Here is a 115,343-nt window from a genome sequence, read left to right as displayed (position 1 = left end):
GATCCACTCGTTCATTCTCCCCTGCTGGATCAACTCTCCCCATCTGCATTACGACATTACCAGCCGTATCTACCAACAGGACTTTTCCATCAAGCACCATGGGTACATCGGCAAACCTGCGTACGATGTCCGCTCTACTCAGTCGAATGAGCACATAAGCAACCGTTCCACCACGACTGTCGAAAATCCGTTGGGCGTATCCGACCAGGGATTGGCCAGATTCGTTCTCACGCAGCGGAACCCAAGCCGCATCAGCCTTTTCCAGCGTAGCAAACCAAGAGTCATGTGCGATGGTGTCCACCGGAAATATGCGATCAGCCATAGTCACTGTCACTCCATTGAAGACATCCGTATACAGTTCAATGGAAGTGATGCCTTCACTCACGACCATGGTATGATCCAGGATTCGAGAGACCTCTCTCCGCTGGTGAATCTGTGCAAGTCTGCCCGTATCAGCCGTTTCGAGCAAATTGGACAGCTCCCGATTGCTTGCCAAACCATATGCGGTTCCTGTTACCCCTGTGATGAAATCAAATCCCCGACGTGTGCTTTCGTTCAGAAGAGCCAGGCGTGCTTTGCTAATCTCGGCAAATGTGACTGCTGAGAAAGACTGATATGCCAGCCAGACCACAACCGAGACGAGCAGGAGGTTAAACGCAATAAAGCAAGTCACCATCAACGTGGAGAGCTTGCTTTGTTGCAGCTTTTGATTAATAAATGAAGACCATCTTCCTTTCCTCATGGAAAAATCAACTCGTTTCGTCTTGGAATTACCCTTTGAGCCCAGAGGTCGCGATTCCTTCCACGAAGTACTTTTGACACACGATAAATACGATAAAACATGGCACCAGCGACAACACCGACATGGCAAACATCGGGCCCCAATCGGATTGAGAGCTGGAATCAAGGAACAGGCGCAGACCTAGCGGCACGGTGTATTTGCTAACGTCACTCAGGTAGATCAACTGACTGAAGAAGTCGTCCCATGTCCACAAAAACGTAAAGATCATCGTGGTAACCAATGCTGGGAAAGCCAGTGGAATGATGATTTTGGTGTATATTTTCACAGGACCGCACCCATCAATAGTTGCCGCCTCATCCAGCTCTTTAGGCAATCCCCGGAAGAACTGTACCATGAGAAAAATGAAGAAGGCGTCGGTCGCCAGCCATTTGGGCACCACAAGCGGCAGATACGTATTCACCCACTCCAGGTGGTTGAAAAGGATATACTGCGGGATCAGCGTCACATGATGGGGCAGCATGATCGTCATAAGCATCAGTCCAAAGCAAATGGCTTTGAAACGAAAATTCAGTCGGGCGAAGGCATATGCCGCCATTGAGCATGAGATGACATTGCCCAGCACGGCGCCAAGCGACAGGATGACAGAGTTGGTCAGGAACCGGGAGAACGGATTACCCTGAATTCCCGACCAGCCATTCATGTAATTTTGCCAATTCCATTCCTGTGGCCAGAACCAGGTCTCTGTAAAGATCATATGTCCCGGTTTGAATGAGCTGCCCAGCATCCAGAGGATCGGGTAGAGCATGACAAAGGCGATGCCTGAGATCAACACATGTTTGCTGACGACCCATGCTGTAGAGTTCCGTTGTCCAATCATGATTTCCCACCATCCTCATAGTGCACCCACAGCTTGCTACTGCGGAATACGAGCAATGTAAATACGCCAATCAGGATGACCAGCACCCAGGCCATCGCAGAAGCATAGCCCATCTGAAAGAATGAAAATCCTTTTTTGTACAGATACAGAGAGTACATTAGGGTTGAGTTCACTGGCCCTCCGCTACCATTACTGATAACAAAAGCCTGCGTGAACGATTGAAAGGATGTAATCAGTTGCATGACAAGATTGAAGAAGATAACGGGTGACAGAATCGGCAACGTTATATAGAAGAATCTCCGCAGGGGACCTGCACCATCTACCGCTGAGGCTTCATCATATTCGGGTGGAATCTGCTTCAAACCTGCCAGGAAAATAATCATGGATGATCCAAACTGCCATACGGATAACAGGACGATGGAGTACAGGGCATACTTCGGATTAGCAACCCAATCGGGCGCCTTAATGCCCACCATGGCAAGCACACTATTGAGTAGCCCGTCCCCACCCAGCATTTTACGCCACAACATCGCAATCGCCACGCTACCTCCAAGCAATGTCGGGATGTAATACACTGTCCGATAAATACCTAATCCTCGAATCCCTTTGTTGAGCAACATCGCTACAAGCAGCGCAAAAATCAATTTGACCGGTACGGATACAGCGACATACGTGAAGGTGACTTTGAGCGACTGGGTGAACAGTTTATCCGATGTAAACATCGTGGTGTAGTTATCCAGACCGACCCAGGAAGGGGCGGCCAGGATACTGTAATCGGTGAACGAGATGTATAACGATACCAACATTGGACCTAGGGTAAGGAATAACAATCCGACAAGCCATGGGGCGAGAAACAGAAGTGCGGCTCCATTATGCGCATATCTCCGTTTGACCCGCCGGGTAGTTACACGCTCGATTCGGGCTTGACTGACCTGTGATGTCGTCATCTTCGCAACCTCCCCGCAGAATTAGAAGTGTGAGACAGTTTCAATCATTATTGACTCGATCCAAGCGTAGCCTTGGCTCCTTCAATAAACTGGGCAATGACATCTGGAGTATTACCTTGACCGAAGGCGATCTGCTCGCTTGCGCTCTTGAAACTTGTGTCCACTTCAGCAAATCCTTGCGGGTATGGCGGGTCAATCTCGCTGGAGTTCTTCGATACAGTATCGATAAATTGGAAAATGGTTTGCTCCGCTTCCGGCAGCGTAGGCTGCATCTGTTCACGAATGCTGGAATTGACCGGCACCCCACGTTCAGAACCAAGAATAGCGGTTGCTTCTGGATCATTGACCATGAAATCAATGAACATGGCAACTTCCTTTGGATGTTTGGTTTTACCATAACCGGAGAGGAACTGGCCTGGTTTCAGATATTCACCGATTTGCTTTTCACCTACACCATGCGGAAGCACTTGTATGCCAAGCTTATGATCCTGGTTTTTGTTCACCTGCTGGAATGTCAGCAATTGATTGGACCATGCAAAGTCCATGGCGGCTGTGCCCAGTGAGATCGGTCGTGTCTCCAGCGCATTGGTTGTGGATGCCGTTATCTCCGCTGTAGTCACTCCACCATTCTCGCGTAGTGCGCTCCACATATCGAACCATTGTTGAAGCTCCTCGCTGGTAGCTGTCATTGTGCCACCATCAAACAATCCTTTCCCGGATTGCCGAATAAACACTTCAAACATGTTCGTTGTACCGGAAATGTCTGCCGATCCATAGAACCCCTCACCTTTGGCTGCGGCGATCTTGGTTGCAATATCCCCAAAATCCTTCCATGTCCAGCTCTCTTGTGGTTCTTCTATACCTAATTCCTGAAATACGGTGGCGTCATAGATGACACCTGGTGCGTTAACTCCGAGGGTAATTGCATATAATTTATCGTCAATCGAACCGGCTGTAATCATGCTCTGATCATGATCCTCTGTCCGCAGCTCTTTGCTCTCTGCAAACGGAGTCAGATCAAGCAAGGCACCACGCCGGGCAAAGTCAGTCAAAAAGGCGTAATCCATCTGGATGATATCTGGTGCATTTGAACCGGCTACCTGTGTAGTCAACTTGTCAAAGTAACCGTCCCAACCGGAATATTCAGGTTTAATGGTGATTCCCGGATGTTTCTCTTCAAACAATTGGATCACTTTGGTCGTCAGATCATGTCTGGTCTGTGATCCCCACCAGGTCATGCGCAGTTCAATCTTGCCTGATGAATCTCCTTCACTTCCACTTGCTTCCCCAGAAGAAGATGGTGTATCGGTGGCCCCTCCAGAACAGGCTGTAGCGAACAATAACAGGGACAGACAGAACAGGGTTACCCACTTTTTTGTAATCATCATAAATGAATTTCCTCCCCTTTTTGCATTTATGGAATCGCTTACAAAACCTATTGTATCGGTCTATTACTGCACATGACATAAACAAAAGTAAGCTTTCCTGTCAAAAAAGTAAGGAGTTACAGGAATCAAAAACCACCAGGAATGATATTCCCGGCGGTGATGATCCCGTCTCAAATATGATTACGGATATACAACCGTATTACGTGGAGCAGAAGACAACTTGTTGTATAGGAACGATAGTATGAAAATCAGACCTCGGTGGTCTGTTAAGAATGGGAGACCACAGGTGAAGACACCCTGTGTTCAGCCAGATGTTTCTTCATTTTTGCTACTTCAGTTCCTGCCAGCATCATAATGCCTATTCCGTGATTGTCATTGGTAACGGTACGCAAGTCCTGATCATAATACTCTGCCGTAAACGCATATCGTGATCCGCTACACACGCCATGCACACTCCCTTGACGATCAATGGCTTTGCAGATAAGTCCCTTCCAAGCCCGCTCGGCAGCTGTGACGTAAACTTCCGGGTCTTTGAACCAGCCAAAGCGTACACCTCTCGCAAAACCATAGGCAAACATCGCCGTGCAGGAGGCTTCTTCATACGTCTGCGGAACATTCAACACCTGATGCCACAACCCGCTTTCCCCTTGAAGCGCTGCGTACCCCTCACACAGCTCATTGAAGAAATCTATTAAGGCTGGGCGCTCGGGATGCTCTGTTGGCAAAGCTTCCAATACCTCTGTCAAGGAAAACAGTGTCCAGCCATTTCCCCGTCCCCATGGAATCTGCGTTGCCTGTCCGTATTTGAAATCATACACATGGGACATGATCTTGAACTCAGGCATAAACAGATACTTCCGATACAGTGAAAATTGTCTGGCGGCTTCATCCAATGCGGCTGAGTTGCCTGTCACCCGTGCATAACGAACGAGAAACGGCGTGCTCATATAGAGGTCATCTGCCCACATGGTATTCTCGGCATACTCCCCTACACATGTGCGATAAAATGCACCATCCTCCTGCCGTTCCAGGCGGGAAAGCATGAAATCTGCAATCCGTTCAGCAATCGGAAGAAACGTTGGTTCATGACACTCGGAATACGCTTCTAGCATGGCCGAACCAAAAGAACCACAGTTATCCAGCATTTTCAGCATGACCAATTGTTGATTGACTGCCGGGAAACCATACTGCTCCCGATCCCATAAGGAGTATTCATACATCTGGGTACATGCCTGCACATGCTCAGCCGCATAACGTGTAATGTCCGGTCTTTGCAAATAACGCCCCGTCCGTAATAGACCATATACAGTGACACCCAATGGATAATCCCAGCGACCATAATTGGTCACACTGCCCACTGTCCATTTGTTGCTCAACATAGCATTCTCATAATAAGGTCTGATCCAAGCATCCGGTCGATCTAAGCGCCAATATGTCTGTCCTTGCCCCGTTTGATACACTCGGTCCGTTCGAGTCAGATCCGCCAAGTCCGGTTCAACCTCCGACTCAAAAGGTCCAACATATAACCAAGACTCTCCATTAGCTCCGTGCACACGCTGAGGAAGTTCCAGTGAGAGCGGCTTACCCGACACGGTTGCGTTCAAATTAAAATGCCAAGGTCCAGCCGTATCGTCATATTCACTTCGGACAAGCAGGTCACTCCGCCCAAAAGAGGCTGGTACATCCACCTCGAACGGACCCGCTTCCTTCACTTGCGCCACAGGCTTGCCGCAAATCCATATACTTAGAGAACCGGAAGATTGACCTGACAATCGCACTGCATTCCCGGTTGAATCGTTATTGTTCAGATGGGTCCAAGCATAAGCATGCTTACCAGCAAGATTTCCGAATATTCGCTCGAAAGCTGGCTTGGTTTTATCTTCATTAGACCAGCCTGTCTCAGGCAGCCAGTTCAAGCTGACGTCTGATTCTTTTCCAAGCAGGTCCGGTTGTTTACTCGTGGCTGGGTTCGGTTGGGAGAACACCCACCCCGCTTGCCCCTGTCTCTCCTGAAATGGAGCATATACATTCAAAATGCGCACTTTTCCTTCATCTGACCCAAATTGGCAACCAAATCCGGCAGGGGTGTTTTTCATCTCCAGCCAAATGGTGTTCCAACCAGGCTTGATATCGATGCTGAGCTTCACCGTTGCGTCTGGACTAATCTCATCCATTACGGTAGAGCGATAGACCAACTGCTCATTGAAATAGAAACGAACAGGCCCATAACAGCGGACCAACACGTCCAAATTCCGGTCCTCGTCCCCCCAAACCAATGCAGCTGCGTAGGATATATGGTCTTTAGGCGCATCAGGAAAGCGTTTACCTAAATTCAGATCATAAAGCCCTTTTTCATTTTGCAAAATACCAGACTTCTGGAATACCCGATATACAAAATCAGCCTGTGCATTGGCTCCAATATACCTCTCGGCCAGTACCTTCAGCACCTGATCCTGATCTTCTCCAAATCGGTAATACATGCTCTGTGGTTCACTGAAATAGGTCGTCATCGATGGCACACATCCTTCTCCCGTTGAAATAAAGTCTTATATCATAGCATTCATACCATCCACACTGGAGCACCAAACTAATATGCAGTAATAAAGTATAGCGCTTAACCTAGGTGGGTAATCCCCTTACCGGGAAATAGGTATGTCCCTTGGTTATCTTCTGAATAGACGAATAATAATCCCAGTATAACTGACATGTTCTGTGGTGGCTACAGATTTTTGATTACGCTTACAAAAAATCAGAAGATTTGGTTTTTCCTTCGCCAATTACACCTTCATTGGGACATTAATTCAAAAAACGGAAAATGTTACCGATATAGAAACTATATATGTTGAACTAATCATTTACACAGAAACGTAGAGGACAGAAACAAACTGAAAAAGCGAAGCGTTCGCCTAAGAGATTTCTGAAAGAAAGCTGCATCGTAAGCATACGCTATCACCGGATTTTTCCCTTGAGAAAAGGGAATCAAAAAAATCTGGGGATAACAGCGATTGGAAGGTTATTCTGTCATCGGAGTGTACGTGTGAATATATCTTTAGTTCAACTTATATAGATTGAAAAATTCCACTTTTTGTATCGGGAAGGAAAGATGCACATTGAATACTCTTGAATCTCTGGTAAATGCTATGCCTTTTGTTAGCCAAATGTTCCGTGACGACATATCCATATCCATTAATGATCATGAGAAAGTATTGTATTTTTCCGAAGCAAAAAGTCTGGAGATTGGCGTGAAGGTTGGGGATGAGCTGCATGATGATTATAAACATTTCAAAATGCTGACTAACAGAGATTCCCGTACCGTGGCACGCATGCCTGGTGATCTGCAAGGCAGACCTTTTGATGCCATTCTAATCCCTATTAAAGAGAACGATCAGGTCGTGGGTATATTGGGTGTGAACTACGCACTGGATAGTCACATGACACTGGAAACGCTGATCCGTGAAAACGAAACAACCATTAATGCGCTCGTCGGCGGCATTCAGCAGATTGCTGCACATTCCGAAGAACTCTCTGCGACCTCGGAAGAGATTCTGCGCAATTCCAAAAAAGCTTCAGAGAACTCGGTCAGTGTAAGTAAAGTAACAAACGTCATTCGTGAAGTATCGGAACAAACCAATCTGCTTGGACTAAACGCCATGATAGAGGCAGCCCGTGTGGGCGATCAGGGGGCCGGATTCGGTGTGGTGGCCAGTGAAGTACGTAAACTGTCGGATCATACGAAACAAGCAGCAGCTGATATCGAATCGTCCCTAGGCAGCGTGCAAGATTCCATGAAACATATGGAGCAGGAGATCGGTCAGATTACAACCGCAACAGTGGATCAGGCCAAGCTTGTTACCGAGTTCATGGAAAGTATCGAACAGCTTAGTGAGACAAGCGCGAATCTGAAAAAGTTCGTACATCAGATGCTGGCGCTCGAATAACAATAGAGTTCCACAACAGAAAGAACAAACGATATGAAATGTACATAACAAATGATTTAGAATGTGAAAAGCCTCCGCTGACTTCCCTTTACAGGAAGTCAGCGGAGGCTTTGTTTCGTACTTGCGGTGATATCACCTTTACGGTTTATGCTCACACGGCTGTTATATCTCTACAGCGACGCCAAAATGGTCAGACACTACCGGTCCGTTTTTACCGTTCAAGACCACGGTAGAAGATTTAGCCTGAATCGGACGATTGGAGAAAATATAGTCAATCCGAAGATCGCGTTTGTTATCTGCCCAGCCGGCAATGGCCTTCACCACGGTTGCTCCTTCATCCTTTTGCAATGCTGTGGTGTACAGGTCATTCCAGCCTTTGTTCATCATATAATCATAGCCTTCACCACGCACTTCCGCGACATTATTGAAATCACCCATTATATATAACGGCTGGTCCATGTAGGGGGCAAGCTTGCTCTCCGTCAACTCCCACTGTCCCTTGAAAGGTTCCTGCGCATCATCCCACCAGTTATAATGTCCGTTCACAAACCAGGTTGCTTCACCTTGGACGACTGTCTGAATTCCCACAATCTTGCGTGTACGATAGTTGTTATAATCTCGCATGTGGGACACGTATTCCCCAAAAGCCTGCTTAATCGGCGTCCGGCTAAGGATCGCCAGTCCTTCATCGTATTTTTGGAACCCGACATGCGCGGGAATCCACGTCCAGTAATATTGTTCTGTCAGCTGCTGAAGCAGGACGTAGGCATAGTTGTCTTTTTTAATCACAGCATCGGATTCAGTAGCATAATACATCTTCAGTTCTTCTTCAGAAAGCGCGACTTCCTGCATCGATTGGTTGACCTCCTGCATGGAGATCACATCGAATTGATGTGTATTAATAAAATCAGCCAGCTGACTGATCTTGTTCAGTTGATCCTCTTCCGCCCAAGCGTGTGTGTTTAACGTAAGTATTTTCATATGCTCTCTCCTGTTGTGTGTAATATGGCCGTTTCCCCGGCCTGCATCGTTCCTGAAAGGAATACATACCATAAGCATACACAATATGGTGCAATCATGCATTCCGTCCGCCAGCAGAACCGACGTGTTCATCCTGATTCCAGTTGGTCTAAAATAACTTCAAATTCTTCATAACCCATGCACGGATTGGCTCATAACTGATATGATGGATACAACAAATTTACAACATCACGTCATAGACGTGGTGATTACTGAACCTATGTTTACCCCAGGAGATGGAATGATGAACATACCGAATAACATGAGGATGGATGATGCGCAGTGGCAACAGTTGATCAGGCAGGTTGCAGAGCATTTTAATAACCTGACGATCATGCGCGGATTCCAATATTATAAACAGAAACGTGTCGGACCATTAACCTATTCCGAACAACAAGGGATCTCGGCCGTTGTACAAGGATCGGAAGAGTACGAGGTCACACTAAGCATGCAATCCCTGACTACAAGTCATTGTACCTGCCCGGTGAGTTCCGTATGCAAACATATGACGGCTGTATTAATGAGTTATGCCGAGCAACTGGAGCGACCTGTGCATGCGATTGTGAATGCGCACTCCAGTACTGCACTCAAACAAACGACCAAACCCGTCGGGACCATGTCCGCAGGAATATCCAGCTATGCAGATGCCGATGAACAACAGGATATGGACATTCCGGACAACCAATACAGCCAGATCAAGGAACGTGCAACAGAGCTTGCTGATCTCGAAATCTCGGAATGGCACGAACTATTCCACTCCTGTCTGAGACGGCTGGGTACTGGCACAGCAAGCACATCCTACGTACAGGAAGCAACGGACGAGCTGTATGCCATTAAACCAAGGCTGTCCGCTGCAATGGACCAACTTTTTGAACTACATGTGCAGCTGCACCTCATCCGATTCTGCGTGCCGCCGGCTCGTAATTCAATCACTCATACCCCCGTGTACTTGAGCTACCCTGCCCAGCTCGCGGTGGATGCACTTCAGAAAGACATTGAACGGATCTTTAACCATCCACTAGACCTGTCAGGTCTAAAGGGAAACAAGCTTGAACAACTTTGGAACAGACTGTCTGAAACCTCAGCTTATTTACGTAAACAGATGATGCCTGAGACAGCCAGCATGATGTTCTTCACTCCGATCTATCGACAACTGTGGTTGAACTGGATCGTACCTGAGCTGCAAGGGTCACGGGACATGTTAGTGTCGGAACAGGCCATCTTAGATGATATAGAACGCAATATAACCGCCGCTTCGTCACCTTCCCAGTCAGGTGGGAGTGTCTTGGGTAGCGCTCAAAATAATGGAAGTAGTAGTGATAGACCAGGCAAAGCCGTAACACTGCCTTTACCACTCATACTCGCGCAGAGCTGGATGCACTTCCATCTGGGGCAAGATGATCAGGCATGGCAGCGACTCATCCATGGAAGCTCGGCCTACGGCTTCCCGCCAGAACAACTGTTGCATTTTCTCCATGTACTCGCAGATTCGGCTGAATGGAAGCGACTTGGGGATTGGTTGGTACAACTTGGCCCCCTTCTGGCGAATCGGCGTAATACACCTTTGAATGATTACATGCATCTATGGGATACGGCCATTCAACATCTGCCCGATGCAGAGAACCGTATGTGGGACACGCTTGTCAGTATGCTTCCCCACTCCCGCCCCGCTTACGAGGATGCTATGCATTCGCGTGGACAGTGGCGCAGATGGATTGATTTTCAGCTGAGTACGGGAACGGAACCTCTCGAATTCCGCGTAGCGATGCTGCAACCAATCGAAAAAGATGCACCTGAGCTGCTGCTTCCCTTCTATCATCAGGCAGTGGAGCGTTATATCGGAAACAAAAACAGGGACGGATACAAAGCAGCGGTGAAGCTGTTGAAACGTCTGTCCAAAATCTATAAAAAAATGAAGCAAGAAGCGCACTGGGAGCAATTCATCACCACACTCGCCGTTCGTAACAGTCGGCTGCGCGCCCTGCAGGAAGAGCTTCGGAAAGGTAAACTGATCTCATGAGCTTAATTCATCCTTACACTGAAACGATTGAGGTTCATGTCGCTTTAACCGGCTATGGCGATGCTTTGTTTTACGGAGCACTCAACACACACCACTTTGTACCGGGACAGTCGCTTAAGCAGCGATTGTTCGCTTGGCATGCGCCTTCCTTCTACGGGACCGAACTGGAAGTTCGGCAGATTGAGGAGATTGAGCTGGTTGTTCTGCCTGCGGAAGAAGTGATTCCCTTTTTTGCCGAGATGCATACGCTGCTTCATATTGAATGGAAGTGGGACGAGCAAGCGGAACATCTGATTCGACTAGCTCCAGCACTGGCATCCTCCATAGAGAAACGAAAATACGTACCTAGCTTCGAGGCATACCGTGCAGGACAGCTTCAGTGGACCTGGGACCCGGATAGCTTGAAAAAGCAGGATCGGGCATCGCTTACCAAAGCGATTCAGCAAACGGACGAGAGTTATGCCGAAGGACTTGGGGCGGCCTATTCCGCCTTTGTATTCCAGCGCTGGTACAGTTCGGAAGAAGCTGCAACGGATCTACGGCGTGAATTCCCGCAGTTGTTCCCAGAGCGCGGCACTCTACCCAAGACAGCCGGGATGGATGCTCAGTCCTGGCTCGTATCCATTGGCTGGAAAGCAGATGCCGCACCATTCAGACCCATGCTGCAATTGCAGGAGCCGGACGAGGATGAGCCATCTTGGCGGCTGCGATTGGTGTTGCAGAACAAGCTGGATGCCGCTGTATTGGTGCCCGTCATGCTGGATTCACGGGGCAGACTTGAAGGTGAATGGCCAGAGGTATGGACACCGTTCATTCTGGATCGCTCCGCCGGATGGCTGGATCAGCTGCGTGCACATCTGCCGCGTCTTGGAAGCTCCATTAGCGGCAGGCGGGATGTGCTGAGTGATCCTTTGGGAGATCAGGAAGCCTGGCAGTTCCTGACGCAGGATAGCGGGCGGTTACTCGCAGCGGGCTGGCAAGTTCTGCTACCTGGTTGGTGGGAAGCAGCCCGTAAGAAGAAACCAAAGCTGCGTGCTAAGGTGCAGCCGGAGGAAGGCAGTGAACGGGGACAGTCGTTCTTTGGACTGGACTCGATTATTCATTTTGACTGGCGAATTGCGATTGGTGACACCGATCTCAGCGAAGATGAGTTCGCCGACCTTGTTGCCCGTAATGAACGACTGGTTCGCTTCCGTGGAGAATGGGTTCCTCTCGACCCCGATCTGCTGGAACAGATACGTCGTGCCATGGGCGGTGTAGATCGGGAACAGGGACTCTCATTCCAGGATATTCTGCACCTGCATCTGCTACACAATGAGCAACGGGAATATCGCAACCAGAAATGGAAGGAAGGACAACAAACCGAGGAAGAGCAGCAACCACAGGATGATCAGAACATTCGGCTGGAAGTAGAACTGAATGAGCACCTGAACCGGGTTATTGCACAACTCGGGGGCGGACAAGGCGGCGCACCTTCCCTGCCCATTCCGACAGGGCTTCATGCCGAGCTGCGATCGTATCAGAAGGAAGGTTTTGCATGGCTTGGTTTCCTGCGCAGATTCGGACTTGGGGCATGTCTTGCCGATGATATGGGTCTCGGGAAAACCATTCAGTTCATCACGTATCTGTTACACATCAAGGATCATGAACCACGTAAGCCGGGACAAGCCCCGGTTCTTCTGATCTGCCCAACCTCCGTACTGGGCAACTGGCAAAAGGAAATTAGCCGCTTCGCACCCTCCATTAATGTCAGTCTGCATTATGGCGCACGCCGATTAAGTGGAGAAGAATTCCGGGATCAGACCGAGCAGGTGGATATTATTATCACGTCCTTTGCTACGGCTACACTGGATCAGGAGATGTTACAAACCTATACGTGGTCATGCATCTGTCTCGATGAAGCACAGAATATCAAGAATGCTCAGACCAAACAGTCCTTGGCTGTCCGCAGCTTCCCTGCGAAACACCGCATTGCCATGACAGGTACGCCGATTGAGAATAGGTTGTCCGAGCTGTGGTCGATCTATGACTTTATCAATCCAGGATATCTGGGCAACGCCCGGGCATTCCAGACTCGCTTCATCAGTGCCATTGAAAAAGATAAAGATGAGCAGCGTATGCAGGATCTGCAGCAATTGGTGAAACCATTCATGCTACGCCGTAAGAAAAAAGATCCCAATATCCAGCTTGATCTGCCGGACAAAAACGAGATGAAAACCTATATTCACCTTACGGGCGAACAAAGTGCATTGTATGACCAGTCCGTACAGGCCCTGATGGATAAAATGAAAGAGCTGGAAGGCATCAAGCGCAAAGGTGCCATTCTATCGGCGTTAACCCAGCTCAAGCAGCTGTGTGACCACCCTCTGCTGTTGACCAAAGAGGCTTTGCCTGAGGAACTGCCTGAAGACGGCGCATTAACATCTGCTTATGACGTGTACAGTCCGCAAGATATGGCGATGCTGATTAGTCGCTCCGCGAAGCTGGAACGACTGATGGAGCTTGTCCGCGAATTAAGGGACGAGGGCGAGCGATGCCTGATTTTCACCCAATACATCGGTATGGGACAGATGCTGCAACAGGTACTGCGTCAGGAGTTGCAGGAGCCTGTGCTATATCTGCACGGGGGCACGTCCAAAACGGCGCGAGATCGTATGATTGAGGAATTCCAATCCCGTACATTACCTGAGGACAAGCAACCGTCCGTCTTCATTCTGTCCATCAAGGCAGGCGGTGTGGGGTTGAATCTGACCGCAGCCAATCATGTCTTCCATTTTGACCGCTGGTGGAACCCTGCTGTTGAGAATCAAGCTACCGACAGAGCTTATCGGATGGGTCAGACCAAAGACGTTCAGGTGCATAAGTTCATCTCTCTTGGCACATTGGAGGAGCGGATCGACGAGATGTTGGAGAGCAAACAACAGCTCAGCGATAACATCATCACAAGCTCCGAGAACTGGATTACCGAATTGTCGACGGATGAGTTGCAGGATCTGTTCACTCGGCGTCGTGACTGGTCGGGCTAACTTGGATTAGATTAGATATATCATAAAAAAGAGAAATACAAAAAGAGCGAAGTTTCGGAAAGTAAATTCCGGCTTCGCTTTTTTTGTGTTGTTGCAGTTAATTATCCGTTCTTAACGCATGTTACCGATGATGGATGATCTTGAATCCTGCATTTTTTTGACAAAGTTTGTCATGACATCAAACGCTTCATTGCGCTTGTTGGACATGGACTGCAGACGAAGCATGTCCATCTGTTGCGAGTTGCTTGCAGCATCAATTTGACCTTTCAGCTTTTGAACAGCTGCTTCATCCCCGTTTTGCTGGGCTACCTGCAATTGAGAGTTCAACTCCGCGATCTGTTGATTACGGTTCTGTACTTCCTGGATTTGCGTTTGCAATTGCGCATCCAGCAATTTGGCGCGTTCGCTCTGAACCATCATCAAAGCCGTTTCGATATCCATACCGCTAATGTTGATAGGTGTTACGCCAGAGATATTGGAGACTGAAACTGTGCTCGCTGAAGCTGAAGAGACGATGGATACTGCAGCAACAGCAGCAACCACTGTTGAAGCGAAAAATTTGCCTGAACGTTTCATGAATGTTCCTCCAAGTATATATGTAATTTGTACCAGTTTTTTGTTGGCATCTTCCGCCATTCTAAATCAAAAGAACTAGTTGTACAATCAAATTAACTTCAAATTTGAATTAATTTCGTTTCCCCTTACACACGCCTACCTCCGCTTACAATTTGAGTAAATTAAGCAGGGCATAATAAGTAAAAGTGCATTCTTACAGGCATATTTACTACGACTAGATTGTTCTATACTCCTACGCTTGAAAGTCACATTGGAGATCGACGATATGCTCATGATTTTACTTTAGAAAATGGTTATGTTATATTCAATAATATATTTTACACAATTTAATTTTGTGATATTTATTATAAATTTATGTTATATATTTTACGGGAGGTTTTAATATGAAAAAGATACTGGTTGTTCTAACAAATGTAGATAAGTACGCAACAAAGGACGAGCCTACTGGCTTGTGGCTGAGCGAAGCAACTCATTTTATTGAAGAGTTTGACCATAATGACAATGTTCAGATCGATCTGGTTAGCCCTAAAGGCGGGAACGTACCTCTTGATCCGAAAAGTCTGGGCGACTCTCTGGATGAGAGCACCAAAGCCTATTTTGAGAACGAAATGTTCATGAACCAATTGAAAAATACGTTGAAACCTAGCGAAGTAAACGCGAGTGACTACGATGCAATCTACTTCACAGGAGGTCACGGTACAATGTGGGATTTCCCGGACAATGACGAACTTCAAGAGCTTTCTCGTGATATCTATGAAAAAGGTGGCGTTGTATCCGGCGTGTGCCACGGGGTTACAGCACTGTTGAATGTGAAGCTGTCCAACGGCCTGCTTTTGATCAACGACAAAACCGTTTCCGGCTTCACGAATGAAGAAGAAACATTGGCTCAACAAACCGAGTATGTTCCTTTCCTGTTGGAAGATGCATTGAGAGAACGCGCTGCACAATATGATAAAGCTGCTGCCTTCAGTTCCTATGTCACAACAGATGGCCGCGTGGTCACAGGACAGAATCCGCAATCCAGCAAAGCTGTAGCTGAAAGTGTTAAACAACTGCTGGGTCTGTAAAATAAACCGATCGATCCCTCTCCTCCCCCAGGAGATCATATAGATGTACAAAGCAAAACAGCACGTGATCCGTCATAATCTGACAGAACACGCGCTGTTTTTTTCTAGTGATTTGTCGAAGCAGAGGCTTCCGTTGCTTTTCCTCCAGCCAAACGCTTCACGATATAAGGCACGGTCACCGACGTCAGGACCACAGCAAACGCAATCTGAGCGATAGCTGTGTCAACATAAGGCGCATAAGCCGGATTGAATTCTGCCGCCATCGATGGCACGACCATGGACAATCCAGCAACCGAACATGTCGCAGCCGCTGCGTAACCGGGCTGTCTTAATATCGTGCGATCGATTCCAATGAGCGGCAACATGCAGATCAGCAAAAATAACACGGTGACCAGCAAGCCAGACAGACTGGACTGAAATGCAATACGCAGATCAATATTGGACCCAAAGCTTGTACCCAGGAAAGGCAGCAGAATCAGTGTTCCCGGAGCAAACATCTTCTGTATGTTGCTATCCAGGTTACCAAGCAGTATCCCGATCAAGAAAGGTACTAGCGTAGCAAGTACACTAAGATAATCGATACCGACACCGCTTGCCGAATTCAATATCATGACCGGAATAACCGGTACGGCGATCAGATTCAGAATGCCAAACGCAGCCCGATCCACATCATCTCCATATGTGTTCATCAAGGCCAGATATAATCCTGGATTACAACTGGTCAGAACGGCAATGAAGGCTACCGCAGAAACTCCCCCGACCCCACTTATGCCAAAAAAGTGCACAAACGCCCAGCCGAACAGGCAGCTGATGAGGATACGTGAAATACAGAGCACCCCTGCTCTCTTCAAGGTCACCAGAAGCTGTGACAAGTTAAGCTGTGTTCCTGATATCAGTAAAATCATACCGATCAGCACCATGGTACCTTTCGATGTGAACAGCGCTGTTGTTGGATCTCCGATCTGAAAAAACGATGGAAACACCGTGTTGATGACCGCAGCGGCCAGCATAGGAACAATCAGCAAGCCGCCGGGTATTTTTTTGATACGACCCAAAATGTTCATGGTGCGTTACAGTTCTGCTCCGTTGGTACGGATCACATTCTGATACCAGAAGAAGGAATCCTTACGATATCTTTTCAGCGTACCATTGCCATAGTCGTCCTGATCGACGTAGATAAATCCGTACCGTTTGCTCATCTCGGAGGTCCCTGAACTGATCATGTCGATTGGTCCCCACATCGTGTATCCCAACACCTCGACCCCATCCGCAATGGCGAGTCCCATCTGTTCGATATGTTTGCTCAGGAAATCAATCCGGTAAGGATCGTTGATCGTTCCATCTTCATTCAGTTTATCGTAGAAACCTGAGCTATTCTCCAGAATGAAGACAGGTTTTTGATACCGATCATAGACGAGATTAAGCGTATACCGCAGGCCAATCGGATCAATCTGCCAACCCCACTCGTTGGCGGGCAGATGCGGGTTTTTATATACACTGTGTACATTACCTGCCGTTAGTTCGAGCTGCTCCGTATCACTGCTGGAAATCATCGAGTTGTAATACGACATCCCCACAAAGTCAGCCGTGTGTGCGCGAATGCTATCCAGATCGCCGTCCTCGATATTCAGCTGGATCTCCTTGTTTTTGAAATACATTTTACTAAAGTAAGGATACTCGCCTTTATTAAGCACATCGAGATAGAACTGATTTTTCATCTGATCATCCTGTTGCATCTGGAGTGCGTCCTCCGGCTTGCAAGTGTAAGGATACGTTGTAAAATAAGCCACCATACTTCCGATCTGGTTATTCGGATCAATCTCATGAGCCATCTTGGTTGCTCTGGATGCAGCTACAAATTGATGATGCAACCCCTGGAACAACATTTCCTCATAATTTGGAGCATCATAATCAATGATTCCCAGCGTTTTGGCCGATGCTTTCACGCTCATGTTGATCTCGTTGAATGTCACCCAATATTTCACTTTGCCCTTGTAGCGATTGAACAGCACATCACAATAGTTCACATACAGATCGATCAGCTTGCGGTTATACCATCCTCCGAACTTGTCCATCAGTACAATTGGCGTATCAAAGTGACTGATGGTGATCAAGGGCTCCATACCGTGTTTAAGACATTCATCAATAACCTGATCATAGAACTCTAATGCCTTTTCATTCGGAGTAGCATCGTCGCCACCCGGGAATACTCTGGCCCATGAAATCGAATAACGGAATACTTTGAAGCCCATCTCAGCAAACAAGGCGATATCCTCACGGAAAGAATGATAAAAATCAATTCCCCGGCGCTTGGGATATTTAACTGTATCCTGGTCATTCCTGGCCTCTTCAATCATCTCCCAATTCACTCTGATCTGCTTGGTCACTTTGCGGTCGTTCTTCTCGTTAAATTTCATAACTTCAGGGATGGTCAGACTCTTGCCGTCCACATTATAAGCTCCCTCGGCCTGACAGGCAGACAGTGCACCGCCCCATAAAAAATCTTTTGGAAAATTGGAATTCGTCATTTTAGTTTCCTCCTGTTATTACGTGTTATTAAGACCATCTAGCTTGTAACTTGTAGCTTAATGAAAAGATGAGCAGTTCTTACGGAATCAGCTTGATCAAAGGTTCACTCTCCCGGATCGGGCCGCTGGTCGCTGTAGTCAGCACATCTCCATACTGTTGCATGTTGGTTACCACAATCGATGTAATGGTGTTATAACCTGCTGACGTAATGCCCTCCGGATCAAAATCAACCAATAAATCCCCAGCCGTGATTGTCTGTCCCTGTTCGATATGGGCGTTAAAATATTTCCCTTTCAGACTGACGGTATCCACTCCGATATGAATCAGGATCTCGACACCATTCGCAGCCTTCAATCCGATAGCATGTTTGGTGCGATAAAGCGCTTCGACTACCCCGTCAAATGGAGCATATACCTTGCCATCTGTCGGAACGATTGCAATGCCTTTACCCATCAATTCTTGGGCAAACGCTTGATCCTCCACTTCAGAGATCGGTTTGATCTCCCCTGTCATTGGACTAACGATAAGCATGTCAGAAGACGTGGATGTCAGTGATGATACGGACGCTGTAGTTGCCTCTGTGACAGCGGCTGTCTGATTGCTATTTACTTTATTCGTAGCTTGTTGCTTCGATTTATTTCCATCTGTATCTTCCTTGATGCCCGCCAACAGCGTGAACACAAACCCGAGTACAACTGCGGCAACACAACCAATAACGACATACATGTAACGATCCGATGAATACGTGCCAATTGCCAATACACCTGGAAGTGAAATTGCATTCGCTGTTGTATGCACCAAGCTGTAGAATCCACCAACTAATCCTCCTGCCAGACAACCTGCGAAAAACGGACGTTTGTATTTCAGCGTTACACCATAGATCGCCGGCTCGGTAATCCCGAATAAAGCGGTGAATCCACTCGAAGCAGCCGCTGATTTCATCGTTTTACTCTTCGTTAGGACAAATACACCGAAGGCCGCTCCAGCCTGAGCCAAATTCGCCGCTAGTGCCGTTGGTAACAACACGGTTGCGCCCAGTGTAGCCACTTGTTGAACCTGAATCGGCATGATGGCATAGTGCATACCGAACATAACCATGATCGGTTTGAAAAATCCAAGAATCGCACCAGCAAGAACACCTGCAGTGGAGAACAATGAGTTAATGCCATTCGTCAACCAGTCACCGATATATGAACCTACTGGGCCAAGCACGATCAGTTCCACTGGAATCATAATGAACAAAACAATCATTGGGGTAAGCAGGACCTGTAGAAACTTGGGAATCACTCGATTGACGATCGGATACACATAACTCATAATCCATACCGCCAAAATGATTGGAATGACGGAAGAAGAATATTTCATCAACAGAATCGGCATGCCGAGAAAATCAATACTGTTTACACCCGTCTCAGCAATCTGAGCCGCAGCGTTCAAAATGGTTGGATGCATTAGTCCCGCAGCAAGAGCTACCGCCAAATAGGGATTGGTTTTGAAACGGTTTGCTGCACTGACAGCCAGGAAGAATGGCATGAAGTAGAAAATGCAGTCCCCGATCATGTTAATGATCGTCAGGAAACCGGAGCCTTCCAGGTAACCCATGGCAGTTATAACGGTAGCCAAACATTTGATCATCCCACAACCAACAAGTGCTGGCAGAACAGGCGTGAATATACCTGCGATGGTTTCAAGCACTACGTTGACGGGGTTACGTCTCTTTTTCGGTCCACTATCTGTAGACTCCGTAAGCTCTCCAATCTTGTCAGAAGTTAGATTCTTCACTTCACTATATACCGCGTCTACTTTGGCACCGATAACAACCTGGACCTGTCCACCGGAATTTTGTGCCTTGAGCACGCCTTCGAGCTGATCCAGCGCCTTGAGGTCTGCTTTGTTATCATCCTTCAAAACGAATCTCAAACGGGTTGCACAGTGTGTCAGACCCGATATATTTTGCTCGCCGCCAACGAGATCAAGTACGTTTTTAGCCAAGTCTTTGTTGTTCATGACCCTTCTCCTCTACATGAATAAATTGGATATATAAAAAATGACCAAGCCGGGGAATCGTCATTCCCTACGCTTGGTCATGCCTGATCGAATCAGTAACAGTCCAATATGGATTATTCGGTTAGTTCATTCCGTTGGTTCATTTGAGATCAATCGTTGGATATGCAGAATCAGATATAATTTTTCATCATCCGAACAGGTCCAGCCGTAATTATTTTTCAGGAAATCAGCAATCTTCTCCACACAAGCCAGTTCTTTCGGAAACTTCTCCTTCACCATCAGGAACAGCGATTCATTCTCATCCTTGAGGGACTTACCGCTCATCTGCCTCAGAATGAAATACCGGATATGTGTGGCAAAGCGCATGAAATGGATGGAATCCTCCTGAAAGTCAATTTTGAGGGCATATTTGATCACGGACAGGATCTCTCCCGTAACTGTAGTCACCTTGGTGGTATCCGTCATCTCTCCCGATCCAACCTGTGCATTAACAAAATGCAGAGCAATCAATGTTGTTTCGGCTGCTGGCAGAGCGATATCCATTTTTTCCTGAATCAGCTTCAGCGCAGCCTCCCCCACCCGGGTCTCGTCCGGATAGAGTGTCCGCACTTCCCATTCCAGCGGGTTTTTGATACGGATACCTTCTCTGGTTCGGGTTAATGCAAAACTGATATGGTCGGACAGGGTGAGAAGCAGATTCGGGTTAAATGTTTTATTCAGGATCTGACTGCCCAGCTTGATGACTTCCTCCGCGAGATAAATATCCTCAATCGGAATACTGTTCAGCAGATCATACATACGGATATTTTTTGGTGCTACAAATATTTTTTCCACCAAGTCCGTCTCCGTCAGCTCGTAAGGCGTTTTCAGAAATCCTACACCCTTGCCTACGACAAAAACCTCTTCGTTATGTTCATTAATAGCGATGGCTACGTTATTGTTTACTTTCTTGATAACCTTCAATGTTCTCACCCCCCAACAAAAATAAAAAAAGACCGAAAGCGATTACAGTAAAGCAATCGAATTCGGTCATGCCTGGTTTCCCCAGTAACAGTCCGTGTTATGAATATAAGTTTATTATAATGCTGTTTTCGAGAAAGTCAATCATCCAATCTTAGGGAAACATGGCTCTGCAAAGCAGATGAAAAAAACAAAGCGCTGTGGTACAATGAAGGAATTGTGTATTCACAGACAGACATGTGGGTAAAGGTGCTGAATCGATTGTGGATCAGTGCTCTTTATTCATGATTATGCTGCCATTTTAGGGAGGCTTATGGAACAACCATGCTCATTATTGGTATCGCCGGAGGAACCGGCTCCGGTAAAACGACGGTAGCTCGCTCCGTCATAGACCGTCTGGGATCTGCTAAAGTTACGTTTATATCCCAAGACAATTATTACAAAGACCAGTCGCAACTCACACCTGAGCAACGCCGACTCACCAATTACGATCACCCGTTTGCATTCGATAATGATCTGTTGATTGAGCATCTCACCCTGTTGAAAAAAGGCCAAGCGGCGTATGCCCCCGTATATGACTTCACCATAGATAACCGTGCTGCCAATGAGACGGTTGAACTGGCACCGAACCATATTGTCATTGTAGAAGGATTGCATGTGCTGATTGACGAACACCTTCGCAGTCTAATGGACATCAAAGTATTTGTTGATACTGATTCCGATGTGCGGATTTTGCGTAGAGTGCTGCGGGATATTGAGGAACGCGGACGCACGATCCAATCCGTGTACAAACAATATCTTGAAACGGTAAAACCAATGCATGATGCTTTTATCGAGCCATCCAAAAAGTATGCCGATATCATTATTCCAGAAGGCGGACATAATGAAGTAGGTATTCAGATGTTATCCATCCTCACCGAGAAATATCTCACCGGGGAAAATTGGAACGGCGCTTAATTTACTGCAAGCAACACAACTGAAATCCAGATTACGATACAGCGTAATCTGGATTTTTTGTTGATTTTTCATTTATAATAATCCCCATAATTGAAAGGAGATCTCCCCCTATGGCTACTTTTGAAGAGTTCATGCAGCATGACATCCGGGTTGGTACCGTGGTGGAAGCCGAACCATTTCCAAAAGCTCGCATTCCCGCTATTAAAATGACGATCGACTTCGGACCACTTGGCCTGAAACGTTCCAGTGCTCAGATTACCCAACGCTACACGCCTGACATGATGATCGGCAAACAGGTCATTGCTGTAGTTAATTTCCCACCCCGGCGGATTGCCGGTTTTGTCTCTGAAGTACTTGTGCTAGGCGGCGTGCCTGGTGAAGGCGATGTTGTCTTGCTCACACCGGATAGTCCATTACCTAATGGAACACCGATAGCCTGACTTTATTTTGAGTAAGAAGAATAGGGCTTTTCAAATGTTTGGAAATCGAGTATTCTTGATTTATTGATTATTGATGGAACTACATATGTTGGAAACCTTAAAGCATAAGGCTATGAATCTGCGGATTCGTGGCCTTTTTTTGTGTTTTTTGAGGAAAAGTAGGTCTGGAGAAGTAGTAAGGGTTGAGTGGAGAGGAGGAGTTTTGTTGATAAATCATACCAATAGCCTAGTTATACATGGTAGAATATTGATTATTATTACAAATTTAGTATCTAGTAGCCTGAAAAGTACATATCAAGGAGAAAAATTCACAATTGAGAGGAGTAAAATTCATGAGAAAAATGATGATTTCCGGCGTAACGGCACTAGCTTTATTAACAGGGGGTATCGTAGGTTTTGGAGGCGTTGGGAGTTCTGTAGAAGCCGCACAAACTACAACTACATTCAAGGACGTTCCAGCTACACACTGGGCATCTTCAGCGATTAATTCAGCCGTGGAACAAGGGTATTTCAAAGGGTATGCTGACGGAACATTTAAACCAAGCTCACCTGTCACCAAAGCTGAAATGGCAAGTATCCTGGGGCGTCTATCCGACCAGCCTAATGCATCAACACAAGAACAAAACAATTTCACGGACATACCCGAGTGGGCAAAGAGTGGTGTCTCAATTGCTATCGCAAAAGGTTTTATCAACCCTTCTAATTACAAGGGAAAATTGGATGCACAAGGCGCTCTTCAACGAGGCGAAATGGCTACTTGGCTGACGCAAGGGCTAACCGTGGTTGATCCTGATTACAAACAAGCACTCTCTGATGTGACGAACACCGTTGTGCCCGCAAAGGAATATTTCACAGGTAAACTCGCAAGCGCTCAAAAAAATGCAGTAGCCGTTTCCCTGGGAACAGGGCTGATGAGTGTAGCAAACGATAAAACATTTGGCGTTGATCGTACCACCACTCGGGCGGAAGTTGCTGTGTTGATTGCCCGTTATGCAACAGTTGCCAAGGCAAAACCTGCCGATTTTCAGGGTCTGAATGAGCTGCGGGCGGTGGGCTTGACGGGGACGAATTTGAATATTATTGCGCCTAAGTATCAGAAAACACCAGAGAAAAAATTTTCACCCAACATGGACTACAGTGAGGTTACAGACGACTTCTCGAAAGTTCGCAATAAAAATATTATTACAGATACTAAATATGCTGATCTCAAGATAAAAAATTGGATTATTGTTAATACCTATGCGAAGGATGCGGAAAGAAGTATTTTTTACCCTGTTTTTGTAGATGAAGGATACACCCTCGTAAGAGGAGCTTATTATTCTTTTGCAGAGCTTGAATTGAGCGTGAAAAGTACTACTATGAATACACTTCAAGCCGGAAGTTTACTTAATTCGGCAACGATTAATCCCATGAACTCTCCAAATTCAAAAGCCTTTGCAGCATATGCTGGGCCTGTAATTAATGATTTCACAAAAACTAGAGGTGTATTCGCTGTTAATAATCCAGTCTACTGGAGCAGAGGACTTCTACATTTTGATAAAGAGCTGATTTCTGCTGTGAGTCTTGTGACCAAAGAAGGACCCGCTTACAGCGTAATAGCCACAGATTAGAGGGATTAAATTTGACGAGGAAAAAAGCTATTAAAAAAATGATGTTGTTCGTGTTATCACTCGTAGTACTTGTATCATCAGTAACTCAAGTCTCTGCAGGTGGAGGGCCTGGAATTAAACCTGAATTAAACACATTCCATATGGAGCCTTCTACACCTGCGAAGTCACAAAAAAAGGTTATCCCTGTTGAAGGGAAAAAGAAAACCAATATAGGTGTATATATTTACCAAATTGATAATCTAAAATGGAAGGTTGATGGCCATTGCAATAACATCGAGCTAGAAAACGACCCTACCAAAAATCTTCCGGTATCTTCAACAATCTGTGTCGATCTTGATTTGAATAAAGATGTTTATATTCCGACTGAGTACTTTGATAAAGTAGGTGAATCACATTCTTCTGCGGAAATAGCTGATAAATCTAACGAACCTCACTACATGGATAATACAGCTTACTATGAGCCTGGGTTGCCCATTTTAGTTTCTGTTGAATCTTTTACAGGTCGTAACACAAAATTCACCACTCAAATTGGTGGTGCTATTTCACCTATCAAAACGGAAGAATATTCCCCATCCAAATGGAATGCTGACTATCAATTCAACACAGATTTATACTGGGGTGCTGTAGCTGAAATAACCAAAGAGATCAACCTAACCGCTGGTGGACAAATTAGCTTGAACCAGTCCAAACAACTTAATGCTATGGTCAAGACGAAAACTGGAGATGGAAACTTTGGAGCGGAGACCAATGTAAACACCGGTAGCGGTGGTACAACGACATGGGAATCATCCAATCCTGGTGTTGCTACCGTTAGTAACTCCGGAGTAGTTCAAGCAGTCAGCAGAGGAACCACAACCATTACCGTATTGTGGGAAAAGGATGATTTTGAGCTAACTACCACTACAAACATTGGTGTTGAAGAGAGCCCAGGTACTGGCGAAGGCGACGGTAACGGAGGCGGTGGAGGTTGCACACCAACGATTGGACCACCTTCTGCTGGGACCATCATGAGCATGAATGATCTCGATCCAAATACCAACGGTGTTATCAAGTCAGATAACAGAGATAATGAGACATTCAATGTGTTAAGAGGAATCCCTACTTCCGAGTCACTCTACACAAATGCCTTTGCTGACAATTATCTGTTTAAACAAGCTTGGGCGAAAATGAGCGGTAAAGTTACATACAACTGTAATTTCACAATCTCGTACGACAGAGAGTGGACAGTACCTGGACCAGATGAATGTGATGATGATGGTTGTACACCAGGGCCACCTGTACCCGCGAACGACACGGTACCCCAGCCATACAACTTCCAGATCACAAGAGACTACTCCTACTGGAAAATTAGCAATCTGGAAGTATACAAGATCGCTAAAGCAACCATGAATAATTACGCTTTGCCCGGTGAGACCGTTACGATGAATCCAACAGGATACACACCACCAACACTGGAGTCTAAAAATGATGAATCCGTAGAAAGCCATGTACGACCAGGGCAAACCACTTCAATTTCATATACCCCACCCAAATTAACAGGTGGTTTGAACCAACCTCCCAGTGTGCCAGATGATACATCACGGTTAAAAGGGATGGCTGAGTCCAACACACCTCAAAGTAAAGTGAATAATGATCTAGTGAAATTCAACAACACAACCATTATGAATGATGTGGAAGCAACCAAAGATGCCCCAGCGCCATCCAATATTCCTAATCCAACAACGATTGGGCGTGATGTGCTGTACAAACCGGGTAACATGATCAGCAATTCCCTGCTGAATAAAGCAAACACCACAAGCTCTGGTGAGATCTATTATGATTTGCTACCGGGTAACGTGAATGGGGGTGCCAATAAAATATTACCGATTAACGGCATCAACACGGTCACGGTACACACCCCTGTCGTCAACTACGCCTGGGTATCGGATGATCAGCCGCATAATCAGAAAACCGTACCGGACCCAACCAGCGCTGCACTCATTCTGGAACGCCCGTTCATTGTGCGAATTCCCACATCGGGACAGCACTTGGACGCAGCGAGTTATCCCGGTTATGGAAATCGGGACTATGCCAAATATTTTCGAATCAAACAGGTGCAATTCCCGTTTGATGTCTATAACGCAGATCGGAGCCAGTTTATCCCTGCTAAGACATGGGTGGATATTCCGGTCAATCAACTGGACACCACATTCTATCTCCCTGTATGGGTAGACGAAGGCAAATACCATATTGTATTCCGCAATATTGCAGAGAATGCACCTGCAAACTTTACTGAGCAACAGGATGCCAATACCAATCTGGCACATCATGTTGCAGCAGATACCATACCGGTAGATATCATCGGAAGGTTATATGATTTTCACGTCACTGATATCTCCGATTACAACTGGGAAAATGTATTTCGCAAGCGATTGGGTAGCCCCGACCCAACGGGCTATAGCTACTGGACTGGGATGAATAGCATTGATGGTGATCCACGAGGTAACCTGGCTCCATTTGTATTGCCTATTCGACCAGGAAGCCATCCAGTGCAGGGATTCGGTAACGCGACTGTGAAGACAGGATACCATTTCAAGTTTGATCTGAAGACCAAGGGCAATATGTTTGGCAAACAGGATGGTATTCGAATTACACCCACTTTTGCTTTTGTGAGTAAAGACGGGTCCTCCCGACAAGAAGTGGATCTGTACTACCATCGAGGCCAGGAACGCCTGATCCGTATCGGATCGGCACAGGATATGGAGAAACGCTTTGTTGTGCTGAACTCACGGCTTCGAAATGTACCCGGCACAGAGTTAGGTGATACAGCACGTTATCAGTATACTTATGAACTGACAGCGGAAGAACGCAGCCAGCGTACGTTGGCAGAACATATGGTTCGCCTAGTCGATCAGACATCTCATGAAAAAACATGGGTAGGTCGTTATGACTGGATGATCCTGTCCGCTCCGATTCGGACACTCATCGGGCCCAAATCGGAGATTCCTTCCGGGGTCAACGTGGACCGGGCCAATGCATCAATCCAGCGCTGGTACGGGGAGTACAGCTTACCTGCCGATGTATATGCCGTACCAAAAGGTACAGATCTCGAACCTCTTGCTCGACAAAATCAACTGGATGAGAAATCGAATGTTTTTCTAAAGAATGGTTTTATCGTAGTCAACTTCAACATGGAGAGCCTGCGGAATGGAAATACAGAGGCGCCCCATCTGCAATACATTCATGCACCACTGATGAATCAATGGCAGATGGAAGGTTTCAACAAAAAGCCAACAGACAGTCAAGGTAGAACCTGGCCGCTGAAGGATGGCGATATTGTCTTTTACCATGCTGATCAGTCTAGCCGGAATGACTTCCAATCCCAAGTACCGCACTAGTTTGAATCTCTCATGTCAGCACGACTGGCTAAGCATATGTAGCCAACTGCATGTGGACCGAAGAGTCTGTATGCGGAGTACCTCTCCAAAATAAGACTGAATATCTGTATACCGATAATCACCCAATGAAGCAATCAATAAATATATGATGAAATAGCCATGAAGTTCCAGACTGAGTACTATACAGCCTGCGCAAAACTATGGTGTGCTTAATGACATAGGTGTACTGAACCACATACGATAAAGCATTCACAAGTGATTCCAGTGTCACATCCCAACTACACACAACATGCCTGTTATACAACAAAAGGGTTATCCTGAAAGTCACCTATGGACTTCTGGGGTAACCCTTCATGCATCATTCTCTTTTTATAACCTTACTTAGACTATAAAGAAAACCCGCACATTAGTATTATCCTGACAGACTTTCTCCAGGAGACAGGTAGGTTAGCAGGAACGTCAGGAACGTGATGCCAAACAATACGACTACGAGTTGTAATAATCGTTTAACGATATATCTGCTCAAGTGCTCTAACGTCCTTCCCCAGAACTTTATGTATGTGTCATGATGTTCTTCATCCACAGCTCCGCTGAAAACTTATAAATTCTATCAAAAAAAGCGTCCATCTCCGTGTTACTGGATGAGGACGCCTTAAATAAACAGATTTTCAGAAAAAATCATGCTCTCTAAACACCTTCCTATCTCCCGTAGGGTACTACTGTGTTTCTTAAACCTGGCAGGTCTCCTAGCTCCAGAATCATCGTCACTTGCAGCTCCTTCCCGGCTTAAACCAGTGGATTATCGCTACTTGACTCCTCTGTTACAGTGGCGGGACCGCTCCGGTATCACACCGGACTTTCCTATTAAGCTTCCACCCTGACGGGCAAAGCACCAAGTTCCACATATTCAATTACACTTCTGTATCAGTATAGCGGGGGACGACGTTTAATGATCAAAACTTTTCTTTTAAATTTGAAACACTAGATGCGTCTAATCTGGATTTCTCGAACCCTTTGGAGACACACCCGTCACTCGCTTGAACATCTTGGAAAAAAGTAATGGGTCCGTATAGCCGACAGAATGGGCCACTTCACTGACCGACAGCCCTGGATTCTGAAGAAGTTCGGCAGCCCGATTCATACGGTACTCCAGAAAAAAGGACTGTAGCGACATGCCATATCGCTCTTTGAACAATCCCGACAGATACGTGCGATCCAGCCCTACAGCTTGGGCAATATCCAGAATGGAGGTTCGCTGACTGTACCTGTTCTCCATAAACTGCACCGCCTGCCTGATATACGTCTCTTTGTTCGAAAGGAGATGCCCTATTTCTTCCTTCACAGGCGAAGAAGAGATTAATTCTGCCACCAAGCGGTACAAGAGACTTTGATTCATCACATCGCCTCCCGGACGCGTGGAAGCCTGGACCATCTCCGTATACAACTGTTCCATCGTATTTGTATCCTGGGCATCATATATCGGACGCTCCGGGCTCAATTGGGCACGTTGCATGAATGCTTTGGCTTGTACACCCTTGAATCCAAACCACGAATACGTCCAGGGCTCCTTCGGATCTGCCTCATAATGAATGAGTGTGTCCGGGAGAATGACAAAACCCTGTCCCTCGCTAAGCTTGTATTCCTGATCCCCCATGTACACGGTACCCTGTCCTTCATGGATGTAATGCACAATGTAAGAATCACGTACACCGGGTCCCCAATAATGCGCAGGATCACAGGCCTCCCACCCGAAAAACAACAACAGCAACTCCATCTGTGTCCAGCCTGCGGGAACCACATTCATCTCAATGCGACTCATTTTTCGCCCTCCATCCTGACTTCGTTCCGCTGACCTCTTCATTTCGTCTATTTATATTATAACAGCTAAAGTGCTTCCATATTAGTTGAAAGCGGGAACAAAAATGGGATTATGCCATGTTTGAAAGGGTTTGAGCCATAGTTATATGTGCCGAATCGGCCTATAGTTGGGGTACAACATTTTTCAGGGAGGCTAAACTTAAATGAATAAAATTACGTTCCTCGGTGCAGGTAGCACTGTCTTTGTTAAAAATGTATTGGGTGATGTCATGATGACCGAAGCACTGCAGGATTTTGAGCTGGCATTGTTCGATATTGATGCTGAACGCTTGAGCGACTCAGAGCGTTTGTTGACCAGTCTGGCCCGCTCACTCGGAAGTCGTTGCGTTGTGAACGTATATCATGACCGCAAAGAAGCGCTGCGCGGGGCCAAATATGTCATCAACGCCATCCAGGTCGGTGGATATGATCCATGTACCATTACGGACTTTGAGATTCCGAAGAAATACGGACTGCGTCAAACAATTGCTGATACACTCGGTATCGGCGGAATTTTCCGTAATCTGCGGACGATTCCGGTTATGCTGGATTTTGCCCGAGATATGCAGGAAGTATGTCCGGATGCATGGTTCCTGAACTATACCAACCCGATGGCCGTGCTTACCAACGTCATGAATGTGCATGGTGGGATCAAAACTGTAGGATTGTGTCATAGTGTGCAGGTATGTGTACCACATCTGTTTGATGCACTGGGGATCGATCAGACAGGTGTTGTGGCTAAGATTGCAGGGATCAACCACATGGCGTGGCTGCTCGAAGTTACCAAAGACGGGCAGGATCTGTACCCCGAGATTAAACGTCGGGCGAAAGAAAAACAGAAGGAACAGCATGACGACATGGTTCGTTATGAACTGATGCAGCGTTTTGGCTATTATGTAACGGAATCCTCCGAGCACAATGCTGAGTACCACCCTTACTTCATCAAACGGAATTACCCGGAGTTGATTGAACGCTTCAACATTCCATTGGATGAGTATCCACGCCGCTGTGTGAACCAGATTGAAGGCTGGAAAGAAATGCGTACCAAGCTGTTTGCCAGCGAAAATATTGAACATACCCGCAGCCGTGAATACGCATCGCATATTATCGAAGCGATGGAGACGAATAACCCGTACAAAATTGGCGGAAACGTTATGAACAACGGACTGATCACCAACCTGCCTCGCGAGGCTTGTGTTGAGGTACCTTGTTTGGTGGATGGATCAGGAATCAGCCCTACGTACATTGGGGATCTGCCTCCACAACTCGCGGCATTGAACCGGACAAACATCAACACGCAACTGCTAACAATTGAAGCGGCAATCACTGGAAAAAAAGAACATATCTATCACGCCGCCATGCTTGATCCACATACAGCTGCGGAGCTGTCTATCGATGACATCGTAGCGATGTGTGATGAGTTGATTGAGGCTCACGGCGACTGGTTGCCAAAATACACGTCATAATACAAAAGCACCGTTTCCTTTGCAGCTAAAGGGGACGGTGTATTGTTCGTTCTATAGCGCTCACCCGCCGAAGCGTACATCACATCATTTATAAGAAACGCCCCGCTCCATTAAATCTTATTCTGCAGGAAGCAAAAAGCGATAACCAATGCCAGGCTCCGTTTGAATATATCGGGGATTCGTCGGATCTTCCTTTAATTTTTTACGCAGATGCCCCACATATACTCGAAGATAATGGCTGTCGGACTCATGATGATGCCCTCCCCATACTTGCTGCAAAAGCTGACGCTGAGTGATGATTTTCCCCGCATTCGAGGCGAGTACCTTCAGCATCTCATATTCCGTTGGGGTTAATTTGACCAAAGTCCCCTCCAGTTCCACCTGCCTTTGGGCCAGATCAATCGTGAGTGATCCGAAACGCAGTATTGGCTCATCCGTCGTTTTGGCTACATGACGCAGCGCCACCCGAATACGGGCGACCAACTCACCCATTCCAAATGGTTTGGTTACATAATCATCTGCACCACCATCCAACGCGGCAATTTTGTCTCCCTCCTGATCCTTCGCTGTCAGCACAATAATCGGTACCTGTGACCATTCGCGAATCCGGCGAAGTACTTCCATGCCGGACATGCCTGGCAAACCAAGATCAAGGATGATCAGATCCGGATGTACAATACTGGCCTGAATAACGCCCTCTTCGCCATCCCCACACTCGTGGAGTTCGAATTGGTGTGCCTGAAGGGTGACCTTAAGCAATTTGCGAATCTGCGGCTCATCATCGATCACCAGTATGCGAGCCCCTAGTGGTGCGTTCATGTTATTCTTCAACCTCTCCTTGTTCTGAATAGGGAAACCGTGATCCGTGAGCCTCCATGGGGATGTCTATGCGCATTCTCGTTCCCCCGCCCGAATTCGACTCTGCCACAATGGTACCTCCGTGGACTTCCACAATGCCTTTGCAGATCGCCAGACCAAGCCCAGTTCCTGTGACATGCTGAGTCGACTCTGAGCGATAGAACTTATCAAATATACGTATTCTTTCTGCTTCCGGTATACCGATGCCTTGATCAGCAACCATGATCGTCAATTGATTCGGACTTCTGTCACTCGCCACAATGATGACAATCTGGGTCTCGTCGGGCGAATATTTGATGGCGTTGCTGACGATATTGACCAGCACCTGCTCCAGCAATACTTCATCTCCATAAATGAACACCGGATCATCAGGAAGTTCAACTTGAATGTTACGATGCGGACTGAATTCCCGAACTTGTGTCAGTACAACGCTGATTATATCTTCCACGTCACACCATTTCCGGTTCAGTTGCAACATGCCGCTCTCCAGCCGAACCATACCTAACAGATTTGTGACGAGACGATTCATACGCAAGGCTCCATCCCGAATGTTGCCTGTTAATTCTCTCCGATCCTCGGGTGTAAAAAGCGTATCATTCTCCAACAATCCTGTAGCCGAGCCGATAATGGCGGTTAGGGGCGTACGCAATTCATGGGAGACAGAGTCCAGCAGCGCTGTGCGTATGCGCTCCGATTCAGCAGTAATCTGCGCCAATCTGGCCTCTTCCGCCAGCTTCACTCGGGCAATAGCACCTGCGGCCAGTCCTCCGCATGCCTCCAACAGACGAAGCTCTTCTTGCTGCTCATGAATCTCGCCAGCGTCCATGCTTACGGCGAGCACGCCATGAATTTGCTCCTCTGTGCGTAGCGGTACATATAGCCCGAGAGATTCCCGCAAAGTGGATGATCCCTTACCTGCGATCTGTCCGTGATGATACACCCATTTTGCAATGGCAATCTCCGACTCTCCATCTCCCCAACCATCCTTTTCCCCTTCTGATGCTTGTGCAGAAGAGCTTGTAACCAGCAGATCCCCCTGCCCATCCGGAAGATACACAGCCGCCGGCTTACCCAGGGTAAGCGATACTTGGGTTGCAATGTTAACCAGTAAGGTATTCAGATCCGTAATGGCTGTCATCTGACGACTCAATGCGTACAGGGAGTTAGTCGTGGCCTCGCGTGCTTTTACCATCTCCAACTGTTGTCGCAATCGACCTGCAAGACTGGCTGTCAGGATCGCCACCGCAAGATATACAACAAAGGAGATGAGATATCTCAAATCCTCAACCGTAAAGCTCAAATATGGCGGGACAAAAAAGAAGTCAAACATAATGACGCTAAAACTCGCGGCATATACAGCTGGCCCCATTCCCCAATACACGGCACTCACCAGGACGGGAAACAGATATATAAGCGCTACATTAACCAAATCACCACTCATGCCGATGGCATGAAGCAGTAAAGTTAGCAGCGTAACCCCGAGGGTCACCCATACATATGCCGGAACCCGTTTCCCGCGGGCTGCCTGCGTTTCTTTTTTTATTTGTTCAGACAATATCCATTCACATCCCGCTCAGTTCATAATCATAATCTGCAACGATTAATACATCCAGATGCCGCGACAAGCGTACAAGTCGGTTGACCACCGACCCTGAGCCGCGATAGCCATTCAGCCACCACACCCGTCTTGCCTGCCCGACCACCAGCTGGGTTGCTCTTGCCTTCGATGCCTTTCTTGCCAAAATCTCAGGTACATCGCGCAGTCTTGGACTGTGATGAATATGAAATTGACCACCAAGCCGAATTGTCAGCTGCTCCAACGCTTCCAGATGGCACTTCACTTCGTCACTCATGGACTCACCGATGTAGATATGATGTACATGCCAGATGGCTTTTAGACGATAAGCCATACGGAATCCGCGCCGGATCAGCCGCTCGGCATGACGATCACTGCTTACACATACAAAGACCGCTTCCTGTCTGCGCCAAGGTCCTCGAAGTGCAATTTTGGCCTGCTGTGTTTCAAGCCGTTCATCGACATCGTCCGCCAGCTCGCGCAGGGCAAGTTCTCGCAAGGCAATCAGATTACCGATTTTGAAGAAATTCGCAAGGGCTTGCTCGACCTTGGCAGTTGCATAGATTTTACCCTCCCTCATGCGCTGCCGCAAGGCCTGGGGTGCCACATCAATCAACTGCACCTCATCCGCCATCTGAATGATCCGATCGGGTACGGTCTCGCGGACACGAACACCGGTAATATGTTCAACGGCATCATTCAGACTTTCGAGATGCTGTACGTTCATTGTGGTAATCACCGAGATGCCTGCATTCAGCAGGAGCAGGACATCTTCATAACGCTTTTGCCGGACACTTCCGGGCACATTCGTATGCGCCAGTTCATCCACAAGCACCACTTCCGGACAAAGTTGCAGAATACCCTCCGTGTCCATCTCTTCCAGACTAGTCTCCTGATAAACGCGCTTCGCGCGAGGGATCACAGACAGGTGACCCATCTGCTCCACGGTTTCCGCCCGCCCATGTGTCTCCAGCAAACCGATTTGCACATCGATGCCCTTACGGAGCAAATCATTGCCTTCCCGAAGCATCATGTAGGTTTTGCCTACACCTGGTGCGGCTCCGATATATATTTTGAATGTACCGCGCTGAATCTGGCCAATCTGTTCCTTCATTTCCTGCTCGCTTAGTCTGCGGTATGTCAGCGACTCCACATCGTTAACTTTAGCCGGAACCACACGTTCACCCTCCCGGGCCGCTCGATCAGCAACCAGAAACAGATCGACACCACGTAATCTGCGCAGCAGCGAGTTAACAACGGACCCTTGCCACAGTTCCTGCCAGCGTGTACGCCGGGAGTGTCCCATCACAATCCGGGTAATCTGGTGCTCCATGGCGTAACGCGCCAGCGTAGACGGGATGTTGCGACGGTGTAATACGGACAGTTCCTCCATATGGCCGCCAAACTTCTCCACCAACTTGATCATATTGCGCCGAAATACGGTTGCCTCCTTGGTTAATGGCTGCTTCATATTCCGAAAAACCACGGCGCACAGATCACCATTCAGCCGTTTGGCAATCTGTTGTCCACGCCGGATATAGATGGAGCCATTCCAATGATATTGCGTGGACACCAGAATCCGTTCCATGATGCCTGTTGTGACGGTAATTCCCATCTCCTCCCGATGCTCACGCAGGGATTCATTCACCCCTTCTGCAACCAATCTCAGGGCCAGTTCGCGCAGAATACCCAGATTGCCTTGACGAAAAACTGCTTCTCCCTCATGCCCCTTCAGATGACCTTCTGCCAGACGGCTCAGTATGGTTTCTGGTGTGACGTCTATCAGCTTCACTTCATCCGCAAGCTCCAATGTATCGGCAGGCACCGTATATTCTGCTGCGATGCCCGTAAGTTGTCGTGCCAGCTCTGTATAGCCTTCCAGCTCATACACATTCACCGTTGTCATGACACTGATGTTGTTTCGGAGCAAAAACTGAATATCCTCCAGCCGGGTAGCATACCTAGCACCTTCTCTGTTGCGATGTGCCAAACCATCCACCAGCACAACCTCCGGATTACGTGCCAATAGTGCATCCAAGTTCAGATCCTTCATCTCTACATCATCACTCTCGCGTAACCAGTGAATGCTTGGAATCCGTTCGAGTGCGCCAAGCTGCTCTACCGTTTCCGGTCTGCGCATCGTGGACACGGCACAGATGACCACATCAATGCCTTGTTGGCGCAACGTGTTCCCTTCCCTCAGCATGTGATACGTTTTGCCTGATCCGCTGACTGGGCCGATATAGATTTTAAGCGTACCCTGCTGTAGCTTCGTAATCATCTTCAGCATCTCTTCTGGTGATTTGCGCTTGAAGCTGTCTTCCATCCGTCCCTCTCCCCCCTTTCTTATTAGAGCGTGTCTTAAAATATGAAGAAAAAATAGAGAAAGCCCCTCCCGATATATCGTGAGCAGGCTAATATGTTCGTTAGTTCAGTTCTGCTGTCAGCGCCAGATTCAGAGCCGTTACATTCACACGCGGTTCCCCGAATATACCCATTTGCCGGCCTTGCGTATGCTCATTTACAAGTTGCACAAGCTGCTGTTCACTAAGCCCTGTAGCTTTGCTAATGCGTGGGATCTGCGCCTCAGCGGCTTCGGGAGAGAGATCCGGGTCAAGTCCAGAGCCTGAACCCGTCACGAGATCAGCAGGGATCTGCTTCAATCCCGGGTTTTCCTGCTGGAGCTGAGCAATCTTTTCTTTCATCTCGCCGATATACTCCTCCGAGGCTACGGCGAGATTCGAACCGGCTGAAGCCGTTGGATCATAATTGGCATTTGATGCCCGGGGCTGGAACAGCCCCGGCGATTGGATTTCCTGCGCCAGCAGGGACGAGCCGATGATTTTCTCATCTTGCGTAATCAAACTTCCATTCGCCTGCGCAGGAAAGAGAAGTTGAGCTACGCCAGTCGTTACAAGCGGGTAGATTAAGCCGCATATCAGCATAAGCACAACGGATAACCGTACGGCGGTCAAGAACATGTTCATACAGATCACTTCCTGATTTCATTAGGATAAAAGAACAATTTTGATAAGCATTTTATCTCGTTAAAGGATTCCCGACAGAAATAAGTCAATCAGCTTAATCCCGATAAAAGGCACAATTACACCGCCTACGCCATAAATGAATACATTGCGGCCAAGCAGCCTCTCGGCTGACATCGCCCGATACTTAACCCCTCTCATCGCAATGGGAATAAGCAGTGGAATAATAATGGCGTTGAAGATCAGCGCCGACAGGATCGCAGACTGTGGTGAAGCCAGATTCATAATATTCAGCGCCTGAAGCTGCGGCATGGCGAGAATAAACATAGCTGGAATGATAGCAAAATACTTCGCGATATCATTGGATATCGAAAAGGTTGTGAGTGCGCCGCGTGTAATCAGCAACTGTTTGCCAATGGAGACGACCGACAATAATTTGGTCGGGTCGGAATCCAGGTCAATCATGTTGGCCGCTTCCTTGGCCGCCATGGTGCCCGAATTCATCGCCAGGCCCACATCGGCCTGCGCCAGAGCAGGAGCATCGTTGGTACCGTCGCCCGTCATGGCGACGAGTTTGCCCTCCTGCTGCTCTTTTTTGATCGCGGCAATCTTGTCCTCGGGCTTCGCTTCAGCAATAAAATCATCCACGCCCGCTTCCAGCGCTATGGTCGCTGCGGTCAGCGGATTGTCGCCTGTACACATAATGGTCTTGATGCCCATGGCGCGCATCTCAGCGAACTTCTCCTTCAGCCCTGGCTTCACAGTGTCTTTCAGATAAATCACACCGTAGATTCGTTCATCGATAGCTACAGCAAGCGGCGTACCCCCAGCCTTTGCAATTCGATTTGCAATCTCATCAAGATCACCAGGTATACGGCCTCCTGCGGAAGCAATATATCTTTTGATCGCATCCACCGCACCTTTACGAATCTTCATTCCGCTGATCAGATTCAGACCAGACATCCGGGTCTCTGCCGTGAACTCCACATTTTCCGTATTGGCATACTCCGTCTCAGACCAACTTTGGCCTTGTTTGCCTGCCAATTCCACAACAGAACGCCCTTCCGGGGTCTCATCTCGCACAGAAGCCTGTAAAGCAGCCCGCGTCATCTCTGATGAAGTAATGCCCTGAACTGGAGTGAATTCAGATGCCATACGGTTTCCGTATGTGATCGTCCCCGTTTTGTCCAGAATCAACGTATCGATATCCCCGGCTGCTTCCACCGCTTTACCCGACATGGCGAGCACATTAAACTGCGTAACCCGATCCATTCCGGCAATACCAATGGCGGACAGCAATCCACCAATTGTGGTTGGGATCAGGCAGACAAGCAGTGCGATTAGGGTCGCCAGATCCAGTCGAATACCCAGGTAATTCGCCATCGGGACCATTGTTAGAATGACGATCAGAAAGATCAGGGTTAAAACGGCGAGCAGGGTTGTCAGCGCGATTTCATTAGGTGTTTTCTGGCGCTGAGCACCCTCAACCAGAGAGATCATCCGGTCAAGGAATGACTCCCCAGGATCGGTCTGAACACGCATGACGATGTAATCGGACACGACGCGGGTCCCTCCGGTAACGGAGGAGAAATCTCCCCCTGCTTCCTTGATGACCGGGGCGGATTCTCCCGTAATGGCCGATTCATCAATGGAGGCCAAGCCTTCCATAATCTCACCGTCCGTCGGGATCAGTTCACCAACTTCCACACGGACCATATCGCCTTTTTTCAACTGGGTCGAAGACACTCGTCGGATGGTTCCATCCTTCTGCACCAGGTTGGCCAGGGTGTCCGACTTCGTCTTGCGTAACGTATCCGCCTGCGCCTTACCTCTGCCTTCTGCAAGTGCTTCTGCGAAGTTCGCGAACAGCAGCGTGAACAGCAAAATGAAAAACACGGCAATGTTGTACCCGCGCCCAGCCTCGGATGCGGTGAAGAGATCGGGGTTGATGCATAATAAGAGCGTAATGAATGTACCCACCTCGACAATAAACATGACCGGATTTTTGATCATGACCACCGGATTTAGTTTCTTGAACGCATCGAGTGAAGCCTGAAGTATCATATCCTTGTTTAACGACCGTTTCGATCCGGAATCACGTTGAATATTACCGCGGTTGTTATCTGGCTCATTGCCCTTCGTTCTAAATATTTCTGTATCCATGTGTTGCATCGTCTGCTCCTTCTTTCGTTCGACTGCATTCATCGTGCACTGCCACCTCCGTACGTTACGTCCTTATACCAATTCCTCTGTTGCTCCCCTGTCATACCTCTCATTGAATCATTGCCAGATGCTCTGCGATCGGTCCAAGGGCAAGCGACGGGAAGAACGTAAGCGCACCGACTACAATGATCATCATGACCAAAATGCCAGCAAATAGAGGTGTGTGTGTCCGCAACGTGCCCGTAGTTACAGGCACAACCCGTTTGGTGGCCAGTGAACCCGCAATAGCCAGCATGGCGATCATCGAAACGTACCTTCCCAGCAGCATAACGATACCAATCGCGATGTTGTAAAAGTCTGTATTGGCATTTAGTCCTGCAAAGGCCGATCCATTATTGGCTGCACCCGAGGCAAAAGCATAGAGAACTTCAGTCAGGCCATGCATGCCCCCGTTCGAGATGGACGCAATGGCTTCGGGCCGCATAAGCGCGATTGCCGTTGGCCCCAGAATAATCAAAGGATGAATGAGCAAGGCGATGGATGCGAGCTTCACCTCTTTGCCCTCGATTTTTTTGCCCAGAAACTCAGGTGTCCGTCCCACCATTAATCCACAGATAAACACAGCCAGAATCACATACAGCAGTCCGTTGATCAGCCCTACCCCTTTGCCCCCAAACACGTTATTGAGCATCATCTGAGCCAGTGACACCAGACCTCCAAGCGGAGTGAGCGACTCGTGCATATTGTTGACTGAACCTGTTGTAGCCGCCGTCGTGACCGCTGTGAATAAGGCCGACTCCGGTATGCCGAACCTAACCTCTTTCCCCTCCATATTGCCTTGAAGACCTACTGCATCCAGCGCGGGTACACCGCGATATTCGGAGACAAATACGGTGGTCAACATCACTAGGAAAAGAAAACTCATCGCTGCGAACAATGCCCAACCCTGCTTCCGGTTATTGACCATCAAGCCGAAGGCGTATACCAGTGCAGTGGGTAACAGCATCATACAGACGATATGCACCAGATTGCTCAGGGCCGTCGGATTCTCGAATGGATGTGCAGCATTGGTTCCAAACCAGCCGCCACCATTCGTTCCGATGTGTTTGATCGACTCCAGTGAGGCGACCAGTCCACGTGAGATCGTCTGCTGCGCGCCTTCCAGCGTGGTTGCGTTCACCGCTCCCGCGAGTGTCTGAGGCACCCCCTGGAACACGAGGAACAAGGCCACGATGAAGCTCAGCGGTAAAAAAATTCTCGTAATCGACCGTACAAGGTCGACGTAAAAGTTCCCCAGTTCATCCCGGCGGCCTATCAGCCCGCGAATGAACACAATAGCCACTGCAAATCCCGTTGCTGCCGACGTAAACATCGGAAACGTCACGGCCAGCATCTGTGACAGATACGACAAGGCGTTCTCGCCCGTATACGACTGCCAGTTCGTGTTGGTCATGAAGGATACGGCCGTATTAAATGCCTGCGCCGCTGGCATATTGCCGATGCCATCCGGATTGAGCGGTAAATACTTTTGCAGCCGTAGCACCAGAAACATCAACACCAACATTACAAAGTTGGAGAGGAGAACAGCCGTGAGGTACTTTTTCCACCCCATCGATTCGTTCTCGCGTACTCCCATTACTCGATAGAGCAGTCGCTCCGGTCCGCCAAAAATCCGATCCAACCCCGTTCGCTGTCCATCAAACACGTTCACTATATATTTTCCCACCGGTTTCACCAGCAGTAGGATGATAAGCAGCGTCACCGCTACTTGCACTACACCGATACCCATATCCGCATTTCCTCCCTATTCGACGTTCACTTGTTCGTGCATTACGCACATTGTCAGCATCAGAATTTCTCCGGCTTCACCAGCACATAACCGAGATATATCACCAGTGCGAGTACAATCATGCCGATGACAATCATTTGGCATCCCCCTCTCTACCCTCAAGCCTTCTCGCAGAATTTCACGAATCCCCAAAACACCGCAAACAGCAGCACAACCAATCCAATCATCGTGGCATCATTCACCATGTGCCCTTCCTCCCTCTCTCTACCGTTCTCTGCACCTGCTACATGTAAAATCGTAATATGAAACGCTGTAAAAAAGGGGTAAAGAAATGCCTCCATGGGTGTAAAAAAAACGTAAAAAAGACCCGCTCTCCTCAGCAATGGGCTGAAAAGAACGGGTCTATAAGATTTACTATTTATCCAAATGGATTCTGTGCCCACTGCAATAATCTCTTTTTTGTGATTTTGCCATGAGAGGTATGATGGATGACTTGCCCCTGATCGAGCAGAAGTACCTGGGGTGACTCATGGTGAACCTCTGTTTCCTCTGCAATATGGCGGGACAACGAACGATTTTCAATCACTTTGACGATGCGGTAGTCCATAGGTTGTTTGGGATCTGATGCATGGGTGCCTACAAACGCCATAAACTCTCTGTACGCTCTCGCACTGGTTGGACAAGTCGTGCTGTGTTTCAGGATAAGCACCGGATGATCCTGCGAGCAATGCAGCGCGTCTTCCCAGTCATCTGGTTTGTGCAATTCCCGGACATGCTCGCTGAGCATATGTTCCGAGTCTGGCCCCGCACGTTTGCTAACCACCGAACCAATCACAATGCCAAGCGCCAAGCCAAAAGCAATCCCGAGTCCAAGCTGCTTCGTAGCCGTACCAATGCTGACTCCCATGGCAACACCTATAGCAAGCCATACAGCTTGATGATTTACTTTTTTCTTCATGCAGATCTTCCCTTCCTGAAATATGTATATCAAGGCAACCTTCCCACCTTACATTCTGATCAAATTATAGCATAGGCCTCTGTGAGCAGGCGTTGATAATCTTCATCTCCGAGTACAGATTTCAGCGTTTCGATTTATGCAAAATGCTCATTTGTGATACACTGGTTGTAATTTGGAAACGATGAACATGAAGAATGGATTGGAAGGGCGGAAATTCCATATGACATACGCATTTATGATTGAACCGCAGGATTTTATTGCGCTGGATAACGAAGATGAACTGATTGAGAAATGTCAGGAGTGGGGTCTGCTTTCTGGTAAAGCGACCAAACTCAAAACGTTCTATTATAAAGGAAACGGATTAAACATGCCGTGCACCATCATTGGATATGTCGATCACATGGCAGCCGTTATTCAACTGGATAATGGACAAAAGCATTGTATTCACCCGTCTTATCTGAAGGAAATGCAAGCGTCCAGTTACAGTGCCAGAAGCATAAGTAATGCCGGGTCAGATCGCAGCACAGAATCGACAACTTCGGATACAGTCGTACCAGTTACCCCTGCTGAACTTACGCAAATTCCAGATGCCCTGGTTAACCTGGATGAAATTCCGCCGGATCTGGATGATTCGGACGACACGGACACAGATGAATTCTCCTCGGGGATGAAGGGTGATCCGGATGGGCTAGTAGAAGAGTATGTTGGACCTCAGTCTGGGGCAGCCAGTGAAGCCAAACCTAAAGCCAAAACAGCGAGCAAAGCTAAGAGCGTCAAGATTGATCTGCCCGAAGGCAAAGTGAAGATGAGTGCCGTTGTCAAAGAGTTCACCACCGTACCGAATCACTTCTCTGACAATGACGACGAAGTCATCATCTATGAAGCAGTTACCATTACGGAGCCAGACGTCATTGATGTTGGGGAAGCCTGGTCTAGCCACAGTGCCACCGTTAAGAAACAGGAACTGGAAGTGGGCGACGTTATCACGTTTGAAGCGAAAATTATCAAGAAGAAGCTGACACGTAACCCGGTTCCCTATAAAATCAACAATCCTTCCAAGATTCAGAAGGAAGACTAATCACGAGTCATTACAAAAAAAAGCAAAAAACCTCCAAGACTGCCTGAAGCAGATCGCGGAGGTTTTGCCATTTGTAGGCTATATTAGCGAAGAGTACACTCTTAAGCTTGTCCCGGCGTAGCACTGATCTGAAACTGTACGCCAAACTTATCGACAACCGAACCGTAGGCTGGACTCCAGAACGTTTCTTGTATCGGCATTTTCACTTCGCCACCGTCTTGCAACTGGTTGAAAATCGCTTTGGCTTCATCCGTCGTATCCGTGTTCACCGTAACCGTAACATGATTACCTACAGTGTACGGCATACCTGGAAACGTATCAGACAACATTAATACTGAGCTACCAATCTGCAAAGAAGCATGCATAATACGGTCTTTCGCTTCTGGCGGGATGGGGTGATTCGGGTCAGATGGACCGTCGCCAAATGTTTGAAGCGCGAGCACTTCGGCTCCAAATGCCTTTTGATAAAAATCTACCGCTTCACGTCCATTACCGTCTGTAACCAGATACACATTCAAGCTGATCGACATGCGTTCTTCATCTCCTTGGGCTCTTCTAATTATACGATTCACGCCACTTGCGACATGAGTATATATGAACAGGTTGTCCTTTGACAAGCGTATATTTCTGCACTCATCACTGCGGACCTTTACACGATTAGGGTTACCAACATATTCTTAATCCATCCCTCTCCCACTACTTCTTGCGCCTGCGTATGTAGTAGAGAACCGTGATCAGAACACCCGGAACCAGTGCTGCAAAACTGGCATAGATCAGACACCATTTCAACAGGGTACATATCGGAGTGAGTTCAGCAAGCACAGGTGTACGTTCAGGATAACGATACATGATCAGGGACGCACCTATATTTTCAAGCATGTCCATAACCCAACCTAAGACCGGAATCAGATTCACCCAACGCCAGCGACTTTTTACCGGAAGCACACGATAGAGTATCGATAACAGAACAACTAAGAGGAACAGATAGGCTAAGGGCCATATGAGATCAAATGTGAACCGTGCCTGAATATAGGCGCTCCGCCCTGCTTCACCATACTGCTCAGCCATCTGATAAAGATCATCCGCCGTGTACAGAAAAGACGAATCCGGGGACTGCCCTCCACCGGTGGCCTCCTCCGACTTTGCCGCCTGCCAGGGCAGAATGAATGCAATAAAACAGGCAAAAAAAACAACCGCAGCTGCAACCCATTTCCAATTCACCCGCTGATAGAACCAACCTGACACTTTATTCAGCAAGTTCCGTCCCCTTTCCGATAAAAAAAAGACCACTCTCCCGAATCCTATCGGTAAAATGGTTGTGTTCAATCCTATGAAGTTATCGAGCTTGAACGATGTTATCTATTTCACTTTTCAATAAGAGGTATCGGTGAACACTTCTCATGATCGGGACCTTCGTTAGTTTGTTCTTGTCCACGTACAGTTTCATCTGGTCTTTGGTCAAACCAAGCAAACTTCCAGCTTCCGATACCGTCAATACTACCTCGGGGTTCGTAGCATTAAACGTCCTCTTTACTTTCTGATTCCAGTCCTCGAATACCTGCATAGATCAGTGACATCTCCTATCCATAGCCAGTTATTATCAGGCTGAATATATCCAGTATACCACACTTGTGCTGCTCGTAACTTAATCCTTGCGCAGAACCATATTCTGATAGGCATATTTCCTGCTTGACCCTGACGTTAACTCGAGGGTTTATACTGGCTTCAGGAGGGGATTAGCATGAGTATGTCACCTGAACATGTAACCAAGAAACGACGCAGCAGTGGAATAGCCATTATTGGAATGAGTTGGTTGACGATGACATTGGGTCTGTTTTTTGCTACACTCGCAGGGGAGTTTGTCAGCACTATTGTTGCTGGTGAATGGATGGTTCATCTCATCCAAGCTGTTGTCATTATTAGTATCGTATTGCCCGTACTACTCGTCATTCGAAGGCACTTCCATATGAAGTCCGTTCTTCTTCCTCTGACAGGAAAAAGCATAATTCACTTGCTCTTTGGCGCATTATTTGCCACTTCTCTGGCCTTCATCGGGTTAGCGATAGCCAGTATGAACAACTGGATTACGATTACGGAGTGGCACTTCTCAGCCGAGCTCCTCCTTGCTGTCGTACTTAATAGTTGTGTTGCTTTCTTGTATGAAGCTTTGCCAGAGGAACTATCCATGCGAGGCATGGTCTATGATGGATTACGCTTCAGACTGCGACTTCCTGTGTTTTTCGCTTATTTAACTCAAATCATACTCTTTCTGCTGGTTCCGATGAGTGTCAGCCTATTGCAAGAGCTCGTCGGTATGGATGCCGGAAACCGGATAACCTTGGATTATATGATCCTGCTCTTGACCTATGGTATTACGTTACAGCTTCTGCGCAGTTTGACCGGATCTTTATGGGCCTCCATCGGATTTCATATCGCTTACCTGGAAGTAGCCAGATTCGTTGTTATGCCAGGTGATAGACCGGCATTGTTAAACTATACCGCGCAAGATAACGGGTTGGCCGAAATATTTATTTTGTATATGATGATAATCTTCGTCGGTGGGATCATTCTGGCGGTGCTCAATGCATGGCGCTGGTGGAGAATACATAAATCATGAGGGAGGGATCTGCCTGTTGTATACCGTTGGACAACTATCCAAACATACCGGAGTATCCATCCGAACACTGCATTATTATGAAAAGCTGGGTTTACTGCGACCGGCCCGTAATGAGAACAATCAGTATCGCTTATATGGTGAAAAGGATATTTTACGGCTTCAGCAGATTACCATTCTGAAGAAAATGCATTTTAAATTGAATGAGATTGGAGAATTCCTCGATCAGGATGCTGCTCGCTCTGAACCAGAGAGTACCCTCACATTATGGAATAATACGTTGGAACAACAACTGGCCGTTGTCAAAGAACAGCAGGAGAGATTAAGCAAGGTCGAGCATCTTCTTTTTTCAACCCTATATGCCATCAGAGCCTCCGGTACAATCAGTCTGGATGAGATGTTGGGTTTCATCCGTGAACTGGATCAACCTCCGGGCAAGTTCCGTCAAGATGTTTTTACACCTGAAGAAATGGAATCGTTACCTCTGAATAATCAGAACAATTCAATATCCATGGAATGGGCTGATATTCTTAAAGATGTTCATACATGCAAGATGGAACCTCCGGATTCCGAAGCCTCACGGTTACTGGCCATCCGAATCTCTGATTATGCTGAAAGGGCTTTTCAAGGGAATGCAGAATTGGCAGAAAAATATTGGGATTATATCGCCCCAGAGGATGATCAGCCAGCTCGTGTATATGGTATGACAACGGATACCATGCGTTACATCGAAATGATCCTGGACCGATGGACAGTCCAGAATCCTGATGATCAACAATAAGAGCCACTTCGAAAAGTGGCCCTTGATCCATTCCCTTATTATGTTTCATCATGCTTCGTTACGCCTCTTCCCAGAAGCGGCGCAGGTTGTCCATGGCGATTTTGGATGCGGATTTGCATTCCTCCATGCCTTCGAACTCCACCGTAATGTTTCCATCATAGCCGGAGTCTTTGATCAGCTTTACAATTTTACGAATTGGAATGTCACCTTGTCCAACGATGGCCCCACGCAGAAAGTTGCCGTAGGCTGTCGTGAACCATTCACCCTCACCCGGATGCTCATCATAAGGACGGAAGTAGAAATCTTTGAAGTGGACCAGAGAAGCGTACGGCAGATTTTTCATGACGCCGATGATCGGGTTCTCATCCACACACATGAAGTTGCCAATATCGAGTGTTGTCTTAAAGTTCGGACGATCCACAGCATGCAGCACACGCTGCACCCGGTCACTCGCCTGCACGCTGAAGCCGTGATTCTCAATGGTTGTCGTGATGCCAAACTGCGCGGCATAGTCCGCAATGATCTGGCTTCCCCGTACCATCAGCGGCAGATGTTCCTCGAACCAGGCAATGGTCATCTTCTCTTTCGGCAGGGTAAACGCCGTGACGTCATGACGCATATGTTTTACACCCATCCGGTGTACGACATCCACATGCCTTTTGACCCGAGCCATCTCCTCTTCAAACGTCTCTTCCGTATCCTGAACGAAATTGGCTGGCATCGAGTAGTTGGACAGTTCAATACCCGCAGTCGCTGCCCGTTCCCGAATCGCATCCGCCAGATCGTGATTATCCTCCACGGTATAACCGTAAGGTACCATCTCCATATGCTCGCCGCCGTTCGCCGCAATCCAGTCGATCACATCCAGCACCGTCATCTCACCCGAATTCAAATCGTTCAACAAACTATACGTGCTCAGGCCCAGTTTCATCTGCTCAGCTCCCTATCGATATTGTTGGATAAATTGAACCGCTTTGCGAATGTCCCGCTCCGGCTGATCGCCTACCTCACGCTCAATCGTCAGATAACCGGTGTACCCAATCTCCTGAAGCGCTGCAAAGTATCCGTCAAAATCAACGCCACCCTCGCCCAGCGGCACCTCACGGAAGAAAGTCCCGGCAGAGACCATCTCGGCAATCTTATCGTGATCCATAGGGGCATAACCGACCGCTCCGTATACGTCTCGTGGGTCAACTTCCTTCAGCCGCACACCATCCTTCACATGAGTATGTACGATGTAATCCTTGAGCAGATGAACGCCCCGCGCCGGATCATCTCCGGTCACCATCACCATATTCGCCGGGTCAAAATTCACCGATACTCCGTTGGTCGACAGCGTATCCAGGAATCCTTTCAAGTCAGCAGCCGTTTCCGGTCCTGTCTCAATGGCAAAGTATGCGCCAACACTTTTGGCGTATTGGCCCAATTCCTCACAAGCAGCATGCAGCGTAGCGTAGACTTCCGATGAAGGATCATGTGGAACAATGCCGATATGTGTTGTGACGATGTTGGTGCCCAGATCGAGGGCCAGATCCACGATCCGCTTCGACTTCTCTACTTTCCACGGATTATCTTCCTTGACCTGGAACCCATGTCCGCCCAGATCGCCGACCAATGCTGAAATGTCGAGACCCAACGAATCGATGTAACTCTTCAACTCCTTACGCGCCGCAGGTGACAAATTTTCAGGGTCCATCTCTCCCTTGACGGCATAGATCTGCACACCTTCTGCACCTACGTCTTTGGCCTTGTTCAACCCTTCCCGTACACCTACGCCAAAACTATCCACGATGACACCGATCTTATTCGTTAATTTCATGTCATACCTCCTGTGATTGAGTGAGTAACTCTACGTTCTCATGTAAATGTAAGGTTCGACTCATTACTGATATCAACAAGTTTCACCGACTTGATCTCATACGGTTTGAATGTCAGTTCAATTGTGCCGGCTGAACAAGCCAACGGATGGATCTCATCCTCCAGAAGATTAATGATGGACGCTTTGATTTCCTTTTCAGCACACTGAACCTGCACCGTTTCCCGACCTCCGGATGATTCGTAGAAACGCAGCACCGTTCCCGAGCCGTCTTCCGCAGCCTTAATTGCATCCAGAATGACATGTTCACTGTGGAACTGAACCCAAGCATGTTCAGCTGGCAAGTGACCGGAAGACTGACTCGCTGCCACAACTTCCACCGGATGGTTAAGCTCCATCGCCCGGCGAACGACGGCAGCTTGTCGCCAATCGCCCTGGTGTGGCAGGATCGAATACGTGAATTCATGATCGCCCTGATCGGCATGTTCATCCGGCCATTTCGGAGCACGAAGCAGAGACAGGCGGATCGTCCGATCCTTGATGTCATACCCGTACTTGCAATCATTCAGCAAACTCACACCGCTGTTGCCCTCCGAGATATCCGCCCAACGATGTCCACAGACCTCGAACTGCGCCTGCTCCCAACTGGTGTTGTTATGAGTTGGACGCTCCAACGCTCCAAACGGAATTTCATAAGCCGCTTTGGCTGCCACCAGGTCCACCGGAAATGCCACCTTGAGCAGTTTATGGCTCTCATTCCAGTTCACTTTTGTACGGAAATCAACACGCCGCTGGTAACGATGCAAAATGATATCCTGACTGATCTCCGATTGATTCAACTTCCAGACAAAGCGTAGTACATCTCGCGTAGCCCCGCGCTGTACAATCTCTCTGGAGATCAACTGCACCGCACCAGCTCGCTGAGATTCAAATCGTGGATCGATATCCCATGCATCCCAGTACGTCGGTTTGTCGTGGAAAAACTGCCACTCATTCGCCCGATCACCGGGCTTCAGCCAGTCACGTCCTACCGTTTTGTCATACCATCGAGTGATCTCTCCCAAGTCATTAAACTCAAGCGTGTAAAATTCAGTTTCCCACGTGGAAGGGAAGGATTTTTCTTCTCTTACTGGAAGGATAACATCCGATGCTTCGCGCAGCCATATGGTTGTATACCCAAAGGCAGGAATCGACGGAACATGCACGAGCAACGTATACTTGTCTTCCTTTTGTTCAAGATCACAGGCCAGACGATTTCCTTGACGATCAAATGCTGCCATCCTGGCGAGGTGAGCATCCCCTGTAATGGTGATATTTTCTCCGCGTTTCCAGCCGAGGCTGTTGAATATAATGTAAGGAAGACCATCGACTTCATCTGTTACAATGTTCTCCGCAAGGGTATCCAGCGTTTCCCGTAGTGCGGATGTACCCAGTGCAAATACTTTCGTGTACTCCTCGGTGGACGTTACGTAAACTTCAGGAATCGACGTTCCCGGAATAATGTCATGGAATTGGTTGAGCATAATCAACTTCCAGCCTTCATCCAGATCATTCTTCGTGTTCGCGCCGTAAGCCCCGGCAAATTGCCCCCAGATTTCCGCTTCCCGATATAATACCTCTGCCTTACGGTTGCTACGTTTGTTCCTTGCATGAGTTGTATACGTTCCGCGATGCAGTTCCAGATACAAGTCCCCGTGCCATTTCGGCAACGTCGGATTATTTAATGATATGTCTTCAAAAAAAGCCCCTGCTGTGCTGAATTTGCTGATTGGCTGCCCCACCATCAAATGGGATCGCTCCGCAAACTCCACCATCTCATTCGTCACGCCGCCACCACCATCGCCATGTCCGTAAAGCAACATTTGCTCAGGGTGAACATCCTTTTGTTTAAATGATTGCCAATGTTCATCCACATCTTTGGGACGCGTATGTTCATTCACCCCATGATTCAGATATGCCAGCACGGAAGTGCCATCTATGCCTACCCAGTCGAAGAGGTCATACGGAAACGCATTGGTATCATTCCAATTCAGCTTGGTGGTCATAAAATAAGGAATACCCGCGAGTTTCAGCATCTGCGGTAAGGAAGCGCAGTAGCCAAAGGTATCCGGCAGCCACTCGATGTTGGAGCGTTTGCCAAACTCCGCCTGATAGAAGTTCTGTCCATACAGAATCTGCCGAACTAACGACTCGCCACTCGGAATATTCAGATCCGGCTCGACCCACATGCCTCCGACCAGCTCCCAGCGGCCTTCAGCAATACGGGCTTTAACTCGCTCGTACAGCTCCGGGTAATGATCCTTCACGAAGGCGTACAACTGCGGTTGGCTCTGGGAATACACAAAATCCGGGTACGTATCCATCAAGGTGCACATGGTCGAGAACGTGCGACTGGACTTGCGAACCGTCTCACGTACAGGCCACAGCCAGGCAATATCAATGTGGGATTGTCCAACCAGATGCATGAAGCCACTCCGATATTCCTCCGGGTCTTCCTGCTGTACTGACTGTGCTAATACATATTCGAAGTTCTGTATCCAGGTTGCATCATTCCAGCGTTCCGGGTCATTGTACATGTTATCCATCACCTGATGAATAGCCTGAACAAGTGCCATCCGCTTGGGCTCCTTCTCGTTATATGCCCGGAGCGACTCGGCGAGTACCGTCACGCTGTACATCAGGCTCTGCAGTGGCTGATTAACATGAACCAATGCTGCCCGAATGCCCTGAATAGGCGGCTGAATAACAGCTTGTCGGTTGAGTGGGTCATGCGGCTCTGGAATCGGATCATAGAGTTCAATCTCCAACTGCGGCGTATTGCCAACACGACTCCTCGGAAGGGGCACGAACCCGTGATTCCGATCCAGTCCATGATAAGGCATGTCATTCACCTTCAGCAGCCCTTCTCCTCCGGCCTCGAAGATCAGACCAATAGCCTGATCTTGCCATTCCTCCGGAATCTCCACACGTTTGCTCAGAAAATACGTCGTTCCATGTACGCTGTTCAGCGGATTCAAGCTTTGCATGGCCTTGTCTGCCTGCTCATCTTTATTTTCATATACCTGCTCGTACTCGTATTCCCCTGGCCGAATGTATCTGGCCCTCTGCATCTCCCACGCTGGAAGCTCGATCGTATCCAGCCATTGTCGGTGCTTCAGATCTTCGATGAATCGCTGAATTCGAATCATACCTCCACCCCCACCTTCTGAATGTGCAGACTGCAGGCGGTCCAATCCATAGAATTGCGGCCAACCATGAGCCTGAATTCACCCGGTTCTACGACAGACTGGAGACGAGAGTCGATCAGTGCGAGATGTTCTTTTTGCACAGGGAATGTAACGGTCTGGGTCTGTCCTGGCTTCAGATGAATTTTACGAAAACCCTTAAGTGACATTTCAGCCCGCGTAACCGAAGCCGACACATCCGTGATGTACAACTGCACAACCTCGCTTCCCGCAACCGCTCCGGTATTCGTGACTTCAACCATCACCTGAGCTTCATCGTCCGGGCCGATGATTTCTGGCATTACTCTTACATTCTCGTATTTGAATTCGGTGTAGCTCAGTCCATATCCAAACGGGTACTGCGGCGCCAGATCCATCTCCAGATACCGTTTGCCACGAGTGCGTTTGGCATGATAGTAGACCGGAAGTTGCCCAACATGCTTGGGAATGGAGACGGTAAGACGACCAGATGGATTCACGTCGCCAAACAGAATATCCGCAATCGCGTTACCACCTTCCTGTCCGGGGTACCACGCTTCCACAATGGCATGGACATGCTCATCAATCCAAGGTTCAGCAATGGGGCGGCCGTTAATATACACAACGATAACGGGTTTCCCCAGCTTATGTACCTCCTGCACCAGCTCCAATTGAACACCCATGAGATTCAAAGACGCCCGGTCAATGCCCTCACCGCACTCCATATCGTTCCATGGATCATCGGTCACCACAGACGCACCTGTCCGCAAGTCGATCGTACCTTCACCAAAATCGCGGGCGCTGGAACCACCCATCACCATCACGATGACATCGGCCTGTTCCGCACAGGCGAGCGCTTGTGCAAAGCCCTCCCTGGAATCGCCTTTAATCCGACAACCGGGTGCGTACAGCACCTGACCCGAATCCACACCAAGCTTGCGCGTAATGCCATCCAGTACGGTGACGATCTGCTCTCTCGGCTGTGGCGAGGTATAGTCCCCGAGCTGGTTATAGATATGGTTCGCGTTCGGACCAATGACAGCTAGCTTTGTACCTGTTTTGGCAAGCGGAAGAGTATTTCCCTCATTTTTCAGTAAAACAATCCCCTCTTGTGCAACTTCCCTCGCCAGCTGTGTATGGTCTTCACATCCGATGACCTGTTCTGCAAAGTCAGGATCTACGAAAGGCTTTTCAAATAGCCCCAGTCTGAATTTCATCTCCAGTACCCGCCACACAGCCAAGTCCAGATCCTTCTCTTCGATCAATCCCTGCTCAAGCGCCTGACCAAGATGTTTGCGGTACATGTACCCGGACATTTCCATGTCTACACCTGCCTGAAGGGACTGTGCCACGGCCTGCTCCCCGTTCTCGACGGTGTTATGTCCATGGACCAACATCTGAATGGCACCAAAATCAGTAATGACAAATCCATCAAAACCCCACTGCTCGCGCAGAAGGTCATTCAGCAGATACGTACTGGACGTGCACGGTACGCCATCTATCTCGTTATAAGCGGTCATGACGGAACAAGCCCCGGCTTCCACTGCTTTTTTGAACGGCAACAGATCTATTTCATGTAATTCACGTAAGCCCATATGAACTGGAGCAGCATTCCGCCCACCCTCCGAACTGCCATAAGCCGCAAAATGCTTAAGTGTAGCGACAATTGTCTGGTTGGAATCAAGGCGGTCACCCTGTAGTCCCTTCATGGCTTCTACTGCGAATTCACCGATTAGGTATGGATCTTCGGCAAAACATTCCTCCGTCCGTCCCCATCTCGGGTCACGTACGACATCAAGCACCGGGGAATACGTTGCCGCTCCCCCCTGGCTCCGGGTCTCCACAGCGATGGCTTCACACATCTTGCGGTACAGCTCCATATTCCACGTACTTCCCACCATTAACGGTACCGGAAAAACTGTTGCCCCGATCGCCATATGCCCGTGGGAACACTCTTCCCCAAACAAAATGGGTATGCCCAGCCGGGAATGCTCCATGGCATACTGCTGAATGACATTTGTGGCAACGGCTCCCTGCCGTGGGGTAAGCCCCGTTTCCAGCGTCACTTCAGTCCATGGATCGGCCCGAAGCACACCATACAGAGAACCGACACCGCCCTGTTCCATGTCCGCTTTGAACTCTTCCGTCACCTGTACTGTACCATCAGCTGCTTTATCATACGTCTTCCATCCCATCGGCTGAATGAGTTGTCCAATCTTCTCTGCCGTTGTCATCCGTCCGATCAGATCCTGAACCCGCTCCTGAATGGGAAGCGAAGCATCTTTATAGTCCATATGCACATTCTCCTTATGCGTTCGGAATTAGTTAGGCGCATGCACTCACATGGCTTTGCGGTAGTCACTTGGTGCCACACCCACCACATTTTTGAAAGCCCGGTTGAAGGAATTATAGTTTGTGTATCCCACTTCCTCACTGATCTCCTGAATAGCCTTATCGGTCTCCTGCATGAGTAGCTTGGCTTTTTCGATGCGATGACTAATGAGCAGATCCACAAACTTCTCCCCAATCTCATCCTTGAAAAGCTTGCTCAGATACTTCGGATTAATATCGAATAGATCACTAAGGTAGTTCAGTGACAGATCAGGATTGTTGTAATGCTCTTCGATGTATTTGCGAATCTCCAAAATATTCGATCTGTGTTTTCGGGAACAATGCAGCGTCTGCATCTGCAGCGCCAGTTCCCTGAAGCCTTCCCAACACAGCTCACGCAGATCGTCTAACGTCTCCCAGCCCTCAAGCCTTGGAAGAAGCGGGGTGAATATAGCAGCCCATGACTCCTGATACTCCCGTGGAAGTTCGGCGAATTCCCGATTGTAATGTTGAAATAACAATTGGATCGTATTCATAATCTCCTGACGGGACAGAACGGACTCACTAATCTGTTCAAACAGTCTTTCAAAATGTTTTTCCCAGATATCGTCCGACAAGCGCATTGCCTGCACGAGCAGTGAGATGGTCTTCAGAAACTCATACACATCATTGGTCGAATTCGGTACATCGCTACAGGGAATGATGCGATTCATGCCCAGTACAGCCTTATAGTCCAGCGCGTGCACAGCTTCTTTCAATGAAGCTCTCAGCCCCCGAATATCAACAGCGACCCGACCAACACCAATGGTCACGGTGAAGTTCAGATACTGATCGATTCTGTCCAGATAACCAGCGAGCAATCGATGCTCGGTCTCCTCGGCCTGTTCCATTGCCGGAATCCAGAGGATGGCGTACAGACGCTGATCGGAGATCCATTCAGCCCATACTTCCGTTCCTTCATGACGCGCACTCTCCTGCAGGATACTGGATAACACAAATTTCAAGAGGGATTGGTCCTGATCATGATACTCCGTCACAAATGCATCATACCGATCCATTTCAACTACCATGACGGCCCAATGATGCTCCAGCTCAGGCAGTTTGAACTTCTTCATCTCCGCTGTCAGCTCCGTGCTCGTAAAGTCTCGTGTGCCCTCCAGCAACTCCTGAAAGAACATTTTTTTCTGCAAAATCAGATTCTCTTCGTGCTCCTCCTGATATTGCCTCGTCTGATCAATCATGCGTTCCAGCGTTGTATGGATGAATCGAAACTCATTCTCCTTGCCATAGTTGAGCCCCGATTGCTTCTGCGAAGAGACGGTCTGAATTAACGTGACAATTTGCTGAATCGGCTTGTAGTTTCTGCGGGTAACATAGATCACCCACACCACACCAATCAACACAACCACTACAGCAAAGGCAAACCAGATATTATAAAATTGCAGCGTCCATTTAACGATTTTTCCATTGTTGAGACCTGTCTGCACCTTCCAACCACTATAACTCGACGTAAATTCGGAGAAGACTTCTCCCGACGTGGTTTTAGTAGAAGCTGCAACCCCTCCTGGCATGCTGCTATCCCACAGATTGCCGCCCGAACGGTTGAAGATGTTCACAAACGTAAATTCCGGATCATACATCTGCATAATGGATTTCCTCAGGGTACTCAGGTCCACATTTGTCACCACAAGTCCTTTGCCGTTTCCTACACTTCGCACAATCGTAATCACCTGCTCCGTCGCTTGTGAAGGAAAAGCTCGGAACGCTCGTGCCCCTGCCCACTTCTGTTCATCCCTTGACCGGCTATCTGCAATAAAGTCTGCATCCGGGAACTCTTCAATCGGAACAGCCTTCCCGTTACTGAAGACCGTGCCATCCCCGTATCGAACGAGATAAATTGAATCAATCAGCGGATACTCTATTTTCAATTCATCAACCACCTGGACCGCCTGAATGCCGGCATACACATCATCGCTGCCAGATACCGAGAAATAATTCTTCAAGTTAGGGTTGGTCAAAATCTCACGCAGTACCTTGAAGTCGATGGAACGCAGGGAGTTGTCCAGATATTGCGTGACCTGAGAGGCCAGAAATTCATTGGCCTTGAGCGCTTCTCTACGGTTCTGTTCATTGAATACTTGAAAGAAAATAAAGAATAGAATGGTCGTCACAATAAAGAAAACAGGCAGATACGATAACAGCAAACGTCTAAACCAATTGTTGTTCATCTCCGAGATCCCCCCACCGTTACTGTTCATGCTGAATGACGACAAACATCTGTGCTGATCGCTAATTTTCCATAAATATTCAGTACATTATATCGGATGACGTGGGGTTGTCATAGGAGAAGACCGTCCCGGTCACGGGTGACAGACGGGACAGCCTCTATATTGAATCCTTCAATTATTGATTCTTCTCAATGGCACGCTGGTAGATCTCAAGGTAATTACTCAGTCCGAGACCATCAAAGCCTTTGACATACGAATCCCATTCCTTTTCAATGCTCTTACTGCCAATAATGAACTGTGCCATATTCGTCTGCACATAATCCTTGATGGCCGTAGTCAGTTGCGCAGCTGATTCCGTATCCTCTGGACGAATAAATACGTTCGCAGGGTATACTTCTTTGGGTGCATAAGGTTCATACACATTGGTAGCTTGAGCCAGACGTGTACCATAACCCTCTGCTTCTAAAGGATTCTGTCCTTCCGCAAACAGATTACGGAACGTGTTGGACAAGTCATGTGCTCCAATCTGTGACCAACTCTCGTTCACAACAACGTTTGGATCACGCTCAGGCAGGTTGTAGTAGCTGTATTTGGCCGGCTCGCCATTGATGTTTTTCTCATCGGCATCTGCCTTCTTCCAGCCCTTGCCTTCAGTTGGTCCATACTCCGCGTACAGCGCACCTTCTTCACTGAACATGTAGTCTACGATTTTGATGGCGGCAATCTGCTGTGCTTCTGTCGCTTTGTTCGTGATGGCAAACTCAAACTCACCTACGCTCTGCGTGGCGCCTGTCGTCTGCACTCCATCTGGTCCTTTCAATGGAGGAACGATCTCCCAGTGCTGGTGACGGGTGATATCTTTGTCATAAGTATTCACGAGATAACTGACCAGCGCCGTTGTAATGGAGCCGACCACTTCATCGCCTTCCTTGTTCCCCAGCTGTCCAATCGCCTGATCATTCTGTGTAAAGGAAGCCGGATCAATCAGGCCATCTGCATAGAGCTTGTTCATGTACTCCAGCCCTTTCTTCCAGCCTTCCTGATTGGCGGCAAAACTCACCTTGCCATCGTTCACGATCAGATATTTGTCGTTGTCATTGTATATAAAGCTATTCATCAGGTAGGCATCAATGTTGCCATTCCATACATACTTGTTCGGTGCGCCTGTAAGTGGAATCTCGTCCGCTTTCCCGTTACCGTTTGGATCTTGTGTCTTAAACGCCTTCAGAACGGTATACAGTTCATCAGTTGTGGTTGGCATTTTCAGGCCCAAATTATCAAGCCACTCCGTGTTGATCCAGTATTTCTGTGCATACGTACAGTGGTAACATTCATTGAAGATAGGCAGCGCATAGATGTTGCCATCCGGTGCCGTAATAGCTTCTTTGAAGTATGGCTTCTCTTCCATAATCTTGGTCAGATTCGGACCATACTTCTGAATTAGATCTTGTAGCGGAAGGAACACGCCCTGTTTTCCATAGGTTTGAAGATCTGAGGTGGTGAACTTGCCGTGAAGAAATACTTCCGGATAATCACCACTAGCCAGCAGCAATTGTCTGCGATCCTGCAAGGCGTCCGTTGGGGCCAGATCCCATTTTAGGGTAACGTCGAACTTGTCTTCGATAAATTGGGTGAATTCATTCTCTTCCATGGACGCTTTGCCTTGCGGAGCAAAGAGGGTCATGGTTACAGGACCGCCGCTCTCCCCGCTACCGTCGCTACTTCCACCCGATTCCTCGGATGAACTGCATGCGGACAACAAAGCCACCGAAGCAAAGACCAGAAACAACATCGAAATCCAAGATTTTCTCAATCTGACTCCTCCTTTTTGTTCATAACGGCAAATTATTGACTTGTACTGCACGTTTATAAAATCGACCCCGGAAGCCGGCGTGTTCCTTCCACCTCCTTTCAAGAGGCAACCAGGCTTAACTCACAAGGATTAACCTTTTAGGGAACCAACCATGACCCCTTTAACAAAATGTTTCTGTACAAATGGATACATGATCAGAATTGGAATGCTCGCGACAACAATCAGTGCATATTTCAACACCTGCTCGAACCCTTGGTCCCGCATCTGTTGGCTGGTATTGGCGAGCATCGCCGGATCAGCCGCGTTCAGGATAAGCAGATTGCGAAGCACGTATTGTAGAGGGAACAATTTCTCGGAACGCAGGTAGATCAATGCATCAAAGTACGCATTCCAGTGACCTACGGCATACATGAGTGTCATGACTGCCAGAATGGGCTTTGATAAGGGAAGAACCACGCTGATCAGATACCGGATATCCCGGCAACCGTCCATTTCCGCGGCCTCCCCGAGTTCTTCCGGGATGGAAGATTGGAAGAAAGTCCTTGCCACGATGACCTGAAATACTGCGAGCGCCCCGGGCAGCCACATCGCCCAACGTGTATCGAGCAGGTGCAAATCCTTCATCAAGAGGTAGGTGGGAATCAGACCGCCATCAAAGAACATCGTGATCATCATGAAAATAATGATGGCACCTCGTCCATAGAACGATTTTCGTGACAAAGGATACGCCAGCATGACGGTCAGCACCACGTTAATGAACGTGCCCACCACGGTGTAGATGATCGTGTTATAGAAACCGAGCATAAGCTGTTGGCTTTTGAAAATGGAGATGTACGCCTTGATGTTAAAGTCTACCGGGAACAGCCACACCTGACCGGATGTCACGGCTCGTGAAGAGCTAAACGAAGAACTGATGATATACAAAAGCGGGTAAAACACCGTTAGCAGTATGGCGAACAGAAAGATATAGTTGAATGTCATGAAAATGCGGTCACCGAGCGGGTCCTTGATCCGGTTACGATTAATCAGGTTGAACATGGATAAACTCCTCCTTTACCACAAGCTGTTCTGGGATACTTTGCGCGATATGCCGTTGACGATAACCAGCAGGATCAGGTTGATAATGGAGTTGAAGAACCCTACTGCCGAGGAGAAGCTGAAATTCGCTCCGATCAGACCCACCTTGTACACATACGTGGAGATGACCTCCGAAGCGCTTGTGTTGAGCGGATTCTGCATCAGGTATATTTTCTCGAAGCCCACGCCCATAATGCTACCCAGACTCAGAATCAGCATGATAACGGTGACTGGAATGAGCGATGGGAGGTCGATGTGCCATATTTTCCGAAGCCTTGATGCGCCGTCCATCTTTGCTGCTTCATAGAGAGATGGATCAACACCAGCAAGAGCTGCGATATATATAATTGATGAATATCCCATACCCTGCCACACACCTGACCAGACATAGATCGATTTGAAGTATTCCGGAATACCCATGAAGTTCGTCATCGGGAAGCCGAGCAGTGTGAACAGCTTGTCTACCACGCCGACATGCGGGGAGAGCATCAGAATGATAATGGATACCATAACAACCGTTGAGATAAAATGCGGAGCGTAAGTGACCATCTGCACAGTCTTTTTGAAGTAACCCGTTCGAATCTCATTCAGCGCCAGCGCCAGAAGGATCGGAATGGGGAACCCGGCAATTAAGGAATAAAAGCTGATGCCTATCGTGTTTTTGATTAACAGCCAGAAGTTTGGAGATTGGAAGAAGGCTTCAAAGTGTTTGAATCCGACCCACGGGCTTCCCCAGATTCCTTTGACTACACTGAAGTCCTTGAAGGCGATTTGGACACCCACCATAGGGATGTACTTGAAGATCAACAGATACAATACCGGGGGCAACACGAGCAGGTAGAGTTCCCAGTGTTTCTTGAGGCTTTTGATGAATGGATGCTGCCGCTTGGGCTCCACATGTTTCCTCTGTTGGAGTTCCATCTTGGCGGGTATGCTTTCCGTAGCTCGACTCATTTGCGTCACTCCTTCTACACCTCAAGTGTAATAATACATTACATTTACATCCCTTAAACATCCTTTTTTCTGTTCCTAGTTCCTTGTTTAACAAACATGATGTAAACATTCATATCAGGTAGCGCTTTCTTGATTTGATAGTACATCGCCCGATAAACTTTTATCAATTTGCAATTTTCTCCGACTTCTCTTTATTCCACAAACCCTTGTGTGACAAGCGATTGCGAGCCGTTTCTATTGGGAATTGTGTCCCTTATGTATGAATAAAAAAATTCCGGAGGTGGTTATATCTCCCCCGGAATTGACATGGCATTCTTACATGCAAGTTCAAAAAGTTAACGATTCAGCACCGAGAAGGTTGTGAGAACCTGAAGGAGGAGGAGCGGAGTGTAGGCAAACCTACATGAGCACCGGACTCCGAAGGTGAACGCAAGATTCGATGTCGAGTTCGCTTCGTGGTTTACTTCGTGATCAATTGGGGACTTTTTGAACAACCTCTATGCGCTTGTGACCAGCCTGAACGTATGTGTGATCGGCGCTTCATTGGTTGTAGCGGACTGTGGCAGTTCCACGAGAAGTCCGTCTCCCGTCTGTTGATACGAAAGTACGTCATCGCTACCGACGAGTTCGATCCGCTCTACCTTTTCCAGATAAGGAATGATTAACTGTGGTTGTACGGTCTCATTCTCGTTTCGGTATATCCGGAAGGCATATACGGTGTTGATCTCTTCTTTCTGTGTGAAGGCCCAATCTTTCGTAAAATAAGGCCCGCATATCCGGGTTCCATAGACGCCTTCTCCATGAGTACCCAACCATTCACCGAGGCCCTTGATGCCTCGAATTGCCCCTTTTGGCAGACGCCCATCCGGTTGTGGTCCTACATTCAGCGCCAGGTTACCGCCCTTGGACACAACTTCGAGTAGAATATGTGCCAGCTGTCTTCCCGTTTTATACTGATCATCGAATCCGAAGGCAAAGGAGTTCCCCACCGTAATACAGCTCTCCCATGGAATGTTCATCGGATGTTCCGGTATGGTCTGCTCGGGGGTAACGATATTCTCATACGGTCCACCGACAGTGCGATCTGCGGACAGGAGCCAAGGTTGTGTGGTCTGACGTGCCCGTTCCACGACTTCTCCAAGCCTGATATCCTGACCATGGCGACCTTCGCGCACCCAGCCGGCATCCAGCCACAGACATTCGATCCGCCCGTAATTCGTCAGCAGCTCCATGATCTGCTCATGTGTGAACTCCACGAATTTCTCCCACAGCCACGGATACTTATGGGGATCATACGAAGGGCCGCGCCACATATGACGTCCACGCTCCATGCCCGGTGCCCAGTAATAAGGGGTATGCCAGTCCGCTTTGGAGAAATACGCTGAGATGCCGAGTCCTTTGGCCCGGAAAGCGTCAAACAGTGCTCGACAGATGTCCGCATACTTATGGGTATGAAAAGGAGTGTCCTTACCCGTAATTCGATAATCCGTCGTTTTGGTATCCCACATGCAGAAACCGTCATGGTGCTTGGTGGTGAACAGGAAATATTTGAACCCGTTATCTGCCGCCATCTGCGCCCATTCCTCAGGCTGGAAACGAATCGGATTAAAGGTTTTGTTCAGATCAAAGTATTCCCGCTTGAAGTCTTCCATGTCAACCGTCCAGTCGATGTCATCGCGTGACCAATCGCCGTCCTCGTCGCTCAGCGCCCAGGATTCCACGAGGCCAAGCTGGGAATACGGCCCCCAGTGCATCATCAGCCCCAGCTTCTGGTCCTTGAACCACTCCAACCGCTCATTCAGCAGCGGGTCCTCCGGTTTGATCCACTCGTCCTCTTTGCTAAAATTGTGCACGCCGGCTTCGACAAACTGCTCTTCCTGCTCCAGTACGATTTCTTTGGCTTCGCTCATCCTGTTTCATCTCCTCTGGATTGGATAAAAGATAAACCATGCATGTTACGCCTGGTCACTCCGAGTGCAGTACCATCTTTCGATCGCTGTTATCCCCAGATTTCTCTTATTTCACTGTATAATTGTTAGAAATCCAGTGATAAAGGCGAGCGCTTCGCTTCTTCAGATTGGTTCTGCACTCTCCGTTTTGGCGTAAACGCTAGTTTAACTATTAAGGGGCGTAGTAACTTTGTTATTTCGAGTGCGGTGCCATCTTCAATCACTATGGAACCCCTTATTTCCCTTGTCTCTATAAGGGAAATCCAAGCGGCTGATCCTGGCAAATGGGTAAAGTTGTTTCTAAGGAACACAGGGCGTCTTATTTAGCCTTTTGGTCCTTTTTTTAAATTGTAAGGAACATCAGACACGTTATTTCACGAAATTAGCTGATAAAAACGCTGTATACTGCTGCTTATTCTGATATAGCATGTGTCAGGTTCCTTAGATTCCTGCCAGCGCTTCGAATCCTTAAATAAGACGCCTGAGATTCGTTAGCACTCGCTCCCTGCTCTACTCCAACCGCGGGCCAAGAAGCCGACTCCGAATCCCGCCCCGAGCGGAGCTTTTCATTGAAAAGGAGCGAAGTGCTCATAACTTTTAATGCCACGGGAGTAGTAAAGTATCAACTATAGTATCAACGAAATACAATCCTACCTTTACAGCGTGATTTCGCGGCCCTGACGGGCTGATTCATAGATGGCACAGAGCATTTTCATCACTTCGACGCCGTCTTCGACGGGGCTAAGTGTTTCTTTGCGGCCCTGCGTACTGTCGATAAAATGGTTAATTTCATTACGGAACGAACCCATAAAATCGAATGATTTGAAGTCTACCTGTGGGGTCATGTTCAAAATAGTGTTGAATTTCTCACCGATGATCGAAATTTCCGGCTCCAACTCGGCACCGCCTTTGTCGCCATATAGTTTGACCGAGGTCTCATCCGCTTTGGCATGAAGCGTGAAGCTGACATCCACGAGTAGGCTCGCGCCATTCTCAAAACGAATCAGGGCATTTGCCATATCCTCTACGGTGTTTTGCTCCGCGTCATAGTCCGCTGCTTTGTAGAACGATAGATTGTTAATGTTCGAGCGGTTTCCTAATCGATTGGATACGTTAGCGGAGACGGATTTCACCTTCGGTCTGCCCATCAGATACCAGCATATGTCGATCACATGTACCCCGATATCGATCAGCGGGCCGCCGCCGGAGCGGTTGATATCCGAGAACCAGCCACCCGGATTGCCTAGACGACGCAGACTGGAGGCTTTGGCATAATAGATCTCGCCCAGTTCACCCTCGTCGATAAACTTCTTCAGAATCTGTGCATTGTCGCTATAGCGGCGAACAAAACCGACCTGAAGTAGCTTTCCGCTGCGGTGAACGGCCTTCTCTACTTCGAGCGCATCCTCAACGGTTTGGCATAGTGGTTTCTCACACAGCACGTTTTTGCCCGCGTCCAGAGCAGCAATACTAATCTCCGCATGGGAGTCGTTCCATGTACAGATGCTGACGGAATGAATTTCGGGCATTGCGAGCAGTTCCTTATAATCGGTAAACACATGAGGTGCATTATATTGCTTCGCGACTTCAGTGGCACGTACTGCATTCAGGTCACAGATGGCGTATATTTCAACCTCCGGGTTACTGGCGTACGCTTGCAAATGGCAATCGGATATGGATCCGGCACCGATAACGGCGACTTTCAATTTGGGCATAGTGCTGATTCCTCCATATATAAAATAATTAACGTCCAGCAGGTAGACGTTCCGGTTGCGAATCGTTCTTCCGATCGCTCTTATCCCCAGATTTCTTTAATCCCCTTTCTCAAAAGGGGAAATCCGGTGATAAAGGCGAGTTAATGCTTACGAAGTAGCTTTCTTGCAGAAAGCTTTTAGCTTCGTTTCTTCAGAATCGATTTCGCCCCCTCCACTACTTTTTCTGACTGAACTAACTTTCTGTCTGAGCCATACGTAACTATTCATATTTCATTTAAAACAAGTACTCAGCCCTATGCCTCTTCCCATAGGCGGCGGACGTTATCCATGGCAATGCGTGAGGCGGTTTTGCAATCCTCCATGCCTTCAAATTCAACCGAGATATATCCGTCATACCCGGATTTTTTCAATACACGGAATACCTCAGGCATGTCGATATCGCCATGGCCCACAATGGCACCGCGCAGGTAATTGCCATGCGAGGTTTGGAACCAGCCTTCACCGGGGTTCCGGTAGGAAGGTCTCCAGTAGAAGTCTTTGGCGTGCACGATCGACGCGTACGGAATGTTATTTTTCACGGCACTCACCGGGTCTTCGTCCACACAGAGGAAATTGCCGACATCCAGCGTGGTCTTAAAGTTACTCCGCGCCGTTTCGTGTAACAAACGCTGAATTCGCTCACTCGACTGCACATAGTACCCATGGTTCTCAACGCTTGTTGTGATTCCAAAATCCGCTGCATAATCGGCTATCCGCTGACAGGCTTTCACCAGTACCGGTAGGTCGATCTCGAACTGTGCTACAGTTCCCTCTGGTGCAGGGCGGAAAGCCACGTCATGACGCATCAGCTTCACGCCGAGCGCAGCAGCCACATCCACATGTCGCATCACATTCTGGATCTCTTGCTCCAACGCTTCGGCGTCCTCCTGAACAGCGAAGTTTGCGCCGATGGCGTAATTGGAAATGTCGATCCCGACCTCTTTTGCCACAGCTTTAATCTCATCAATCAACTCCGGATTATCGATCAGACTGAATCCCATCGGTACAATCTCCACATGTTCCCCGCCCTGATCAGCAATCCAGCGAATGGCATCCGGCACGGTCAATTCTTTGCGATCCAATGCTTGTTGCAGACTGTAAGTGCTGAGTCCAACTTTCATTTTTCCTCATCCTCTCCTGTAGGACGTGTCTCAAAACTCACTGAAGTGCATCTTTTACCGCCTTTTCGCCCCCTGCTGCGTCACTTTCCCTTGACGTGCCCCGGCACGCCTGCGGAAAATCTCCTTGCTTGGAACAAAAATTCGTCAAAATCTGCGTCCTTCGGAGTTTTCAGACACGCCCTAGTCAATGTCCATACCCAACGTATACCTTTTTCCGGCGGACACGACAATTCTCATTAATCGTTTGGCTCACCAATTTTCCTTTTTCTAGCCCAAATCCGGTGTATCTACAAACGTTACGGCCAGTTCAGACGTCTGATGAAGCTCGAATACCATGATTTCATTCTCACCTTCACGAAGGAGCGGGGCTGGTACATATAACGTTTTTTGCGGTCCTTTATTCCAGTAGCGCCCCAGATTGAATCCGTTTACAAATACAACCCCCTTGGTCCAGCTATCCAGACGCAGAAAAGTATCTCTTACATTCGTGATATTAAACTCTCCTCGATAAAATGCTGGTCCATTTACTTCATTAACTGTTTCGTTAATTGCCTCGCTAATCACATCACTAAATTGTAAACCCGACAGATCAGTTAATGGCAGACAATGAATCGTCCAATCATATAAAAATTGAAAGCCATGTCGTACCCCCTCCGTAATCCCCTTCGGATCTCTCAGGTATGGACCATAGTTGATTCGCCCCATATTTTCAGCAAGGATCAATAGTTCTGCGCCCTCTGGCGGTACTTCAAAGGAAATCGATAATTCCGTATTGCCCCGTTCGAACACACCTTGAAATTGCCCATCAACAAACACAAGCGCACGATCACGCACCTCCTGAACCACCAGTTCCTGTCGCTCCCTTGGGCCGGATATTCGGGTTTGATAACAAATAAAGCCATAATCCTGACCCAGCTTCTCCATTGGTTCCGGATTCGTACGCTGCACCGGGGCTGATATCCGGTCCATCTGCGCCAGTAATGACGCCTGTTGGGTCAACTCCACCCGCCCATAAGCGATGGTCCCCTTCGATTCTGGCAGCACAAGCTCACCCAGATCTTCATTGCTATACCGAGCAATAAGATTACGCACCGCATGGAACTTCGCTGTCGGCTCCCCGGATTCACTGAGCAGTGAATCATAGTCGTAACTTGTAATTGTGGGTTCGTATTGATCCTTCTGCTGACAGTTCGCCCCGTTATAAAATCCAAAGTTCGTTCCACCGTGGAACATGTAAAAGTTAACCGAGGCTCCTGCTCGAAGCATCTCTTCAAACACACCAGCCACATCTGTGGCTTCTCGGGTGTGATGTGACTCTCCCCAGTGATCAAACCAGCCGTTCCAATACTCCATGCACATCAAAGGTTCATCCGCCTGATATTCACGCAACTTGGCGAACGCTCCTTCCGTTCCTGATCCAAAATTAACTGTAGCCAGATGCCCCGGGACTGATCCCGCTTGCAGCATGTGGTCTGTCGGTCCGTCCGAGGTAAATAACAACACATCCATACCGCGCTCTACCATGCCATCACGTAAATAATGCAGGTAACTCGCGTCGTTCCCGAAGCTGCCGTACTCATTTTCAATCTGCATTGCAATGATCGGCCCGCCATGGGTGCTCAGAAGAGGTTTCAATTTGGGCAAAAGCACATCATAATAACGATCCACATTCTCCAGAAATTTTGCATCACTACACCGCAGACGAATTTCATCATCGGCAAGCAGCCAGGCAGGTAATCCGCCAAACTCCCACTCGGCACATATATAAGGACTTGGACGAACAATCACATGCAGACCCACATCTCCCGCAATGCGAATAAAACGTTCCAGATCAGCCATGCCTTCAAAACAATACCGGCCCGGCTGGGGCTCATGAACATTCCACGGCACATACGTTTCCACCGTATTGAAACCGCAGGCTTTCAGCTTGAGTAACCGATCCTCCCAATAGTCGGGGACCACTCTGAAATAATGAATGGCACCCGACAAAATCTGAATGGGCTCGCCATCATACATAAATTGTGAATTTTTATACGTTAGCACGGCCATATTACAACCCTCCCCGCTCGCTCAGATATATGCCTAACCCGGACAACGTAGGGCACCATCTGGATTCATGAATGCTTAAACGCATCTTACTCGATGTAACCTGTGGGAAACAGCAAATTCGCTTATACCCCACCACCGTCCCCTTGTAAAACTCTTCCCAACCACCATCTGCCCTCTGCGACTCCAGCGTAAAACGCTCAATCCGTTGGCCTGTCTGGATATGTTCCATCAGCACCACCCGGTCAAACGATCGTTCCCCCTGCAAATCCAGCTCGATCCAAGCCTGCTCCGTTCCTTCGTGAGGACACCAATACGTATCCCGTCGTTCCGTGAGCACTTCCGATACGGCATGTTGTTCATCCATCGTCTCCGATGCTTTTACCAGCGCCTGCAAGGCGAAATTTTCCTGAAAAATGGTGCGCAGTGAATCTCCCAATTCCTGTAGTCGCTCCACATCCCGCTCGTGAATGAGACCACGCATATCCGGTGGCAGATTGAGTAAAAAGGTGGCGTTGCCCCCCACTGCGCCGTAATAGACGGCGAGCAGTTCTTCCAGTGTTTTGACCTGATCATCTTCACTGGCATGATAGAACCATCCTGGGCGAATCGAGGTATTCACCTCGGCAGGGTACCAGATCAGTGGCTCACCTTGGGAACGAATGACCTCTCGGCTTCCCAAATCACCGTCCTGCGTATTGATCCTTGTGGCGAACTCACCATCATCCATCTGTTGCGATTGCTCCTGAATCTTCTCATTATCCTGCATATGCGCTGGCACAACGCTCCATTCCGATTCCCGTGTGTGTCCCGCTTCATTGCCACACCAGCGAACATCCGGGCCACATACCGAGATGACTGCTTCGGGCTGAAGTTCACGAATAAGCGCATAATAGGCGTCCCAGTCATAGACCTGCCTTTTGCCATTCGGACCCTCCCCACACGCACCGTCGAACCATACACAGAAGATGTCGCCATAATTCGTAAGCAGCTCGCGCAACTGTTGGAGGAAAAACTCGTTATACCTCTCGGAATCTCCATAAGTGGCTTCATGCCGATCCCAAGGAGACAGGTACACGCCAAACTTCAATCCACCCTCACGACAAGCATCGACGACTTCCCGAACCAAATCCCCCGTACCATTCCTCCACGGACTAGCCGCGACCGTATGCGCTGTAAACTGACTGGGCCACAAACAAAATCCATCATGATGCTTACATGTCAAAATCAGCCCCTTCATCCCCGCAGCCTTGCACGCCTGCACCCATTGCACCGCGCTCAGTTCAGAAGGATTGAATATCGCCGGGTCTTCCTCCCCAGTGCCCCATTCCTGATCCGTAAATGTATTTACCGTAAAATGAATAAACGCGTAGAACTCCATCTCCTGCCATCTCAGCTGCCGTTCGGATGGGCTGACCTGTGCTGCGGACTTAATCCATTCGGCTGGTTGCAGTTCACGATTCATGGCGTATCACTCCTTTTATTTAGCGCATCCCTATATCATTGGACCACCCTTGCTTGGACCACTACTCAGTGCACTACTGTCCATGAATGGATGTGACGCAAGCAATAACTGCTGCTTGGCTTCTTCAACCAAATGTGGATCAATGGGATAATTAAAGCTGCCTTTGTACCTCACGCCTGATCCCATATGGATTTCCGTAATACCTGTCTGACTCACTAGCTTTTGAATCCGCTCTATGGTGATCCCCGACCCTGCCATGACAGCGATGTTCAAGGTTTGCCCCAATTGCTGAAGCTGTTTCAGTTCCAGTATGGCTTCAGGCGCTGTCTGTTTCCCTCCCGATGTAAGCACACGCTCCACGTTGCCCAATGTGTTAATGGCCTTGAGCGCCTCAGTCAGGCTTGTGCTCACATCAATTGCACGATGAAACGTAACGCCCAAACCCTGAGCTTCGGCCATACATGATTGCAAGGATATGAGGTCGACTTCACCATTTCCGGTAAGGGCGCCGATCACAATGCCAGCGGCTCCAAGTTCCCTCGCCACGCGTACATCCCGGGTCATGGCGTGGATGTCATCTGCGCTATAGCGGAACGAGCGGCTATGGGGACGGATCATGACATACACCGGAATGGATACTCGGGATACCGCATGCTCCATGACACCATAACCGGGGGTAAGTCCTCCTTCAGACATCGCAGACACCAGCTCAATCCGATCAGCCCCTCCCTCCTCAGCTGCTTTGGCATCTGCCGCATCTACAGCGATGACTTCCAATACAGGCTGTCTTTCCATAATGTAGCTCCCTTCACTTCATCGTAGATTATTCCAAAACCGTTAACCTGTATCGATAGACATCACTCGAACTGCACACAGCCTGATCCATGACATAAAGGACCGACTGAACGCTTCATCAGCGCTCCTGCGGTCCTTCTTCATTATTATTGACGATGGTCAGCTTCCAGATCCCAATTTGCAAAGGCTGACCGTCCTGAACGATATATGGTTTGTCGGCAATGATCTTCATGATTGGATTCTCCTTTGGGGACCGGAATGGGCTAGCAAATAGAGAGTGCAACGGACATCATATACTTTGTTTGATGATTTTTGTTATTTTTGTTATTTATAATGTTATTATCAATTAGCAATAGTCTAAAACGTTAGGATCAGAACGTCAATACAAAAAAGACACCCCGAGGGTGTCTTCGTGTCTTGGATAACCTTCTGGTTATCCGAGCTTTTTCTATTTTCTACGCCGAGCCTTCGTCATTCGATTAAACATAATCAGTGCAGCAATAATCATGGCTATCATGGCAATATTACTCGCCACTTCTTGTGATAGTCCGAAAAGAACTCCCAGGTTAGTCACCAGGCCTCTTACAATCAGCGCCACCACAACCAGCAGAATTGGACTCAAAAAATTATAATTTCTCATTCCTCGCAACACCCCTGACCCCATTGTTCAGAACTACGAATCTCATAACACTATCATAACAGTAGCTATTCTGTGTTACAACAAAGGACACCTGCGTACAGTGTCCTTTGTCATATACCCACGTATTCTGCTTTGGATGACAGAACAACCTTTCGATTGCTCTTACCACCTGATATTTCCGATTATCTTCTACACCTGCTTGAATTCGATCCAGTCAATCTGGAGGCCTGGTTTCGTGAAGTCCAGTTTCAATTCATACAGTCCTGCTTCAAGATCTACTTTAACAAGTTTCTGTCTGATCCATTTACCTTCCGTACCATTCGTTTGAATGGTGGTTACCAACTGGTCATTCAGGAGCAGGTTACATGCACTTTGAGCGAGTTCCGGCTCAGGGGACATGATCTGTACGATAATCCGATAATGGCCGGCCTCGTCCACTTTCATGTAGACGGGTTCAGCTACTTCAGGTTTCACCTGTGCGTTCTCAACCAGTGCCTGAGCTTGTGCAACAGATAGGGATGCATTCGCTTGGAACGAAGCGACATTCTCCACTATCTCGTGTTTTCTGCCGGACACCGGTGCATTCATGATGAACTTGCAGATGTTGATCGCCGAGCGTTGCAGCTCTCCGCGCGTGAGTGTTCCATTTTCCAAGGATTCAATCGTGTTATCGTCCCAGCCATTAATCTCTGCGCCGTAGTTCGGTACAACCATGTAGAGATCATTCTGCGCACGAATCATCCAGTTGGTGTATTTGCGATCAGCTTCTCCACCTTCGGTCACATCATTCATAATCGCCCACCAGTCGGTCATTACGATTCCCTCGAAATTCCATTCGCCACGCAAAATCGTGGTGTTCAGGTCGTAGTTTGATGCTGCCCAGTGTCCGTTAACCGGGTTGTAGGAGGTCATGATGGAGTTTGCTCCGCCTTCTTTTACAGCGATTTCGAACCCTTTCAGGTAAATTTCACGCAGTGCACGTTCGGACACAACAGCATCTACTTTACTGCGGTGTTTCTCCTGGTTGTTGCAGGCAAAGTGTTTCAGTGTGGCATTGGAACCACCCTTCATGATACCTTTCGTACATGCTGCGGCAAATACACCCGAGATCAGTGGATCTTCGGAGAAGTACTCAAAGTTCCGGCCATTAAGCGGGCTCCGGCGGATATTGAGTCCAGGTCCGAGCAGGGTATCCACCTGATTTCTTAGCAATTCCTGTCCTTCCATCACATACAACTCTTCAACAAGATCCTTGTTCCATGTCGCCGCAAGCAACGTACCAATGGATACCTGTGTTGCCTTTTCGCCACTATCCATACGAATACCGGACGGGCCATCTGCCGTACATGCTACCGGAATACCGTAGTTAAACAGGCTGTCGCTGACACCACCAAATGCAGATGCCGTCCCCGAAGTAACGAGCGGACTGCTCATGCCTTCACCACGGACAATCGCTGCCAGATCCTGATCACTCAGTTGAGCGATGAAGGTTTCCAGACTCACTTTGCCAGCCTTAACGTCACTCAGCTTGTGGCCCTGGTTACCTGTCTGCTCCAGCGTTTGCGGGAGATTCTGCTCAATCCGGTTCGCCATGGATATCTTACGTTTCGGTACTTCTGCATAAGTCAGTTCATAAGATCCATCTTCCTTGCGCGAACCTGGTTTCATCCGTGTAAAATCTTCAGTTGGGGCCATCGCTTCTTGCAGTTGCTCCACCAATTGAAGAGATTCAATCACATATCCATCCTGGCCATCAATGCTGATATGCTGCACTTGTTTCACACTGGTTCCTACATGCAGTCGGTATGTGCCTTCTTCCAGAACATATGCGGAAGCAAAACCTGTAACGCCTGCATCATCGTAAGATGCCATCGCATGGATCGGGAAGCTGATCGTCAGAAGTTCTGACTCGCCCGGCTGCAACAATCCTGTTTTGCCAAAAGCCACCAAAGCCTTCACCGGTTGTCCCAGTTTGCCTTGTGGTGCTTCATAATAAACTTGCACAACCTCTTTGCCCGCATATGTTGTACCTGAGTTGGTCACATTGACACGAACTTCAATGTAGGTTTCGCCGTCTTTGGACACGGATTTTGCTTCTTCGTGTTGGGCCAAAAACGTCGTATAAGACAGGCCGTAACCGAATTCAAACTGAACGCGCTCAGGTCGAAACGTTTCGAAATAACGATAACCTACATAGATATCTTCCTGATACAGGTTCTTGAACTCATTGCCGTAGTTGCTTGTCGAAGGGTAATCTTCGATGGAATATGCAATCGTATCTGTCAGTTTACCGCTTGGTGTAACGTCCCCCGCCAGCACATCGGCAATCGCATTACCACCCTCCATACCGCCATGCCAGGAGTAAATTACGCCTTGGATCGGATGTAGATACGTTTCGTTTAACCAGCTCATGTCGATGATATTTGAGACATTCAACACAACGATTGTGTGTTCAAATTGCGAAGTAACTTGCTTCAACATCGCTTTCTCATCTTCTGTCAGTTGGTAACTTCCTGGCGCATCCGCATTATCCTGGTCTTCTCCTGCTGTACGTCCAATCACGATAATGGCTTTGCTGGATTTGCTTCTAGCCTGTGCAACCAGTTCATCCGTCAAAGGCATTTCTTTCTGATTCCATGGCTCAGCCGCCCATACTTTTCCGCCATCATCAAATGGATTTTCCTCGATCCACTTCTCATAGACAGCTGCCAGCTCTTCATTGACCGTTATATTCTTTTTGCTGCGCAGACCATCCAATAGATTCGTTGTATAAGCCACATGTACACTACCGCCTGAACCTGTACCGCTGCGATAATAATTCACTTGAATCCGTCCAAAAACTGAAACGTTTTCGTTTTCACGAAGTGGAAGCACTTGGCCTTCATTTCTGAGTAAAACGGCTCCTTCAGCGGCAACCGTACGACTAAACTCTGCAAACCCTTCCAATGGAACTCCGATTTGATGTGTGCTCAATGATTTCCCTCCTGATTGTCATCCCCATATCTACGAATCGCTATATATGAAATGAACTAACAAAACGTACATTCGGCCACTACTAGGACAGAACAACCCTTCGATCACTCTTATCCCCCGATTTCTTGATTCCCTTTTCCTAAGGGAGAAATCCGTTGATAAAGGCGAACGTTTATGCTTCTTCAGGTTATTTCTGTCCTCTCCGTTTTCATGTTTGTTTCTTACGCTCATTTGATATAAAAGATATTCTATGATCTGGTAGATTCACTTGTACATAGTCTCATATTAACAGATTCTATCGAAGAAATTAAATTAGATTTGTGCTTTATTTATATTATTAAAAAATGTCCAGGATTAGTGGCATAATAAAAAGTCACGGACACCTGTTGTCCGTGACTTTTCTTGATTTTATATTACTCATATTAAGTCGTAAGTTTCGCATACACCAGGAAGAATAACATGTCTTCGCCCATGATGACATAACCCGGAACCCGGTAGACCAGATCAACAAGGACAAATGCCACCAGTAACCCCACCATGACTGCCAGATGACGTGGTCGGAGTCGTAGATGTGCGTGTCTGTAACGGTGGAACACAATTGATGTCGACAAGAAATACAACAGCGCTGATCCAAATACAAACCCTATCATGAACACATAGTTTAACTGGTTCTGATATAACAGCTGAATTGAGGCAGCGATCATACTCATAGAGATGTAGATGAACAGATGGCCGTATATGATCGCTTGCCCGGCAGTCTGAATCTCTTTGCTGACCTTTTTCTCCACGTTGTCGAAGTATTGCCACCATATCGCAATGACAAAGATGGACGTAAAGGCGGCAAACAGAATGGATTTCATATCCCAATGATCGGCTTGCAGCACTGCAATAATGCTTACCACCGATTCACCCAACAGGATGAGTGTAAAGAGCGCGAAACGTTCCAACAAGTGATGGGTCTGAACCGGTACCTTCACCAGATTTTTGCGTCCGATCAACGGAAGTACGATGTCCACAGCAATCCCCGCATACAAAATCACGTAGCGTAACCAGGAATCGAAGAACAATGAACCTGATGAGATCAATATGCCAATAAGGAAACAGATACCCAAGTAACGAGCAGCTTGCTGCTGATGCTCGCCTTTTGACTTGTGAGCCGTCAGATACTGAATCGCCGTAAATGCCCGTGAGCCGATATATCCAATGAAGAAGGACAGATAGTATTGGTCAAAATGGGTAGAAAGGCTTGCCGTCATGACCATAACGGACAGAAGCTGAAGGATGAGGAATATTCGATGGATCAGGATATCTTGACCATAGCGGTTAATAAACAAGGTCTGACCAACCCATGCCCACCAAACAGGGATAAAAATAAGCACAAACTTCATTAGATATTCAAACGTAATTACTCCGTGTTCGGCATGCAATAAGACATGACCCGCTTTGGCGACCGCTGCTACAAAGAGCAGATCGTAAAACAGCTCCAGCCAGGTAACCTTTTTCTCCATCATCCTTCGTTGCTCCTTTAGGTTTTCTCATACTACAACGCCTGTTGCTCACTCAGTACCTAAATCGCTGACTTGGTGACGCGCCCAGAGGAAAAGCTCTGAGCGCCATCTACCTTACTTCATTGTACTGTAGCAGGTGCGAGTGTTCTTACTTCAATCGGTTGCAGATTGTCCTCAATTTGAGGGCGGTATTTCTCAAACCACTCAGGCAGCATCAATTTTTGTCCAAGCGAATCAGCAGGTTCATCTTTGGCAAAGCCCGGAGGATCTGTAGCAATTTCAAACAGAATGCCGCCAGCTTCTCTGAAGTAGATTGCGTTAAAGTACTGACGATCCCGCACTGGAGTCGGTTGGTACCCGTAATCACGTACAGCTTCGCTCCACTGTGCATGCTCCTCATCATCTTTGGCGCGCCATGCAATATGGTGCACGGTTCCTGCGCCGCCCATACCCAGAGCCATACGGGTCACTGGAACATCTACGACATTACCGATATCCCCGCTGGACCGGAAACGGGCATACTCTTCATTTTCATTCACTCTGACAAATCCCAAAATTTTCTCAAGAGCATCCATCGTTCTTTGCGGGTTAACACTGAACAGGACAGCACCACCGAAGCCTTTGATTGCTTTATCTGTTGGAATGCCCTCGTGCGCCCAAGTGCTGGTTGCTCCCTCTTCCCGTTCAACAAGCTCAAGCCGCAGGCCTTCGCCATCTTCGAATTGAAGCAGGTCTTCATTGAAGCGACTTGTTTTGGTTACCTCAATGTTATACTGTTCCAGCCGATTCTGCCAGAAGCCAATCGACCCAGGAGGAATGACATAGGAAGTGATGCCGACCTGACCTCCGCCAATTTTGCCCCGTGGTGATCCAGCCGATGGGAAGAAGGTAATGATGGTACCTGGGCTTCCGTGTTCATCTCCAAAATACAGATGATATACATCAGGTGCATCGAAATTGATTGTTTTTTTCACCAGACGAAGTCCCAGAACTCCGGCATAAAAATCAACGTTGGCCTGTGGATCTCCTGCGAAAGCTGTAATATGGTGAATACCTGCTGTTTGAATAGTCATGATTAATTCCTCCTTGGTTTGGTAAGCATGTTTTGAATTGAGTAGGTGTTGTACATATTTGAGTTAGTTAATTGATTTATAGTAAGTTTGTATTATCTTTAAATTAAGATATATGATCTAGCGAATTGTATTCTAGTCGTTATTTTGATTGGCCTGTTCTTGTTTCAATTTATCAGGAGTCACGTCATCGCCGTTTGGATCATAGATGGTTGCATTCAGCAGAATGTCGTTGACCGAACCGCGAAAAGTTTGCAGATATTCCTGGCGAAGACGAACCTGTTCCTCTTTCTCCATCTCCGTCAATCCGCCCTCTTTGGCTTTTCTTGAAAGTTCATTTATTCTGGTCAATGTTGGGATCATCATCTTGATCTCTCCTTGTGTAATGGATTAAAGATATTTGTTTGTGGTTGTTATTTATATTTAAATTAAATATCTTAAGTTAAAGATAAGTGATTTATGAGCGGTTGTCAACACTTTTATCAAAACTAAAATAAATGGACCTGTTCCCGCTTAACGCCCTGCTAATTTAACTATGAATTCAGACAAAAAGGGATAGACCCGCAGTATTTGGTGCACTGCTAGACTATCCCTACATGTATTTATTTGATTAGCCCAGCTTTTGACCACAATTCGGACAAAAGTTGGCTCCTTCATTTTTGGCTCCACAGTTCGGGCAGAAGTTTGGCTTCTTGTTGCCTTCTGTAGATGAAGATGTATTTGAACCACCGTTGCTATTTCCCGCTGGTTTCTGGTCGTTATTTTGATTCTGAGACGAATTGGAATTATTGTTCTGGTTTTGGCCTTGATTTTGGTTCATGTTTTTCATCATTTCATTGGCCATGTTCATACCCATCATCATGCCCGCCATATCCGAAGCTGCGCCGCCGCCCTGAACTTTACCGGATGAGATGCCGTCTGTCATGCTGACCTGTTGATACTTTTGCAGATTACCAATCATCTCATGCGAAGCAGTCTTTGTAATCATATCCTGAATCTCTTTTGGATAGTTGAAACTCATCACTTGGAAACCGGTAATCCCAATGCCGATGTCCATCATCTGCATATCCAGATCTTCCTGAATACCTTTGGCAATATCCGATGCGTTGGCCTGCAGGTTGAACATATCCTTCCCTTCGCGGCTAATCCACTTCATCAGAAGCTGATCCAGCACGGAAGTGATTCGGATTTTGACATCCTCCACCAGATAACTCTGCTTGATCCCTGCAATCTTATCAATCAGGGTCACGTAGTCACTTACTTTAAAATTAAATGTGCCGTTGGCCCGAATCGGCATCCCGCCCGGGAGTTGTGGTGTTGGAATCAACACCGGACTTTGTGTGCCCCACCGCACGGTGAACTCTTTTGTATTTACAAACAAGACTTCGACCCGCATGCCGCTGTTAAATCCAAATTTGAATCCTTTTAATGTAGAAAGAAATGGAATGATCTCGGAATCGATATTAAATGATCCTTCGTCCTCGAAAATGCCTTCCACTTTACCGTTATTCAAGAAAATGGCGTCCTGACCCGAACGGATGATCAGTTTACTCCCCTTCTTGATCTCCCGGTTGCTCCACTTCCAAAATATCATGTCATCTCTGAATTCTTCCCATTCCACCACATTCGAAAACTGATTTCTGAAAAATCCCATACTAATTCCCATCCCTTCTATTAGTAAGCATTGTGTACCCAACATGCCTGCATTAAGTTATTGCGAATGTCCGTGATGCTAGAAAGATCGGCTGCTACCGCTATGGGAATGGCCACCTTGGGTGGTGCCTCCGCCGCCTCCTCCGCCACCGTTGTTATTGTTCTTCTCAATCTTGTGTTTGGTGACCGTTGTACGAATGTACCGATCCTGACGATCAATTACACTGGAGTTACTGGAATCCTCATAAGTCGCACGATTGACCGTGACACGTCCTCCAGAACGATGGGTCATTATACCAACTACAATTCCTCCGATTGCCACGGATACAGCAAGTTGAAACCACGTCTTAAAGAGGATATTATCCGGGTTTACCCCGGGCTTAAGATCCATATATTCGTAGGAGAGCTCCAGATATTTTTCAAAAGCCAATCTATAATTTCCATCCGATACATCTGGGGCAATTTTGGCCGTAATTTTATCGGCTCTGCCATTGTCGATATACTCTTTCCCTTTGTAAAAACCAGCCAGATACATCTTCCGATTGTACATGTCTATTGTAAGAATAACTGCGTTTCCATGCGTTTTATCGTAACCAAATCCCTGATCGTCATAAAAGTCTTCGGTAAGCAGTTTTTCACTTTTATGCTCCTCGTTATTGGAGGTATAGATTACAAAATCCGTCTGCCGTTCCGCACCATACTGATTCGCAAGTAGATTCAATTCACTTTTCTCCTGCTCACTCAGCAGGTTGGCCTCATCGTAGATGAGATTTTTGCTCTCCGCTGCGGATACCGATGACATGGGAATCAACGGAGCGACAAGGGTGATCATAAGTAAAATGAGCGTAGCCATCACGGCCAGAGGGGTTCTTTTTCTCATAAGAATCCACCTCCCATCATCCAGGAAACCAGCTTCAGTGACAACAACGAGACCGCTGATACCCCTGCGAACCATCCTGCCACTTTAGCTTTGCTGATCGGTGGTTTACCGACCACCTTACCTGTCTGACCATTCATGGCAAAGGTATACTGTGCCCGATTGTAGTCATAGTTGACCATCCACACTGGGAGCAGCACATAGTCCGCATTTTTGAGCGTAGTATCAATCTGTTTGTCCGTGTAGCTCACGCTGGTATATCCGGATACAGTTGAGGCAATATAAGAATCAATGTACGATCTCGTTTTATCCTTGGCCCGTGGGAAAAGTTCCTCGTCCGTATAACTGTATTTTTCCGCAATGTACCCCGCCAGATACGGGGTCTTGAACAATTTCAGCTGATTATATGGAAAAGGCTCAAGCTTATCCATCAGTTCATCCTTCATTTTCTCCGATGCATCGATGGGCAGATTCACGTAATTCAGCCGAATTCGGCGGTATATATCAAAATGCTGTGTTTCCGTGTAATGGTAGTCGCCCTGGGTGTAGGATCTGACCTTGGTGCCACGACCATGCACTTCGATTTTGTTATGTAACTCGTACAACCAGAACGGCACGTACATGCCGGTAATGCTCTGAATCCGATCGGCGGACATGAAGCCACTTGGCGTTAACAGGCCATTTCTGCACCACTTTTTGAAAGCCTGCTTGGCTTGATCCTTGTTGATCGAAAAGGGAATCACCATCGCAGGGGCCAGATTGCCCGTCAGCCGATCACTGAGTACAACCGCTGCACCGCAGAAACTACATGTCGTCGCACTGGTCTCCGGTTCTGTCACAATGTCAGCTCCGCAGCTGTTACAGTGGTATTCTTTGACCTCATTTTCGATGAATACTTGTCTCTTCAAGGGATCGGGGATCTGCTCTATGTTGTCCTGGCGGCCGCAGCTGGGACAGGATAATGCACCTGACACACTGTCAAAGATCATACCACTGCCGCAGTTTGGACATTTATATTCAATAACCGGCATCTGCTCACCTCAATGTTAACGAAATGGTGTAACGTATTACTTATTCTTCAGCTTTTCCTGAATCGCTGCGAGTTCTTCCTCTGCACTTGGCGACGCACTCTCATTATTACCCGCATCTGCGTTCATGTCCCTCTCCAACTGGGCAATTAATTCGTCCAAATCATCTTCCTGTGCCCCAGCACGAAGTTCTGCCAAAGCCTCTGCTTCGTTCAGCGCCTGGTTCGCCTTGTCTTCCATGGCCTTCAATGTAGCATCAGCTCTGCCCGCAGATGCATTCCGTTCGTTGGCCTGTTGCTGCGCCTTTGCATCTGCCATGCGACCTTTCAGTTCTGCATGCCGCGCCTCCAATTTCCCCAGATCTGCAACGAGTTTATCATTCATATGTTTCATCATCTTCGCTTTGGCAGAAGCACGTTCATAGGCAACCTGTAATTCGTTCAATTTGTCAGTCAGCTTCACTTTCTTCTCCAGAAAACCACGTGCCTTGTCTTCGTCTCCCGACTCCGCCGATTTTTCCGCATACCGCTGTAACTTGTTGACCTCGGCGTTGCACTCATCCAATGCTCGCTTCGCCCGGCTCTCATCCGACAGCACCGCTGCCGTTTCAGCCTTCACCTGACCCAGATCACTGCTCAGGCTGCGCATATATTCATTCACACTTTTCTCCGGGTCTTCCGCCCGAGACAACATGTGGTTCACATTGGCCTTCATCACGTCTCTAAACCTCGATAAGATTCCCATGACTTGTTCCTCCTCCGAAAAGTTCATATGTATACTATAATACATGAATACGCCCACATACGTTTCACATTTCACGATGGCAAGTGGAGTTACTACGATCCAAATCCGTACTATAAAAACGTAATATAAGAAAAGACGAGCACTTATAGTGTCGCCTTATAATCCAAAAATCCTCTCCTAATTCTCAGTTCTTTCTTCCTAGTTTACAGTCCTTTAATGAACAGCACACTTTCCTCTGCAATCCGATCTGGATCCGTATTATGTATGTAATGACCGCCATCTAAAATCTGATATTGTCCCATCTTCACAGACTCGATATAAGTTATTAGGTACTTTTTCCAATTCTCAACGGGTAACTCTTCTCCATTAGATATGAAAAAATACATCGGCACATCCGGAATTCCCTGTGTAGCAACTTTTGTTGCATTCTGTTTAATCATGTTGACTTCATCATTCATATTCGATGTCTGCGTATTCTTGTAGAATAGCGCCCGGTAAAGTTCCTCTTCCTGAGGAGACAGGTGATCCTCCTTAATCGCAGCGGATGAATCCACAATCCCGGGGAAAAAGCGTGTAATCCCCATTCGTGCTCCCAAACCTGTCAGACTCATCATGCCTCCCGAGGGCAAAGGATATGCTTCATATACCTCTGGAATAGCAGGGTCCAATCCAATAATCGCCTTAACTTCGGTTGGATACCGTTGTGCCCAATATAATGCTTCAATGCCTGACATGGAATGCGGAAACAACACATACGGTGGATTCTGGCCAGCTAAAGTCAGCGCTGTTCTGGTTTCTTCCAATATCGTATCGATATCGCGGGACACCTTGGCCGTTTCACTGAAGCCATACCCTGCCTTCTCAACTACAGCAATTTTGTATTGTTCAGACAATCTGGAGTAAAGTGCCTTGAAATCCAATACAGGAGCGGATGTACCCCCACCTGACAGAAAGACCAGTGTTTGTGACCCAGAACCTTCTGCATAGACATGCATTTGGTGATTATTCACGTTAACCATTGCACCTGGCGGCGACAGAATACTCAACTCACTCTTGAGCTTAATCGTATGATTCGTGAAACTAATTACAATGAACATTAGCATGACACCCAATATTGCCAAAGCACCATACCCCAATCTCTTCAACACAATTCTCATTGGTTCCCCTCCAACGTGATGTACACTCTTATTTATTTTATCATGTACATTGGAAGTTATATGAGATTTAATCCTTTTCTCATCGCGCTCTAATAAATCCCTACCTGATCTACGGCTCGACCGGAAGACTCTCCACCGCTGTGAAAAACACATCCAATAATTCAACGTTATACGTTTTATGGACGTATTCGGTTATTAACGCCACATCCTCTTCCCTCTGATACTCCAGACATGGGCGGCCCTCACTCCACAGCACCCTGCACGGGAACTTCCCAACAACATCCTTAATGATGTGATCCGGCTCAGCCACTTTATGAATGTCTCCCATATGTAATCTCCTCATTTCTCTATACTTATCGTGTGCAATTATGCATTAATTTTGAAATACATAACGATTCGATTCAGTGCACTTCATCACATTCCACTCGGAGAGTTATGAAGGCATAACACACAGGCATTTTGCAGATGTGGCAGTGTTGCTTCCCCCCATAGGTGCCATTCCTTCGCAAGTTGGCTATAATAAGGGGATCAAAGTTTTCTATAAAGGCAGGAAAAATATGCGTACACGAGTTCACTTTATTGCTCCCTACGAATCGATGATTCCTATTATACAAGAGTGCATTCCTCGCTTTCCCCAGTTAGCCATTCAGACGGATGTGGGCGACTTGGCAAACGGTGTGGAATTAGCAACTCAAGCTGAGAAAAACGGTGCAGAGATTATCATCAGCCGCGGCGGAACCGCTCAATTGATTAAAAAAGCAGTGACCATTCCCGTCATTGATGTGCAGTTATCGGGCTATGATATGATTCGTTCGCTTACCCTGGCAAGCCAGTTTAACGGCCAAACAGCCATTGTTGGCTTCTCCAACATCACCTCTGGTGCACAATCGATTATTGATTTGATGGATCTGCCCCTCAAGGTCTATACCATACATAGCTCGGAAGATGTGGCACGATTGCTCCTGGAGTTGAAGGCTTCCGGGTACCGACAGATTGTTGGAGATGTGATCACCGTCAACACCGCGAAGACCTATGGTCTGGAGGGATTATTAATCCAATCTGGCCAGGAATCCATCCTTAGAGCGATGGAGGATGCACAGCTGGTCTACCGTTATTTGAGCAAAAATCATGCGATATCGATCATCCTGAATGACCTGGTTACACGGGAACATCCCAATTTACTTATTTTAAATGAACGGAATGAAGTTGTATTCGAGAACCTGACCGATTTTGGGAAAAATCCGCTGACCGATAATCACATATATCTGACCAATACCAGTCTGGAGTTCCATCAATCCCAGATCCAGAATGTGTTCATGGTGGACGATTACCAGCTCACGGTTAACGCCTATGAAACGACCCTGGACAACAAGAACTACAAGGTATATATGCTGGAAAAAGGACAACCCTATGCCTTTGCACAATTCGGCATAACAACGTTTACGGACGCATCGATGGAGCCTATCGTTGCCGAATCCCCTGCCATGCAGGCGGTATTACAGAACATTCAGGCACTCTACGAGAATCATGAACCCATCTATCTGCGGGGTGAAGCAGATTCCGGTAAATCTTTTCTGGTCAAACATATTCATCAGATGTACTCAGGTGGCGGACTCTTATTACAGATGGATCTCTCGCAAGTTCCGCCCGGTCATTTGCACAAGATACCACTCGCCAAGGTTAGAAATGTAGAGATTAACCACATGGAAACACGGATGGAAGATCCGGAGTTGCTCGCCTTTATCCAGAGCTGCCTTCAAAATCAGATTGGGGTGTTTATACTCGGGGAACAGATAATGAACCCGCAGTGGTCACTTGATCTGGAGCTTAATACAATCATGATGCCAAATCTTGCGGATAGACCAGAGGATCTGGCTCCACTGATGCAACATTTCCTGACGGATTACTACCACAAATACGGAACTACTGCGGTGAGAATCAAAGAAGATGCTCTACAGCTGATCCAAGATCAGATCACACATATGAATGTCAACCAGCTGAAACATCTGATCAAGCAGGCTGCACTCAACGAACAAGATTATGTAATCACCACGGCTACCTTGTCCCGCTTGCTGGATCAGCAACCTTCTTCAAGCCCAATGAAGTTGAACGGTACGCTGAAGGAGATTGAGAAAGAAGTTATTCAGTTCGTGCTTCAGGAGGAAAATAACAATCAATCAAAGGCCGCAGAGCGTCTGGGGATTAACCGGGCCACATTATGGCGTAAACTTAAAGATTAACTTTAAGTTTGCGTCTTTTTTATCGCTTTTATGTGTTGCATTTTTAAACAGTTAACTGCGTATTTAAAATTTACAATAATTTATTGTTGCTATATTAAACGATATGGGATAATATAATCCCTGCAAGCGCTTCATAAAAACGATTACTTCATAAGGAGCTACTACTATGAACATTAAAGCAACTTTAGATCGCATCCCTGGCGGTATGATGGTCGTTCCCCTGTTACTTGGTGCAACCATTAATACATTCTTCCCGAATGCCCTGCGCATTGGCGGATTCACGGAAGCACTTTTTGTTAACAGTGCCAGTACGTTGATTGCCCTGTTCCTGTTCATTGCGGGTACACAGATTACGTTTAAAACAGCAGGTTCCTCTGTCGGCAAAGGTTTGACCTTGCTTACGTTCAAATGGGTGATTGGTGCAGCCCTTGGTTTTATCGCTATTTTGTTCGCGGATTCAAACGGGTTATTTCTCGGTCTGGCCCCGCTGGCCATTATTGCTGCAATGACTAACTCTAATGGCGGTTTGTACATTGCTCTCGCCGGCCAATACGGGAAAGAAGATGACAAAGCAGCCTACCCTTTCCTCGCTCTCAGTGATGGTCCTTTCCTGACCATGGTAGCGCTCTCCATCTTTGGTGCGATGGGTTTTGCAAACGGTATGTTTTCCCCTATGGCCTTTGTTGCGGTATTGCTTCCACTCATCGTTGGTGTCATTATTGGTAATCTGGACCGCAATCTGGCGGAATGGCTGCATAAAGGCAGTGACAAACTTGTTCCGTTCTTTGCATTTGCTCTGGGTATGAACATTAGCTTCTCCTCCATCATTCAAGGTGGTCTTAGCGGAATTTTACTTGGTGTGTTAACCGTGTTATTAACGGGGGGAATCGGTTTCCTGCTCTTTAAAGCCATCGGCTGGAACCCTATCGTGGGTGCTTCCGAAGGTTCAACAGCCGGGAATGCCGTAGGTACACCTGCTGCCATCGTGGCTGCTAATGCTTCATTTGGCCCAATTGCCGAGATTGCTACGGTGCAAATTGCAGCGAGCGTTGTAACAACAGCCATCCTGTTGCCGATCTTCATCGGGTTCCTCTCCAAACGATTAGAGAAATCAGGTGGAGTCGAGAAATACAATCAACGACCAACCACATAAATGGGTATCACCTGATTTAATTTGCTTAATCTGTGCTTAATGGATGATCTGAACGGACTTTATATTAAATTGTGCTTACAAGGAGGGATGACTGCATGAAATTAGCCATTATTGCAGATGATTTGACCGGTGCCAATGACAGCGGGGTGCAGCTTGCCCGTCACGGCTTAAAGACCAGTGTTCTTTTTAATATAGATGAAGGCCCTCTTACACGTTACGATGCCGTCGTCTTTGATACAGATAGTCGTTCCATATCCTCGCAGGAAGCGTATGACCGTGTATATCGGGCTGCTGAATTGCTGACGAACAACGGATTTGAGACGATTTTCAAAAAAATGGACTCCACCATGCGTGGTAATATCGGCATCGAGATTGATGCTGTATATGATGTCGTAAAGCCGGACTTTATGATGATTGCCCCGGGTTATCCAAAAAATAACCGGACGATATTGGAAGGAATCCATTACCTGAACGGCGTTCCGCTGGCAGATACTGAAATTGCCCATGATCCGAAGACACCTGTAACGATTTCCTACCTTCCGGACTTGTTAAAACAACAGACCAAGTACGAAGTTGGCGAGATCACCGTCGCCGATCTGGAAGCCGGGCAGAATCATATTCGCACCAAGCTAGAGCAGTTGAAAACAAAGAATATCCCGTATGTAATGGTGGACTCCACCGAAGAAAGACATCTGGAACTGATTCTGCAGATGACTCGCGAGTTGGAGTATACCTTTACTTGGGCAGGTTCGGCGGGCATTGCCAATTACCTCCCCGCACATTACGAGTTGGAATCCAGGGCTGCGTCACTTGATATCCCGGAGAATCCCGGTCCAATCCTAACGGTGGTTGGCAGCGTGAACAAAAACTCCCGAGAGCAACTGCATCGCTTGATGCGCAAGTCCCGCGTAGCTTCAGTCTCCTTCCATTCCTTCAAAGCGGTATCCGCAACCGCAGACCGCGCGGAAGAGATGGAACGTGTCTATAACGAGGTTCGAGACAAAGCGCTGGAAGGACAAGATGTTGTCCTCTACTCCACCGCTGAACAGGTGGATATCGAACTGGCACGAGCAACGGGCGAAATTCGTGGTCTTAATCACACGGAAGTCAGCAACGAGATTGTACTTGCGATGGGTGAGATCTGTGCCAGACTGCTGGAAGAGGGATTGTTCAAAGGGGTATCCATGACCGGTGGCGATACAGCAAAACAAATCTGTCTGAAATGGAATATTAGCGGCTTCGAGTTGCTGGATGAGCTTGAAATCGGCGTGCCGATCTCCAAGTTTATAGGGATTGATGATCTGCATGTGATTACCAAAGCAGGCGGATTCGGTAAACCGGATGTCTTTATCCATGCGATTCAAAAATTAAAAGGGGGTATTCTCGTATGAAACCTACAATTGGAATTACGATGGGCGACGCAGCAGGTATTGGACCGGAGATTATTATGAAAGCACTGGGTCATCAAGAAATGTACGATCAGTGCAATCCACTCGTTATCGGTGATGCGAAGATTCTGGAGCGTGTGTTGCCTGTCATCGGTTCAAGTCTGAACGTTAACGCGATTCAAGAGCCTTCTGAAGCCAAGTATGAATTCGGTACTGTGGATGTGATTGATCTGAACCTCGTTCCTGCGGATCTGGAATACGGTAAAGTATCTGCCGTGGCTGGAGATGCAGCATTCCAGTTTCTCGCCAAAGCCATTGATCTTGCCAAAACACAGCAGATTCACTCCATCTGCACCGCGCCTTTGAACAAAGAAGCTCTGCATCAAGGGGGGCACCTGTATCCGGGGCACACCGAGATTCTGGCTGACCTGACGGATACGCAGGACTTCTCGATGATGCTGACCACGCCTAATCTGCGCGTTATTCACCTGACAACACACATGGGTCTGATCGATGCCATTGCAAGTATTAACCCGGAAAGAACCTACACCGTAGTGAAGCTTGCTCATGATACGTTGAAAAAAGCAGGCTTTGAGAATCCGCGCGTTGCCGTATGCGGAATCAATCCTCATGCTGGAGAGAACGGCTTGTTCGGTAATGGAGAAGAAGAAGAGAAACTGCAGCCCGGCATTGAGCGTGCACAGCAGGAAGGCATTAACGTCGTTGGTCCACTCCCGGCGGACACACTCTTCTTCCGAGCTGGTCGCGGTGACTTCGATATCGTCGTAGCCTCCTATCACGACCAAGGCCATGCACCGATCAAGGTAATGGGCATTGAAGAAGGCGTGAACATCACCGTTGGCCTGAAAGGCGGTATCATCCGTACGTCTGTTGACCACGGTACGGCCTTCGATATCGCCGGTAAAAATATCGCCGATGATAAAAGCATGCTGGCTGCCATTCGCTCTGCTATCGAGCTGGCGCCGAAGGATCGAGGATAACATCAAGATTCATTCGGTACATGCGTGAGTCTGATCGTAAGATCAATTGTATTCGTATCGGTATATATTCGTTATTCGATAAATAGAAAGAAAAAGGCAAACCCTCTGTAAGTTCAAGGGTTTGCCTTTTGTATATCGTCCGCCCATTTATCCAGAACAATAGTCTTGGTTGGTATTATGGCCATCAAACATATGCTAAACTGATCATAATAAGCAAGTAAAGTGAAGAACTTCTACAGACCTGCAGTACACATCGATTACGTGAAGTTCACACCGATTTTAAATGATAAAAAGGAAGAGATTTAATGGGACGAAAACAATCTTTTACTGAAACAGAGCTACTGGACACAACTAAAAAATTAGTACTTGAGCATGGCTATGACGGTTTTCATCTCAAGCTGCTCTCACAGCATCTGTCCGGAGCCCGGAGCACGATATATCAATATTACGCGAATAAAGAAGAGATCGTCGCTGCTTGTATGAAGCGATCAATTGCAACCGTATTAGAGAATTCATTAGCCATTGATGAGACAGATCCAATGGATGCTCTTGAGCAACTGCTTCTGATCTACGCAGAAGAATCTACGCTCCATCAACTTTTGGGAGATGCTAGTAAAATTAATACGACTAATTCTGCTGCAGCAGCGAGAGATCTTGAATTTATTGAGGAAGCACATAGGACCCTAAAAATTCAATTATCACGCTTGTTTGAACGCGCTCAGCAGGATCAAGCCCTGCGACAAGATATTCCTCTACCTGTACTTATTGGTGTTTTTTTTAACTTAATTAATACGCCTAATATGCTAAATATCCCTACGCCTGATTGGGGAAAGCTGCTGTTCCAAATGTGGATCGGAGGAGCCAAGAGCTAACTTTATTCTTGGCTTTAATTTGACACAAGTGTCATTTATATCGTTTAATAATGAAGACCGCGTGGCCGCGCATCTAAATTGACACTTGTGTCAAAAAAAAAGATAGAGAAGGAGTTGAACAGATCATGTTTTTAGCGATGAAGGAGTTAATGCATAATAAAATGAAGTTTTTGATGATTATCATTATCTTCGTACTAATGGCTTGGTTGGTATTTATTTTATCCGGTCTGGGAAATGGATTATCTACGCTAGCCGCATCAACATTCAAGACCATGAAGGCTGATTATGTCATCTTTGAAGAAGGAGCTCAGTCTTCCATGAGCAAGTCACTGCTGTCAGATCAACTGGTGGCGAAGGCGGAACAACTTCCTAATGTGGATGCTGCATCACCCATGGGAAGTACGATGGCAACGGCACTGAAAGAGAATAGCACCAAGAATGAAGATAAGGTAGATATAGCGATTATAGGAATTGACCCAGGAAGCTTTTTGGAACCAGCTATTGTAGAAGGTAAAAGCCTGTCTTCCGAGAACCCTACGGGTGTCGTGGTGAATTCAACCATGAAAGATGAGGGCTATCAACTTGGGGACACGTTTCAACTGGATGGAACGACTGAATCCTTGACAATTATCGGATATGTGGAGAATCAGACGTATAACCACGTTGCATCCGTATTTACCCCAATGGCTGAATGGCGGAAGATTGCCTTCGCGGCTCCAAGTTCAGATAAAGGAATTGCCGGACCTGTTAATGCGATCATGTTACAAGGCGAGAATATTGATCCAGAAGCTATAAATAAAGAGTTATCCAGCACAGATACAGTTACCCGAGCAGCAGCTGTACAAGGAATGCCAGGATACAAAGAAGAGAACGGTACGATTCTAATGATGCTTGCATTTCTACTCGCGATCTCTGCATTTGTACTCGGGGTATTCTTCTATGTCATTACGATGCAAAAAACCAACCAGTTTGGCATTATGAAAGCGATAGGCGCTAGTAACCGTTTCTTGGGAAAAGCCATTATCTCGCAAGTGTTTGTACTTTCGCTGACTAGTATTTTTGTTGGAATCTTGCTAACTTATGGGACAGCAGCAATTATGCCAAAAGGAATGCCATTTAAGCTGGAAACCAGTCTTGTCTTCAATTATTCTATTATCTTGCTGGTTATTGCTATGTTAAGTTCACTGGTATCTGTTCGCAAAATTACTAAGATTGATCCGCTTAAGGCGCTCGGGAGGGTTGAATAATGAGTAAGGGACTGCACATGCGGGAAGTCACCATGTATTATACCGAAGGAAACAATCGGATCACCGCGCTTGATCATGTATCCATATCCGTGGAACCGGGGGAGTTTGTTGCTGTAGTCGGACCTTCTGGTTCTGGTAAAAGTACATTCTTATCTATTGCTGGGGCCATGCTGAAAGCCTCCGAAGGAGATATTCAACTAAACGGAAATCATATTTCGAAGCTTACGGAGAAAGAGCTATCTAATATAAGGCTGCAAGAAGTTGGATTTATTATGCAATCTTCAAATCTAGTTCCCTATCTAAATGTTCTGGATCAACTGCTAGTTGTAAAAAGGATGACCGGGACGATTAAAAAAGAGGATAAGGCATTTGCCACCAAGCTGCTGGAAGAACTGGGGCTGGGTTTGAAGTTAAAAAGTTTTCCCGAAGAGTTATCCGGTGGTGAGAAACAACGGACAGCCATTGCTCGTTCTTTAATGAATAATCCCAACATCATCTTAGCCGATGAACCAACCGCCAGTTTGGATACCAAACGAGCCCATGAAGTGGTTAGTCTAATCGCGCAAGAAGTGAAATCACGCCAAAAGGCGGCCATTATGGTTACCCATGATGAGCGTATGCTTGAATATTGTGACAGAGTATATCGGATGTATGATGGCGGTTTGTCCCTAGCTGAATCGTAAATATATGGACCAAACAATATACCATTTCTCTTCTCTATTCTTTCTTTTATAAAAAGCTTCTATTCAGAAAAGAGTAACATGTTAAGTAGATTTTAGGTCTGTCCATCACTCTCCTCGTCCCACTCACTCTAGGCTCCCAAGTGGTTCGGGTCTCTCACCCACAAGTATAACTTCACGCTCGCTCTGCGAACGTCTGCTTCGGCGATATGCACTTGGTGACATTCCGTTCTGTTTGTTGAAGATGCGATTGAACTGGGAAAAGCTTGTGAACCCACACTGTGCAGCAATATCTGTGATTTTCTCACTCGAATTCAGCAGCATTTGCTGGGCATTCCGAATACGGGTCATCTGCACGTACTCTGTGAAGGTGAAGCCGGTAACCTTATTGAATTGGCGAGACAAGTGATGGGCACTTACATAAAAGCGCTTGGATACCTCGTCCAAAGATAAATCCTGCTGATAATGGCTGTGAATATAAGAGGCAATGGCATACATGCGCCTGGACATCGTTGATCCAGTCTCTTCACGCACATACCCGTTCTCTGGTGAGTAACGATGAAGAGCACAGAGAAACTCCACGAACTTGCTATGAATCATAACCGATTGAAGGACAGAAGGGTGCTGCGATATAGCAAAAATATCATTGATTGGCGCGAGGACTTCCTTGCGTCTTTCTTCTGTAAATCGGAATATCGGGACCGGTTTATCAAAAATCGAGAACAGCTCTTTGTAACCGCTATCAAGACCAGGTGTATTACGTGGCATGGCAAAGGTGATCATCAATCGTTTCGGCGGAGCACCCTTCGGATATTGCGTTTTATGCAGCAATGAAGGCCGCAGCAGAACGATATCCAGAGGCTGGATCTCATATAAACTGCCTTCAATGATGTGCGCAGCTGTGCGATCGAGAAGGATACAGATTTCATAGAAATCATGGAAATGCTGAAATTCCATATTCAGTTCATGGGAGCGCTCGTCATAATCCAGATGATAAAAAAGTGAATCTCCAGGCTGGTTCACATGGATCGCATATCCTTGCTCGTATGCCAAAACCGATGGTGTCATGGACATACCCCCTATCCTGATTCTAATGATTTTATTTTAGCATGAAATGCAATAAAAAGACGTTATTTTCAGCATACAATACATAGTTTCGCCCATTTCTCTTTTGTTATGATAGAGTTGATATGTTAGCGCTTGCAGTATTATCACTCCAACAACGACTACAGCCTGTACTTACTACAAACCAAGGTGGGAAACCAACATGAAAATGAATTCCTTATATACTCGAATCCATACCATTGTGAAACACTTGGAACGTGCACGACTAACCTCAAAGACATATATCCCTGAGCTTTATCATAAAGAAAGTGGTTACCACTCCTGGGAACTGGTGCATGAGGACCCTTCCTCCTGGAACGTATTCCGTAAGGGTGATGGCTGGGGTGGCAAAGATGTACACAGCTGCTTTAAAACCCGCATTCGAATCCCGGATCATCTGGAAGGAAAAAAGGTCGTGTGTACCATCGTTACTGGTGCTGATGACATCTGGAATTACGATAATCCGCAATTCTTAGCATTCCTCAATGGGGAACTGATCTGCGGTCTAGACGTGAACCATACGGAAATTGACCTGACACCCGCTGCGGCAAAAGGTGATGAATTCGAACTGGCATTATATGCGTATTGCAGTACGTCTGCCGCAGATGTTTTTCTAAATGTATATATCGCCGAGCATCATCAGCAAGTCTCCGATTTGTATTACGATCTCAAGGCTGCGCTGGATGCTGCGGATCTACTGCGTGAGGATGATCTGGAGCGCCTGAAGTTGGTCGAACATCTGAATAAAGCCGTGAATTTGCTGGATTTGCGCCAGGAAAACAGCGCAGAATTCCATGCGTCGGTACTGGAAGCGCGCCGATATCTGCAAGATCATGTCTATGGTGATATCCGCCCTGCCGGTGATCACATCCCTACCGTGCACTGTATCGGACACACGCATATCGATGTGGCATGGCTGTGGACGCTGGATCAGACTCGGGAGAAGGTCATTCGTAGCTTCGCGAGTGTATTGTATCTGATGGACAAGTTCCCGGAGTATACCTTCATGTCCTCTCAGCCCCAGCTGTATGCATACCTGAAAGCAGACTACCCATCCCTATATGAAAAAATCAAGGAAAAGGTGGCCGAAGGCCGCTGGGAAGCGGAAGGTTCAATGTGGCTGGAAGCCGATTGTAACCTGATTTCGGGTGAATCCATGATCCGTCAGATTATCTACGGCAAACGTTTCTTCAAGGAAGAATTCGGCGTAGAGAACCGTGTGCTCTGGTTGCCGGATGTATTTGGTTATAGTGCAGCGATGCCGCAGATTATGCGCAAGAGCGGCATTGATTATTTTATGACAACCAAAATTGCCTGGAATGATACAAACCAGATTCCAAACGATACGATGTACTGGAAAGGAATCGACGGATCAGAGGTCCTGACCCACTTTATCACAGCAACAGACTATGACAAACACCCTGATTTCAGGCAGCGTCGCTTCGAAACGACCTATAATGGACGATTTAATGCTTCGCAAGTGAAAGGTACATGGCAGCGATACCAGAACAAAAACATCAATGCAGATGTCCTGCAATGTTTCGGATTCGGAGACGGCGGCGGCGGACCCACCGAAGAGATGCTGGAGCATGGCAGACGACTTGATGTTGGATTGCCTGGTGTACCTGCGGTGAAACGCACCTTTGTACGCGAGTTTTTCGAGAAGCTGGAGCAAAATCTGGCTGATGTTCCTTCCGTTCCTCGCTGGTCGGGTGAGCTGTATCTGGAGTATCACCGGGGTACCTACACGTCCATGGCGCGCAACAAACGGTATAACCGTCATAGCGAATTTGCGCTGGCCGATGCCGAACTATATGCCATGATTCATCGTCAGGCGAATGCACATGCGGCCTATCCAACCGATGCACTGGAGCATGCGTGGAAGCTCACGATGCTGAACCAGTTCCATGATATTCTCCCGGGCAGCTCCATTGAGCAGGTATATGTGGATTCCAAGGAGCAGTATGAAGAAGTGCTGCGTGTCACGGATGAGCTGAAAGACAGTGCGCTGAACGGCATTGCAAGCCGAATTACATCTGATGGCGAAGCCATTGTGGTATTCAACACGACCGGATTTGTACGGACGGATGTGGTTGAACTGCCTGCTTTTGCGAGAAAAGTGACGGTCTATGATGGAGATCGCCCTGTACCAAGCCAGCGGACTCCCGAAGGCGGACTTGTGTTCCTTGCAGAGAACGTGCCTGCATCCGGGTATAAATCCTTCCGAATCACACCAGATCTGACAGACGAGCTTGTTGCGGGCGTATCGGTTGCACAGTGGGAAGCAGATCGGCGCCACATCCATACACCTTGGTACAATATTCACCTGAATGAAAGTGCCGAGTTCACATCCGTATGGGACAAGCTGGAGGGCCGTGAGCTACTTCAGTCTGGCAAGCGTGGTAACGTGCTGCAAGTGTTCGAGGATCGACCTGCGGAATACGAGGCATGGAACATTGACGATTATTATGAACAGCATATGTGGGAGATTAATGACCTGCAGTCGCTGGAGTGGGTTGAAAGTGGGCCGGTACGTTCCGTGCTTCAAGTGAAGCGACAGTTCCTGGACTCGGTCATTGAGCAGACAATCATCTTCTACGCGCATACGCGCCGGATTGATTTCCGTACGTTTGTGGACTGGAAGCAGGAGCATTTGCTGCTGAAAGCCGCCTTCCCGCTCGATATCTGGAGTGAAAAGGCCGTCTACGAAATCCAGTATGGCAACGTTGAGCGTGCTACCCACCGTAATACGAGCTGGGATCAAGCCCGGTTTGAAGTATGCGGGCAGAAGTGGGCCGATCTGGCGGAGAACGGGTACGGTGCTGCTCTGCTGAACGACTGCAAATACGGATATGATATTCATAACTCGGTGATGCGACTGTCGCTGATCAAGAGCGCAACGTACCCGAATGAAAATGCCGACAAAGAGCAGCACGTATTCACCTACGCGCTCTATCCGCATCAGGGCGACTTCCGTGAAGGACGTGTCATCCAAGCTGCTTATGATCTCAACCGTCCGCTGGTTGCCCGTGAAGTAAGTCCGCAAACCGGTACGTTGCCGGGAACATGGTCAATTGCATCGGTCGATCAGGATAATGTCGTGCTGGAGGTTATCAAAAAAGCCGAGAACAACGATGATATGATCATCCGAGTCTACGAAGCACATGGCCGCCGCAGCCGTGCTTCCCTGCAATTGCCTGAGGGAGCAGGTGTTACGGCGTACGCGTGTGATTTGCTCGAGAATAACGAAGCGGAATGCGCCGTGGAAAATGGTCGAATTTCTTTTGATATCAAACCGTATGAGATTCTGACCTTCCGTATCCCTGCTGAACAGTAAACAGAAATTACGCAACATGAAAAACTGCAACATTGCTTAATATGCTTCAACAATAAAGCAATAAAGGGCTGCCTCCTGTCATATCTGACATGAGAGCAGCCCTTCATTTGTCGTTCTTTAAAATTCTTCGTACTCGCTTGGGTCCTGATCCCACAAACGTCCATCTGGACGATTAAATGCAGAGATGACCTGCATCTCTTCTGTGCTCAACTCAAAATCGAATATATCGATATTTTCCTGTTGATGCTGCAAGGAGCCGGCTTTCGGAATGGGAATGGAACCCAGCTGAACATGCCAGCGCAGAATGATCTGGGTTGGCGTTTTGCCATGCGTTTCCGCAATCCGAAGAATGTTCTCATCCTTCAGAATATCCTGTACGGCATCATTGCCACGTCCAATCGGACTCCAGGATTCGTTCACGATGCCATGCTTTGTATCCTGTTCCCGCTGATCGGCTTGGTCAAAGAACGGATGCAGCTCAATCTGATTCAGACTCGGCGCTATCCCCGTTTCCTTAATCAGCCGTTCATTGTGCTCAGGCAGGAAGTTGCTGACTCCAATGGATCGGATATATCCACGTTTTTTGGCTTCGATCAGCGCTTGCCATGCCTCGACATACATGTCCTTCTTCGGATTGGGCCAGTGAATCAGATACAGGTCGTAATAATCCAGATCCGCTCTGTACAGGGATTCCTGGATCGCCACAAGTGCTTTATCATGAGCGTGATAACGCCCCGGCAGCTTCGAGGAAATGAGCAGTTCTTCTCTGGCGATGGAGCTTTGTTTGATTGCTCTGCCCACCGTTGCCTCATTCTCATAGTTATACGCCGTATCAATTAATCGATAACCCGCATCCATTGCGGACGCGATCGATTTAACGCCTTCTTCACCTTTTAAACTATAGGTACCAAATCCAATTGCAGGCACTTTCAAGCCATCGTTCAATGTATATTCCGGAATTTGATGATTCATCTGAAGACTCTCCTTTGCAAAAGGTATACGAACAATATGGTGAAAATAACGCCCCTCTCCGTTTATCTACCCCTCCATACGCGCTTGAATCAATTGGAAGCCACCACTCCGTTTTAGTCAGGTGACGGCTTCCTCTTCTAGCTCTCATGAAGAACGGTCTCCTTTTCATTCAAACGAAGAGATGGGCGTGGCCGATAACCGTTGATTGCCTATAAAGTTCTTAATAGCCATAGCAGCCTGCTTATACCCGCCAGCATCGCGTAACGTTTTCCCAATAACCTCAGCATGCTCCTTGTAGGAGGCATTACCGAGTACTTCTAATACTGCGTTTCTAAGCACATCGGGTGTAAGGTTATTTTTGTCCACGATGACCCCTGCTCCCAACTCCTGTACCCGGCCTGCTACACGCGGCTGATCCGATGTTAACGGAAGCATGATTAATGGTACATTGTAATACAAAGCTTCGCTGGTACTGTTCATGCCTGCATGTGTTAGAAAAGCATCTACACACTGCAACACTTCCAGTTGAGGGACATAGGGTCTTATGATGAAATTATCAGGAATGAGATCAGCAATGGGCTCCAAATCGGTATCCTTCCCAGAAGACAAGATAAACTGCACAGGCAAATCACGAAAGGCCGTAAAGCAAAGCTTATAAAACTCAAGATCTTTATTTAAAATGGTTCCCATCGAAATATAAACGACCTGCTTATAAAGAGCATGCAGAGATTCATTTGCAAAGCCTGGCGCATCCTTGCGGGGTATAATAGATGGGCCAGTGAATACAAAGCTGTCATCCAGCTTCTCCCCCATGGGTTGAAAATAACGACTTGTATACACAATCTTCAGTTGTCCTGAATGCTCTAAAAGTTCCGCCAGGGAAGGTACAGCCACATCGAACTGGGAAGCTATTTGCTGGGACACTTCCACGATGCTGTTATATAACTCCTTGACCTCCTCCGTATCATCATTCAGTTGATTGTCTGACCCAAGAGGCTCCACAAAAACAAAGGTGCTGGTTGAACATACCGTTGGTATACCTAGCTTCTCACCTAGAATTTGTCCTCCCCAGCCTATGATGGAGTCAAAAATGATATAATCGTAGGTTTCATGTTCGATCAGATTCAGAACATCTGGAATAAACCGTTGAATAACTTTTGCCAATATCATATATAAAAATTGGTAAGGATGCTTGAGTTCAAATGGCTTCATACCAGGGTTGTTGAGCAGGGTAGCCTCGTTGAAGGAGTAGGCTTTAAATTGTGCGCCTAACGCTTCAATCTTCGTCCGGTATTTTTCGGTACAACAGTAAACCACTTCATCACCGTTCTCTACCAGTTCCTTGATTAATCCAAGCGACGGATTGATATGGCCTTCTGCAGGGATCATCACAACTAATACACGTGCCACGGCACTCACCTCCATTAAATTTTCCAATGCACTCAAGTGGGAGATATGGTAACCCATTCTTCCAGACCATTGGCTTGAATAAATAAAACTCTACTACCTCATTGAGGCGGTAGAGTTCCTATTCATGAGACGGAAGCATTAAAGTCTACGATACCTAACGTTTTTTACTCTCACGAGCTGGTCACGGCACCCAGACATCCCTTTTATAAAAGGTTACGCTGTAAGCATCGGTATCGCTGTATCGTCCATCTTTGCTTATCACTTTAAAATATACATTATTGTAGTCGACAAGAACTGTATCCGCTCCTGACGTATTCGTAGAAGAAGCAACCAAATTTCCAGCGCTGTCATAGGCGTACAGATCGTAATCATAGCCGGAAGGAGAACCCAGCACGACAGATTTGCCATGCCCTCTGAATGTAAAGTAGTCTACATCTGTCGGGGATGATAGATAAGACCAAGCACTTCCACCCCAGTAAGCCGGACCGTAGGGAGTGGCCACCGTTTGCGTTGGGATTTTATACGCGCTGCTCAAAGTGTCATTCGACTCGTAATTATCCGCCAAGGCCGTACCCACAATCGATCCTGATAAAAGCGTCACCATAATAGCAGAATACAATGTTTTCTTCATTTCATTCTCCCTCCATTTCTTTTGAAAAGTTAGCACGCCAAAGAGACTTCATGCTTTTCCCTCGTTCATAGACACGCCTGATCAGAAAAAGCTCCAAATCACTCCTTTCAAAATATGGAATTAATTAGATTATAATGTAAACAAATACATATTGTCCACTTGTTTTTGCAGACATTCTTTTTTGTTATCTTGCACTGAACCCTATCCCATGAACTGACCGTCAGTCTCATAAATAAAACATTTGGATGTGTTCCTGTGATTTTAAAAATTAGCCAACTTGCCAACACTCGACGTGTTCTCACCCATGGCCGAATTGGAGGGCATCCAAACGTAAAAACGACCACCAATATGGTGGCCGTCACATCTATTTTAATAAATCTTCTTAGTACTCTCGCGCATATTGCTTATCCTCTTTCAGTTGCACAATGTCATGTCCGGTTGGATTTTGGAAGGCCCGTAGTCCAAATGTTGACGCCACCGCGAAGATATGGTCAAAGATATCCGCCTGAACGTTCTCATATACACCCCAGTTAATATCATTGCTGAATGCATAGATTTCCAGAGGCAGCCCGCGATCTTCCGGTGCTAATTGTCGCACAATCATCGTCATATCTTTATTGATTTTTGGATGATTCCTCAAATATTGATGGATATATTCCCGGAATACACCGACATTTGTCAGTTGTCTGCCGTTCACGTTGCTTTCGGTATTCACCTCGTGCTCCATGTTGTATGCTTGAATTTCCTTTAATTTTTCCGTGACATAATCAGTCAGGTAGTGGATTTTTTCGAATTCAGCCACCATCTCTTCCGTACAAAAACGGATACTGCTGATATCAATATAGATACTCCGCTTAATCCTTCTGCCACCGGACACCTGCATGCCTCTCCAGTTACGGAACGAGTCCGAAATGAGGGCGTAGCTTGGAATCATCGTAATCGTTTTATCAAAATTCATAACCTTTACCGTATTCAATGTAATGTCGATGACATCACCGTCCGCATTATACTTTGGCATCTCGATCCAGTCACCAACACGCACCATATCGTTCGACGATAGCTGTACACCCGCCACGAGGCCCAGGATCGAGTCTTTGAATACGAGCATTAATACCGCCGATAACGCCCCAAGTCCACTAAGGATAATGAGCGGGTTCTGTCCGATCAGGCTGGAGATGACGATAATGCCCCCGATAATGAACAGGACAATCTTGGCTACCTGAATGTAACTCTTGATTGGGCGTATCTTCGACACCTCATAGGTACGATAGATATCATCGAACACATTCAGCAGAGCATTCAGAACCGTAATCATGATAACAATCATATAGGTCATTGCTGATTTTTCAATTATGGCCTGATAGGGCGAGAAAATATAAGCAGAATAATAGATTATAATGGCTGGCACAAGATGCGACAGCTTCTGAAATAAATTTTTCTGAACCACAATATGGCCCCACTTGAAACGGTTGTTACTTACGATACGATGGACCGTCTTCAGTACCACTCGCTTGGCAATCACATTCGCTAATATCGAGATCACTGCTATAAAAATAATCATAATGATGTTTGAAAGATAACCAATGGAGGGTCCACTCATGCCGAGTTCTTCTAGTTGATTTCTGATAAAGTCCATTGTTTCCTCCTGACATAATCTAGTTTAGCCTATTATTATAAAGTAGTTTGAGAGGGCAAGCAAAGTTTGTGCTCCCGCTCCGTTCTTCCTATGCATTATATATATTAAAAAAGGACCCTGTCATTCAAAGAATGATGGGTCCACTTGATTATGTCGTCTTTGCATCATGCTCACGAGAAATGTCCAGCAACTCACTCACCGTCACCAGACGGTACCCTTCCGCGACCAGTTCCTCCACCAGCACACGAACCGCCTCCACCGTCTGGGAACGATCTCCGTACCCGTCATGGAATATGAGCACGCTGCCAGGTTTCACCGCAGACCGGGTATGCTCCAGAATGTGCTCAACACCGGGATTGTCCCAATCCCTCGCATCACCGTTCACCGCACCAATCGTCCGATATCCACGCTCCGCCGCCAGAGACAGTATATCATCGTTTACGCCAAAATACGGCGGGCGAAAGCAGCGGGCAGGTTGCCCCGTAACTTCTTGAACAAGATTTTCTGCGCGTTGCAGCTCCTCCCCGGCTTCCTCCAGCGTCAACTTGGTCAGATCTGGATGCGTGTACGTATGGTTGGCAATCTCATGCCCTTCACGATGCACCTCCACCGCAATCTCCGGGTGAGTCTCCATCTCTTGGCCAATCATGAAAAACGTCGCCTGCCCACCCGCACGGCGGAATATCTCAAGCACTTGAGGTGTATACACCGGATGCGGCCCATCATCAAACGTGAACGCCACAACTTTTTCCCGAACAGATTCCTGCTCTACCATCGCGATATTGACCATACTATAATGACCCCTCTCTGAAACTGACTGGCTTCATATCCCTTATTATTCCATGTCTATACGCCGCGGTCCAGTCCAGAGATCACACCTTGCGAAATCCCGAATCAAGCCGATATCTACCAGAAAGAGAGTACAAGCGAGCGAGCATCGAGCCTTCTACCGCCACGTCCTCCAGTCCAGCCTCCAGCTAACCTTTGATTGCACCTGCGATCATACTCTTCTGCACCTGATTGTTCAGCAGTAGATAGATGACCACCGTTGGCACCGTCGTAATCATCAGTCCAGCACCAATGATACCCCATTGCGTAATGTACGTTCCCACCATCGACATCATGCCCACCGTCAATGTCTGGAAAGCCGTGTTATTGATAAACGTGACCGCAAACATCAGCTCATTCCAGCAGGACAGAAATGTGAAGATGGCTACCGTTGATATAGCCGGGCGTACAAGCGGCAGGATAATGGAGAAAAACGTCCGGTATATGCCGCAGCCGTCGATAACCGCCGACTCCTCCATTTCTCTTGGGATACCTTTGAAAAAACTGCCCAGAATGAATACTGCCATCGGAATACCAAATGCCACATAGGGAATGATCAGAGACCAGTAGCTGTTGAGCAGGCTCAGATTCTTCAAAATAATAAACAATGGCAGCAGCGCCGCATGAATCGGCACCATCATGCCCAGCAAAATAATCGTCATCGTCACCCCGCTGAGCTTCCAGTTCATTCTTGTGATTGCGTATCCCGTCATGGAGGACAGGATCAGTACCAGGACAATGGAGGCCGCAGTAACCAGCACACTATTCATAAAATAGGTCAGCACATGGCCGTCGGACATTGCTTTGGTGTAGTTGCTCCACAAAAACGCTTTGGGCAACCCGGCCACATCACCGCTGAAGATCTCACTATTATCCTTCAGGGAAAACAGCGCCAGCCAGATGAGCGGGTAGATCTGCACAATCGCAACGAGGATCAGAAACGCTTGCAGGAACACTTTCCCGATCGGTCCGGAGATGGACCTCGGCTTGGGCTTTTTTTGCAACATGACTTCTACGGTACTCATGCCTTATGCCTCCCTCTACTCCGTTTTGAACAATGAATTAATGAGAACCGTACACACCAAACACTCCACAATGATAAAGACCGAGATCGCACTGCCATATCCGTACCGGAACGTATCAAAAATGGTAGCGTACATCAGCGTGCTTGGCACTTCAGTGGTGTAAAATGGCCCGCCTCCCGTCAGCACATAGATCAGGTCAAACACCTTGAATGCACCGATGACCGAAAAAACAAGGCTTACCTTCAGAATTGGCTTCATCAGCGGGATCATAATGGACCACGCCGTGCGAATACGGGAAGCACCATCCATTCGAGCAGCTTCGAGCACATCCTGGGACACGGACTTCGCTCCTGCATACATCAGCAGCATGTGATACCCCACGTACTGCCACAAGGTCGGAATAAACGATGCCGCCAGCGCGGTGTCCTTCTGCCCCAGCCAATCCTGTGCCAGGCTGGATAAGCCGATACTTTGCAGCAGCACGTTCAGCAGGCCATAATCCGCATTGTAGATTTTTGACCACAACTGGGCAATAACCACCGTCGAGATCAACACCGGGATGAAATACACGGTCCGGTAGAAACCTTCCCCCTTGATGTTGGACGCCAGAATCAGTGCGAGCACCAGCGAGATCGGCAGTTGAATGAACACCGAAGCACCCGCGAATAACAGGGAGTTTTTGATCGAATTCAGCACCCGGGTATCCTTAAACATCTCTACATAGTTGTCCAGGCCGATAAATGTACCCCTGCCTACGCCGTTCCAGTCCAGCAGACTGTAATAACTGGAGACAAAGATCGGAATAAGCACAATGCCGCAGAACAGAAGCAGCGTCGGCAGTACAAAGACGGCGATCGTGCCTTTATTGGAAAATACAGAGTTCATTATTGTTCTCCTCTCAAAGGCGTGACCGGGATATACCGGACCACGCCTTGTTTGGGTTCATCTTCATTGTTAGCAGGCTTCAGCTTGGCAAGCTCAACACGAGCTTACACGTGTATGGATTATGCGCATATTAGCCTGCGCGATCTACAAGCTCAGCTCTGTTGGTTTGAGCTGTGCCATCTGTTTGCAGAACTCCTCCGGTGTTACATCGCCGGCAAGCAGCTGGGCAATCAGGTTTTTGTGCGCTTCGGCAGACTCCGCTGGCAGAATGTTATCCCACCACGCGATGAATGAGGTCGCCGTTTTCATAATATCTGCCGCAGACAAATCTAGGGAGGACAGGCTGGACGTGTCGAGTGTATCTGTTTTCCAGCTTGGCAGGCCGGCCCCAGCCAGGAAACCTTGTGTACCAAGCTGCTCGCTCAGATACATGAGGAATTCCACAGCTTCCTTCGAATGTTTGGTATTCTGGTTGATGTAGAAACCATCGACGGCTCCGCCGAAGATTTCGGTATTTGTGCCTTTGCCATCCTCAAACACTGGGAACGGAATCACTTTCACTTTGCCTTTGACTGCGGAGGAAGGGTCCTCAATTCCTGCATTTACCCAGTTGGCCTGGAACATCATCGCCCCGTTGCCTGCATTAAATGCCCCAAGCATCTCGTCATAGCTCATGCTGAACATGCTACTGTTGAACGCTCCTGCTTGCGCGAGCTGCTGCATCTTAGTCGCAGCGGCTACAAAGTCGGGCGAATCCCACTTTGACGGATCTTTGAAGGCTTCCATCACGGCAGCATTGCCTGCCTGACGCATCGCAATAATGTCGTACCAGTACATGCCCGGCCAGCGGTCCTTCTCTCCAATCACAGCCGGTGTAATTCCTGCTGCTTTCAGCTTGGAGACTGCATCCAGTAGTTCGTTATAGGTGGTCGGAATCTTGGCACCCGCCTGCTCGAACAGTTCTGTATTCACGTAAAGATTGGCGATATGTGTGTACACGGGCAATGTGTAGATTTTGCCGTCCATATTAATGGCCTCAGCCATTCCCGGGCCCATTCGTTCTTTAATATCGTCCGTCAGGTAACTTGAGATTTCCAGCACATTGCCGGATTTGATGTACGGCTGCATGAAGCTGCCGCCACCCATGCCATAGAACAGGTCTGGCGCTTCACCAGCCGCAATCGATGTTTTGACTTTGGTTTTATACTGTTCTCCTGTCGTGCCCGTACGTTCAACCTGGATGTCCGGATGCTCGCTGTTCCATTTCTCAACAATCTCGGGCAGCAGCTTGGCCGAAGGATCGGTATTGCCAACCGATTGATCCCATAGCGTCAGCTTGATCTTGCCATTACTTTCCCCCTGTGTACCACCGGATGAACCGGATGAACATGCCGCCAGACTGCTTACAATTCCCAGAGTCAGAATTAGACTTGCTGATTTTTTTAATAGCGCTTTCATCTCTATGGACCTCCCTATGTGTTTTAGTTCGTTCTAGCCCATATTTTAGGCGAAATGTGCGTTGTTCTCCATTTAGAAAACAGGCATCGATTTGTAATATTCGAACATATGTGGAATTGGAACTGGTAGTGTGGGGGGTACATTCTCGTTTTTCAGGTTTTTACATTCCGATATTCGTTCATGGACCGACCGATATGTTTTTTGAACAAGACGCTGAAATAATGTGGGTCCGGGATGCCTACCTGCTGCCCGATCTCATACCCCTTTAAATCGGTCTGCTTCAGCAACGTTTCGGCCTTTCTCATACGAAGCTGCGTCATATATTCCACAAACGTCTGCCCGGTCTCTTTTTTCATCAGCCGCCCCAGATGGCCCGAACTTACGTAAAAAGCAGCCGCGGTGCTGGAAAGCCCCACTTCCGCATTGCCTATGTTCTCTTCAAGATAAGCCATCACCCGGTCGATCAGATTGCCTTCCTTGGCCTGTCGTTTGGCTTGTATGACATCCGATACCGTGCGGACATGCTGCTCCAGCATGCTTTTTAGTTCAGGCAGATGACCTGCTGTAAAAATGGCCGCAACGGCCTCTTTGTTCAATGCGTACTCTCCCTCAAGCTGTTGCTCTATGGCGGCACGCTGGCACTCCGTAACGACATCCATGGCTGCCATCCGAAACTGTGAAACGTCCGAGAACGGCATAGACAGCATACGCTCCAGCAACAATACGGCTTCTTCCCCCGCACCAACACTGACGTAAAATTGCAGTTGTTGGAGCAACTGAGCATCCGAGTGGTACGGCCTTTTTCCGCCTTCGATGACCAGATCCTCGAAGCAAATAACCTGATTTTTCCCCACAAACGCCTGATAATCGAGTGCACGACAAGCTTCCCGGTATCCCACACAGGCCCTTCCCCATCCTGATTGCCATTGCCCAATCCCTACGGTCACATCAACTTCACACCCTTTGAGCTTAAGTGTATGTTGAAGTTCTTCCTGAAGCTGCTGCACCTGATTGGCAAATTCCGTATCCTCACCAAATGAGAGCACAACTATCCGGTTATGCGGGTCCATGATGATAATGGTTTGCGAATCCTGCGGATAAAATGCCTGCACTTGCTTCATGCCTACCATTCGCAACAAAATATGTATTTCCTCAGCGGGTTGTCGGTGGGCTTCTGTCTGATGCTGGCTTAAATGGAGTTGATCGTGTTGTTGTTGTTGTTGAGACCCTCGTTGTGCTTGGTGTGTTTGGAGTGTTTGGTGATATGGTTCGGACAGATGTGGATATACCTCTGGTGCAGCTATCTTCGCTTGCGGTACAGCAACCTCCACCTCCATTACTGCAATGCGCAATCCTGGTTCACCAGATGAGATAGGAATGCCAAAGAAACGCGCCTTCTCTTGTAGTTCGTCCTCAGGCATCACATCACTTAACCATTGATTCACAAACCTCTCCCTGAGATAAGGCAAGCTCTGCTTCATCTCCTCCCGCAGCTTCATCAGCTCGTACTCACGCCCCATCTCCTGCTCGATTGCCACTCGTAGCTTCGTCGTAACCTGTAATAACTCAGAAGCACGGATGGGTTTCAAAATAAAATCGGATATGCCCAGCTTCACACTCTGACGAGCATATTCAAATTCATCATGTCCCGTCACAACCACGATTTTTAAGTTCGGGTAACGTTCCATGAGGATGCCGCTCAGTTCAATGCCGTCCATCTTTGGCATGTATATATCCGTGAACACAATGTCTGGACGCAACAGCTCAACCTGATTCAAAGCCTCTTCAGCATCGGAGGCCTCGCCAATGATGCTCATGCCTTGCTGCTCCCAATCGATACGCATGCGCAGCAGATTTCGGATGAGGTACTCATCATCCACAATCAATACCTTTAATGGTTCCACAGTTAATTCCATGATTCATCGGCTCCCTTCGGGATCGTTATGATAATGGTGGTTCCTTTTCCAACTTCGCTCTGCATCTTGAGTCCATCTTCTCTGTCATAGAAAATGCGAAGCCGCTCCATCGTCCCCCATAAGCCAAAGCTTGGATTGTGTTTAGCGTTATAGGTAGGATTAGAAGGATTAGAAGAGTTAGAAGTGTTAGATGGGTTAGATGAGTTCGAGCGATTAGACCTGGTCATTTCTGTTCGTTGAATCTGCTTCACTTCTTCCTCGGACATGCCGACTCCGTCGTCAGTGATCGTTAGAAGTACTCCCTCCTTGGATCGACGAGCTTGGATGCGTATCGTGCCCGGGCTGCCTTTGGGACGAATACCGTGATACAGCGAATTTTCCACCAACGGCTGGAGCACAAGCTTGGGAATCATCACTCGTTCACAGCCTGAATCGATATCGTACTGCACCTCAAATACACCGGGGTATCGCACCTGCTGGATCGTCAGATAATTGCGTACAATCTCAACCTCCTCGTGCAGTGTAATCAGTTCACGCCCTTTGCTGACACTCAGCCGATAATAACTTCCGAGCGCTTCTAACAGCTCACATACCTTTTCGTTCATGCCGGACATCGCCAGGGAGGTAATGGAATCAAGTGTGTTATATAGAAAATGTGGCTTGATCTGCGCCTGAAGTGTATTCAGCTCTGCTCGGCGGATCGTCTGCTGCTCCTGAATGATGCGTTTCAACATCTGCTCAATCTGCTCGATCATCTGGTTGTAACCTCCATATAGCTGTGCGAATTCGTAACTGTTCAGCTCAACCGTCACTTTGCGGAAGTTGCCGCTTGGTGCTTTCTGCATGGAGCGAAGCAGCTTGTGAATCGGCTTAATGACGCTGCGCGAGATGATGAATGAACTGACAAAAAAGACAGTCCCGTTTACCGCCAGTAGGATCAGCGCAAGCATCACCATGGATTTATTGCGGGTATCGGTAGCCTGGTATGGGCTCATGCTGATGAATTTCCACTGATCATCACCAGACGAACGATAGGTAACCGCATATTCCTGACCACCCGATTGCAAGGTGATGAAGCCGGAGGATTGCTCTTGAAATGTTTGTTTTAACTTGGCCTGATTGGCCTCTAACATCTCGTGCATCCCTTCCTGTCCAGAAGCCACAGATATGGATTCGCCGGATACAGCAGGCACGGCCTTCTTTCCATCGGTAGCGTTGGTTGCGATCACCCGCTGATGCTCATCCAGGATAGCCACCTGAAATGAATCCGGTGCAGACAGGTTGGCATAGGCTTGAGCAATGGATTTTCCCTTGATGTTCATGACCAGAAATCCAAGCGGAGACGTATCATCCAAATCCCGAATGAGGCGAATAAACGAAACCACCTCTTGCCCATCATTCTCCCCCGTCGCCGAGAATCCGCTGTCGTTGTTGCCACCATTCAGCCTGAGCAGATATCTTCCGTTATGCTTCAGTGCCTGTTCGTACCAAGGCGCTTCCTTCACATTTGCTTCCATAAACGTGGGCCATTCCTGTGTACCAACCGAGAATCGGTGCCCCGAATTATCGTAAATATATACTGAATCGATAATTGGAACCGCTTGCATAAGATTGGTCAAATACGCGCTGACCTTGGACTGTGTCTGTAAATTGGAGTACACATTGCCCTGCCGCAGCAGGTTCTGCAAGTTGGGATCGGAGAAAATCATTTTCGAATAATTGTTCACGTTCTCGATCATCAGATTAACGTTGGTCTCAATGGATGTAATTGTCTGCAGTGATGCTTCATTGATCTTTCGCTGCGCATCACTTTCCGAGATTCGATTCAAAACCAACGCACTAAACGCCACCGTTAGCAGAATAATGACAAAGTAGGCAAACGGAATTTTAAAAGCGAGTGTCTTGGGCTTGCGTTGAATGAACGCTTTGAAACGGGGAGTCCAATTCGTCTTCATTGCGCTGATGTTCGCTTTTGCATTTGCATTTGCGTTTGCTTCTGCATCGCTCTCAATATCTGATTGGGCTGTTGCTTTCACTTCTATTTTTCATCCCCTTCTGTTACTTCTCTTGCTCCTTCATCTGTTGTTGCATCTTTTGCTCTTTGATTCACTGTGACCCTCCTTTGGTTCCGATGTGTGATGGGTTTATCGGTTGTGATCGGATGACCTGTTGTGATATCCACCACTCTCTCGGATTTTATACAATTGTATATTATAGGACTGTGTATGGAGGAGGCTCAACTCTTTTTATCGCTTGGGGATGGCTTGACTGAGTGAAATAGATTGAGGCTTTGGGAAGACGATTACTGTGAATGCTGTGGGTGAGGCTCCGTAATTGGAGCCGCAAGGAGTACTGCTTTATAAAATGTTGGAGGTACAGATAATAAGTTAGTTTGTGCCGGATGGAGAGTGAGGCGAGGGAGAGGCGGAGGATCTGAGTACACAAAAGAAGATGGTAAACGTCTACCTTAATAGGGCATACTTTTGAGCAAGATTACAATATCTACGGGCATAATCTTACTACTTACAGAGTGTTGATCGAGTGGTTAAGGCTGGGAAGTCCAATCATGGTCTTCTCGTATGATGAATTTAAGTGAGGAAAATGTCGGGGGCATACTGCCCTAGTGCGGGACAAGCACAGAGTTCGTTAGGGTAAGAAACAACGAAGCATGATCAAAGCGAGAATTCGGTAACGCCTTTTTTGGAGGCATATTTCAGCGTGTAGCTTCCTTCTGTGCCATATGGCATCGTAGCGATTTGGATGCGGGTATAATCCAACCGACTCTCTCTCAGCACTTTTTTAACTAGCGCTATGCTCCGATCTTCGTCCGTTACCACACAGAAAATGTTCATTACATATTCCTTCGGATCAGTCACACGGCTGCCCAGGTCACATCCATCCACCTCTCCCAACTCCGCCTGGGTCAGAACGGTTTCCAGATATTCCATCACCTTTTCCTTCAACCAATGATCTCGTTTGCTACCCTGCGCGCTCTTCAGCGGATATTGCACCACAAGCCAGTATTTTTCATTCATTGAGCTTCACCAACCAATCTTTATATGATAGGACATTACGTTATGTGTAGGACACTTGAACAATAAGAATGCATATGTCAGCCTTACATTTCTCCAGTTCAAAATGGGCTAGATAATTGACCTTACTGCTTTTTGAAATTGTACTGCCCTTCCATTTGCAGGATGAGGAACATGGTGATGTTTAATGAGTTGGGAGCTTAACGTGTCTGCTGACTTTCTGCCAATAACCACGATCTGAGCATCAGGATTCAGTTGCATAAGCTGTCTGGCAAATGGCAAACCATCCTCCAACTCTGCCAAAGTCGGCGTACGATTCGTCATCTTGTTTTCAGAAGATAGATAAGGATGAAAGGGGTAGATGTTCCAAAATATAAAGTCCGTTGGTTTCCACCTTGAACTGGATAACACTTCAGCCCATATGATGGATGCTGTCGGTTCTGCGAAACCAAACAGCGCCTGACTCCGGTTAGGTTTGGCGATATTGGGCAGGCTTGTTCGAACACCCGGCTCGCCTGAAAAAATCATCTGGTGATTCACCAGCGAGTGATTCCCAGTAACCATTCGCTCGGACGTCAAAGGTACGCCGGAGAACCTCGCCCCTTGATATCCCACAGCTTCAGCAATAAAAATGTACCGAGCCTTGGACATTCGTGGTTCCAAATACCTGACCAAATGTTCCGAGCGAATCTTCACCGCTTCGGGGCCGATATCATAGCCCCTCACATAATCTCTCCAAGGATTAACCACATTTACTGGCGAGACATATGCTTGTACCCCTGCAACAAACTCGCGGATCTGTTGCTGCGTTTGGCTCATGCTTTTTTGCCTCCTTTGGGAGATTACTGAGTATATCGGGCTTGCATCAGCTTATTTTACAAAGATTATAGCATAAACAGAAAAACCACCAACCAGAACGCTGGTTGATGGTGGATAGAAACTGTAGAAAACTATTGTGGTATAACTTCTTCCCACTGACCATTGGTGGTTTCTTTGTAGGTAAGAAGGTTTCCATCATACTTTCCCTGAATAAAGTTAGAACCCGCTTCTTTCCATTCCTTAGTAACAGATAGGACAACTTTAGAATTCTGTGAATTTATTAAAATGTATTTCCCTCTTGATAAATTAATCTCAAAGGCTACTGGATAAAAATCGTACCAGAATAGTTTGTCTGATTTCTCTCCCAGTATACCCGCATCACCAACTTTAGAGAAATGAGGACTGATGACTCGAAACCTGAACTCCAACCACTTTCTGGGATCTAAAGGAAATTCGTAATGACTATTGGGCTCCACTATAATATATGACTTTTCAGGAACCGGGTGTTGAACTTGAACTTTCTGCTCGATTATTTCTTTCGATATTACTCGAAAAACTAAATATACCACTATAAATAGTATCGAAGTAATTACAGGTAATTTAGGCTTGTTCCTCAAAAAAACACTCAATCCAAGACCAATAATTAACGGAAACCATATCCATGGATCTCCCAATGTAATGGCTCCCATAATATATGATTTATCGCTAAGTGGATAGAATGCTGGTAAATCATGTCCCATATAGTCTAAAAATAAGTGTCCAAACAAGACAGACAAAATAGAAGATCCCCAGATTAATTTGAAACTTGTCTTTTTATAGAACAGTTTTGTCAAACAGGCTATTCCTAAAACTACAAAGGGTGTAAATAATACCGAATGGGACCATGGAGCTACACTTCTATCCCCAAAAATATCAGGAATTATTCCACACAGAGCACCCGAACATAGACATATTATAAGATTTTTCCATGTATCCCTTGGCAAAAAGCAGTATGCAATTACCGCCCCAAGAAGAGCATGTGATAGAACATGAAAAAACAAATATAAATACGGATCCAAAATAACTACTCCTTTACTCTATTATTATAAATATTGTATTTAATGTTAAACATTATAAATTGTTTTTTCATATAAAAGACCCTGAGAGTCGAACCTTTTCCAAAGGTCTGCAGGGAGTAGTCTCCGTTTGGATGTATCCAATCTACTTTCTTAGATCCCACAACAATTGTTGGTTCGTATGTACTTTCTCTTATCATAATTCGGTCTAGCTAAAGCTGGCTATAGATACCTATATACGTTTCAGAACCTAAATGTACCTGATATAATTTCTGGGAGCTGTTTTCGACCTATATATACCTCGATTTCCTCCATTTATATAATTTAGGTTATTATATCATAAAATAAAAATCCACCAACCAGAACAATGGTTGGTGGATTTTGCTTACTTTAATGGAGGCGAGGGGAGTCGAACAATTGTCCGAAGAATGTATTATCAATGATGATAACCTGATCCGCGATGGCTAGAGCCGGTTTAAGGTTCTTCAATGACTGACCATATCGATAACGAATGTCTTCTTCTGCAATCCAATGTCCACCTTGTTCAACACGAGAAGCAACACGATCTATATGCATTTGAACATCCTCAAGGCCGATATAGTAAACAACAATTTCATAATTGTTTTATTTAGCAATTTCCATATGTTTTTTAGTAAACAAAAGACCTTTCCAAAAAGTATGGAAAGGTCTTTTGTTTACTTGTTTCTTATTGATATTTCGAACAACTTATAATTAGTCGTTCTTTTAAATAGTGCTACTTCTTACTTCGTCAAACTCACACACTAAAATCCATATAATATTTGTTATTATCAATCTTATAAATCCTCACCCCGTATCTCCCATAATCCCTGAGGTGTTTGTTTTCAACTCTTTCTCCTAGAGGAACACCAAGGCGTGTTCGAAAATACCTACCCATTATGCTGTTGTTTTGGCATGTCTGAATAGCTTTTCTATAGTCTTGGGCCATTTTGCATACAAGCGTGTCCCCATCATCAGTATGTATTTCAAAAACGCTATTTCTAGGAGGGAAGAATTTGGGGTCAACATTATGAACGCGTTTCGATACAGGTATATACGCCTGGTTCGGTTCACGCCCTGCCCGTTGCCCCCAGTTAAGTCCGGCTCTGCGATGAACGTAACCTGTAGCTCTTTCGGTCAATTGTAAGTCAAAAAAACTATACTCGTCTAAATTACCGAAATCTATCCCCATACGTATACCTCCCAATAATATATTTCATATTAGTATAACAGAAATATCTTATTCTTTAACAACTACACCGCCTTTTATATACTGGACTAAGCGCTCCCAATCTGTGTTAGTATTTCTTAACCATAGCAAGGGAATTCCATAGTTTAATGCATTATATAATTCAGCTCCAATGAACATATTCCAATCAGGATGAGCTATCTTCTTTTTAGCAATCGACTCTTCCAGCACTTTAGAAAAGTACTCCGCATCATTACCTTCTCTATATTTCTTCTCAAGATCTTTATATATCCACTTGCTATATAGCTTACTTCCTTGTGTGAAAGAGAAGTACGGTCGATTATAACTATCAACAATAGCCTTTCGACTCGCAAAACCTATTACTTCTACGATCCATGCATTATTTTTATAACTAAACGGATCTTTTTCAAAATTTTTGCTATCACTTATTGAATTAACTCTTCCGACTAAATAAATATCCGCATTAAATTTATACTTTTCAATTAAAAGCCATTGCCCCTTTTCACTTACACCTTTTATATCGACTTTAGTATTGTTGTGAAGTTCGTTTCCATCTAAGATTATTGTGGCTAAGTCATTACTATCATCGGTTTGCAGTTGATCTGGGTAAATATTAAGATCAACCTCAAAGCTAAACCCATATTTTTTTTCAAAAAATGATTTGTAAGCAAACTCAACTACTTTTCCTCTTACATGGTCAGCTATGTAGTCATTTTCTATTCGATTGAAAGACCTCCCGAATTGCTTTTCACTAGCTGCGCTTTGATCATATAACTGTTTTGCAAAATCATAGCATCTATTAACACTTTCTTGATCTACCTTAAAAAGACGATTCATAAACTTCACTCCTAAATGTTGAATCAATTATTTACACAAAAATCTTGCTGCATAATGACTAATTGTATGTTACTCTTTTATATAGAGTCACGTACACAAAGGTTTAATATTTCAAATGTAGAACAAGTGTTTCTATAATGATATAATTATTATTAATTGCAAGGAGGTCCTATTAATGGAATTTAGAAAAGGCGAGTTGTTTAATGGACCTGGTGGATTTGCGCTTGGTGCTCAAATGGCTAAAGTCGTAGCCAATGGAATAGAGTACACCGTTAAACATAAATGGTCTAATGACTATAAAGAAGATACCTGTGAGACGTACCGACAGAACATTTGTCCGGAAAATCCAGAAACAGTGCAACATGGTGATGTACGCGAACTCGACTTAGAACAGCTTGGAGAAATTGATTGTTTTATATATGGTTTTCCATGTAATGATTTTTCGCTGGTTGGAGAGAAAAAGGGTTTTGATGGCACCTTCGGTCCTCTGTATACTTACGGCATTAAAGTACTGAATATGTACAAGCCTAAGTGGTTTATTGCAGAGAACGTCGGGGGCCTGCAAAGTGCAAATGACGGACAGGCATTTATTCAAATCCTAAAGGAGATGAAAGACGCTGGATATCGCTTAACCCCACACTTATACAATTTTGCTCATTACGGTGTTCCTCAGGCTAGACAGAGAATAATAATCATTGGTTTTAGAGATGACTTAAATATGGAGTACAAAGTCCCAGCCCCAACTCATGGACCAGAGAGATTGCTACCATACCGCACAGCATCTGAAGCTCTACTCGATCCCCCTATACCCTCTGACGCATTCAATCACGAGTATACCCGTCATACCCAAAAGGTAATTGATATGCTCAATTATATACCACCTGGAGAGAATGCCTGGTATAAAGGGATACCTGAAACTTTACAATTGAATGTAAAGGGTGCTCGAATGAGTCAAATATACAGACGTCTTCATCCCGATTCACCATCGTATACCGTCACAGGAAGTGGCGGGGGCGGAACCCACATGTATCACTGGTCTGAACCCCGAGCTTTGACCAACAGGGAACGAGCAAGAATTCAAACGTTTCCAGATGATTTTATTTTTACTGGTGGTAAAGAAAGCGTTAGAATGCAAGTGGGTATGGCTGTTCCACCATTAGGTGCAAAAGTAATAGTGGAATCCGTTTTAAAAACGTATGCTGGTGTTCAATATGAGTCAGTTAAACCCAAATGGGACATTGACCAGTTACTTAGCCAGACTGCATTAAAAGAACTCGTAATTGTATAATCAATATATTACCTCCCTCTTATACAAGGGAGGTAATATTATTTAACAACTGACCGAAAGATTTGTAACCCTTATTCTTAATAGATCTTAAAAATAGTTCAACTCGCTCATCATTATTTAAGTTTTCTTCCATACAATAATCCAAAAAGGCAAGTAACGCAGACGCAGTAATCATGATTCCTTGAATGTTCCTACCAGGTAATGTTTTTTCATAAACAGTTCGGGTGATTTTTTCTAAGCCTTTCTCTCCCCCAAAGTCTGCAACCGTAACGTACCCAAAGAACTTCACATCTCGTCCCTCAAATTTATCGTAATTAGGTATATATTCAGAAGCCATGTGCGAGATCAGATGTGCAGGTAAAGCAAATTTAGGACGGTACATCTTAGCATCAATTATGGCACAACTGTTTAGTCCATACTTTAAAAGTATCTCTACCTCTGTTCTAACAAGGTTAACAGATTTCGGCCTCATTACAACTTCAAAGCCCAAAGCCTTGAATATCTCTGCTGTTTTATCTTCAAATATTCGATCATTTGTCTCAGCCAAATAGGACCTAACGAACTCTGAACTTATGGAGGCAAGCTCTTGGGAAGCAATCATTTCGGCAGCTACCTCAGCTTCACGGCTTGGAAGTTCTGATTCCAAAATTTGTTTCAAATCATTAACTGATAATACAGATGGATTCGGTATACCTTCCAGCATTCGATCAATTTTCCTCTGCATTTTACTTCGATTTGTCGCTTGTTTGATACTCCCCATTTTTGAAGCCTTGTAACGTTCAACATCAAGTCCATTACTTTCCGCCATTCGCTCCAGTGATATCATGTATCTTGTATTGAAAGGGTATCTTTCATCGTGAAATTCCACGGCTTCTTGTATTTCTTGGCTTTTCTCTGGATCAATTCGTAAGGCATCACCCCTAATGTATTCAACCAATCCTGTATAATTGCAGATCAACATAAAAGTGTGAGCCACATCAGAATGAGCACTTTCAAAAGCTCTTGCTCCTTTATCTGACCTTTCTCGGTGATCAAATATTTGAGCTATTTCTGCCTTCATGCTCTCTTGTTCAAGAGGAGAGGCCAATCGAAACTTTTGAATTTCTTCGGTCACTTTTTCTAGATCAGTATCCTTCTGTGCTTTCAATGCAAAGTATGTAATCTCCTTTTTGGTGACATAATAATTAAGTGATTCTTGATTGGTAAGTTTCATTAAAAATCGGGCTGGTCTTATTTGAAACCCTTCCGCAAACTTCGGCTTAAATCCAGATTCTAAGAAGTACGCATTTGGAATTTGAAGAGTCAAAATTTGTTTTTTAATGTTTTCTGCGACTTTATGTTTACTTAATAAGCTTTGTCCTACACGTGTTGGAACAAGGAATCCTTCTGTATTTGTATAACAATACGCGAATGTTTTAAGCATCGCAGCCCAAGTTCTTCCTCCTGATCCGTCACGACTAATATTTTCTCGCTTAACACCATATTTAATCAATGATTGTTCATAGTTCAAATGCGCTTCTCTGTTACCACTCCATTTTACCTTGAAATTATCTGTAGCATCTCTTAATGCAAGCAATGCTTCTAAATGTGTAGCTGGATCTCTTTCTGGCCGAGTAATAAACCATAGTAATCGTTCCCTCATTTCAAACCTCCAGTGTGATCTGTTATATCCTCTACATCTGGCTCTCTTCATTTATCTAATCACGAATGTTGATAGCTTATGTCCAATATATTATTTTAGATTACTAAGTCGTTTCTCATTCGGTTTAACATTGCACAAAATTTCATCTTTGCATCATCAGTCGAAAGCATCGTTATCGTGAAACATTTGCTTGGAAATTCCTTTTAATTCAATTCCGTTAATTGAATCATATGTATAACTCTTTGATTTGAAAAATGGGGTTTTTAATACAAATTCGCTTATTGGTTATCATACATCATCCTTCGCAATACCAAATAAAGCGTTATCTTAAACGATAAGAGAAATTTCTCCAGGTAAAAGTTCTGCTCCCGTACACTTAAACGGACCAGCCAAGTGAGATCCGTGTAAAGATGTTCCTCCGTTAGAAGGAATCCATATTTGCCTGTGCTAAATATTGTATTATCAAACATTAGTAGAGGCCAGCAATTTGCATTAATTTAACAAGCTCTCAGGGCCCAGCTCATCTAACTCATTTTTATGCTACAAGTTGTGGATTTGGCTAATGGACGCGAGGGGAGTCGAACATTCGTCCGAAGATAACGACACATAAGCTTCTACGGGTATAGTCACAGTTTTGATGTCACCCGAGTATCGCCCCGTAATACAATTAATACTCCTCAAAATCTTGTTCGTCAAATACCACATCCTCATTAATTCCGCGAATACTGTACTTCACCTCTTCACATAACAAAACATCTGATTCTTCACTTGTATATTTACAAACATTAGCATCAAACAATACAAGGTTATATCCATTAGATACAGAACTTTTAAAGCTAATGCCATCAAACAGCAAATGAAAATGCATTATCTGAGGTAGGGACTGAAGATAATGTATTTACTCCTTATGCAATCCAAAATAAAAAATTCGAATTGGATTTATTAAAAAACACTACTGCTGACCCTAATGGTGATTGGACAATACAGATAGGATATCCACATATTAATCTGTATGTTAAAAATACAGGATCACAATCTTTTAGAGTGGTTCCTTTGATTGTGTAAGAAGAACTTGTCCTTTGGGTAATCCTAATCCACCATAAATAGTTACTGTATAGGCACCTGAAGGAACGAGCGGCATATGATCATTATTTATTAATTCTACTGTTGCTCCTGCTGTAACGTTCTCATCAAAAATAACTGTATTCTTAATGTTGTGCTTTACCTCTACTCTAAAAGAGTGTACTCCTGTATTTTTTACATTAAGTTTAATGTGTGGATACCCTATTGAAACAAAATAATCTTTCACAGGGTCTACTTGATCACCCATCAAATCCCAAGTTAGTGTTTGTGTTTCCTTAGATGTATTAGGACTGATTTCAGTAATTTCATTTTCCTCTTCAAATTTTAAATCCATATTACTTTTCCAAGCATTAGATACTCCAATAATAAGTGATATGAACAATATAATGGTACCAGTAATGACTAAAACTTTTTTTTTCACTTATTTAACATTCCTTTCAATAAAATTAACTTCTTATAGAATCGCATCAGAAATAACCCGATTGATATGACTTTATCATCCATCTCTTTGCGTAGGTATGTACTATAAATTTATTTAAAAAAACCAATTTAAATTTCTGTTTATTATATCATAAACTAAAAAACCACCAACCAGAACACTGGTTGATGGTTTCTTGACTCTAATGGAGGCGAGGGGAGTCGAACCCCTGTCCGAAGATAACGGCACATAAGCTTCTACGGGTGTAGTCACAGTTTTGATGTCACCCGAGTATCGCCCCGTAACCGGCTATACGTTGGGTCAGCCTGATTGTCTTCTTCAGCACACCCC

The 115,343-nt window shown here is 46.8% G+C and carries 90 protein-coding genes, 1 other RNA gene and 1 riboswitch (1 of these 92 running past the window's edge); of the genes, 21 read left to right on the top strand and 70 right to left on the bottom strand.

Features of this window, described 5'->3' with window-relative positions; all coding sequences use genetic code 11:
- The 5 genes from AC1DE7_RS25315 to AC1DE7_RS25295 all read right to left on the bottom strand — a co-directional run.
- A protein-coding gene (locus AC1DE7_RS25315) for a cache domain-containing sensor histidine kinase (RefSeq protein WP_477535429.1) crosses the window boundary here: on the bottom strand, positions 1–742 show its 5' portion. The gene continues 1,127 nt to the left of window position 1, outside the view; the window shows 742 of its 1,869 coding nt (coding positions 1–742); the start codon lies at positions 740–742; the stop codon falls past the left edge of the window.
- 28 nt (positions 743–770) lie between these two features.
- Positions 771–1,619: a carbohydrate ABC transporter permease gene (locus AC1DE7_RS25310; RefSeq protein WP_036616400.1), complete on the bottom strand. Its 849-nt coding sequence runs from the start codon at positions 1,617–1,619 to the stop codon at positions 771–773.
- Positions 1,616–2,566, bottom strand: coding sequence for a carbohydrate ABC transporter permease (locus AC1DE7_RS25305; RefSeq protein ID WP_036616398.1), 951 nt, complete (start codon positions 2,564–2,566; stop codon positions 1,616–1,618). Before AC1DE7_RS25305 ends, AC1DE7_RS25310 begins: the two co-directional genes overlap by 4 nt.
- A 47-nt stretch (positions 2,567–2,613) precedes the next feature.
- Positions 2,614–3,954, bottom strand: coding sequence for an ABC transporter substrate-binding protein (locus AC1DE7_RS25300; RefSeq protein WP_053061439.1), 1,341 nt, complete (start codon positions 3,952–3,954; stop codon positions 2,614–2,616).
- A 266-nt stretch (positions 3,955–4,220) separates the two neighbouring features.
- A complete protein-coding gene (locus AC1DE7_RS25295) occupies positions 4,221–6,464 on the bottom strand; it encodes a glycoside hydrolase family 88/105 protein (protein WP_340031665.1) in 2,244 nt (747 codons plus the stop codon).
- Between the two features lie 600 nt (positions 6,465–7,064).
- Between AC1DE7_RS25295 and AC1DE7_RS25290 the strand changes: the two genes are divergently transcribed.
- Positions 7,065–7,892 carry a methyl-accepting chemotaxis protein gene (locus tag AC1DE7_RS25290; protein ID WP_017691152.1) on the top strand — a complete coding sequence of 276 codons (828 nt, stop codon included), beginning with the start codon at positions 7,065–7,067 and terminating at the stop codon, positions 7,890–7,892.
- Between the two features lie 162 nt (positions 7,893–8,054).
- Here AC1DE7_RS25290 and AC1DE7_RS25285 read toward each other — a convergent pair whose 3' ends face one another.
- Complete coding sequence (locus AC1DE7_RS25285; protein WP_315371280.1) at positions 8,055–8,873, bottom strand: endonuclease/exonuclease/phosphatase family protein; 819 nt, start codon at positions 8,871–8,873, stop codon at positions 8,055–8,057.
- Positions 8,874–9,156: 283 nt separating this feature from the next.
- Here AC1DE7_RS25285 and AC1DE7_RS25280 point away from each other — a divergent pair, with 283 nt between their 5' ends.
- A complete protein-coding gene (locus tag AC1DE7_RS25280) occupies positions 9,157–10,932 on the top strand; it encodes an SWIM zinc finger family protein (protein WP_477535428.1) in 1,776 nt (591 codons plus the stop codon).
- Positions 10,933–10,937: 5 nt separating this feature from the next.
- Complete coding sequence (locus tag AC1DE7_RS25275; protein WP_477535433.1) at positions 10,938–13,958, top strand: DEAD/DEAH box helicase; 3,021 nt, start codon at positions 10,938–10,940, stop codon at positions 13,956–13,958.
- A 111-nt stretch (positions 13,959–14,069) separates the two neighbouring features.
- On the opposite strand, the gene AC1DE7_RS25270 is transcribed toward AC1DE7_RS25275, so the two are convergent.
- Complete coding sequence (locus tag AC1DE7_RS25270) at positions 14,070–14,534, bottom strand: hypothetical protein (RefSeq protein ID WP_477535427.1); 465 nt, start codon at positions 14,532–14,534, stop codon at positions 14,070–14,072.
- A gap of 383 nt (positions 14,535–14,917) precedes the next feature.
- Here AC1DE7_RS25270 and AC1DE7_RS25265 point away from each other — a divergent pair, with 383 nt between their 5' ends.
- Positions 14,918–15,601 (top strand): type 1 glutamine amidotransferase domain-containing protein, encoded by a 684-nt coding sequence (locus AC1DE7_RS25265; RefSeq protein WP_477535426.1) that lies wholly within the window; start codon positions 14,918–14,920, stop codon positions 15,599–15,601.
- 104 nt (positions 15,602–15,705) lie between these two features.
- Here AC1DE7_RS25265 and AC1DE7_RS25260 read toward each other — a convergent pair whose 3' ends face one another.
- The 4 genes from AC1DE7_RS25260 to AC1DE7_RS25245 all read right to left on the bottom strand — a co-directional run bounded on the left by AC1DE7_RS25260 (position 15,706) and on the right by AC1DE7_RS25245 (position 21,109).
- Positions 15,706–16,665, bottom strand: a complete 960-nt coding sequence (locus AC1DE7_RS25260) for a 2-keto-3-deoxygluconate permease (protein ID WP_477535425.1) — start codon at positions 16,663–16,665, stop codon at positions 15,706–15,708.
- Between the two features lie 6 nt (positions 16,666–16,671).
- Positions 16,672–18,129, bottom strand: coding sequence for a glycoside hydrolase family 1 protein (locus tag AC1DE7_RS25255; protein ID WP_477535424.1), 1,458 nt, complete (start codon positions 18,127–18,129; stop codon positions 16,672–16,674).
- Between the two features lie 79 nt (positions 18,130–18,208).
- Positions 18,209–20,137 carry a beta-glucoside-specific PTS transporter subunit IIABC gene (locus AC1DE7_RS25250; RefSeq protein WP_477535423.1) on the bottom strand — a complete coding sequence of 643 codons (1,929 nt, stop codon included), beginning with the start codon at positions 20,135–20,137 and terminating at the stop codon, positions 18,209–18,211.
- 126 nt (positions 20,138–20,263) lie between these two features.
- The gene (locus AC1DE7_RS25245; RefSeq protein WP_339285081.1) at positions 20,264–21,109 is read right to left on the bottom strand and encodes a PRD domain-containing protein; all 846 of its coding nucleotides are present in this window, start codon (positions 21,107–21,109) and stop codon (positions 20,264–20,266) included.
- Between the two features lie 312 nt (positions 21,110–21,421).
- On the opposite strand from AC1DE7_RS25245, the gene udk reads away from it, so the two are divergent.
- The 4 genes from udk (at position 21,422) to AC1DE7_RS25225 (ending at position 27,481) form a co-directional block, all read left to right on the top strand.
- Complete coding sequence (udk, locus tag AC1DE7_RS25240) at positions 21,422–22,054, top strand: uridine kinase (protein WP_036616377.1); 633 nt, start codon at positions 21,422–21,424, stop codon at positions 22,052–22,054.
- Positions 22,055–22,164: 110 nt separating this feature from the next.
- Positions 22,165–22,494, top strand: a complete 330-nt coding sequence (csaA, locus tag AC1DE7_RS25235) for a chaperone CsaA (RefSeq protein ID WP_076320076.1) — start codon at positions 22,165–22,167, stop codon at positions 22,492–22,494.
- 332 nt (positions 22,495–22,826) lie between these two features.
- Positions 22,827–24,104 (top strand): S-layer homology domain-containing protein, encoded by a 1,278-nt coding sequence (locus tag AC1DE7_RS25230; RefSeq protein WP_477535422.1) that lies wholly within the window; start codon positions 22,827–22,829, stop codon positions 24,102–24,104.
- Between the two features lie 38 nt (positions 24,105–24,142).
- A complete protein-coding gene (locus AC1DE7_RS25225; RefSeq protein WP_477535421.1) occupies positions 24,143–27,481 on the top strand; it encodes a DUF5704 domain-containing protein in 3,339 nt (1,112 codons plus the stop codon).
- Between the two features lie 719 nt (positions 27,482–28,200).
- A riboswitch (cobalamin riboswitch) is annotated at positions 28,201–28,393 on the bottom strand.
- A gap of 79 nt (positions 28,394–28,472) precedes the next feature.
- Here AC1DE7_RS25225 and AC1DE7_RS25220 read toward each other — a convergent pair.
- Positions 28,473–29,300 (bottom strand): AraC family ligand binding domain-containing protein, encoded by an 828-nt coding sequence (locus AC1DE7_RS25220; protein ID WP_477535420.1) that lies wholly within the window; start codon positions 29,298–29,300, stop codon positions 28,473–28,475.
- Between the two features lie 202 nt (positions 29,301–29,502).
- Between AC1DE7_RS25220 and melA the strand changes: the two genes are divergently transcribed.
- Positions 29,503–30,804 carry an alpha-galactosidase gene (gene melA, locus AC1DE7_RS25215; RefSeq protein WP_477535419.1) on the top strand — a complete coding sequence of 434 codons (1,302 nt, stop codon included), beginning with the start codon at positions 29,503–29,505 and terminating at the stop codon, positions 30,802–30,804.
- 117 nt (positions 30,805–30,921) lie between these two features.
- On the opposite strand, the gene AC1DE7_RS25210 is transcribed toward melA, so the two are convergent.
- The 9 genes from AC1DE7_RS25210 to ytxJ form a co-directional block, all read right to left on the bottom strand.
- Positions 30,922–31,623: a response regulator gene (locus AC1DE7_RS25210; RefSeq protein WP_477535418.1), complete on the bottom strand. Its 702-nt coding sequence runs from the start codon at positions 31,621–31,623 to the stop codon at positions 30,922–30,924.
- A 1-nt stretch (position 31,624) separates the two neighbouring features.
- Positions 31,625–33,217, bottom strand: a complete 1,593-nt coding sequence (locus AC1DE7_RS25205) for an ATP-binding protein (protein WP_477535417.1) — start codon at positions 33,215–33,217, stop codon at positions 31,625–31,627.
- Between the two features lie 7 nt (positions 33,218–33,224).
- Complete coding sequence (locus AC1DE7_RS25200; RefSeq protein WP_477535416.1) at positions 33,225–35,564, bottom strand: histidine kinase; 2,340 nt, start codon at positions 35,562–35,564, stop codon at positions 33,225–33,227.
- Between the two features lie 100 nt (positions 35,565–35,664).
- A complete protein-coding gene (gene kdpC / locus AC1DE7_RS25195) occupies positions 35,665–36,225 on the bottom strand; it encodes a potassium-transporting ATPase subunit KdpC (RefSeq protein ID WP_477535415.1) in 561 nt (186 codons plus the stop codon).
- A 60-nt stretch (positions 36,226–36,285) separates the two neighbouring features.
- Positions 36,286–38,286, bottom strand: a complete 2,001-nt coding sequence (kdpB, locus tag AC1DE7_RS25190) for a potassium-transporting ATPase subunit KdpB (RefSeq protein ID WP_477535432.1) — start codon at positions 38,284–38,286, stop codon at positions 36,286–36,288.
- A gap of 208 nt (positions 38,287–38,494) precedes the next feature.
- The gene (gene kdpA / locus AC1DE7_RS25185; RefSeq protein ID WP_477535414.1) at positions 38,495–40,174 is read right to left on the bottom strand and encodes a potassium-transporting ATPase subunit KdpA; all 1,680 of its coding nucleotides are present in this window, start codon (positions 40,172–40,174) and stop codon (positions 38,495–38,497) included.
- Positions 40,175–40,233: 59 nt separating this feature from the next.
- Entirely contained in the window at positions 40,234–40,296 is a 63-nt protein-coding gene (locus tag AC1DE7_RS25180) for a potassium-transporting ATPase subunit F (RefSeq protein WP_353884092.1), read from the bottom strand.
- Positions 40,297–40,332: 36 nt separating this feature from the next.
- On the bottom strand, positions 40,333–40,515 hold the full coding sequence (locus tag AC1DE7_RS25175; protein ID WP_249913672.1) for a hypothetical protein: 183 nt from the start codon (positions 40,513–40,515) through the stop codon (positions 40,333–40,335).
- A gap of 77 nt (positions 40,516–40,592) precedes the next feature.
- Complete coding sequence (ytxJ, locus tag AC1DE7_RS25170) at positions 40,593–41,132, bottom strand: bacillithiol system redox-active protein YtxJ (protein ID WP_477535413.1); 540 nt, start codon at positions 41,130–41,132, stop codon at positions 40,593–40,595.
- 220 nt (positions 41,133–41,352) lie between these two features.
- On the opposite strand from ytxJ, the gene AC1DE7_RS25165 reads away from it, so the two are divergent.
- Positions 41,353–42,210: a hypothetical protein gene (locus tag AC1DE7_RS25165; RefSeq protein WP_340027883.1), complete on the top strand. Its 858-nt coding sequence runs from the start codon at positions 41,353–41,355 to the stop codon at positions 42,208–42,210.
- Between the two features lie 101 nt (positions 42,211–42,311).
- Here the strand turns inward: AC1DE7_RS25165 and AC1DE7_RS25160 are convergent, their stop codons facing one another.
- From AC1DE7_RS25160 to AC1DE7_RS25150, 3 genes are all read right to left on the bottom strand, one after another.
- A complete protein-coding gene (locus tag AC1DE7_RS25160) occupies positions 42,312–42,740 on the bottom strand; it encodes a VOC family protein (RefSeq protein ID WP_036616351.1) in 429 nt (142 codons plus the stop codon).
- A gap of 166 nt (positions 42,741–42,906) precedes the next feature.
- The gene (locus AC1DE7_RS25155; protein ID WP_477535412.1) at positions 42,907–43,467 is read right to left on the bottom strand and encodes a hypothetical protein; all 561 of its coding nucleotides are present in this window, start codon (positions 43,465–43,467) and stop codon (positions 42,907–42,909) included.
- A 79-nt stretch (positions 43,468–43,546) separates the two neighbouring features.
- Positions 43,547–43,774 (bottom strand): hypothetical protein, encoded by a 228-nt coding sequence (locus AC1DE7_RS25150; protein ID WP_017691180.1) that lies wholly within the window; start codon positions 43,772–43,774, stop codon positions 43,547–43,549.
- 177 nt (positions 43,775–43,951) lie between these two features.
- Here AC1DE7_RS25150 and AC1DE7_RS25145 point away from each other — a divergent pair, with 177 nt between their 5' ends.
- Positions 43,952–44,827 carry a CPBP family glutamic-type intramembrane protease gene (locus tag AC1DE7_RS25145; RefSeq protein ID WP_477535411.1) on the top strand — a complete coding sequence of 292 codons (876 nt, stop codon included), beginning with the start codon at positions 43,952–43,954 and terminating at the stop codon, positions 44,825–44,827.
- A 16-nt stretch (positions 44,828–44,843) separates the two neighbouring features.
- Complete coding sequence (locus tag AC1DE7_RS25140) at positions 44,844–45,605, top strand: MerR family transcriptional regulator (protein ID WP_477535410.1); 762 nt, start codon at positions 44,844–44,846, stop codon at positions 45,603–45,605.
- A 58-nt stretch (positions 45,606–45,663) separates the two neighbouring features.
- Here the strand turns inward: AC1DE7_RS25140 and AC1DE7_RS25135 are convergent, their stop codons facing one another.
- From AC1DE7_RS25135 to AC1DE7_RS25015, 25 genes are all read right to left on the bottom strand, one after another.
- Positions 45,664–46,536, bottom strand: a complete 873-nt coding sequence (locus tag AC1DE7_RS25135) for a sugar phosphate isomerase/epimerase family protein (protein ID WP_477535409.1) — start codon at positions 46,534–46,536, stop codon at positions 45,664–45,666.
- 12 nt (positions 46,537–46,548) lie between these two features.
- On the bottom strand, positions 46,549–47,424 hold the full coding sequence (locus AC1DE7_RS25130; RefSeq protein WP_477535408.1) for a sugar phosphate isomerase/epimerase family protein: 876 nt from the start codon (positions 47,422–47,424) through the stop codon (positions 46,549–46,551).
- A 38-nt stretch (positions 47,425–47,462) separates the two neighbouring features.
- Positions 47,463–50,609 (bottom strand): alpha-mannosidase, encoded by a 3,147-nt coding sequence (locus AC1DE7_RS25125; RefSeq protein WP_477535407.1) that lies wholly within the window; start codon positions 50,607–50,609, stop codon positions 47,463–47,465.
- Positions 50,606–52,918, bottom strand: coding sequence for a glycoside hydrolase family 3 N-terminal domain-containing protein (locus tag AC1DE7_RS25120; RefSeq protein ID WP_477535406.1), 2,313 nt, complete (start codon positions 52,916–52,918; stop codon positions 50,606–50,608). The genes AC1DE7_RS25125 and AC1DE7_RS25120 overlap by 4 nt, the downstream gene beginning before the upstream one ends.
- 45 nt (positions 52,919–52,963) lie before the next feature.
- The gene (locus AC1DE7_RS25115) at positions 52,964–55,183 is read right to left on the bottom strand and encodes a helix-turn-helix domain-containing protein (protein WP_477535405.1); all 2,220 of its coding nucleotides are present in this window, start codon (positions 55,181–55,183) and stop codon (positions 52,964–52,966) included.
- Positions 55,184–55,358: 175 nt separating this feature from the next.
- On the bottom strand, positions 55,359–56,996 hold the full coding sequence (locus AC1DE7_RS25110; RefSeq protein WP_282319716.1) for a type 2 periplasmic-binding domain-containing protein: 1,638 nt from the start codon (positions 56,994–56,996) through the stop codon (positions 55,359–55,361).
- A gap of 129 nt (positions 56,997–57,125) precedes the next feature.
- Positions 57,126–58,034: a carbohydrate ABC transporter permease gene (locus tag AC1DE7_RS25105; protein ID WP_017691189.1), complete on the bottom strand. Its 909-nt coding sequence runs from the start codon at positions 58,032–58,034 to the stop codon at positions 57,126–57,128.
- Positions 58,035–58,049: 15 nt separating this feature from the next.
- The gene (locus AC1DE7_RS25100; protein WP_017691190.1) at positions 58,050–59,027 is read right to left on the bottom strand and encodes an ABC transporter permease; all 978 of its coding nucleotides are present in this window, start codon (positions 59,025–59,027) and stop codon (positions 58,050–58,052) included.
- Positions 59,028–59,524: 497 nt separating this feature from the next.
- Positions 59,525–60,937 (bottom strand): alpha-L-fucosidase, encoded by a 1,413-nt coding sequence (locus tag AC1DE7_RS25095; protein WP_477535404.1) that lies wholly within the window; start codon positions 60,935–60,937, stop codon positions 59,525–59,527.
- A gap of 695 nt (positions 60,938–61,632) precedes the next feature.
- On the bottom strand, positions 61,633–62,691 hold the full coding sequence (locus tag AC1DE7_RS25090; protein ID WP_076254236.1) for a Gfo/Idh/MocA family protein: 1,059 nt from the start codon (positions 62,689–62,691) through the stop codon (positions 61,633–61,635).
- A 293-nt stretch (positions 62,692–62,984) separates the two neighbouring features.
- On the bottom strand, positions 62,985–63,851 hold the full coding sequence (locus tag AC1DE7_RS25085) for a sugar phosphate isomerase/epimerase family protein (RefSeq protein ID WP_477535403.1): 867 nt from the start codon (positions 63,849–63,851) through the stop codon (positions 62,985–62,987).
- A gap of 267 nt (positions 63,852–64,118) precedes the next feature.
- Positions 64,119–65,900: a glycoside hydrolase family 35 protein gene (locus AC1DE7_RS25080; RefSeq protein WP_477535402.1), complete on the bottom strand. Its 1,782-nt coding sequence runs from the start codon at positions 65,898–65,900 to the stop codon at positions 64,119–64,121.
- 1 nt (position 65,901) lies between these two features.
- A complete protein-coding gene (locus tag AC1DE7_RS25075) occupies positions 65,902–67,362 on the bottom strand; it encodes an alpha-L-fucosidase (protein ID WP_477535401.1) in 1,461 nt (486 codons plus the stop codon).
- 30 nt (positions 67,363–67,392) lie between these two features.
- On the bottom strand, positions 67,393–68,157 hold the full coding sequence (locus AC1DE7_RS25070) for a copper homeostasis protein CutC (RefSeq protein WP_477535400.1): 765 nt from the start codon (positions 68,155–68,157) through the stop codon (positions 67,393–67,395).
- 448 nt (positions 68,158–68,605) lie between these two features.
- Positions 68,606–68,779, bottom strand: coding sequence for a hypothetical protein (locus tag AC1DE7_RS25065; RefSeq protein ID WP_244661153.1), 174 nt, complete (start codon positions 68,777–68,779; stop codon positions 68,606–68,608).
- A 207-nt stretch (positions 68,780–68,986) separates the two neighbouring features.
- Positions 68,987–71,770 (bottom strand): glycoside hydrolase family 3 C-terminal domain-containing protein, encoded by a 2,784-nt coding sequence (locus AC1DE7_RS25060; RefSeq protein WP_477535399.1) that lies wholly within the window; start codon positions 71,768–71,770, stop codon positions 68,987–68,989.
- A 422-nt stretch (positions 71,771–72,192) separates the two neighbouring features.
- On the bottom strand, positions 72,193–73,281 hold the full coding sequence (locus tag AC1DE7_RS25055) for a low temperature requirement protein A (protein WP_477535398.1): 1,089 nt from the start codon (positions 73,279–73,281) through the stop codon (positions 72,193–72,195).
- A gap of 116 nt (positions 73,282–73,397) precedes the next feature.
- Positions 73,398–74,351, bottom strand: coding sequence for a ring-cleaving dioxygenase (locus AC1DE7_RS25050; protein WP_477535397.1), 954 nt, complete (start codon positions 74,349–74,351; stop codon positions 73,398–73,400).
- 132 nt (positions 74,352–74,483) lie between these two features.
- On the bottom strand, positions 74,484–74,711 hold the full coding sequence (locus AC1DE7_RS25045) for a DUF896 domain-containing protein (protein ID WP_036616421.1): 228 nt from the start codon (positions 74,709–74,711) through the stop codon (positions 74,484–74,486).
- Between the two features lie 247 nt (positions 74,712–74,958).
- A complete protein-coding gene (locus tag AC1DE7_RS25040; RefSeq protein WP_339285034.1) occupies positions 74,959–76,002 on the bottom strand; it encodes an SPFH domain-containing protein in 1,044 nt (347 codons plus the stop codon).
- A 78-nt stretch (positions 76,003–76,080) separates the two neighbouring features.
- A complete protein-coding gene (locus AC1DE7_RS25035; protein ID WP_477535396.1) occupies positions 76,081–76,881 on the bottom strand; it encodes a TPM domain-containing protein in 801 nt (266 codons plus the stop codon).
- Positions 76,878–77,909, bottom strand: coding sequence for a TFIIB-type zinc ribbon-containing protein (locus tag AC1DE7_RS25030; protein WP_477535395.1), 1,032 nt, complete (start codon positions 77,907–77,909; stop codon positions 76,878–76,880). Before AC1DE7_RS25030 ends, AC1DE7_RS25035 begins: the two co-directional genes overlap by 4 nt.
- A gap of 36 nt (positions 77,910–77,945) precedes the next feature.
- The gene (locus AC1DE7_RS25025) at positions 77,946–78,650 is read right to left on the bottom strand and encodes a PspA/IM30 family protein (protein WP_315370708.1); all 705 of its coding nucleotides are present in this window, start codon (positions 78,648–78,650) and stop codon (positions 77,946–77,948) included.
- A gap of 203 nt (positions 78,651–78,853) precedes the next feature.
- The gene (locus tag AC1DE7_RS25020; protein ID WP_405158280.1) at positions 78,854–79,807 is read right to left on the bottom strand and encodes an alpha/beta hydrolase; all 954 of its coding nucleotides are present in this window, start codon (positions 79,805–79,807) and stop codon (positions 78,854–78,856) included.
- A 109-nt stretch (positions 79,808–79,916) separates the two neighbouring features.
- A complete protein-coding gene (locus AC1DE7_RS25015) occupies positions 79,917–80,135 on the bottom strand; it encodes a hypothetical protein (RefSeq protein ID WP_076329625.1) in 219 nt (72 codons plus the stop codon).
- Positions 80,136–80,364: 229 nt separating this feature from the next.
- Between AC1DE7_RS25015 and AC1DE7_RS25010 the strand changes: the two genes are divergently transcribed.
- The 7 genes from AC1DE7_RS25010 to AC1DE7_RS24980 all read left to right on the top strand — a co-directional run bounded on the left by AC1DE7_RS25010 (position 80,365) and on the right by AC1DE7_RS24980 (position 88,391).
- On the top strand, positions 80,365–82,047 hold the full coding sequence (locus tag AC1DE7_RS25010; protein ID WP_477535394.1) for a PrpR N-terminal domain-containing protein: 1,683 nt from the start codon (positions 80,365–80,367) through the stop codon (positions 82,045–82,047).
- 166 nt (positions 82,048–82,213) lie between these two features.
- Positions 82,214–83,200, top strand: coding sequence for a 2-keto-3-deoxygluconate permease (locus AC1DE7_RS25005; RefSeq protein ID WP_036616292.1), 987 nt, complete (start codon positions 82,214–82,216; stop codon positions 83,198–83,200).
- Positions 83,201–83,295: 95 nt separating this feature from the next.
- A complete protein-coding gene (locus AC1DE7_RS25000) occupies positions 83,296–84,591 on the top strand; it encodes a four-carbon acid sugar kinase family protein (protein WP_076329623.1) in 1,296 nt (431 codons plus the stop codon).
- The gene (gene pdxA / locus AC1DE7_RS24995) at positions 84,588–85,589 is read left to right on the top strand and encodes a 4-hydroxythreonine-4-phosphate dehydrogenase PdxA (RefSeq protein WP_477535393.1); all 1,002 of its coding nucleotides are present in this window, start codon (positions 84,588–84,590) and stop codon (positions 85,587–85,589) included. Before AC1DE7_RS25000 ends, pdxA begins: the two co-directional genes overlap by 4 nt.
- Positions 85,590–85,894: 305 nt before the next feature.
- Positions 85,895–86,461 (top strand): TetR/AcrR family transcriptional regulator, encoded by a 567-nt coding sequence (locus AC1DE7_RS24990; RefSeq protein ID WP_100526455.1) that lies wholly within the window; start codon positions 85,895–85,897, stop codon positions 86,459–86,461.
- Positions 86,462–86,586: 125 nt separating this feature from the next.
- On the top strand, positions 86,587–87,708 hold the full coding sequence (locus tag AC1DE7_RS24985; RefSeq protein WP_477535392.1) for an ABC transporter permease: 1,122 nt from the start codon (positions 86,587–86,589) through the stop codon (positions 87,706–87,708).
- Complete coding sequence (locus tag AC1DE7_RS24980; protein WP_477535391.1) at positions 87,708–88,391, top strand: ABC transporter ATP-binding protein; 684 nt, start codon at positions 87,708–87,710, stop codon at positions 88,389–88,391. The genes AC1DE7_RS24985 and AC1DE7_RS24980 overlap by 1 nt, the downstream gene beginning before the upstream one ends.
- Before the next feature lie 123 nt (positions 88,392–88,514).
- On the opposite strand, the gene AC1DE7_RS24975 is transcribed toward AC1DE7_RS24980, so the two are convergent.
- On the bottom strand, positions 88,515–89,456 hold the full coding sequence (locus AC1DE7_RS24975) for an AraC family transcriptional regulator (RefSeq protein WP_477535390.1): 942 nt from the start codon (positions 89,454–89,456) through the stop codon (positions 88,515–88,517).
- 199 nt (positions 89,457–89,655) lie between these two features.
- Between AC1DE7_RS24975 and AC1DE7_RS24970 the strand changes: the two genes are divergently transcribed.
- Positions 89,656–92,829, top strand: a complete 3,174-nt coding sequence (locus tag AC1DE7_RS24970) for an alpha-mannosidase (RefSeq protein WP_477535389.1) — start codon at positions 89,656–89,658, stop codon at positions 92,827–92,829.
- A 117-nt stretch (positions 92,830–92,946) separates the two neighbouring features.
- Here the strand turns inward: AC1DE7_RS24970 and AC1DE7_RS24965 are convergent, their stop codons facing one another.
- From AC1DE7_RS24965 to AC1DE7_RS24890, 16 genes are all read right to left on the bottom strand, one after another.
- A complete protein-coding gene (locus AC1DE7_RS24965; protein ID WP_315370701.1) occupies positions 92,947–93,801 on the bottom strand; it encodes an aldo/keto reductase in 855 nt (284 codons plus the stop codon).
- A gap of 165 nt (positions 93,802–93,966) precedes the next feature.
- Positions 93,967–95,211 carry a macrolide family glycosyltransferase gene (locus tag AC1DE7_RS24960; protein ID WP_477535388.1) on the bottom strand — a complete coding sequence of 415 codons (1,245 nt, stop codon included), beginning with the start codon at positions 95,209–95,211 and terminating at the stop codon, positions 93,967–93,969.
- A 181-nt stretch (positions 95,212–95,392) separates the two neighbouring features.
- Entirely contained in the window at positions 95,393–95,842 is a 450-nt protein-coding gene (locus tag AC1DE7_RS24955) for a hypothetical protein (RefSeq protein ID WP_127546376.1), read from the bottom strand.
- A gap of 382 nt (positions 95,843–96,224) precedes the next feature.
- Positions 96,225–97,478: a mechanosensitive ion channel family protein gene (locus tag AC1DE7_RS24950; RefSeq protein WP_036616263.1), complete on the bottom strand. Its 1,254-nt coding sequence runs from the start codon at positions 97,476–97,478 to the stop codon at positions 96,225–96,227.
- 148 nt (positions 97,479–97,626) lie between these two features.
- A complete protein-coding gene (locus tag AC1DE7_RS24945) occupies positions 97,627–98,268 on the bottom strand; it encodes a polysaccharide deacetylase family protein (RefSeq protein ID WP_477535387.1) in 642 nt (213 codons plus the stop codon).
- Between the two features lie 187 nt (positions 98,269–98,455).
- Positions 98,456–99,331 carry a carbohydrate ABC transporter permease gene (locus AC1DE7_RS24940; RefSeq protein ID WP_477535386.1) on the bottom strand — a complete coding sequence of 292 codons (876 nt, stop codon included), beginning with the start codon at positions 99,329–99,331 and terminating at the stop codon, positions 98,456–98,458.
- A gap of 15 nt (positions 99,332–99,346) precedes the next feature.
- Entirely contained in the window at positions 99,347–100,216 is an 870-nt protein-coding gene (locus tag AC1DE7_RS24935) for a carbohydrate ABC transporter permease (RefSeq protein WP_477535385.1), read from the bottom strand.
- Positions 100,217–100,360: 144 nt separating this feature from the next.
- On the bottom strand, positions 100,361–101,674 hold the full coding sequence (locus AC1DE7_RS24930) for an extracellular solute-binding protein (RefSeq protein ID WP_282319728.1): 1,314 nt from the start codon (positions 101,672–101,674) through the stop codon (positions 100,361–100,363).
- A gap of 152 nt (positions 101,675–101,826) precedes the next feature.
- A complete protein-coding gene (locus AC1DE7_RS24925) occupies positions 101,827–103,590 on the bottom strand; it encodes a response regulator (protein ID WP_477535384.1) in 1,764 nt (587 codons plus the stop codon).
- Positions 103,581–105,626 carry a cache domain-containing sensor histidine kinase gene (locus AC1DE7_RS24920; protein ID WP_477535383.1) on the bottom strand — a complete coding sequence of 682 codons (2,046 nt, stop codon included), beginning with the start codon at positions 105,624–105,626 and terminating at the stop codon, positions 103,581–103,583. Before AC1DE7_RS24920 ends, AC1DE7_RS24925 begins: the two co-directional genes overlap by 10 nt.
- 636 nt (positions 105,627–106,262) lie before the next feature.
- Positions 106,263–106,625: a hypothetical protein gene (locus AC1DE7_RS24915; protein WP_477535382.1), complete on the bottom strand. Its 363-nt coding sequence runs from the start codon at positions 106,623–106,625 to the stop codon at positions 106,263–106,265.
- A gap of 108 nt (positions 106,626–106,733) precedes the next feature.
- The gene (locus AC1DE7_RS24910; protein WP_477535381.1) at positions 106,734–107,441 is read right to left on the bottom strand and encodes a uracil-DNA glycosylase; all 708 of its coding nucleotides are present in this window, start codon (positions 107,439–107,441) and stop codon (positions 106,734–106,736) included.
- 131 nt (positions 107,442–107,572) lie between these two features.
- Positions 107,573–108,499 carry a metal-dependent hydrolase gene (locus AC1DE7_RS24905; protein ID WP_477535380.1) on the bottom strand — a complete coding sequence of 309 codons (927 nt, stop codon included), beginning with the start codon at positions 108,497–108,499 and terminating at the stop codon, positions 107,573–107,575.
- Between the two features lie 387 nt (positions 108,500–108,886).
- Positions 108,887–109,072, bottom strand: a complete 186-nt coding sequence (locus AC1DE7_RS24900) for a hypothetical protein (RefSeq protein WP_255319745.1) — start codon at positions 109,070–109,072, stop codon at positions 108,887–108,889.
- 199 nt (positions 109,073–109,271) lie between these two features.
- Positions 109,272–109,706, bottom strand: coding sequence for a hypothetical protein (locus AC1DE7_RS24895; protein ID WP_477535379.1), 435 nt, complete (start codon positions 109,704–109,706; stop codon positions 109,272–109,274).
- 48 nt (positions 109,707–109,754) lie between these two features.
- Positions 109,755–110,561, bottom strand: coding sequence for a hypothetical protein (locus AC1DE7_RS24890; RefSeq protein ID WP_477535378.1), 807 nt, complete (start codon positions 110,559–110,561; stop codon positions 109,755–109,757).
- 175 nt (positions 110,562–110,736) lie between these two features.
- Between AC1DE7_RS24890 and AC1DE7_RS24885 the strand changes: the two genes are divergently transcribed.
- A complete protein-coding gene (locus tag AC1DE7_RS24885; protein ID WP_477535377.1) occupies positions 110,737–111,849 on the top strand; it encodes a DNA cytosine methyltransferase in 1,113 nt (370 codons plus the stop codon).
- Between the two features lie 19 nt (positions 111,850–111,868).
- On the opposite strand, the gene AC1DE7_RS24880 is transcribed toward AC1DE7_RS24885, so the two are convergent.
- The 4 genes from AC1DE7_RS24880 to ssrA form a co-directional block, all read right to left on the bottom strand.
- Positions 111,869–113,491: an AlwI family type II restriction endonuclease gene (locus tag AC1DE7_RS24880; protein WP_477535376.1), complete on the bottom strand. Its 1,623-nt coding sequence runs from the start codon at positions 113,489–113,491 to the stop codon at positions 111,869–111,871.
- A 667-nt stretch (positions 113,492–114,158) separates the two neighbouring features.
- On the bottom strand, positions 114,159–114,359 hold the full coding sequence (locus AC1DE7_RS24875) for a hypothetical protein (RefSeq protein ID WP_072735765.1): 201 nt from the start codon (positions 114,357–114,359) through the stop codon (positions 114,159–114,161).
- 171 nt (positions 114,360–114,530) lie between these two features.
- A complete protein-coding gene (locus AC1DE7_RS24870) occupies positions 114,531–114,995 on the bottom strand; it encodes a hypothetical protein (RefSeq protein WP_127546340.1) in 465 nt (154 codons plus the stop codon).
- A 200-nt stretch (positions 114,996–115,195) separates the two neighbouring features.
- Positions 115,196–115,343: a transfer-messenger RNA gene (gene ssrA / locus AC1DE7_RS24865) on the bottom strand; the annotation flags it as partial.

The sequence above is a fragment of the Paenibacillus sp. 10L310 genome (assembly GCF_056395745.1).
The sequence above is the reverse complement of the archived record's forward strand: the minus strand, read 5'-3'. Positions and strand labels throughout refer to the sequence as shown.

What these genes read in the sequence shown, in the direction of transcription:
- AC1DE7_RS25015 (WP_076329625.1), bottom strand. Translation starts at nt 80,135, where the DNA reads ATGGGAGACATTCATAAAGTGGCTGAGCCGGATCACATCATTAAGGAT.
- AC1DE7_RS24940 (WP_477535386.1), bottom strand. Translation starts at nt 99,331, where the DNA reads ATGAGTACCGTAGAAGTCATGTTGCAAAAAAAGCCCAAGCCGAGGTCC.
- AC1DE7_RS24890 (WP_477535378.1), bottom strand. Translation starts at nt 110,561, where the DNA reads ATGAATCGTCTTTTTAAGGTAGATCAAGAAAGTGTTAATAGATGCTAT.
- AC1DE7_RS24915 (WP_477535382.1), bottom strand. Translation starts at nt 106,625, where the DNA reads ATGAATGAAAAATACTGGCTTGTGGTGCAATATCCGCTGAAGAGCGCG.
- pdxA (WP_477535393.1), top strand. Translation starts at nt 84,588, where the DNA reads ATGAAACCTACAATTGGAATTACGATGGGCGACGCAGCAGGTATTGGA.
- AC1DE7_RS25025 (WP_315370708.1), bottom strand. Translation starts at nt 78,650, where the DNA reads ATGGGAATCTTATCGAGGTTTAGAGACGTGATGAAGGCCAATGTGAAC.
- AC1DE7_RS24980 (WP_477535391.1), top strand. Translation starts at nt 87,708, where the DNA reads ATGAGTAAGGGACTGCACATGCGGGAAGTCACCATGTATTATACCGAA.
- AC1DE7_RS25130 (WP_477535408.1), bottom strand. Translation starts at nt 47,424, where the DNA reads ATGAAATTAACGAATAAGATCGGTGTCATCGTGGATAGTTTTGGCGTA.
- AC1DE7_RS25300 (WP_053061439.1), bottom strand. Translation starts at nt 3,954, where the DNA reads ATGATGATTACAAAAAAGTGGGTAACCCTGTTCTGTCTGTCCCTGTTA.
- AC1DE7_RS24945 (WP_477535387.1), bottom strand. Translation starts at nt 98,268, where the DNA reads ATGGTCAATATCGCGATGGTAGAGCAGGAATCTGTTCGGGAAAAAGTT.
- AC1DE7_RS24965 (WP_315370701.1), bottom strand. Translation starts at nt 93,801, where the DNA reads ATGAATCATCAAATTCCGGAATATACATTGAACGATGGCTTGAAAGTG.
- AC1DE7_RS25135 (WP_477535409.1), bottom strand. Translation starts at nt 46,536, where the DNA reads ATGAAACTGGGCCTGAGCACGTATAGTTTGTTGAACGATTTGAATTCG.
- AC1DE7_RS24935 (WP_477535385.1), bottom strand. Translation starts at nt 100,216, where the DNA reads ATGAACTCTGTATTTTCCAATAAAGGCACGATCGCCGTCTTTGTACTG.
- AC1DE7_RS24970 (WP_477535389.1), top strand. Translation starts at nt 89,656, where the DNA reads ATGAAAATGAATTCCTTATATACTCGAATCCATACCATTGTGAAACAC.
- AC1DE7_RS25230 (WP_477535422.1), top strand. Translation starts at nt 22,827, where the DNA reads ATGAGAAAAATGATGATTTCCGGCGTAACGGCACTAGCTTTATTAACA.
- ytxJ (WP_477535413.1), bottom strand. Translation starts at nt 41,132, where the DNA reads ATGAAGAAAAAAGTAAATCATCAAGCTGTATGGCTTGCTATAGGTGTT.
- AC1DE7_RS25070 (WP_477535400.1), bottom strand. Translation starts at nt 68,157, where the DNA reads ATGGAAAGACAGCCTGTATTGGAAGTCATCGCTGTAGATGCGGCAGAT.
- AC1DE7_RS25010 (WP_477535394.1), top strand. Translation starts at nt 80,365, where the DNA reads ATGCGTACACGAGTTCACTTTATTGCTCCCTACGAATCGATGATTCCT.
- AC1DE7_RS24895 (WP_477535379.1), bottom strand. Translation starts at nt 109,706, where the DNA reads ATGGGGATAGATTTCGGTAATTTAGACGAGTATAGTTTTTTTGACTTA.
- AC1DE7_RS25270 (WP_477535427.1), bottom strand. Translation starts at nt 14,534, where the DNA reads ATGAAACGTTCAGGCAAATTTTTCGCTTCAACAGTGGTTGCTGCTGTT.
- AC1DE7_RS25175 (WP_249913672.1), bottom strand. Translation starts at nt 40,515, where the DNA reads ATGGAGGCATTTCTTTACCCCTTTTTTACAGCGTTTCATATTACGATT.
- AC1DE7_RS25045 (WP_036616421.1), bottom strand. Translation starts at nt 74,711, where the DNA reads ATGATCCCAACATTGACCAGAATAAATGAACTTTCAAGAAAAGCCAAA.
- AC1DE7_RS25035 (WP_477535396.1), bottom strand. Translation starts at nt 76,881, where the DNA reads ATGAGAAAAAGAACCCCTCTGGCCGTGATGGCTACGCTCATTTTACTT.
- AC1DE7_RS25280 (WP_477535428.1), top strand. Translation starts at nt 9,157, where the DNA reads ATGAACATACCGAATAACATGAGGATGGATGATGCGCAGTGGCAACAG.
- AC1DE7_RS24930 (WP_282319728.1), bottom strand. Translation starts at nt 101,674, where the DNA reads ATGAAAGCGCTATTAAAAAAATCAGCAAGTCTAATTCTGACTCTGGGA.
- AC1DE7_RS25285 (WP_315371280.1), bottom strand. Translation starts at nt 8,873, where the DNA reads ATGAAAATACTTACGTTAAACACACACGCTTGGGCGGAAGAGGATCAA.
- AC1DE7_RS25310 (WP_036616400.1), bottom strand. Translation starts at nt 1,619, where the DNA reads ATGATTGGACAACGGAACTCTACAGCATGGGTCGTCAGCAAACATGTG.
- AC1DE7_RS24910 (WP_477535381.1), bottom strand. Translation starts at nt 107,441, where the DNA reads ATGAGCCAAACGCAGCAACAGATCCGCGAGTTTGTTGCAGGGGTACAA.
- AC1DE7_RS24925 (WP_477535384.1), bottom strand. Translation starts at nt 103,590, where the DNA reads ATGGAATTAACTGTGGAACCATTAAAGGTATTGATTGTGGATGATGAG.
- AC1DE7_RS25165 (WP_340027883.1), top strand. Translation starts at nt 41,353, where the DNA reads ATGACATACGCATTTATGATTGAACCGCAGGATTTTATTGCGCTGGAT.
- AC1DE7_RS25250 (WP_477535423.1), bottom strand. Translation starts at nt 20,137, where the DNA reads ATGAACAACAAAGACTTGGCTAAAAACGTACTTGATCTCGTTGGCGGC.
- AC1DE7_RS25225 (WP_477535421.1), top strand. Translation starts at nt 24,143, where the DNA reads ATGATGTTGTTCGTGTTATCACTCGTAGTACTTGTATCATCAGTAACT.
- AC1DE7_RS25000 (WP_076329623.1), top strand. Translation starts at nt 83,296, where the DNA reads ATGAAATTAGCCATTATTGCAGATGATTTGACCGGTGCCAATGACAGC.
- AC1DE7_RS25295 (WP_340031665.1), bottom strand. Translation starts at nt 6,464, where the DNA reads ATGACGACCTATTTCAGTGAACCACAGAGCATGTATTACCGATTTGGA.
- melA (WP_477535419.1), top strand. Translation starts at nt 29,503, where the DNA reads ATGAATAAAATTACGTTCCTCGGTGCAGGTAGCACTGTCTTTGTTAAA.
- AC1DE7_RS25080 (WP_477535402.1), bottom strand. Translation starts at nt 65,900, where the DNA reads ATGGCCGTGCTAACGTATAAAAATTCACAATTTATGTATGATGGCGAG.
- AC1DE7_RS24880 (WP_477535376.1), bottom strand. Translation starts at nt 113,491, where the DNA reads ATGAGGGAACGATTACTATGGTTTATTACTCGGCCAGAAAGAGATCCA.
- AC1DE7_RS25220 (WP_477535420.1), bottom strand. Translation starts at nt 29,300, where the DNA reads ATGAGTCGCATTGAGATGAATGTGGTTCCCGCAGGCTGGACACAGATG.
- AC1DE7_RS25200 (WP_477535416.1), bottom strand. Translation starts at nt 35,564, where the DNA reads ATGGAAGACAGCTTCAAGCGCAAATCACCAGAAGAGATGCTGAAGATG.
- AC1DE7_RS24900 (WP_255319745.1), bottom strand. Translation starts at nt 109,072, where the DNA reads ATGCATATAGATCGTGTTGCTTCTCGTGTTGAACAAGGTGGACATTGG.
- AC1DE7_RS24990 (WP_100526455.1), top strand. Translation starts at nt 85,895, where the DNA reads ATGGGACGAAAACAATCTTTTACTGAAACAGAGCTACTGGACACAACT.
- kdpA (WP_477535414.1), bottom strand. Translation starts at nt 40,174, where the DNA reads ATGGGTATCGGTGTAGTGCAAGTAGCGGTGACGCTGCTTATCATCCTA.
- AC1DE7_RS25090 (WP_076254236.1), bottom strand. Translation starts at nt 62,691, where the DNA reads ATGCCCAAATTGAAAGTCGCCGTTATCGGTGCCGGATCCATATCCGAT.
- AC1DE7_RS25160 (WP_036616351.1), bottom strand. Translation starts at nt 42,740, where the DNA reads ATGTCGATCAGCTTGAATGTGTATCTGGTTACAGACGGTAATGGACGT.
- AC1DE7_RS25100 (WP_017691190.1), bottom strand. Translation starts at nt 59,027, where the DNA reads ATGAGTCGAGCTACGGAAAGCATACCCGCCAAGATGGAACTCCAACAG.
- AC1DE7_RS25040 (WP_339285034.1), bottom strand. Translation starts at nt 76,002, where the DNA reads ATGGGATTTTTCAGAAATCAGTTTTCGAATGTGGTGGAATGGGAAGAA.
- AC1DE7_RS25105 (WP_017691189.1), bottom strand. Translation starts at nt 58,034, where the DNA reads ATGTTCAACCTGATTAATCGTAACCGGATCAAGGACCCGCTCGGTGAC.
- AC1DE7_RS24985 (WP_477535392.1), top strand. Translation starts at nt 86,587, where the DNA reads ATGTTTTTAGCGATGAAGGAGTTAATGCATAATAAAATGAAGTTTTTG.
- kdpC (WP_477535415.1), bottom strand. Translation starts at nt 36,225, where the DNA reads ATGAACATGTTCTTGACCGCCGTACGGTTATCCGTTGTGCTTATGCTG.
- AC1DE7_RS24975 (WP_477535390.1), bottom strand. Translation starts at nt 89,456, where the DNA reads ATGACACCATCGGTTTTGGCATACGAGCAAGGATATGCGATCCATGTG.
- AC1DE7_RS25305 (WP_036616398.1), bottom strand. Translation starts at nt 2,566, where the DNA reads ATGACGACATCACAGGTCAGTCAAGCCCGAATCGAGCGTGTAACTACC.
- AC1DE7_RS25150 (WP_017691180.1), bottom strand. Translation starts at nt 43,774, where the DNA reads ATGCAGGTATTCGAGGACTGGAATCAGAAAGTAAAGAGGACGTTTAAT.
- AC1DE7_RS25085 (WP_477535403.1), bottom strand. Translation starts at nt 63,851, where the DNA reads ATGAAAGTTGGACTCAGCACTTACAGTCTGCAACAAGCATTGGATCGC.
- AC1DE7_RS24885 (WP_477535377.1), top strand. Translation starts at nt 110,737, where the DNA reads ATGGAATTTAGAAAAGGCGAGTTGTTTAATGGACCTGGTGGATTTGCG.
- AC1DE7_RS25020 (WP_405158280.1), bottom strand. Translation starts at nt 79,807, where the DNA reads ATGAGAATTGTGTTGAAGAGATTGGGGTATGGTGCTTTGGCAATATTG.
- AC1DE7_RS25075 (WP_477535401.1), bottom strand. Translation starts at nt 67,362, where the DNA reads ATGAATCGTGAACTGCAACCAGCCGAATGGATTAAGTCCGCAGCACAG.
- AC1DE7_RS25115 (WP_477535405.1), bottom strand. Translation starts at nt 55,183, where the DNA reads ATGAACAACAATTGGTTTAGACGTTTGCTGTTATCGTATCTGCCTGTT.
- AC1DE7_RS25030 (WP_477535395.1), bottom strand. Translation starts at nt 77,909, where the DNA reads ATGCCGGTTATTGAATATAAATGTCCAAACTGCGGCAGTGGTATGATC.
- AC1DE7_RS25255 (WP_477535424.1), bottom strand. Translation starts at nt 18,129, where the DNA reads ATGACGAATTCCAATTTTCCAAAAGATTTTTTATGGGGCGGTGCACTG.
- csaA (WP_076320076.1), top strand. Translation starts at nt 22,165, where the DNA reads ATGGCTACTTTTGAAGAGTTCATGCAGCATGACATCCGGGTTGGTACC.
- AC1DE7_RS24875 (WP_072735765.1), bottom strand. Translation starts at nt 114,359, where the DNA reads ATGCATTTTCATTTGCTGTTTGATGGCATTAGCTTTAAAAGTTCTGTA.
- AC1DE7_RS25125 (WP_477535407.1), bottom strand. Translation starts at nt 50,609, where the DNA reads ATGATTCGAATTCAGCGATTCATCGAAGATCTGAAGCACCGACAATGG.
- AC1DE7_RS25260 (WP_477535425.1), bottom strand. Translation starts at nt 16,665, where the DNA reads ATGAACATTTTGGGTCGTATCAAAAAAATACCCGGCGGCTTGCTGATT.
- kdpB (WP_477535432.1), bottom strand. Translation starts at nt 38,286, where the DNA reads ATGATACTTCAGGCTTCACTCGATGCGTTCAAGAAACTAAATCCGGTG.
- udk (WP_036616377.1), top strand. Translation starts at nt 21,422, where the DNA reads ATGCTCATTATTGGTATCGCCGGAGGAACCGGCTCCGGTAAAACGACG.
- AC1DE7_RS24950 (WP_036616263.1), bottom strand. Translation starts at nt 97,478, where the DNA reads ATGGACTTTATCAGAAATCAACTAGAAGAACTCGGCATGAGTGGACCC.
- AC1DE7_RS25005 (WP_036616292.1), top strand. Translation starts at nt 82,214, where the DNA reads ATGAACATTAAAGCAACTTTAGATCGCATCCCTGGCGGTATGATGGTC.
- AC1DE7_RS25095 (WP_477535404.1), bottom strand. Translation starts at nt 60,937, where the DNA reads ATGAGCGAAGCCAAAGAAATCGTACTGGAGCAGGAAGAGCAGTTTGTC.
- AC1DE7_RS25145 (WP_477535411.1), top strand. Translation starts at nt 43,952, where the DNA reads ATGAGTATGTCACCTGAACATGTAACCAAGAAACGACGCAGCAGTGGA.
- AC1DE7_RS24955 (WP_127546376.1), bottom strand. Translation starts at nt 95,842, where the DNA reads ATGAAGAAAACATTGTATTCTGCTATTATGGTGACGCTTTTATCAGGA.
- AC1DE7_RS25210 (WP_477535418.1), bottom strand. Translation starts at nt 31,623, where the DNA reads ATGAACGCACCACTAGGGGCTCGCATACTGGTGATCGATGATGAGCCG.
- AC1DE7_RS25055 (WP_477535398.1), bottom strand. Translation starts at nt 73,281, where the DNA reads ATGATGGAGAAAAAGGTTACCTGGCTGGAGCTGTTTTACGATCTGCTC.
- AC1DE7_RS25265 (WP_477535426.1), top strand. Translation starts at nt 14,918, where the DNA reads ATGAAAAAGATACTGGTTGTTCTAACAAATGTAGATAAGTACGCAACA.
- AC1DE7_RS25120 (WP_477535406.1), bottom strand. Translation starts at nt 52,918, where the DNA reads ATGGACTATAAAGATGCTTCGCTTCCCATTCAGGAGCGGGTTCAGGAT.
- AC1DE7_RS25050 (WP_477535397.1), bottom strand. Translation starts at nt 74,351, where the DNA reads ATGACTATTCAAACAGCAGGTATTCACCATATTACAGCTTTCGCAGGA.